Annotated in this window: 107 protein-coding genes, 2 tRNA genes and 4 pseudogenes (2 of these 113 running past the window's edge); 69 read left to right on the top strand and 44 right to left on the bottom strand. The window is 67.6% G+C overall.

The annotated features are described in order from the left end of the window. Both ASG60_RS20880 and ASG60_RS23665 read left to right on the top strand, forming a co-directional pair. On the top strand, positions 1-110 hold the 3' end of the coding sequence (locus ASG60_RS20880; protein ID WP_056174960.1) for a DUF2155 domain-containing protein. 511 nt of this gene lie to the left of the window's left edge; only the last 110 of its 621 coding nucleotides appear in the window; its start codon lies off the left edge, out of view; the stop codon is at positions 108-110. A 155-nt stretch (positions 111-265) separates the two neighbouring features. Next, a pseudogene (locus ASG60_RS23665) lies at positions 266-394 on the top strand (IS481 family transposase); the annotation flags it as partial. A 103-nt stretch (positions 395-497) separates the two neighbouring features. On the opposite strand, the pseudogene ASG60_RS22300 reads toward ASG60_RS23665, so the two are convergent. From ASG60_RS22300 to ASG60_RS20875, 5 genes and pseudogenes are all read right to left on the bottom strand, one after another. Then, positions 498-775, bottom strand: a pseudogene (locus ASG60_RS22300) (IS3 family transposase); the annotation flags it as partial. A gap of 1 nt (position 776) precedes the next feature. Further along, positions 777-1,012 (bottom strand): IS3 family transposase (locus ASG60_RS23235; RefSeq protein ID WP_244476735.1); only part of this gene is annotated, 236 nt, incomplete at its 3' end. Next, positions 928-1,101: pseudogene (locus ASG60_RS23660) on the bottom strand (IS3 family transposase); the annotation flags it as partial. The pseudogene ASG60_RS23660 and the gene ASG60_RS23235, both read right to left, overlap by 85 nt. Before the next feature lie 82 nt (positions 1,102-1,183). Further along, positions 1,184-1,495 (bottom strand): transposase (locus tag ASG60_RS23655; RefSeq protein ID WP_244476734.1); only part of this gene is annotated, 312 nt, incomplete at its 3' end. Positions 1,496-1,562: 67 nt separating this feature from the next. Then, positions 1,563-2,185, bottom strand: a pseudogene (locus ASG60_RS20875) (aldehyde dehydrogenase family protein); the annotation flags it as partial. 354 nt (positions 2,186-2,539) lie between these two features. Between ASG60_RS20875 and ASG60_RS22285 the strand changes: the two are divergent. Further along, on the top strand, positions 2,540-5,296 hold the full coding sequence (locus ASG60_RS22285; protein ID WP_082479397.1) for a PAS domain-containing protein: 2,757 nt from the start codon (positions 2,540-2,542) through the stop codon (positions 5,294-5,296). An 85-nt stretch (positions 5,297-5,381) separates the two neighbouring features. On the opposite strand, the gene ASG60_RS20865 is transcribed toward ASG60_RS22285, so the two are convergent. Genes ASG60_RS20865 through ASG60_RS20855 form a run of 3 tightly spaced genes read right to left on the bottom strand, consistent with a single transcriptional unit; the run spans position 5,382 to position 9,828 of the window. Beyond that, positions 5,382-7,517: a peptidase domain-containing ABC transporter gene (locus tag ASG60_RS20865; protein WP_056265644.1), complete on the bottom strand. Its 2,136-nt coding sequence runs from the start codon at positions 7,515-7,517 to the stop codon at positions 5,382-5,384. After that, on the bottom strand, positions 7,517-8,944 hold the full coding sequence (locus ASG60_RS20860) for an HlyD family efflux transporter periplasmic adaptor subunit (RefSeq protein ID WP_056265649.1): 1,428 nt from the start codon (positions 8,942-8,944) through the stop codon (positions 7,517-7,519). The genes ASG60_RS20865 and ASG60_RS20860 overlap by 1 nt, the downstream gene beginning before the upstream one ends. Next, on the bottom strand, positions 8,941-9,828 hold the full coding sequence (locus tag ASG60_RS20855) for a hypothetical protein (RefSeq protein WP_056174342.1): 888 nt from the start codon (positions 9,826-9,828) through the stop codon (positions 8,941-8,943). The genes ASG60_RS20860 and ASG60_RS20855 overlap by 4 nt, the downstream gene beginning before the upstream one ends. A 717-nt stretch (positions 9,829-10,545) precedes the next feature. Here ASG60_RS20855 and ASG60_RS20845 point away from each other — a divergent pair. The 7 genes from ASG60_RS20845 to ASG60_RS20815 all read left to right on the top strand — a co-directional run bounded on the left by ASG60_RS20845 (position 10,546) and on the right by ASG60_RS20815 (position 18,770). After that, a complete protein-coding gene (locus tag ASG60_RS20845) occupies positions 10,546-10,893 on the top strand; it encodes an acyl carrier protein (protein ID WP_082479396.1) in 348 nt (115 codons plus the stop codon). Further along, positions 10,890-12,083, top strand: a complete 1,194-nt coding sequence (locus ASG60_RS20840) for a beta-ketoacyl-[acyl-carrier-protein] synthase family protein (protein ID WP_056265654.1) — start codon at positions 10,890-10,892, stop codon at positions 12,081-12,083. Before ASG60_RS20845 ends, ASG60_RS20840 begins: the two co-directional genes overlap by 4 nt. Before the next feature lie 30 nt (positions 12,084-12,113). After that, complete coding sequence (locus ASG60_RS20835; RefSeq protein ID WP_056265657.1) at positions 12,114-12,638, top strand: MaoC family dehydratase; 525 nt, start codon at positions 12,114-12,116, stop codon at positions 12,636-12,638. 347 nt (positions 12,639-12,985) lie between these two features. Continuing rightward, positions 12,986-14,254: a TolC family protein gene (locus ASG60_RS20830; RefSeq protein ID WP_162244813.1), complete on the top strand. Its 1,269-nt coding sequence runs from the start codon at positions 12,986-12,988 to the stop codon at positions 14,252-14,254. Between the two features lie 215 nt (positions 14,255-14,469). Next, entirely contained in the window at positions 14,470-14,853 is a 384-nt protein-coding gene (locus ASG60_RS20825) for a hypothetical protein (protein ID WP_244476733.1), read from the top strand. A 144-nt stretch (positions 14,854-14,997) separates the two neighbouring features. Then, positions 14,998-16,530: a DUF2252 domain-containing protein gene (locus ASG60_RS20820; RefSeq protein ID WP_082515356.1), complete on the top strand. Its 1,533-nt coding sequence runs from the start codon at positions 14,998-15,000 to the stop codon at positions 16,528-16,530. A gap of 77 nt (positions 16,531-16,607) precedes the next feature. Then, complete coding sequence (locus tag ASG60_RS20815) at positions 16,608-18,770, top strand: helicase-related protein (protein WP_056387616.1); 2,163 nt, start codon at positions 16,608-16,610, stop codon at positions 18,768-18,770. Here ASG60_RS20815 and ASG60_RS20810 read toward each other — a convergent pair. The 4 genes from ASG60_RS20810 to hemB form a co-directional block, all read right to left on the bottom strand. Then, positions 18,739-19,485 carry an arginyltransferase gene (locus ASG60_RS20810; RefSeq protein WP_056174352.1) on the bottom strand — a complete coding sequence of 249 codons (747 nt, stop codon included), beginning with the start codon at positions 19,483-19,485 and terminating at the stop codon, positions 18,739-18,741. The genes ASG60_RS20815 and ASG60_RS20810 overlap by 32 nt on opposite strands. 107 nt (positions 19,486-19,592) lie before the next feature. Beyond that, complete coding sequence (locus ASG60_RS20805) at positions 19,593-20,075, bottom strand: RDD family protein (RefSeq protein ID WP_056387613.1); 483 nt, start codon at positions 20,073-20,075, stop codon at positions 19,593-19,595. An 89-nt stretch (positions 20,076-20,164) separates the two neighbouring features. Continuing rightward, positions 20,165-20,539 (bottom strand): hypothetical protein, encoded by a 375-nt coding sequence (locus ASG60_RS20800; RefSeq protein WP_056174356.1) that lies wholly within the window; start codon positions 20,537-20,539, stop codon positions 20,165-20,167. Further along, the gene (hemB, locus tag ASG60_RS20795; RefSeq protein WP_056174358.1) at positions 20,536-21,594 is read right to left on the bottom strand and encodes a porphobilinogen synthase; all 1,059 of its coding nucleotides are present in this window, start codon (positions 21,592-21,594) and stop codon (positions 20,536-20,538) included. Before hemB ends, ASG60_RS20800 begins: the two co-directional genes overlap by 4 nt. 194 nt (positions 21,595-21,788) lie before the next feature. Between hemB and ASG60_RS20790 the strand changes: the two genes are divergently transcribed. The 3 genes from ASG60_RS20790 to ASG60_RS20780 all read left to right on the top strand — a co-directional run bounded on the left by ASG60_RS20790 (position 21,789) and on the right by ASG60_RS20780 (position 24,011). Beyond that, entirely contained in the window at positions 21,789-22,853 is a 1,065-nt protein-coding gene (locus tag ASG60_RS20790; protein WP_056306656.1) for an enoyl-CoA hydratase/isomerase family protein, read from the top strand. Positions 22,854-22,866: 13 nt separating this feature from the next. After that, positions 22,867-23,334 (top strand): DUF6163 family protein, encoded by a 468-nt coding sequence (locus ASG60_RS20785; RefSeq protein ID WP_056174363.1) that lies wholly within the window; start codon positions 22,867-22,869, stop codon positions 23,332-23,334. A gap of 164 nt (positions 23,335-23,498) precedes the next feature. Further along, positions 23,499-24,011 carry a winged helix DNA-binding protein gene (locus ASG60_RS20780; protein ID WP_056174365.1) on the top strand — a complete coding sequence of 171 codons (513 nt, stop codon included), beginning with the start codon at positions 23,499-23,501 and terminating at the stop codon, positions 24,009-24,011. Between the two features lie 162 nt (positions 24,012-24,173). On the opposite strand, the gene pqqA (ASG60_RS20775) is transcribed toward ASG60_RS20780, so the two are convergent. Both pqqA (ASG60_RS20775) and pqqA (ASG60_RS20770) read right to left on the bottom strand, forming a co-directional pair. Next, positions 24,174-24,263 (bottom strand): pyrroloquinoline quinone precursor peptide PqqA, encoded by a 90-nt coding sequence (pqqA, locus tag ASG60_RS20775; protein WP_056092902.1) that lies wholly within the window; start codon positions 24,261-24,263, stop codon positions 24,174-24,176. Positions 24,264-24,323: 60 nt separating this feature from the next. Beyond that, positions 24,324-24,413, bottom strand: a complete 90-nt coding sequence (gene pqqA, locus ASG60_RS20770; protein ID WP_055952695.1) for a pyrroloquinoline quinone precursor peptide PqqA — start codon at positions 24,411-24,413, stop codon at positions 24,324-24,326. Between the two features lie 523 nt (positions 24,414-24,936). Between pqqA (ASG60_RS20770) and mgtE the strand changes: the two genes are divergently transcribed. The 13 genes from mgtE to ASG60_RS20705 all read left to right on the top strand — a co-directional run bounded on the left by mgtE (position 24,937) and on the right by ASG60_RS20705 (position 36,697). Beyond that, positions 24,937-26,307, top strand: coding sequence for a magnesium transporter (gene mgtE / locus ASG60_RS20765; RefSeq protein WP_056306658.1), 1,371 nt, complete (start codon positions 24,937-24,939; stop codon positions 26,305-26,307). A gap of 241 nt (positions 26,308-26,548) precedes the next feature. After that, the gene (petA, locus tag ASG60_RS20760) at positions 26,549-27,091 is read left to right on the top strand and encodes a ubiquinol-cytochrome c reductase iron-sulfur subunit (RefSeq protein WP_056174967.1); all 543 of its coding nucleotides are present in this window, start codon (positions 26,549-26,551) and stop codon (positions 27,089-27,091) included. A 48-nt stretch (positions 27,092-27,139) separates the two neighbouring features. After that, positions 27,140-28,426 carry a cytochrome b N-terminal domain-containing protein gene (locus ASG60_RS20755; protein ID WP_056174369.1) on the top strand — a complete coding sequence of 429 codons (1,287 nt, stop codon included), beginning with the start codon at positions 27,140-27,142 and terminating at the stop codon, positions 28,424-28,426. Between the two features lie 22 nt (positions 28,427-28,448). Next, complete coding sequence (locus ASG60_RS20750) at positions 28,449-29,345, top strand: cytochrome c1 (protein ID WP_056268566.1); 897 nt, start codon at positions 28,449-28,451, stop codon at positions 29,343-29,345. 107 nt (positions 29,346-29,452) lie between these two features. After that, complete coding sequence (locus ASG60_RS20745; protein WP_056174373.1) at positions 29,453-30,328, top strand: S-methyl-5'-thioadenosine phosphorylase; 876 nt, start codon at positions 29,453-29,455, stop codon at positions 30,326-30,328. A gap of 137 nt (positions 30,329-30,465) precedes the next feature. Continuing rightward, the gene (gene hisB, locus ASG60_RS20740) at positions 30,466-31,053 is read left to right on the top strand and encodes an imidazoleglycerol-phosphate dehydratase HisB (protein WP_056174374.1); all 588 of its coding nucleotides are present in this window, start codon (positions 30,466-30,468) and stop codon (positions 31,051-31,053) included. A 28-nt stretch (positions 31,054-31,081) separates the two neighbouring features. Then, a complete protein-coding gene (locus tag ASG60_RS20735) occupies positions 31,082-31,567 on the top strand; it encodes a DUF2628 domain-containing protein (protein WP_056387610.1) in 486 nt (161 codons plus the stop codon). Then, positions 31,564-32,226 (top strand): imidazole glycerol phosphate synthase subunit HisH, encoded by a 663-nt coding sequence (gene hisH, locus ASG60_RS20730; RefSeq protein WP_056387606.1) that lies wholly within the window; start codon positions 31,564-31,566, stop codon positions 32,224-32,226. The genes ASG60_RS20735 and hisH overlap by 4 nt, the downstream gene beginning before the upstream one ends. A gap of 47 nt (positions 32,227-32,273) precedes the next feature. After that, positions 32,274-33,020, top strand: a complete 747-nt coding sequence (gene hisA / locus ASG60_RS20725) for a 1-(5-phosphoribosyl)-5-[(5-phosphoribosylamino)methylideneamino]imidazole-4-carboxamide isomerase (protein ID WP_056174970.1) — start codon at positions 32,274-32,276, stop codon at positions 33,018-33,020. A gap of 29 nt (positions 33,021-33,049) precedes the next feature. Continuing rightward, a complete protein-coding gene (hisF, locus tag ASG60_RS20720) occupies positions 33,050-33,826 on the top strand; it encodes an imidazole glycerol phosphate synthase subunit HisF (protein ID WP_056387603.1) in 777 nt (258 codons plus the stop codon). A 97-nt stretch (positions 33,827-33,923) separates the two neighbouring features. Then, positions 33,924-34,247: a phosphoribosyl-ATP diphosphatase gene (locus ASG60_RS20715; RefSeq protein ID WP_056174383.1), complete on the top strand. Its 324-nt coding sequence runs from the start codon at positions 33,924-33,926 to the stop codon at positions 34,245-34,247. Beyond that, positions 34,244-35,263 (top strand): type I pantothenate kinase, encoded by a 1,020-nt coding sequence (gene coaA, locus ASG60_RS20710; RefSeq protein WP_056174385.1) that lies wholly within the window; start codon positions 34,244-34,246, stop codon positions 35,261-35,263. Before ASG60_RS20715 ends, coaA begins: the two co-directional genes overlap by 4 nt. A 174-nt stretch (positions 35,264-35,437) precedes the next feature. After that, the gene (locus ASG60_RS20705) at positions 35,438-36,697 is read left to right on the top strand and encodes a hemolysin family protein (RefSeq protein WP_056174972.1); all 1,260 of its coding nucleotides are present in this window, start codon (positions 35,438-35,440) and stop codon (positions 36,695-36,697) included. 12 nt (positions 36,698-36,709) lie between these two features. On the opposite strand, the gene thpR is transcribed toward ASG60_RS20705, so the two are convergent. Next, positions 36,710-37,252 carry an RNA 2',3'-cyclic phosphodiesterase gene (thpR, locus tag ASG60_RS20700; RefSeq protein ID WP_056174387.1) on the bottom strand — a complete coding sequence of 181 codons (543 nt, stop codon included), beginning with the start codon at positions 37,250-37,252 and terminating at the stop codon, positions 36,710-36,712. Next, positions 37,252-37,881 (bottom strand): arylesterase, encoded by a 630-nt coding sequence (locus ASG60_RS20695; RefSeq protein WP_056174975.1) that lies wholly within the window; start codon positions 37,879-37,881, stop codon positions 37,252-37,254. The genes thpR and ASG60_RS20695 overlap by 1 nt, the downstream gene beginning before the upstream one ends. Before the next feature lie 182 nt (positions 37,882-38,063). Here ASG60_RS20695 and ASG60_RS20690 point away from each other — a divergent pair, with 182 nt between their 5' ends. From ASG60_RS20690 to ASG60_RS20680, 3 genes are all read left to right on the top strand, one after another. Next, the gene (locus ASG60_RS20690; RefSeq protein ID WP_056174979.1) at positions 38,064-38,783 is read left to right on the top strand and encodes an ABC transporter ATP-binding protein; all 720 of its coding nucleotides are present in this window, start codon (positions 38,064-38,066) and stop codon (positions 38,781-38,783) included. Positions 38,784-38,785: 2 nt separating this feature from the next. Continuing rightward, complete coding sequence (locus tag ASG60_RS20685; protein ID WP_056387595.1) at positions 38,786-41,368, top strand: FtsX-like permease family protein; 2,583 nt, start codon at positions 38,786-38,788, stop codon at positions 41,366-41,368. Between the two features lie 205 nt (positions 41,369-41,573). Further along, positions 41,574-42,341, top strand: a complete 768-nt coding sequence (locus ASG60_RS20680) for a Bax inhibitor-1/YccA family protein (RefSeq protein ID WP_056268553.1) — start codon at positions 41,574-41,576, stop codon at positions 42,339-42,341. 73 nt (positions 42,342-42,414) lie between these two features. On the opposite strand, the gene ASG60_RS20675 is transcribed toward ASG60_RS20680, so the two are convergent. Beyond that, positions 42,415-42,789 carry a DUF2794 domain-containing protein gene (locus ASG60_RS20675; RefSeq protein ID WP_056387592.1) on the bottom strand — a complete coding sequence of 125 codons (375 nt, stop codon included), beginning with the start codon at positions 42,787-42,789 and terminating at the stop codon, positions 42,415-42,417. 443 nt (positions 42,790-43,232) lie between these two features. On the opposite strand from ASG60_RS20675, the gene bluB reads away from it, so the two are divergent. Together bluB and ASG60_RS20665 are read left to right on the top strand one after the other, a co-directional pair. Beyond that, on the top strand, positions 43,233-43,865 hold the full coding sequence (gene bluB / locus ASG60_RS20670; protein WP_244473125.1) for a 5,6-dimethylbenzimidazole synthase: 633 nt from the start codon (positions 43,233-43,235) through the stop codon (positions 43,863-43,865). A gap of 186 nt (positions 43,866-44,051) precedes the next feature. Then, positions 44,052-44,561, top strand: a complete 510-nt coding sequence (locus ASG60_RS20665; RefSeq protein ID WP_056174396.1) for a L,D-transpeptidase — start codon at positions 44,052-44,054, stop codon at positions 44,559-44,561. Positions 44,562-44,579: 18 nt separating this feature from the next. On the opposite strand, the gene ASG60_RS20660 is transcribed toward ASG60_RS20665, so the two are convergent. Further along, positions 44,580-44,792, bottom strand: coding sequence for a DUF1674 domain-containing protein (locus ASG60_RS20660; protein ID WP_056174397.1), 213 nt, complete (start codon positions 44,790-44,792; stop codon positions 44,580-44,582). A gap of 103 nt (positions 44,793-44,895) precedes the next feature. Here ASG60_RS20660 and ASG60_RS20655 point away from each other — a divergent pair, with 103 nt between their 5' ends. The 4 genes from ASG60_RS20655 to ASG60_RS20640 all read left to right on the top strand — a co-directional run bounded on the left by ASG60_RS20655 (position 44,896) and on the right by ASG60_RS20640 (position 50,406). Continuing rightward, complete coding sequence (locus ASG60_RS20655; protein WP_056387590.1) at positions 44,896-46,266, top strand: RsmB/NOP family class I SAM-dependent RNA methyltransferase; 1,371 nt, start codon at positions 44,896-44,898, stop codon at positions 46,264-46,266. 254 nt (positions 46,267-46,520) lie between these two features. Continuing rightward, positions 46,521-48,059: a DUF4173 domain-containing protein gene (locus ASG60_RS20650; RefSeq protein ID WP_056306669.1), complete on the top strand. Its 1,539-nt coding sequence runs from the start codon at positions 46,521-46,523 to the stop codon at positions 48,057-48,059. Positions 48,060-48,097: 38 nt separating this feature from the next. Next, positions 48,098-48,799 carry a response regulator transcription factor gene (locus ASG60_RS20645; protein WP_056306753.1) on the top strand — a complete coding sequence of 234 codons (702 nt, stop codon included), beginning with the start codon at positions 48,098-48,100 and terminating at the stop codon, positions 48,797-48,799. Then, entirely contained in the window at positions 48,796-50,406 is a 1,611-nt protein-coding gene (locus ASG60_RS20640) for a HAMP domain-containing sensor histidine kinase (protein WP_244476732.1), read from the top strand. The genes ASG60_RS20645 and ASG60_RS20640 overlap by 4 nt, the downstream gene beginning before the upstream one ends. Positions 50,407-50,531: 125 nt before the next feature. Here ASG60_RS20640 and ASG60_RS20635 read toward each other — a convergent pair. Next, positions 50,532-50,607: transfer RNA gene (locus tag ASG60_RS20635), tRNA-Ala, on the bottom strand. Positions 50,608-50,729: 122 nt separating this feature from the next. Here ASG60_RS20635 and ASG60_RS20630 point away from each other — a divergent pair. Together ASG60_RS20630 and ASG60_RS20625 are read left to right on the top strand one after the other, a co-directional pair. Next, the gene (locus tag ASG60_RS20630) at positions 50,730-51,032 is read left to right on the top strand and encodes a YggT family protein (protein ID WP_056174402.1); all 303 of its coding nucleotides are present in this window, start codon (positions 50,730-50,732) and stop codon (positions 51,030-51,032) included. Between the two features lie 133 nt (positions 51,033-51,165). Then, a complete protein-coding gene (locus ASG60_RS20625) occupies positions 51,166-52,212 on the top strand; it encodes a MaoC family dehydratase (protein WP_056387583.1) in 1,047 nt (348 codons plus the stop codon). 15 nt (positions 52,213-52,227) lie between these two features. Here ASG60_RS20625 and ASG60_RS20620 read toward each other — a convergent pair whose 3' ends face one another. Together ASG60_RS20620 and ASG60_RS20615 are read right to left on the bottom strand one after the other, a co-directional pair. Beyond that, positions 52,228-53,031, bottom strand: a complete 804-nt coding sequence (locus ASG60_RS20620) for a TSUP family transporter (RefSeq protein WP_056387582.1) — start codon at positions 53,029-53,031, stop codon at positions 52,228-52,230. A 99-nt stretch (positions 53,032-53,130) separates the two neighbouring features. Then, the gene (locus ASG60_RS20615) at positions 53,131-53,700 is read right to left on the bottom strand and encodes a L,D-transpeptidase (protein WP_056174407.1); all 570 of its coding nucleotides are present in this window, start codon (positions 53,698-53,700) and stop codon (positions 53,131-53,133) included. 326 nt (positions 53,701-54,026) lie between these two features. Here ASG60_RS20615 and ASG60_RS20610 point away from each other — a divergent pair, with 326 nt between their 5' ends. From ASG60_RS20610 to ASG60_RS20600, 3 genes are all read left to right on the top strand, one after another. Continuing rightward, positions 54,027-54,416 carry a hypothetical protein gene (locus ASG60_RS20610; protein WP_156398971.1) on the top strand — a complete coding sequence of 130 codons (390 nt, stop codon included), beginning with the start codon at positions 54,027-54,029 and terminating at the stop codon, positions 54,414-54,416. Positions 54,417-54,821: 405 nt separating this feature from the next. Beyond that, entirely contained in the window at positions 54,822-56,108 is a 1,287-nt protein-coding gene (locus ASG60_RS20605) for an efflux RND transporter periplasmic adaptor subunit (protein ID WP_244476731.1), read from the top strand. Between the two features lie 3 nt (positions 56,109-56,111). Further along, a complete protein-coding gene (locus ASG60_RS20600; RefSeq protein ID WP_056362996.1) occupies positions 56,112-59,276 on the top strand; it encodes a multidrug efflux RND transporter permease subunit in 3,165 nt (1,054 codons plus the stop codon). Positions 59,277-59,351: 75 nt separating this feature from the next. Here the strand turns inward: ASG60_RS20600 and ASG60_RS20595 are convergent, their stop codons facing one another. The 7 genes from ASG60_RS20595 to ASG60_RS20565 form a co-directional block, all read right to left on the bottom strand. Next, entirely contained in the window at positions 59,352-60,155 is an 804-nt protein-coding gene (locus ASG60_RS20595) for a succinate dehydrogenase iron-sulfur subunit (protein ID WP_056094958.1), read from the bottom strand. Between the two features lie 64 nt (positions 60,156-60,219). Then, positions 60,220-62,034 carry a succinate dehydrogenase flavoprotein subunit gene (gene sdhA / locus ASG60_RS20590; protein ID WP_056387576.1) on the bottom strand — a complete coding sequence of 605 codons (1,815 nt, stop codon included), beginning with the start codon at positions 62,032-62,034 and terminating at the stop codon, positions 60,220-60,222. 31 nt (positions 62,035-62,065) lie between these two features. Then, the gene (gene sdhD / locus ASG60_RS20585) at positions 62,066-62,470 is read right to left on the bottom strand and encodes a succinate dehydrogenase, hydrophobic membrane anchor protein (RefSeq protein ID WP_056387573.1); all 405 of its coding nucleotides are present in this window, start codon (positions 62,468-62,470) and stop codon (positions 62,066-62,068) included. An 11-nt stretch (positions 62,471-62,481) separates the two neighbouring features. After that, positions 62,482-62,883 carry a succinate dehydrogenase, cytochrome b556 subunit gene (gene sdhC, locus ASG60_RS20580; RefSeq protein WP_056268517.1) on the bottom strand — a complete coding sequence of 134 codons (402 nt, stop codon included), beginning with the start codon at positions 62,881-62,883 and terminating at the stop codon, positions 62,482-62,484. Between the two features lie 169 nt (positions 62,884-63,052). Beyond that, positions 63,053-64,372: an SLC13 family permease gene (locus ASG60_RS20575; RefSeq protein WP_056387570.1), complete on the bottom strand. Its 1,320-nt coding sequence runs from the start codon at positions 64,370-64,372 to the stop codon at positions 63,053-63,055. Positions 64,373-64,498: 126 nt separating this feature from the next. Beyond that, on the bottom strand, positions 64,499-66,721 hold the full coding sequence (locus tag ASG60_RS20570) for a glycosyltransferase family 2 protein (protein ID WP_244476730.1): 2,223 nt from the start codon (positions 66,719-66,721) through the stop codon (positions 64,499-64,501). A gap of 71 nt (positions 66,722-66,792) precedes the next feature. Beyond that, positions 66,793-67,293 carry a hypothetical protein gene (locus ASG60_RS20565; RefSeq protein WP_056268512.1) on the bottom strand — a complete coding sequence of 167 codons (501 nt, stop codon included), beginning with the start codon at positions 67,291-67,293 and terminating at the stop codon, positions 66,793-66,795. A 195-nt stretch (positions 67,294-67,488) separates the two neighbouring features. Between ASG60_RS20565 and argC the strand changes: the two genes are divergently transcribed. Further along, positions 67,489-68,427, top strand: a complete 939-nt coding sequence (gene argC, locus ASG60_RS20560; protein ID WP_056387567.1) for an N-acetyl-gamma-glutamyl-phosphate reductase — start codon at positions 67,489-67,491, stop codon at positions 68,425-68,427. An 89-nt stretch (positions 68,428-68,516) separates the two neighbouring features. Beyond that, entirely contained in the window at positions 68,517-69,560 is a 1,044-nt protein-coding gene (locus ASG60_RS20555; protein ID WP_056387564.1) for a cytochrome c peroxidase, read from the top strand. Between the two features lie 102 nt (positions 69,561-69,662). Here ASG60_RS20555 and ASG60_RS23085 read toward each other — a convergent pair whose 3' ends face one another. Next, on the bottom strand, positions 69,663-69,848 hold the full coding sequence (locus tag ASG60_RS23085; protein WP_162244811.1) for a hypothetical protein: 186 nt from the start codon (positions 69,846-69,848) through the stop codon (positions 69,663-69,665). 267 nt (positions 69,849-70,115) lie between these two features. Here ASG60_RS23085 and ASG60_RS20550 point away from each other — a divergent pair, with 267 nt between their 5' ends. Then, positions 70,116-71,153 carry a hypothetical protein gene (locus tag ASG60_RS20550; RefSeq protein ID WP_056387562.1) on the top strand — a complete coding sequence of 346 codons (1,038 nt, stop codon included), beginning with the start codon at positions 70,116-70,118 and terminating at the stop codon, positions 71,151-71,153. A 61-nt stretch (positions 71,154-71,214) separates the two neighbouring features. On the opposite strand, the gene ASG60_RS20545 is transcribed toward ASG60_RS20550, so the two are convergent. Next, positions 71,215-71,520 carry a hypothetical protein gene (locus ASG60_RS20545; RefSeq protein WP_244473864.1) on the bottom strand — a complete coding sequence of 102 codons (306 nt, stop codon included), beginning with the start codon at positions 71,518-71,520 and terminating at the stop codon, positions 71,215-71,217. A gap of 318 nt (positions 71,521-71,838) precedes the next feature. Here ASG60_RS20545 and ASG60_RS20540 point away from each other — a divergent pair, with 318 nt between their 5' ends. Together ASG60_RS20540 and ASG60_RS20535 are read left to right on the top strand one after the other, a co-directional pair. Continuing rightward, the gene (locus ASG60_RS20540) at positions 71,839-74,631 is read left to right on the top strand and encodes an EAL domain-containing protein (protein WP_056387558.1); all 2,793 of its coding nucleotides are present in this window, start codon (positions 71,839-71,841) and stop codon (positions 74,629-74,631) included. Positions 74,632-74,647: 16 nt separating this feature from the next. Further along, positions 74,648-76,654: a matrixin family metalloprotease gene (locus ASG60_RS20535; RefSeq protein ID WP_056387556.1), complete on the top strand. Its 2,007-nt coding sequence runs from the start codon at positions 74,648-74,650 to the stop codon at positions 76,652-76,654. A gap of 59 nt (positions 76,655-76,713) precedes the next feature. On the opposite strand, the gene ASG60_RS20530 is transcribed toward ASG60_RS20535, so the two are convergent. After that, positions 76,714-77,553: a glycosyltransferase family 2 protein gene (locus ASG60_RS20530; RefSeq protein WP_056387552.1), complete on the bottom strand. Its 840-nt coding sequence runs from the start codon at positions 77,551-77,553 to the stop codon at positions 76,714-76,716. A 326-nt stretch (positions 77,554-77,879) separates the two neighbouring features. Here ASG60_RS20530 and ASG60_RS22280 point away from each other — a divergent pair, with 326 nt between their 5' ends. The 3 genes from ASG60_RS22280 (at position 77,880) to ASG60_RS22275 (ending at position 80,995) form a co-directional block, all read left to right on the top strand. After that, positions 77,880-79,010, top strand: coding sequence for a glycosyltransferase family 61 protein (locus ASG60_RS22280; protein WP_082515380.1), 1,131 nt, complete (start codon positions 77,880-77,882; stop codon positions 79,008-79,010). A gap of 111 nt (positions 79,011-79,121) precedes the next feature. Continuing rightward, positions 79,122-80,006 carry an acyltransferase gene (locus ASG60_RS22970; protein ID WP_156398970.1) on the top strand — a complete coding sequence of 295 codons (885 nt, stop codon included), beginning with the start codon at positions 79,122-79,124 and terminating at the stop codon, positions 80,004-80,006. A 299-nt stretch (positions 80,007-80,305) separates the two neighbouring features. Then, a complete protein-coding gene (locus ASG60_RS22275) occupies positions 80,306-80,995 on the top strand; it encodes a class I SAM-dependent methyltransferase (RefSeq protein ID WP_244473843.1) in 690 nt (229 codons plus the stop codon). Positions 80,996-81,009: 14 nt separating this feature from the next. Here the strand turns inward: ASG60_RS22275 and ASG60_RS20525 are convergent. Then, positions 81,010-81,085 (bottom strand) — tRNA-Thr (locus ASG60_RS20525). 221 nt (positions 81,086-81,306) lie between these two features. On the opposite strand from ASG60_RS20525, the gene ASG60_RS20520 reads away from it, so the two are divergent. The 3 genes from ASG60_RS20520 to ASG60_RS20510 are packed head-to-tail and all read left to right on the top strand — an operon-like array spanning position 81,307 to position 82,897. After that, complete coding sequence (locus ASG60_RS20520) at positions 81,307-81,774, top strand: TerB family tellurite resistance protein (protein WP_056174436.1); 468 nt, start codon at positions 81,307-81,309, stop codon at positions 81,772-81,774. A gap of 14 nt (positions 81,775-81,788) precedes the next feature. Next, complete coding sequence (locus tag ASG60_RS20515; RefSeq protein WP_056387547.1) at positions 81,789-82,184, top strand: CidA/LrgA family protein; 396 nt, start codon at positions 81,789-81,791, stop codon at positions 82,182-82,184. Next, entirely contained in the window at positions 82,181-82,897 is a 717-nt protein-coding gene (locus ASG60_RS20510) for an LrgB family protein (RefSeq protein ID WP_056174440.1), read from the top strand. The genes ASG60_RS20515 and ASG60_RS20510 overlap by 4 nt, the downstream gene beginning before the upstream one ends. 7 nt (positions 82,898-82,904) lie before the next feature. Here ASG60_RS20510 and ASG60_RS20505 read toward each other — a convergent pair whose 3' ends face one another. Together ASG60_RS20505 and ASG60_RS20500 are read right to left on the bottom strand one after the other, a co-directional pair. After that, positions 82,905-85,007 carry an ABC transporter ATP-binding protein/permease gene (locus tag ASG60_RS20505; RefSeq protein ID WP_056387697.1) on the bottom strand — a complete coding sequence of 701 codons (2,103 nt, stop codon included), beginning with the start codon at positions 85,005-85,007 and terminating at the stop codon, positions 82,905-82,907. A gap of 133 nt (positions 85,008-85,140) precedes the next feature. Then, positions 85,141-85,479, bottom strand: a complete 339-nt coding sequence (locus ASG60_RS20500; RefSeq protein ID WP_056174442.1) for a hypothetical protein — start codon at positions 85,477-85,479, stop codon at positions 85,141-85,143. 132 nt (positions 85,480-85,611) lie between these two features. Here ASG60_RS20500 and ASG60_RS20495 point away from each other — a divergent pair, with 132 nt between their 5' ends. Beyond that, positions 85,612-86,244, top strand: coding sequence for a 2OG-Fe(II) oxygenase (locus tag ASG60_RS20495; protein WP_056174444.1), 633 nt, complete (start codon positions 85,612-85,614; stop codon positions 86,242-86,244). Between the two features lie 261 nt (positions 86,245-86,505). On the opposite strand, the gene groL is transcribed toward ASG60_RS20495, so the two are convergent. Beyond that, positions 86,506-88,161 carry a chaperonin GroEL gene (gene groL / locus ASG60_RS20490; protein WP_056174446.1) on the bottom strand — a complete coding sequence of 552 codons (1,656 nt, stop codon included), beginning with the start codon at positions 88,159-88,161 and terminating at the stop codon, positions 86,506-86,508. Between the two features lie 99 nt (positions 88,162-88,260). Beyond that, positions 88,261-88,548, bottom strand: a complete 288-nt coding sequence (gene groES, locus ASG60_RS20485) for a co-chaperone GroES (protein WP_056094907.1) — start codon at positions 88,546-88,548, stop codon at positions 88,261-88,263. Between the two features lie 213 nt (positions 88,549-88,761). Here groES and ASG60_RS20480 point away from each other — a divergent pair, with 213 nt between their 5' ends. The 4 genes from ASG60_RS20480 (at position 88,762) to ASG60_RS20465 (ending at position 94,207) form a co-directional block, all read left to right on the top strand. Further along, entirely contained in the window at positions 88,762-89,772 is a 1,011-nt protein-coding gene (locus ASG60_RS20480) for a magnesium transporter CorA family protein (RefSeq protein WP_056174448.1), read from the top strand. Positions 89,773-89,875: 103 nt separating this feature from the next. Then, entirely contained in the window at positions 89,876-91,366 is a 1,491-nt protein-coding gene (locus ASG60_RS20475; protein ID WP_056387544.1) for a polysaccharide biosynthesis C-terminal domain-containing protein, read from the top strand. 59 nt (positions 91,367-91,425) lie between these two features. Then, positions 91,426-92,628: an FAD-binding protein gene (locus ASG60_RS20470; RefSeq protein WP_056387541.1), complete on the top strand. Its 1,203-nt coding sequence runs from the start codon at positions 91,426-91,428 to the stop codon at positions 92,626-92,628. 193 nt (positions 92,629-92,821) lie between these two features. Further along, a complete protein-coding gene (locus tag ASG60_RS20465) occupies positions 92,822-94,207 on the top strand; it encodes a heterodisulfide reductase-related iron-sulfur binding cluster (protein WP_056387539.1) in 1,386 nt (461 codons plus the stop codon). A 2-nt stretch (positions 94,208-94,209) separates the two neighbouring features. Here ASG60_RS20465 and ASG60_RS20460 read toward each other — a convergent pair whose 3' ends face one another. From ASG60_RS20460 to fumC, 4 genes are read right to left on the bottom strand one after another with little or no spacing between them, the layout of a single operon-like run. Continuing rightward, positions 94,210-94,410, bottom strand: coding sequence for a DUF2283 domain-containing protein (locus ASG60_RS20460; RefSeq protein ID WP_056387694.1), 201 nt, complete (start codon positions 94,408-94,410; stop codon positions 94,210-94,212). Continuing rightward, a complete protein-coding gene (locus tag ASG60_RS20455; protein ID WP_056387536.1) occupies positions 94,407-94,628 on the bottom strand; it encodes a ribbon-helix-helix domain-containing protein in 222 nt (73 codons plus the stop codon). The genes ASG60_RS20460 and ASG60_RS20455 overlap by 4 nt, the downstream gene beginning before the upstream one ends. A 13-nt stretch (positions 94,629-94,641) precedes the next feature. After that, positions 94,642-94,830 (bottom strand): DUF4169 family protein, encoded by a 189-nt coding sequence (locus ASG60_RS20450; protein ID WP_056174459.1) that lies wholly within the window; start codon positions 94,828-94,830, stop codon positions 94,642-94,644. Positions 94,831-94,841: 11 nt separating this feature from the next. Then, positions 94,842-96,269, bottom strand: coding sequence for a class II fumarate hydratase (gene fumC, locus ASG60_RS20445; RefSeq protein WP_056387534.1), 1,428 nt, complete (start codon positions 96,267-96,269; stop codon positions 94,842-94,844). Between the two features lie 139 nt (positions 96,270-96,408). Between fumC and ASG60_RS20440 the strand changes: the two genes are divergently transcribed. Then, positions 96,409-97,806: a cytochrome P450 gene (locus tag ASG60_RS20440; protein WP_056387531.1), complete on the top strand. Its 1,398-nt coding sequence runs from the start codon at positions 96,409-96,411 to the stop codon at positions 97,804-97,806. A 52-nt stretch (positions 97,807-97,858) separates the two neighbouring features. On the opposite strand, the gene ASG60_RS20435 is transcribed toward ASG60_RS20440, so the two are convergent. After that, the gene (locus tag ASG60_RS20435) at positions 97,859-98,533 is read right to left on the bottom strand and encodes a ClpXP protease specificity-enhancing factor SspB (RefSeq protein WP_056387528.1); all 675 of its coding nucleotides are present in this window, start codon (positions 98,531-98,533) and stop codon (positions 97,859-97,861) included. Positions 98,534-98,833: 300 nt separating this feature from the next. Here ASG60_RS20435 and ASG60_RS20430 point away from each other — a divergent pair, with 300 nt between their 5' ends. The 6 genes from ASG60_RS20430 (at position 98,834) to ASG60_RS20405 (ending at position 105,162) form a co-directional block, all read left to right on the top strand. Then, positions 98,834-99,643: a CPBP family intramembrane glutamic endopeptidase gene (locus ASG60_RS20430; protein ID WP_244476729.1), complete on the top strand. Its 810-nt coding sequence runs from the start codon at positions 98,834-98,836 to the stop codon at positions 99,641-99,643. A 90-nt stretch (positions 99,644-99,733) separates the two neighbouring features. Further along, a complete protein-coding gene (locus ASG60_RS20425; protein WP_056174467.1) occupies positions 99,734-100,528 on the top strand; it encodes a thymidylate synthase in 795 nt (264 codons plus the stop codon). Then, a complete protein-coding gene (locus ASG60_RS20420; protein ID WP_056387526.1) occupies positions 100,528-101,025 on the top strand; it encodes a dihydrofolate reductase in 498 nt (165 codons plus the stop codon). Before ASG60_RS20425 ends, ASG60_RS20420 begins: the two co-directional genes overlap by 1 nt. Positions 101,026-101,385: 360 nt before the next feature. Continuing rightward, positions 101,386-102,546 carry an FtsH protease activity modulator HflK gene (gene hflK, locus ASG60_RS20415; protein WP_056387688.1) on the top strand — a complete coding sequence of 387 codons (1,161 nt, stop codon included), beginning with the start codon at positions 101,386-101,388 and terminating at the stop codon, positions 102,544-102,546. Beyond that, positions 102,543-103,490 (top strand): protease modulator HflC, encoded by a 948-nt coding sequence (locus ASG60_RS20410; protein ID WP_056387524.1) that lies wholly within the window; start codon positions 102,543-102,545, stop codon positions 103,488-103,490. Before hflK ends, ASG60_RS20410 begins: the two co-directional genes overlap by 4 nt. 136 nt (positions 103,491-103,626) lie before the next feature. Continuing rightward, positions 103,627-105,162, top strand: a complete 1,536-nt coding sequence (locus ASG60_RS20405) for a DegQ family serine endoprotease (protein ID WP_082483951.1) — start codon at positions 103,627-103,629, stop codon at positions 105,160-105,162. Between the two features lie 58 nt (positions 105,163-105,220). Here ASG60_RS20405 and serB read toward each other — a convergent pair whose 3' ends face one another. Next, positions 105,221-106,117, bottom strand: coding sequence for a phosphoserine phosphatase SerB (gene serB, locus ASG60_RS20400; RefSeq protein ID WP_056362923.1), 897 nt, complete (start codon positions 106,115-106,117; stop codon positions 105,221-105,223). 17 nt (positions 106,118-106,134) lie between these two features. On the opposite strand from serB, the gene miaA reads away from it, so the two are divergent. Further along, on the top strand, positions 106,135-107,097 hold the full coding sequence (miaA, locus tag ASG60_RS20395; protein ID WP_056387521.1) for a tRNA (adenosine(37)-N6)-dimethylallyltransferase MiaA: 963 nt from the start codon (positions 106,135-106,137) through the stop codon (positions 107,095-107,097). On the opposite strand, the gene ASG60_RS20390 is transcribed toward miaA, so the two are convergent. After that, positions 107,075-107,941 (bottom strand): NAD(P)-dependent oxidoreductase, encoded by an 867-nt coding sequence (locus ASG60_RS20390; RefSeq protein ID WP_056387517.1) that lies wholly within the window; start codon positions 107,939-107,941, stop codon positions 107,075-107,077. The two genes, miaA and ASG60_RS20390, sit on opposite strands and share 23 nt — an antisense overlap. A 77-nt stretch (positions 107,942-108,018) precedes the next feature. Next, positions 108,019-109,161 carry a GTP 3',8-cyclase MoaA gene (gene moaA / locus ASG60_RS20385; protein ID WP_244474396.1) on the bottom strand — a complete coding sequence of 381 codons (1,143 nt, stop codon included), beginning with the start codon at positions 109,159-109,161 and terminating at the stop codon, positions 108,019-108,021. A gap of 96 nt (positions 109,162-109,257) precedes the next feature. On the opposite strand from moaA, the gene ASG60_RS20380 reads away from it, so the two are divergent. From ASG60_RS20380 to ASG60_RS20360, 5 genes are all read left to right on the top strand, one after another. After that, positions 109,258-109,749, top strand: a complete 492-nt coding sequence (locus ASG60_RS20380) for a DUF971 domain-containing protein (RefSeq protein ID WP_056268470.1) — start codon at positions 109,258-109,260, stop codon at positions 109,747-109,749. Between the two features lie 24 nt (positions 109,750-109,773). Further along, on the top strand, positions 109,774-111,150 hold the full coding sequence (locus tag ASG60_RS20375) for an MATE family efflux transporter (RefSeq protein ID WP_056387686.1): 1,377 nt from the start codon (positions 109,774-109,776) through the stop codon (positions 111,148-111,150). Positions 111,151-111,348: 198 nt separating this feature from the next. Continuing rightward, positions 111,349-111,921, top strand: a complete 573-nt coding sequence (locus ASG60_RS20370; protein WP_056175007.1) for an iron transporter — start codon at positions 111,349-111,351, stop codon at positions 111,919-111,921. Between the two features lie 11 nt (positions 111,922-111,932). Further along, complete coding sequence (locus tag ASG60_RS20365) at positions 111,933-112,265, top strand: cupredoxin domain-containing protein (RefSeq protein ID WP_056175011.1); 333 nt, start codon at positions 111,933-111,935, stop codon at positions 112,263-112,265. 29 nt (positions 112,266-112,294) lie between these two features. Then, a protein-coding gene (locus ASG60_RS20360; protein WP_056387682.1) for a 4Fe-4S binding protein crosses the window boundary here: on the top strand, positions 112,295-113,052 show its 5' portion. Its footprint extends 643 nt past the window's final position; 758 of the gene's 1,401 nt are visible here — the first part of the coding sequence; its start codon is at positions 112,295-112,297; the stop codon falls past the right edge of the window.

Below are 113,052 nucleotides of genomic sequence, written 5' to 3'. Positions count from 1 at the left end.
AGCCGAAGCAGAAGCCCTCGCGAAAGTTCTTCCCATCGAACGAAGGCCCGGCACCGGCCCCCCCGTCGCCGCCACCGCCACAGAACCTGTTCGACGCACTGTTCCGGTAGGGTGAGACGGAATGGCGTGAGGGGCCACCCCCTCCCACCGGAGCGCTAACGCTGCATCCTATTCGAACGGGCGGACAGCTCACTGCGTGCAGTTCGGAAGGTCTTTGATCCCGCGATTTGGCGATACGGTCGAGCACCCTATCGCGAGGGATAGGCTGTGGGGGCGGGTTTTCCATGGAAGCGCCACCGCCACGGCGGCAGTCCGCTGCGCGATTCAGACACGTGCAGAGAGCGTAAGGGCGCTGGCGCGGCGCAAAGACGTCTGCCCGATGACGGTGCTGCGCGGCGCAAACGGACGAGCACAGCCCTCGCGGCGCCAGTGATCCTCCCCCGTTTCGACGGACGTGGGTTTATCTCGCGTTCCGCTCGGCCTGCTCGGGTGTGGTCGGTGATGTCCGCCAGCCAAACCGTGTTGGGCAGGGCAGCCGATAAGAGCTGCTTCAGGAGGTCGGGTGCGACCGGCAGATCGTGACGGCTGTCGGTCGTGCAGGGCCGGAACCGACGCCCAGCCAAGGCCCGGATGCCTTGGCGGCGCATGAGGCGCTCCACGCGTCCGCGACTGGCTGTTCGGCCCTCCGCGCGCAAGGCCGCGTGCACCCGAGGTGAGCCGTAGCGCCTATGATGCTCGGCCCAGACAAGAACAGGCTCCGGCACGAGATTAATCTNATGCCTTGGCGGCGCATGAGGCGCTCCACGCGTCCGCGACTGGCTGTTCGGCCCTCCGCGCGCAAGGCCGCGTGCACCCGAGGTGAGCCGTAGCGCCTATGATGCTCGGCATGGATCCGCCGGACGTCGTCGAGGAGTTGACGGTTCGACGTTGACGGTTCGACACCGACCGGGCATTCTCGGGGCGTGACCGCCAGCCGTAGTCGCCGCTGGGGGGGACTTCGAGCACGCGGCACATGAGTCGCACCGGCCAGGTGCTCGCATGCTGCTCGATGAGGGCAAACGTCACTTGGGCATCTGCGCGAAGATGCCGATCGCTTTTTTTAGGACGTCGCGCTCCATGCGCGTCCGGTCGAGTTCACGCCGCAGACGGGCGATCTCAGCGGCTTGGTCGGAGGGGGACGCCNGAAGATGCCGATCGCTTTTTTTAGGACGTCGCGCTCCATGCGCGTCCGGTCGAGTTCACGCCGCAGACGGGCGATCTCAGCGGCTTGGTCGGAGGGGGACGCCACCGGGCTCGCAGGCGCGGCTCCCGGTGACCCTGCTATCCGCGGTGGTGGGGAGCCACCCATCAGCGCCGAGCGCCACGGCCTCAGCATCGAGGGTTGGGTCCCGAACTCGGCTGCGATCTGCATCTGCGGCCGGCCGCTGCTGTCCAGCAGGGCCACCGCCGCGCGTTTGAAGTCGGGGGTGAACTCGCGTCTCGTCTTGGCCCTCAAACACCTTCCCGGCCCGCAAGGAGCGTATCAAAGGTGTCCGTGAACGCGGGGGAGGATCAAACTCGGTCTCCTTGTCGCCGTGGACGACGGAGAACACACCGTCCGGCAAGCCCGCCTCCTTGAGCCAGGCGGCGACCAGGAGTGCCGGTGAGGGATCGCGCTCGGAGGGCTTCAGCACGAAGCAATTGCCGCAGGCGAGCGCGCCGGGAACATCCACATCGGTACCATGACGGGGAAGTTGAACGGGGTGATGCCGGCGACCACGCCGAGGGGCTGGCGCAGGGAATGACTGTCGACGCGGGTGCCGACATTCTCCGTCACTTCGCCCTAGAGGAGCTGTGGCGCTGCGGTGGCGAACTCGACCACTTCGAGCCCGCGCTGGATCTCGCCCTTGGCGTCGGACAACACCTTGCCGTGCTCTGCGGTGATGAGGGCCGCGAGCTCGTCGATGCGCTCCTCGGCGATGCGCAGGAATGCGTTGAGGATGCGCGCCCGGCGAAGCGGCGTGGTATGGGCCCAGTCGCGGGCGACCGCCTTCGCGGCCGCCACCGCATCGTTCACATCCGCCGCGTCGGCCAGCGCGACCCGGCCGGTCTCCTCGCCGGTGGCGGGATTGTAGACGGGGGCGGTTCGCGTACCGGTGCCGGGAACGGTCCGGCCGCCGACGAAGCGGTGGATTGCGGTGGGCATGGCTGTCTGGTGTCCTGTTTCTGGGAGATACGCGAACCGGCGGATCGAGAGCAAAGGGAATGCCTTCGACGGAACGTCGCGACACCCGCGTCAGGAAATGTTCATGTCCCTGCGCGGCCGCGGGGCAGGCGGCGTGCCGAAGACGGTTGCCACGGACCGAAACGGGTGGCGGTGGTTTCCGCTCGTGGGCGTGCCGAGCTTTCCCGCCCCCGATGGCTAACGCCGCGAGGCGGCGGAGTTCACCCCGGGCGATTCCAAGCAGCGGCGTCTCCAGAATGTCATGGCTCGCATCATCGCCGGTAATCGTGCCGGACGCCCTCGCCCATAACACAATCACCGGCTAACCCGGTCCGCATGCAGGCCCTATCCCTTCCGGACCCCGAAACCTTGTCCCGCGGGCAGCTCGAAGCCGAAGTGCGCCTGCTGCGTGCCCAGTCGGGCTCGCTCGCACAGATGTTCGAGCAGGCCCCGAGCTTCATCGCCCTGCTCAGTGGCCCGGAGCACCGCTTCACCCTCACCAACGCCGCCTATCAGCGGGCCATCGACCACCGCGACGTGGTCGGTCGCACGGTGGCCGAGGCCTTGCCGGACGCGGCGGCGCAGGGCTACGTCGATCTCCTCGACGACGTGTTCCGCACCGGCCGGATACACAAGGCGACGGGCGCGCGGTTCGATGTCCAGGCCACGGCCGACGGTCCGGTCAACGAACGCTACCTCGACTTCGTCTACCAGCCGATCACCGACGCGCAGGGCACCGTCGTCGGCATCTTCGTCGAGGGGCACGACGTCACCGAGCGCACCTTGGCGGAGACCGCCTTGCGGGCGAGCGAGGCGCGCTACCGGACCCTGTTCGAGAGCATCGAGGTCGGCTTCTGCATCGTCGCGATGAAGTTCGCGGGCACCCACGCCGTCGATTACCGAATCGTCGAAGCCAATCCCGCCTTCGTTCGGCAGACGGGGGCCGATGTCGCCGGCCGGTGGGTGAGCGAGTTCGCCCCCGACCTGGAACGCCACTGGTTCGACACCTACGGCCGCGTCGCCCTCACGGGTGAACCAGCGCATTTCGAGCATTACGCGGACGTGTTCGGGCGCTGGTTCGACGTGCGCGCCCTGCGGACCGGCGATCCGGCCGCACACCACGTCGCCATCTTCTTCTCCGACATCACGGAGCGCCGGAACGTCGAGACCCGCGCGGAAGCCGGTGAACGCGAATTGCGTCTCATCACCGACGCGCTGCCGGTCCTGATCTCCTTCATCGGCGCGGACCACGTCTATCGCTTCGCCAACCGGGCATACGAAGACTGGTTCTCGATGCCGGCGGGGGACGTGGTCGGACGGGACGTGAGGGACCTCCTCGGACCGGACGCCTATGCCACCCGCAAGCCCTACATGGACCGGGCGCTGGGCGGCGAATCGGTGACCTTCGAACTCGACTGGCCGCAACGCGACGGGCGGCATCGCGTCGCCGAGATCCGCTACCTGCCGCGGTGGGACCCGGCCGGCACCGTCGACGGTTTCCACGTGTTCGTGCACGACGTGACCGCACGCAAGCAGACGGAATCCGAACTCGCGCGCCAGGTCGCGCTGCGGACCGCGGAGCGCGATCAGGTCTGGCAGGCCTCCTCGGACCTGCTCTGCGTCGCCACCCTCGACGGGTACTTCGTCAGCCTCAACCCGGCTTGGCCACGGACGCTGGGATGGAGCGAGGCCGAGATGAAGGCGCGCCCGTTCCTCGACTTCGTGCATCCGGACGACGTGGCATCCACCCTCGCGGCGGCAGCCGGCTTGGCGCGCGGCGAGCCGCAACTCACCTTCGAGAATCGCTACCGCCACCGGGACGGCACGGACGTGTGGCTGTCCTGGAACGCGGTGCCGCGCGACGGCCTGATCTACGCCTCCGTGCGCGACGTGTCCGAGGCCAAACGTCAGGCCGAGATCCTGGAACGAACCGAGGAGGCTCTCCGGCAATCGCAGAAGATGGAGGCGGTCGGCCAACTCACCGGCGGCTTGGCACACGACTTCAACAACCTGCTCGCAGGTATCTCCGGCTCCCTGGAGCTGATGCAGACCCGGATGGCGCAGGGGCGGCTCACCGAGGTCGATCGGTACATGACGGTGGCGCAGGGAGCCGCCAAGCGCGCCGCCGCGCTCACCCACCGGCTCCTCGCCTTCTCCCGGCGCCAGACCCTCGACCCGAAGCCGACGAGCGTGAACCGTCTCGTCAACGACATGGAGGAACTCGTCCGGCGCACGGTCGGCCCCGCGATCCAACTCGAGGTCGTGGGTCTCGCGGGCCTATGGCCGGCGCTGATCGACCCGGGCCAGTTGGAGAATGCGTTGCTCAACCTGTGCATCAACGCCCGGGACGCGATGCCGGACGGCGGCCGCATCACCATCGAGACCGCCAACAAATGGATGGACGAGGCCGGGGCCCGCCAGCACGACATGCCGCCGGGTCAGTATCTCAGCGTCTGCGTGACGGACACCGGAAGCGGCATGTCCGCCGACCTCATGGCCAAGGTGTTCGAACCCTTCTTCACCACCAAGCCCATGGGGGAGGGCACCGGGCTCGGCCTGTCGATGGTGTACGGCTTCGCCCGCCAGTCCGGCGGACAGGTCCGGCTCTATTCGGAGGTCGGACAGGGCACGACGGTCTGCCTCTACCTGCCGCGCCACTACGGTGAGGCCGACGAGGCCGACGTCACGCGACGCCCCCCCGAAGTCGAGCGTGCGGGCCAGGGCGAGACCGTGCTGATCGTCGACGACGAGCCGTCGGTGCGCATGCTGGTCACGGAGGTGCTGGAAGATCTCGGCTACACCGCCATCGAGGCCGGCGACAGCATCGCCGGTCTGAAGATCCTGCAGTCGGATGTCCGGATCGACCTGCTGGTGACGGATGTCGGGCTACCGGGTGGCATGAACGGGCGCCAGATGGCGGACGCGGCACGTGATCGGCGGCCCGACCTGAAGGTGCTGTTCATCACCGGCTACGCCGAGAACGCGGTCCTGGGAAACGGATACCTTCGCCCGGGAATGCAGGTTTTGACAAAGCCGTTCGTACTGGAGACGCTTGCATCCCGCATCAGGGATCTCATCGCCAGGACCGTCTGACCCCGGGCATTTCACGATGCCATGCGCAGCACCCGCCGGAGATTCCATTGGGTCCCGGGGGGGCAAGCCGTGCGGGCGTTCGGCGTCACGCCGCCCGCTTCAACCCATCGATCTGCTGCAGCCGCCCGTCCTTCACCTGCAGGATGCGGTCGGCGAACGGCAGCAGGTGAGCGCTGTGGGTCACGAAGACCTTCGACACCGGGATCGCCATCAGGGCGCGGATCAGGGCCTCTTCCGACACGGGATCGAGGTTGGCCGTGACCTCGTCGAGGAGGAGCAGCCGGGGCTGGCGGCACAAGGCGCGGGCGAGGATGAGCCGTCGGCGCTGGCCGGTGGAGAGCAGGGGGCTCTCGTCGGAGAGGAGCGTGGCGAAGCCCTGGGGGAGGGACTGGATCTCCTCCAGCAGCCCCACCACCGACAGCGCGGCCTTCATCTGCTTGTGGGTGACGTCGGGCGAGAACAGGGACAGGTTCTCGATCACGGTGCCGGCAAGCACGCGGTCGTCGGCGAAGACGCAGCCGATATTGGCGCGATACTCGTGGATGCCGAACTCCTCCAGGGGGCTGCCATCCACCATCATCCGGCCGGTCGCACGGACGTTGAGGCTGGACAGGACCTTGAGCAGGGACGACTTCCCGCAGCCCGACGGCCCCACGATGGCGATGGTCTCGGGCTTGTCGATGCGGATGGTCAGATCGAACGGTTCGATGAGCGGCCGGCCGCGGCGGCCGAACTGGATCGACACCTCCTCGAGGCTGACGCTGCGCCGGATCAGACGGTCGATGCGCAGGCCGGCGCTCGCCGGCTCCGGGCTCTCGTTCAGCACGTCGTCCAGACGGGCGAAGTGGACCCGCATCACCGAAATCTGCAGCAGGCTCATGATCAGAGTGTTCATGGCGGTGAAGAACGACGCCCGCAGGGCGAAGAACGCGTACAGCACACCCACCGACAGGGTACTCTTCATCACCTCGGTCACGCCCATGAACAGGGTCGCGACGGTGCCGAGCATGAAGATCAGGTGAAGGAACAGATCCGCGTCGATGGAGAGCTTTTTCGCGCGGTAGCCGTAATTGGCGAACCGCGTGAAGTTCTCCAGCCATTTCAAGCCGAAGAAGTTCGTGGTGTTGCCGACCTTGAGGGCGCGGATCTGGGCGAGGCCGTCGAGCAGGCGGGCCTGCTCCTCGGAGCGAGATTCGAGGGTGAGCGCCGTGCTGCGGGCGATACCCGGATAGGTGGCGAAGCGCACGAGGATGGCGGCCGCCAGGGTCACCACGGAAGCGAACGCCATACTGGGCGAGTAGTAGTACATCATCCCGACGAGCAGGATCGACATCGTCCCGTCGGCGATGGACGAGACGAAACCGCCGACGAGGAAAGTCTTGATCTGGTCCACCGACGAGACGCGGGTGACGAAGTCTCCGGGATGCCGGGCCTCGAAGAACGTCATCGGCAGGCGAAAGGCGTGGGAGACGATGTTGCGGGTGAAGTGAATCTCGAACAGCGTCGCCGAGCGCAGGGCCACGAGGTCGCGAAGCCAGCGCGACAGGGCGTCGAGGGCGCTGAAGAGGATGAGGCCGATGACCACGACGGTGAGGAGGTCGAGGTCGTATTGCGGGATCACGCTGTCGACGGCGGTCTGCAGGAAGATCGGCGTCGCCAGGGCGAACAGGGTCGCGGAGAACGACAGCACCGTGATGAGGGCCAGGGTGTGCTCGATGCCCCGACACGAGCGCAGGACCGCCCAGAACAGGGACTTTCGCGACGTCTTCACCGCCTCGAAATCGACCCGCCGCTCGAACTCGAGGGCGATGCCGCCGAAATGGTGCTCCATGTCCTCGCGGGCGTAGAGCCGCTCGCCGAAGGCCGGATCGTGAACGTGGAACGTGCCGCGCACCACCTTCTCGAGCACCACGAAGTGGTTGCCGTTCCAGTGCAGGATCGCCGGGCAGGCGAGCTTCGACAACTCGCCGGTGTTGGAAATGGCCAAGCCCTGCGCGTCGAGCCCGATCTGGCCGGCGACTTCGACGATCTCCGCGAACGTCATGCCCTCCTGCGACGGCGGGAACAGCGCACGCAGGTAGGGCAGGTCGATGTCGTGGCGGTGCGCGTTGGCGACCATCGCCAGGCAGGCGAGCCCGCATTCCATGGTTTCGTTCTGCAGAACGGTCCGGACGGCGCGTTTGCGCTCGCCGAACCCGCCGAACACCGATTGGCCGAACATCAGCGTCCCCTCAAGGCTCGGATCGGATCGAGGACCCAATCGAGCAGGCGGCGGCGCTCCACCACGATATCGGCCGAAAGAGTCGAGCCGATCTTCACGGGAATGCGCTCGCCATAGGCGTCCACGTCGGGCCGGTCGGGCCGGATCTCGATGCGGTAGGCGGATTGGCGCTCCACCGGGCGCGGATCCAGGCCGATATCGGGCTTGTCCTCGCCCGCGAGGCCGCGCACGGCGGCGGTGGAGATGTAGGTGATGGTCCCGTGCTGGATGCCGAAGGTCTTGAACGGGAAGGCATCGTACTTGATGATCACCCGCTGACCGACCTTGGCGAGGCCGACGGCGCGGGCCGGGGCCTCGACGACGACGAGGGGGGCGGCGTTCGGCTCGCCGGTGGCGGCCACGAACTGGCCGGGCTTGACCGAATCCCCGACTTTGGCGGCGAGCGCCAGCACGGCGCCCGCGCTCTGGGCCTGAACCTCGACGGCGGTCTCCGTGCGCAGCATCGCGAGCCGGCTGTCGGTGGATTCGATCTGGTTCTGGGCGCTCGCCTTCTGCGACACCTTGGTGGCGACGAGGAGGTCGAACTCGCGGCGCCGCTCCGAATCCTGGCGCTGCACTTCGAGGCGCTTCAGGCGCAGGTCGGAGAGCTGGCGCTCCAGGTCGAAGGTGCCGCGCTCGTGCGATTCGAGCATGTCGCGGGTGGCGTAGCCGTCGCGCATGTAGGCGGCGATCCGGCGCACCACGGCGCGGCTCTTCTCCGTCGCGGCGGCATGGCGCTGCGCCTGCTCGGCGAGGCCGGCATAGAACACCTCCTGGTCGGCCGCGATCTGCGCCTGCTGCTTCGTCGCGCGGGCAATGAACGCGTCGGCCCGCTCCACCTCGTCCTGCAGGCCCTTGCGGGAGAGTTGGAGGTTGCGCATCTCGGCCTCCACGGCCGATTCCCCACCGGAACTCGCAGAGCCGATGCGCAGGGCGTAGACTGCTTGGCCCGCTTTCACGGGATCGCCCTGGTTGAGGAAGATCCTGGTGATCACGCCGGCCCGGGGCGCATCGAGGCGGGCGAAACCGCCCGTGGCCGCGACCGTGCCCCGCACGGTTTCGGTCTGGGCGAAGTGACCGAACCACAGGCCGCCGATCACCGTGCACACCGTCAGCGCCACGAGCCCCGTCGCCAGAGTCGCGGTTCGGTTCTGACGCAGATCGATGGTCTGGACGATGCGGGGATTCTGGACGATGCCGGGCATCGGCCCGTCATCGGGATTCCCGGAGGTCTCCTCCGGCTGTGCCTCCGGCGGATCATCGTCGACGGGACGCGCATCGGACTCGGCCCGGACCATATGGCGGGCGGCAGCGGCCTCGACGCTCCGAGCCGGGGATTGCGTCGTGTCGTCCTCGGGTGGGCCGGCCCGGGTCACGTCGAAGGTCATGCCTGTCCGCCCTCGTGGAGAAACTCGTGCAGGCGCGGCCACATGAACCATTGGGCGGGGGCCGTCAGCACCGAGGTCTCGATGTGGCGGCGAACCAGACTCGTCACCCGTGCCTTGGTCTCCGGACCGCTATCGGCGACCTCGAAGGGCTGACCGCAACGAACCGTGTCGCCGGCGCAATCCGACGTGATGGAGAGCGGCAGGACCGCCGCCTCCGTCAGGCGGGCGAGGCTGTCGATGCCCATGGCGAGGCGGATCGGTCGGCCGAACAGGGTGGTCTCGACGGGTCCACCGTAGCTCGCCGGCAGGTCGACGAACGATACGATGACGGACCCGGTGCGGGCGAACCGGATCGCATCGATGTAATCCTGCTTGTCGCGGACGTTCAGGAACCGCATCTCCATGCCCATCTCGGAGATGCGCTGCATGACGCGGGTCTCGACGGCGCGGTCCTCGCGCGCCCGCAGGATCAGCATCCGCCGATCGCGAAAGAAGTCGTGGATCAGGCGAGCGAAGGGCAGGGCGAAGCAGCCCATGTGGAGCGGCGCCAGGATCACCGGCTTCCCGCTCGACGCCACCCGGCGGATGAGCTCCGGATCGGCGAACCGCACCGATTGCCAGTCGGCGACGATGTCGGCGTGCGAGCGGGTCACCAGGGACAGCCACTCGAGGCCGTAGAGGTCGTCCGAAAACGCGGTTTCGGCATCGAGGCGACTGGCTTCGGCCCGGGGCAGGCGCAAGGTCTGGCGTAGGATCGGCGCGACGCCGCGTGCGGGCAGCCGGCGCGTCACCCGCTGGGCGAGCCACAGGGTCCGAAGGGCGCGGCGGCGCAGCCTCAGCGGCAGGGCGGCGACCCGCAACTGTAGAGGGGTGACGTCGTTCATCGCCGGGTCCAGTCCATCCACGGGCAATAGACTGATTTGCGTTGACAGTTCTTTAAGTGCGAACGCCGCCCGGGCATCCCGGGCGGCGTTCCATCAATATTCGTGATCGAGGCTTCGGCGGCGAGGCCCGATTTGATCCCGATCGAGACCGGTCCGAGCCGCCCTTACGAGCAGTCTGCGCCCTTGGACGGGGGGCAGTTCGGGGCCGGAGCCGGCTTGCAGTCGACGGGCTTGGTACCGCCGGAGACCTTCTTGAGATCAGTGAGAGCGAGCTTCTTCATGGGATGCATGTCCTGAATGAGAGGGTAGCGAAGTCAGTCGACCGGGCGGGCCGGCGAGTCGGCTTAGGAGCAGTCGGCGCCCTTGGACGGCGGGCAGTTCGGGGCCGGGGCCGGCTTGCAGTCGACGGGCTTGGTACCGCCGGAGACCTTCTTGAGATCGGCGAGATTGAGCTTCTTCATGGGGCTACTCCAGATCGAACCCGGCCTGACCTTGAGGCTGCCGGCTGGCTGCTGTTCAGCCATGGACAAACCGTACCCAGCACCCGGGGCCGCATCAATGCAGTCAAACTACGGTGCCGGGCCAATGGTTACCACCCGAGACTATTTCCGGAATTTACCATCAAGAGGGATAGATTTTGTAGAATACGAACCGCGACTTGCGGATTGAATGACCGGATTGATATTTGAGCCTCCTTCAGAGTTGCGAGGCCCACCAATGGTAACGCAGTCATCCACCCCCGCCGCTGCCCAAGACGAGATCGAGACCACCCTGCTCGAAATCTTCCGCACCCATTTGAAGACCGAAGGAACAGGTTGGGACGCCAACACCACCATGGCGGAAGCTCAGGTCGACTCCTTCGATCTGGTCGAATTGGTCTTCGAGATCGAGGACCGGTTCGGAATCGAAGTCAGCTTCAACGCCAATTCGGGCGAGACCGGTACGCTCACCGTCGGACACGTCGCCGAGATGATCCGGGCCGGACTGGCGGCGAAGAAATCCCAGGCCGCCAAATCCACCACCGCCGCCGACATCGCTCCGATGTCCAAGGTCCAGCTGGCGTGACCGCCGTCGTGGTCTCGGGCCTCGGGGTCGCGGCCCCCGGCGGCCTCGATACGGAAACGTTCTGGACGAGCCTCGTCTCGGGACAGAACGTGTTCTCGGCGAGCCGCGCCCTGCCGGATTCGGGGATCGTGGTCGCGCAGATCGACGAGACCGCGGATTTCTCCCGCCTGCCGCTCGCCTCGCAGGCGGCCTGCGACCGCAGCGCGATCCTCGCCGTCGCCGCCGCACAGGCCGCGATGGCGGACGCGAAGCTGAGCCTCGACGCGGTGGCGCCGGAACGCGTCGCCGTCATCCTCGGCAATGGCGGCGGCGGCCTGACCAGCCTCGACGCGCAATACTCGCGCCTGTTCAAGGACGGCAAGCGCCCGCACCCGTTTTCCGTGGTGCGGGCGATGACGAGTTCTTCGGCGAGTTGGGTCTCCCTCGCCTTCGGCGCCAAGGGACCGTGCTTCGTCATCGCCAGTGCCTGCGCGTCGGCAACCCACGCCATTGGGCTCGCGGCGCAGATGATCCGCGCCGGCATCGTCGACATCGCCATCACGGGCGGGACAGAGGCGCCGCTGTCGCACGGCACCCTGATGGCCTGGGATGCCATGAAGATCATGAGCCGGACCCGGTGCCGCCCGTTCTCGCGTGACCGCGACGGCCTCGTCGTCGGGGAGGGAGCGGGGATCCTCGTTCTGGAGCGCGCCGACCACGCCCGTGCGCGGGGGATCACCCGATCGGTCGCGCTCGCGGGTTTCGCCTCCAACGCCGATGCGGGCGACATCGTCGCGCCGACCGTCGATGGAATGGCCCGAGCCATGCGCTCCGCCCTCGCGGATGCCGGCCTCGCGCCAGACGACGTCGCCTACATCAACGCCCACGGAACGGGCACGCGCGCCAACGATCTCACCGAAGGCAACGCCATGGCGGACGTGTTCGGGCCGGGGCGCATCCCGCCGGTCTCGTCGACCAAAGGCGCCACAGGACACGCCCTCGGTGCGGCCGGGGCCCTGGAGGCCGTCGCCACGATCCTGGCCATGGAACGCGGGATCGCGCCGCCGACGGCGAACCTCGTCGAACTCGACCCGGCGCTGGATTTCGACGCCATCCCATGTGTGGCCCGGCCGATGCCCATCCCCGTCGCCATGTCGAATTCCTTCGCCTTCGGAGGTCTCAACGCCAGCCTGATCTTCCGGACGGCCTGAGCCTTTCGCCCGCCATCGGACCAGACAGCCATGAACGCGCACGTGACTCCGCCGGAAACGCTTTCACCCGACCCTGCGGCATACCTCGACGCCCTGAGGGCGCGGGTCAAAACAACCATCGGCACCTCCGACTGGGTGGTGATCGACCAGACGCGGATCGACCGGTTCGCCGAGGCGACGGGGGATTTCCAGTTCGTCCATGTCGATCCCGTCCGGGCCGCCGCAGAGACGCCGTTCGGCGGCACCATTGCGCATGGCTACCTGACCCTCGCCATGGTGGGGACGTTCGCGGCGGCGGCACTTCCACCCCATCCGGCGGTGCGCCTCATGGTCAACCTCGGTGCCGACAAGGTTCGCCTGCTGGCCCCCGTCCGGGTCGACCACGCGATTCGCGGCGTGTTCACCCTCGCGGGTGTCAGCGTCCTACCGGAGGGGAGGGCCGCCCTGCGGATCACGGTCGCCATCGAGTGCCGGCCGCCGGGTCCCTCTGCGGCCGATCCGGTATTCGCACTGACCGCCGACCTGTCCATCATGCTGATACTCAACGAGGCGTGATGAACAGTCGAAAAATCATCTTGTCCACTTGTCGACCGGACGAGACTTCAGCCCGACCACCGGTAGAAAACCGCTTCTGCGCGGGGACAATTTCTAGAACGAAATTACTTTTTATCTTTCGCAGTATGATTTTCATGAAAAGACTTAGTTGATTATCTTGACTGGATTACGCGCCTGTGAACGGTATGAGTTTCATCGCCGGTTAACCTTGACGGTCTATTCACGACCGACACGCAGCGCATGTCGGGCGACTGGATTTCCACATGGATCGGACGGAGCGGGCAGGGGCGAACGGCGGCCCGTGCAGCACCCTTGGTGGCGGGGTCCGCCGCTCAGTGCGGTACGCCGTGCTCGGCGCTCTGCTCCTCGCCGGTCCGGCGCCCGCGGAAACCCTCGACACATCGATGCACTGGGCCCTGCGCGACAGCTACGACCGCAAGGCCGACGATGCGCGTCAGGCAGCGGCGGAGGCCCGGGTTCTCGGCGGCTACGAAGCCTTCCTGCCGACGGCAGCCTACGTCGTCACCCACCGCCTCGACAGCAACATCCGGTACTCGCCGGACTTCACCAGCACGCCAGAAGCGCCCATCGGGATCGACACGGTGCCGCGGCGCCAGCCCGAGGTCGAGGCGTTCCAGCTTTCCCTGCCCCTGTTCGACGGCCTGCGACGCTACCACGATCTGGAATCCGCACGAAGCGCTGCCGCCGCCGGCCGGGAGCTCCAGAACGACAAGACCCAGCAGATCCTGTACGACACGGCGAGCGCGTATCTCGCCGTCCTGCGTGACCGCACCATCCTGCGTCTGCGCCGAGTCGCCATCGCGGACGTGGCAAAGGTCGCCAAGAGCGTCGCCGTGAAGCTCGAGGTCCACGACGCCACCCTGGCGGACTCGGCCCTGGCCGAATCGCGGGTCACCGCCGCCATCGCTGCGCACGAACAGGCGAAAGCCAACCTCCTCGCCTCGGAACTCGCCCTGGCGCGCCTCGCCGGTCCGACGGCGAACCCGTCGGGCCTGCCTCGCATCCCGAGCGCGTTGCTGCCCCGGTCCCTCGATGAGTTGCGCGACACCCTGCTGCAGACGAATCCGCGGCTGCTCGCTGCCCGTCTCAACGCGGATTCGGCTGCCTCCAGCGCCAAGGTCGCCTATGCGCGCTTCTCGCCGCAACTGAACTTCGTCTTCGCGCATACGCGCCAGGGCGCCGTCTCGAACTATCCCTACAAGGTCCGTGATACGTCGGCGATGCTGCAGGCGCGCATCCCGATCTACGACCCCGGTGAGTTCGCCGACGTCGCGCGCGGCCACGCCCTCGCCGATCAGAGGTCCTTCGAAGCCCTCGATCTCGAGCGGACCGTCCTGACCCAGGCCTCCACCGCCTTCGTCCAGCGCACCTCGTTGATCGTCCAGACGAAGCTTGCGGCCAAACGCGTGCGCAGAATCGAGGACGCCGTGCTCGGCCGGAAGATGGAGCTCCGCCTCGGCTCCATGACCATCGTCGATCTGTTGAACACCCTGGCGGAATTGACCGAAGCCAATGTCGCCAAGATCAACATCGAATTCGAGCGCGACAGGATCACGTATTCCCTCGCCTCCGCCATGAACCGGCTTCGGGTTTAGCGACTGCGGGAGCGCGACGCGCGGGCGCAGGATTCGCGCCGCAGAACCTGGGCCGCACGGCCCCGGCGGGAAGGCGTCGCCAGAGAGGGCCGGACTCTTCCGGCGCGTGGACCTCGGTGTATCCTCGCTCGGCGGACGAAGCGGAGCCGGGAGATCGAATGCGGGGGCGCGAGCAGGTCGGGACGGGTCGTTCGGTCCGACGCGTGACACGGGAGTTGCGCCGCCTAGAGGCGCTGGCGGCCCGCCGGCGCCTGCGGGTCCGACTCCTGCGCGGCCTGCGCGGCGCCCTCGGGACGGGAGCGACCCTCGTGGCCCTGTTCAAGTTCAAGCTCGCGGCCTCCCTTGGTCTCAAGGTCGCGCTTGCCGTCCTCGTGGGAATCGGCCTCGCCTGGCCCGTCCTCGTCTTGGCGGTCCTGACCCTCATCGGCCTGGTTCTGGCCCTTGTCAGCGTCTTCGAGGGTGGTCATGCCGGGTCCCTCGATTGCCCCGATGGCTCGGGCTGCGAACGCCGGGAGAAGCGTGCCGAACGGCTCAAGCATCTCATCGCGACGCGAAGGGAATGGCTCGACGCTCAGGCCGTGCCGCCGACACCACCCTGATCTGTGCCGTCGAAGCGATACCCCTACGGATGCGACATCGCGGACGGCCACCCATACGGATTGCGGCCGCGCTTTAATCCCCCTGGGGGCAACGATGTGCCGAGGCTCCGGTTGTCCTCGGCACAGCGAGTACGGGTTGCGAACATGGAACGGTCGAACGACTTCATCGAGCGGCATCACCCGCAGGCCGAAGCCTTCGCAGGGCCCGAAGTCCGGGCGGCGGAAGAGCGCGTGCCCGACGCGGAAGCGGCCGAGGATGTCGTCCTCGAACCCCTGGCCGACTACCCCCGGATCGATCTGCGCGGTGCCGGCGAGCCCTGGGAGAAGCGTCGTGCCGCCGGCAAGGTCCTGCGGGATAACGTGCCGCACGAGAGCCATGCACCGCTCTTCCTCCCGGAGAATCGGCCCGATCCCGTGGCCCTCATCGAGGCCGCGCACGAAGGGCGCCAGCCCCATCTCGTCCCCTTGCGCGTGGCGCGCATGGCGAGCTCGCCGTTCGCCTTCCTGCGCGGGGCCGCGCACGTGATGGCCTGGGATCTCGCCCAGTCGCCTCGCAGCGGCATCATGGTGGCGATGAACGGCGACGCCCACATCTCGAATTTCGGTCTGTTCGGCACGCCCCAGCGCGACGTGGTGCTCGACCTCAACGATTTCGACGAAGTCACCATCGGCCCGTGGGAATGGGACCTGAAGCGCCTCGTCGCCAGCATCGAGGTGGCGGCCCGCGGCGATCACGTGGCCCCGGCCGAGCGCCGCGCCGCGGTCGTGGCGGCGGTGGGCGGGTACCAGCACACCATGACGGAATTGGCGCCCCAGGGCCCCCTCGACGTCTGGCAGCACGCCGCACGCGCCGACAACCTCGATTTCTCGGGCATCCGCATCGACGGCGAATCGCAGGGTGTCGTGCGCAAGGCCGTGGAGAAAGCCCGCAAGCGCACCAACCAGACCCTGCTCGCACGAGTCGGCGAGCGCCGCGTCGATGGCGGCTGGCGGTTCCGCGAGGACCCGCCGATCCTCACCCGCGTCGACGACGAGACCCGCGAGGCGATCATCAGCGGGCTCGAGCACTACGCCGACACCCTACCGCGCGAGCGCCGGTTCATGCTGAGCCGCTACCACGTGGTCGACGTCGCCCACCGGGTGGTGGGCGTCGGCAGCGTCGGCACCCGCGCCTACGTGGCCCTGCTGTGCGGCAACTCGGACCAGGACGTGCTCTTTCTGCAGGTGAAGGAGGCCGTGCGCCCGGCGCATGCCCCCTACTTGCCCGGCATGCCCGAGCCCTATGCCAGCCACGAGGGCGAGCGCGTGATCTACGGCCAGCGCCTGCTCCAGGCGGTGGGCGACCCATTGCTCGGCTGGACCAGTATCGCCGACCGGCCGTTCTACGTGCGGCAGATGAAGAACATGAAGGGCGAGATTCCGGTGTCGTGCATGACCGGTCAGCCGCTCCTGTACTTCTCCTGGGCCTACGGCGCGCTCCTCGCCCGCGCCCATGCCCGGACTGGGGATGCCGCCGCCATCGCGGGTTATTGCGGCAAGGACCGCCACGCCGACCTGCGCGAGGCCTTGGCCGACTGGGCCAGCGCCTACGGCGAGCGCAACCAGGCCGACTACGAGACTTTTCTCGCGGCCATCGCGGACGGCCGCCTCGAGGCGGCACCCGATCCGCATCTGTGACGATCCGTCGGGCTTTAGCGGTGGGCGGGGCGGCACGGAGCGCTTGATTCTCGGGCGCCCCGCCGGAAGGGTGGAGCATGGCGCGCCGCATTCACCGGACCACTGACTTTCTCGCCGACGCCCTGCACCGGCTCGGCATCGCGGCGGGCGCCGTGGACCGGGAGGCCCTGCGCGAGCACCTCGGCCTGCCCGAACGCGGCGGCGTCTGCGAAGACGCGGCCGTCGCCCATGCCCTCCAGGCGTCCGATGCGCGCCGGACCTTCGCCCGCGAAGGCGTGCCGCGCCTGACTCAGGCGATCCCGGCCCTGCGCGCGGAGGCTGATCCGGACGGAGCCCTGCGCTGGCAGATACGGGTGTTGTGCCCGCTCCTCGACGACAACCGCCTGGATCTGCGAATCGACACGGCGCCGGATGCCGCGGCCGCCGAGATCCTCGACGAGATGGCCCTCGGGAACGATCCGGATTGGGCGCTCGACACCCTGCGCGCACGGGTGACCCAGGTCGCCGGCCGTACCCGTGGGGCACTGAACCGGACCATCCTGCGCCTGCGCGACCAGATCCGCGCCGACATGACGGAGACCGGGGCCGACGCCATCACCTACATCGCCCATGTCGACCGGTCCCTGCGCTCGCGGGTCTTCGCCGATGGGCCGGATGTGGCGTCCCACATCCTCGAAACCCTGAAGGTCGTGCGGGCCCGCGGGCGGGTGGTGGCGCAGGAAGCCTCCGGGACCCGGCGCCTGCGCGACCGGGCGGGCTTCGGCTCCTACATCGACAAGTTCGCCGCCGCCCGGCGTCTCAGCCGCCGCATCGTCTTCCACATGGGGCCAACGAATTCCGGCAAGACCTACGCGGCCCTGGAGGCTCTCGCGAAAGCCGCCACCGGTACCTACCTCGCACCCCTCCGGCTCCTGGCCCTGGAGAACTACGAGGCCCTCGCGGCGCGCGGCCTGCGCGCAGGCATGGTGACGGGCGAAGAGATCCTGGGTGAATCCGACCCGACCCACACGGCACGCACCATCGAGACCGCGGATCTCCGCCGGCCCATCGAAGTGGCGGTGATCGATGAGATCCAGATGCTGTCCGACCCCGACCGTGGCTGGGCCTGGACGAACGCCCTGTTCGGCATCCCCGCCCGCCTCGTCATCGTCTGCGGCGCCGAGGACGCCCTCTCGGCCGTGCGCCGAGCGGCGGAGGCGGCCGGCGAATCCCTCGACGTCGTCACCTTCACGCGCAAGACGCCGCTGGTCGCCCTCGACGCGCCCGTTCCCCTGGAAGCCGTCGAACCGGGTGACGCCGTCGTGGCGTTCTCGCGCCGGGCCGTGCACGAGAACCGGGAGATCCTGGTGGCCGCCGGGCGGTCCGTCGCGACCATCTACGGCGCCCTGTCGCCGGAGGTGCGCCGCGCCGAGGCCGGGCGCTTTCGCGATGGCGAGGCCGAGGTGCTGGTCACCACGGACGCCATCGGGATGGGCCTCAACCTCGGCCCCCTGAAGCGCGTGATCTTCGCGTCCGTTCGCAAGTGGGACGGCACCGAGGAGCGTGCTCTGACCAACGCCGAGATCCGCCAGATCGCCGGCCGCGCCGGCCGCTTCGGCCATCAGGAGGCGGGCTACGTCGCCGCCACCGACGAGGACGGCCTCGGACCGATCCGCGATGCCCTGTCGGGAGCGCCGACGGCCCCGGCCGCCGACACCCGCTTCTTCGTGCGGCCGGATCTCGCCGCCATCGAAGCCGCGGCCAGCGAACTCGGCACCGATTCCCTGAGCGCCGTGATGGCGCATTTCTCCCGCGCGACGTTCTACGACGGTTCGCCGTTCCAGCCCTCGGCGTTCGAAGAGTTCCTGGGCGCGGCCGAGGCGGTGGATCGCAACGCACTCCCGATCCGCGAGAAGTTTGCCTTCGCGGTGACGCCCATCGACCGGCGCGACCCAATCGCCGTGGGGGTCGTCGAGCGCTGGGTTCAGGCCCGAACCTTGAACGCCACGGTGCCGGCCCTGCGTGCCGACCCGCACGGGGACCTCGCCTATCAGGAACGCACCGTGCGGCTCGCCAGCGCCTACCTGTGGCTCGCCCGGCGCTTTCCCGAGACCTTCGACGATGGTGCCGCCATGCGCGGCGTGCGCGAGCGTGCGAATGCGTCCATCGAGCGGACATTGCGGGAGACGGCGACCTTGAAGGTTACGCAGCGCGCGCAGAACAAGGCGCTCAGTCCACCCGCTGCCAGCCAGGGCCGGTGAGGCGTTCCTGGGGCAGGAACTTCGCCTTGTAGTCCATCTTGCGCGAGCCCTCGACCCAGTAGCCGAGGTAGAGGTAGGGCAGGCCGAGGTCCCGGGCGCGGCGGATGTGGTCGAGGATCATGAAGGTGCCCAGCGACCGCGGCGCCTCCTGCGGATCGTAGAACGAGTAGACCATCGACAGACCGTCGGAGAGCACGTCCGTGAGACAGAGGGCGACGGTGGGGCCGATGCCGCGCCCGTTGATCGCCGTGTCGGGCCCGCGTCGGCGATAGGCAACCAGGTGGGTGTCGACGTGGCTGTCCTCGATCATCATGGCGTAGTCGAGGACGGTCATGTCCACCATGCCTCCATCGCCGTGACGGGCATCGAGGTAGCGCCGAAACAAGGCGTATTGCTCGGACGCCGGGCGATTCGGCTCCGGGGTCCCGACGAGGTCGGCGTTGCGCTGGAGAATGCGGCGCTGGCTCGCCGAGGGGGTGAAATCGTCCACCACCACCCGGACCGAGATACAGGCGCGGCAGGTCTCGCAGGCCGGGCGATAGGCGATGGTCTGCGAGCGACGGAAGCCGCCCTGGGTCAGGATTTCATTGAGATCGCGGGCGCGGCGCCCGACGAGGTGCGTGAACACCTTCCGTTCCTCCTGCCCCGGCAGGTAGGGGCAGGCGGAGGGCGCCGTCAGGTAGAATTGCGGTGTGTCGCGGGAATGACTCGTCACGCTGTGGGTCGCTCGCGGCCTCGCGGCGCGTCATGCGCCCCGAACGTCGAGTGTATCGACAACATCGGCCGGCTCAACACCCGGAAACGCTCCCGCGCGGAATTTCCTCAGGCCGGACGCACCACGGCGAGGCCGAGGAGGATGTCATGGCCGAGCCGGCGGTCGGGACGCACCAGACCGATGACGATGTCGAGGGCCCAGAGCAGAAAGGTCGAGATCGCCACGTAGAACAGCAGGGCATGGATCGCCGCCGTGATCATATCCACCCGCGTGCCCGTCTGGTTGACCACGCGCAGGCCCATCATCCGCATGCCCCAGGTGCCCTGGCCGGCGCCGCCGACCGTCACGGCGCTGTAGAGGATGCCGCTCGCCGGCAGCACCGCGAACAAGGTCCAGCCGAGGCCGAACGTGAGGGCGCCCACGACGGTGATCAGGAGGGTCAGGAGGGCCGTGAACCCGAAGATGAACAGGATGTCGAGCAGGTAGGCGACCGCGCGCGCGCCGAGGCTCGCCCGCACCACGGGCAGAGCGAGGGGGGCGCCGTAAGCGGTCCGGGTGGGGTCGACGGTACCAGTGGGGTATTCGAGCATGGGGCGCTCCTCGGGCGGGGCGACGTTCGGTGGTTTCCAAGTGGGCGCGGGACCACCGAATCTCAAGATCAACCGGTCCGAGAGACGCGTCAGGGAGCCGACGCCCCTGGATCGGCGGCGGCGGCCTCCGGCGTGTTCAAGTAATACTGCTTCAGCAGGTAGAGCGCCGCGCCGTTCAGGGGTCCATGCTCGGTGATGACGGTCAGGAGTTCGGCCCCCTGTCCGAAGCCGCAGACGATCCAGCGCTGACGCGCGGCCTGGGTGGCCTGCCCGGTGACGGCGTAATCGACCCGGAGATCGGCGGGCGTCGGCCCGCTGCCGACCCGCAGGATCTTCGGAACGGTGCCCTGTGGCGCCAGGGCCGGGACCGCCCGGCGGCAGAGGGTGGCCCGCTGCCGGTCGACGGAACTCTCGCAGGCCGCGAGAAGAGCGAGAGCGGCGAGTCCGAAGCCGACCCGTCTCACGCCCCGGCGCGCAGCCGCTCGGCCACGCGGGGCGCGTAATACGTCAGCACACCATCGGCACCCGCGCGCTTGAACGCCAGCAGGCTCTCGACCATGGCGCGCTCGCCGTCGAGCCACCCGTTTCGGGCCGCAGCCTCGATCATCGCGTACTCGCCCGACACCTGATAGGCGAAGGTGGGCACCCCAAATTCGTCCTTCACCCGCCGGATGATGTCGAGGTAGGGCAGACCGGGCTTCACCATCACCGAATCGGCCCCCTCCGCGAGATCGAGGGCGACCTCGCGTAGCGCCTCGGACGAGTTGCCCGGATCCATCTGGTAGGTACGCTTGTCGCCGATCAGGGCCGCCTGGGTGCCGATGGCATCGCGGAAGGGGCCGTAGAAGGCGGAGGCGTATTTCGCCGCGTAGGCCATGATCTGAACATCGCGGAATCCCGCCCGGTCGAGACCGGCCCGGATGGCGCCGACGCGCCCGTCCATCATGTCGGACGGTGCGATGATGTCCGCCCCCGCCTCCGCTTGGATCAGGCTTTGCTCGACGAGCAGCGCCACGGTCTCGTCGTTGAGGATGGCGCCGTCCTGCAGCAGGCCGTCGTGACCGTGGCTTGTGTAGGGATCGAGGGCGACATCGGTCATCAGGCCGAGCTCGGGCACCGCCTTCTTGACCGCCCGCACGGCCCGGCACACGAGGTTGTCCCGGTTGAGGGATTCGGACCCCGTGGGGTCGCGTAGGCTCGGCTCGGTGTAGGGGAAGAACGAGATCGCCGGGATGCCGAGCCGCGCGGCCCCCTCGGCCGCGCGCACGATCTCGTCGACGCTGAGCCGCTCGACGCCCGGCATCGACGCGATGGGCTCCCGCCGGCCGGAGCCCTCGATGACGAAGAGCGGCCAGATCAGGTCGTCCACCGTGAGGGTATGCTCGCGCACGAGGCGGCGCGACCACGCGGCCTTGCGGTTGCGGCGCGGGCGCTGGGTGATGCCGAGGCCCGTGGGGCGGGCGCTCTCCGCCGCGGCTTCGACGGCGAGGGGACGCGGGGTCGGCAATTCGTCGGGCATGGGCTTTGGAACTCGGGCTTTGCAACTCGCGGCGTCGCCGGAACGCGGGGTCAGCCGGACTACCACATCCGCAAAAGCCTCCGAAACCCGGCCCATTGCCACAAGCGCGATCGGCACGCGGTTTCACCCGGCGATTGACGCACAGGGCCGAAACTCCGTTAAAGCGACCCGACCGGAAACAGAGAAGGCGGACGATGGCGGGCGAAGGCGAGGCGGACATTCTGTTCGAGCGGCACGGGGCGGTAGGCCTCGTGACCCTGAATCGACCGCGCGCCCTCAATGCCCTGACGCTCGACATGATCCGGGCGATGCATGCGCAGTTGAGCGTCTGGGAGACCGACGACGCCGTCACCAGGATCGTCCTGCGCGGCGCCGGCAAACGCGCTTTCTGTGCCGGCGGCGACGTCCGCGCCGTCTACACCTCCGCCAAAGCCGGGGGACACACGGAGGTCGATGCCTTCTGGCACGGCGAGTACGGCCTCGACGGCTTCATCCAATCCTACCCGAAGCCCATCGTCTCCCTCATCGGGGGACTCGTCATGGGCGGCGGCAACGGGCTTTCCGTCCATGGCAGCCACCGGGTCGCTTCGGACGGGTACGGCTTCGCCATGCCGGAAGTCGGCATCGGCTTCTTCCCCGATGTCGGCATGACCTACGTTCTGCCGCGCCTGCCCGGCCGGACCGGAACCTACCTCGCGCTCACCGGAGCGACCATCGGGGCTGGCGACGCCCTCGCCCTCGGCCTCGCCACCCACCATGTCCGCGCGGACGGGTTCGATGCCATCGTGTCAGCGCTCGGCGAGGGAGACAGTATCGATGCGGTCCTCGGGGCGCACGCGGATGCGCCGCCTCCCACGGGACCGATGGTCGCCGAGCGCGCCCTCATCGACGCCTGCTTTGGCGAACCGAGCGTGGCCGATATCCTCGCCCGTCTCGACGGTGCGGCGGCACAGGGCTCGACCTTCGCGGCGGACACTGCCGCTCTGCTGCGGAGCCGTTCCCCCACCAGCCTGTGCATCGCCCATGCGCAGATGCGGCGCGGCGCGACCCTGAGCTTTGCCGAGTGCATCGCCGCGGAGACCCGGCTCGCCGCGTTCCTGATGCACGGACACGACTTCTTCGAAGGCGTACGCGCCGCTCTCATCGACAAGGACGGCGCGCCGGCCTGGCAGCCCGCCAGCCTCGACGCCGTCGATCACGCGGCCATCGCGCGCGCGTTCGACCCTACCGGCGGCCCTGCGCCGCGAACCGAACCATAGGGACAGACCGGCCGTGCGGAGCTTGACGAAGGTAGGCGCGACGCGGGATGGCCGTGGGCGCGCGAGCGAGGTCGGCGGCGACCGGATCGAGCGTTCGCCACGCCCGCACCAGACCGGATGGGATGTGGTGCTGGTGTGGTTCATGCGCTTGACCGCCCTGGTCTGGCTCGCAAAGGCGGTGGCGACCTGGGCGTCGATCCTCGACGTGCTGCCGGGCGCGCGGCCCTTCGAGGCCGAGCCGGTGACCCGCCAGACGGTGATCGTCTACTTCGCCGTCATCGACGCCATGGCGGCGGTGGGCCTGTGGCTGACGAGCGCGTGGGGCGGTGTGGTGTGGCTGCTCGCGGCCAGCAGTGCCCTGACGCTCGCAATCCTCACACCGCATCTACTGCCGATGTCGGTGCCTTATCTTGGACTTCAGGCAAGCATCGTGGTGATCTACTTCATCTTGTCCTGGCTGGCCGCGCGGGAAATCCGGTAAACGAGACCTTACGACAATCACTTCATCTTGCATTTACCGACAGAGGTAAATCGCAAATTCATCCTATCGCTTAAACCGTCTTTCATCCGTGGCGCCTAGGTTGGGTTCATGAGCAGTGGCAACGAACACCGGCCCTGCAACCCGAACATCTGACGAGGCCCGCGATGAAGTCCCAGGCAGCCAAGGTTATCGACACCAATACTGCTTCCGAAGCCGGCTCCGTCCACGGCTCGTACCTCGAAGCCCTCCACCTCGTCGAGCGCCTGCACCGCCGCCTCCTCGACGTGATCAAGGACGAGTTCGAGCGCCGCGATCGTGAGGACGTCAACAGCGTCCAGGCCCTGTTGCTCTACAACATCGGCGACAAGGAACTCACCGCGAGCGAACTGCGCACCAAGGGCTACTACCTCGGCTCCAACGTCTCCTACAACGTCAAGAAGCTCGTCGAAGCCGGCTACCTCCACCATGCCCGCTCGACCACGGACCGCCGCTCCGTCCGCATCAGCCTGACCGACAAGGGCCGGCAGATCCACGACATCATCCAGAGCCTCTACGACAAGCACGCCCGCACCATTCAGCCCATCGGCGGCATCTCGGACGACGATTTCGGCCGGATGAACGTGGCGCTGAGCCGCCTGGAGCGCTTCTGGACCGACCAGATCCGCTACCGCCTCTAGAGCTGCGCTCCGCAGACGTCCCGCACGAGGCCGAAAGGCCCGGACCGCATACGGTCCGGGCCTTTTCGTCTTCGGTCATGCACAACGAAAAAGGGGGTGCCGCCCTTTCGAGCGACACCCCCTTCCAGGCGACTACCGTCCTAGGTGCAGGTGACGACCACCTTAGTTGAAGGTGTCGATCTCGGCGGACTCGTAGCTGGTGACTTCCATGCCGACGCAGATTTCCTGGACGATGGGGGCAGACCACTTCATGGTGTTTCTCCTAATTGAGGTTGGGCGGGTTTAGCTGACACCCCGAGGGGCGCCGATCCCTCAGTTGAAGGGATCGATTTCTGCCGACTCGTAGCTGGTGACTTCCATGCCGACGCAGATCTCTTGAACGACGGGGGCGGACCACTTCATGGCTGAACTCCTTCGTGTTCGACGCCCTTGATATGCCGTTACATTGGGCGCAATACAAGTGGGCGCTACACTTATATTTCTCATAGATCGAGACCGGGAGCCCTGGGATCGCCCAGCCCGCCGGCGAAGCGGCAGCCCCGGCGATATGGTGCCACAATGATGCGCGTCCCTGTCCGCGATCCGCGGCCAAATCGCATCGCAACCGGTTCCGGTGAGATTGTATCTCGGTCGAAAGTGTTGGAGCGCTTGGCATCTTCGGCTTGACGGCTGGGGCTCGCGGGCGCACTCACGCGCCGCCCACCGGTCGTGCCGGGACGCGCGACTCATCGCATCCCGGCCGAGCCGATCGGGCACCCCTTCAAGCCAGCCAATGCCCAGCGACACTCCACGACGATCTTCCGCGCCCTGCGCGGCCGCGAGCGGGGTCTCCCCAGAATCCTGAACGGGATCCGGGGCGGCTCACCGACCCCGGTCGTCCAGGGCTGTGTGCCCTTGGCCGTGCGCCCCCGCGCGAGGTGAGCCCATGAACGCGATCCTTTTCGCTCCACCCAACGTCGACCCCTCGGTGCTCGCCGCCCGCCTGTCCGACGAGCGCGCGCCCGACATCGTCGAGGCCCTGAACGAAGAGGCGCCCGAAGTCGCCGCCGCGATTCTGTTGGGGCTGCCGCACGACCGCGCCGTCGAGGTTCTCGATCAACCCGAACTCGACTGCGCCGCCGACATCGTCGAGATGCTGCCGCGCGACCGCGTCGCCTCCTACCTCTCGGGCATGTCGGCCGACCGCATCACCGACATCTTCCGCGAGATCGAGGAGCCCGGACGCTCGGACCTGCGCGCGCGTCTCGACGCAGAGACGCGCGGCGCCGTCGACCGCCTCAGTGCCTACGGCGAGGAGAGCGTCGGCTCGCTGATGACCACCGAATTCGTCACCGTGCCGGGCGACTGGACGATCGGGCAGACCCTCGACCACGTCCGCCACGTCGAGAAGACCCGCGAGACCATCTACGCGATCTTCGTCCTCGATCCGCGCACCCGCGCCCTGACCAAAGCGGTGCCCCTGCGCCGTCTCATCTCGGGCGATCCGCAGGACAATGTGCTGTCCGTCGCTCCTGATCGGCGCCCACTCGCGGTCTCACCAACGGCAAGCCGCGAAGAGGCGGCCCGCCTGATCTCCAAATACGATCTGCTCGCGCTACCCGTCATCGACGCGGTGGGCCACCTTATCGGCATCGTCACCGTGGACGACATGATCGACGCCATGGTCGAGAAGCAGACACAGGACGTGCAGCGCTTCGGCGGCATGGAAGCCCTGCCCGAGCCCTACATGGATATCGGCTTCTTCACGATGATCCGGAAACGGGCCGGCTGGCTCTGTGCCCTGTTCCTCGGCGAGATGATGACCGCCACCGCCATGCAGGGCTTCGAGGGCGAACTCGAGAAGGCCATCGTCCTGACCCTGTTCATCCCCCTCATCATGAGTTCGGGCGGCAATTCGGGCAGTCAGGCGACCTCGCTCCTCATCCGCGCGCTGGCTCTCCGTGAGATCCGCCTGCGCGACTGGTGGCGGGTGGCGGCCCGCGAGTTGCCGACGGGCCTCGTCCTCGGGGCGATCCTCGGCCTCATCGGTATCGTCCGAATCGTCGTGTGGCAGAAGACCGGCCTTTACGATTACGGCGTGCATTGGCCCCTCGTGGCCGCCACCGTCGGCGCGGCGCTGGTCGGCATCGTCACTTTCGGATCGCTGACGGGCTCGATGCTGCCGTTCCTGCTCCAGCGCCTCGGCTTCGACCCGGCGACGGCCTCCGCCCCCTTCGTCGCCACCCTCGTGGATGTGACCGGACTGGTCATCTACTTCTCGATGGCGATGCTGATCCTCAAGGGCACGCTTCTGTGACAAATCCCGTCCGGTGAACTTCCGGTGACGCGGGGTCGCATTGCAAAAAATTGCCGGAGGGTGCTTGCCTCCGGCGGGCTGACTTTCCTTCGAAAGCCTCTAATGTCCCGGCCGGCCAGGGTCCGCTCAACGGGCGGTGGCCGCACCCGTATCCTTGCTCGGAGTCCGACACTTGGCGAACCACTCGGCGACCCCCTTGGCGAACCCCTCGGCGAACCCGGTCGTCAATGCCGACGGGACCGTGCCGGGGACGGACGGCACGCGGCGCGACTTCATGTTCCTCGCCACCGGCGCGGCCCTTGCCGTCGGCGCCGGCGCCCTGGCCTGGCCCTTCGTCGCCTCCATGGCGCCCGATGCCGAGACCATTGCGGCCGGCGCCCCCCTCGAAGTCGACCTGTCGCCGATCCAGGAGGGCCAGATCGTCAACGTATTCTGGCGCGGCAAGCTCATCTTCGTGCGTCACCGGACGGAGAAGGAGATCAAGGAGGCCGCCGCCGTGCCGATGGCCGATCTCATCGATCCGCAGGCCGACGCCGCCCGGGTCAAGGAGGGTCACGCCAAGTGGCTCGTGGTCTACGGCAACTGCACTCATCTGGGTTGCGTGCCGATCGGCCATCAGGGCCAGTACGAGGGCTGGTCGTGCCCCTGCCACGGGTCACTCTACGACACCTCCGGCCGCGTTCGCCGCGGTCCCGCTCCGACGAACCTGCCGGTCCCGCCCTACGCCTTCGAGACGGACGCGAAGATCCGGATCGGCGAAGAGGGTGGCAAGGCTGCGGCCTGAGGAAGGGCGACGGAATTTCATGCAACAGTTTTCGAAGCGGGTAGCCCCATGAGCGCACACGCCAACACCTACGTTCCGAAGAGCCGCGTGGCGAAGTGGTTCGAATCGCGGCTCCCCCTGGTCGGGCTGGTGCATTCGTCGTTCGTCGCCTTCCCGGTGCCACGCAACCTCAACTATTTCTGGACCTTCGGCGCGATCCTCATCGCCATGCTGATGTCGCAGATCGTCACCGGCATCTGGCTGGCGATGCACTACGATCCGTCGGCCGCCAACGCCTTCAATTCCGTCGAGCACATCATGCGTGACGTGAATTACGGCTGGCTCCTGCGCTACATGCACGCCAACGGCGCGTCGATGTTCTTCGTCGCGGTCTACATCCACATGTTCCGCGCGCTGTACTACGGCTCGTACAAGGCCCCGCGCGAGATCCTCTACATCCTCGGCGTGATCATCTATCTGCTGATGATGGCCACCGCCTTCCTCGGCTACACCCTGCCGTGGGGCCAGATGAGCTTCTGGGGCGCCACCGTCATCACCAGCATCCTCGGCGCGATTCCGATCGTCGGCGAGACGGTGCAGAGCCTGCTCTGGGGCGGCTACTCGGTCGGTAGCCCGACCCTCAACCGCTTCTTCTCACTGCACTACCTGCTGCCGTTCATGATCCTCGGCGTCGTCGTGCTCCACGTCTGGGCGCTGCACGTCACCGGACAGAACAATCCCGCCGGCATCCCGATCAAGTCGAGCAAGGATGCGGTCCCGTTCACGCCCTACGCCACCGTGAAGGATGTGTTCGCCACCGTGGTGTTCGGCATCTTCTTCGCCTACTGGATCTTCTACCAGCCGAACTACCTCGGCCACGCCGACAACTACGTCCCGGCCAACGCCGCCGTGACCCCGGCCCACATCGTGCCGGAATGGTACTTCCTGCCGTTCTACGCGATCCTGCGCGCGGTGCCGGACAAGCTCGGCGGCGTGATCCTGATGTTCAGCGCGGTGATCATCCTGGCCTTCGCGCCGTGGCTCGACACCTCGCGGGTGCGCTCGGCCAATTACCGTCCGATCTACCGTCAGTTCTTCTGGCTGTTCGTGGTGGTCACGATCCTGCTCGGCTGGCTCGGCGCCAAGCCGCCGGAGGGTGGCTACGTCATCGCCGCACGCCTGTGTACGGCCTACTACTTCCTCCACTTCCTCGTCGTGATGCCCCTCGTCGGCCTCTTCGAGACACCCGACCGACTGCCGGACTCGATCCTCGAGAGCGTCACCGGTCCGGGCAAGCAGGTCTCCGGGTCCGGCATGCCGGCCGGGGCCACGGCCGCACCGTCGTCCAAGGGTTGAGGGCAGGGGACTTTTGAGAACCATGAAAACGACCCGCCTCCTCGCCGCGACCCTCGTCGCGGCCACCCTCGGCATCACCATGGCTTCGGCGGAAGAGGAGCATGGCGCTCCGCAGCCGCCGCGTCAGACGTGGAGCTTCGCCGGCATGTTCGGCCGGTTCGATCAGGCGCAGTTGCAGCGCGGCTTCCAGGTCTACCGTGAAGTCTGTTCGAGCTGCCACGGCATGAGCCTCGTACGGTTCCGCAACCTCGCGGAGCCGGGCGGACCGGGCTTCAGCGCCAGCCAGGTCAAGGCGCTGGCGGCTGAGTACAAGGTCAAGGAACAGAACGATTCCGGTGAGGATGCCGAGCGCCCCGCCCGGGCCGCCGATGCCTTCCCGTCGCCGTTCCCCAACGAGAAGGCGGCCGCGGCCGCCAATGGCGGCAAGGCGCCGCCGGATTTCTCGGTGCTCGCCAAGGCCCGCACCTTCGAGCGCGGCTTCCCGAAGTTCCTCACCGATGCTCTGCCCGTCGTCGGCTACACCGAACACGGCGTCGACTACATCCATGCCGTGCTCGACGGCTACGAGGACCCGCCGGCCGGCAAGGAAGTTCCGGCGGGCACGTACTACAACAAGTACTATCCTGGACATCTCATCGCGATGCCGAAGCCGTTAAGCGACGGGCAGGTCACCTACGCGAAGACCGACAAGGGCGAGCCGGTGGTACCCGAGACGGTCAGCCAGTACGCCACGGACGTCGCCGCGTTCATGGCCTGGACCGCCGAGCCGCACATGATGGCGCGCAAGGCACTGGGCCTGCGGGTGATCCTGTTCCTTATCGTGCTTTCCGGCCTGCTCTACTACGTCAAAAAGAAGATCTGGGCGAAGGTCGGCGGCGAGGTTCACGGCCTCCAGCCGGAACTGCACAAGACCTACTAGCCACGCGCGCCGACCGGGGCTCGACACGAGCCTCGTTCCCACCGAAACACCACAGCGCCGGCGTCCCCCTGGGGGGCGACCGGCGCTCGCTGTATGGAGCCATGAGAATGTCGCAAGCGGTACTCGGCGTGATGGGCGGGTCCGGGGTCTATGATCTGCCGGGTCTGGAAGACGTGCGCGAAGAGGCGGTGCAATCCCCCTGGGGCGAGCCCTCTGATGCGCTCCGCATCGGCCGGATCGGCGAGACCCAGGTGGTGTTCCTCGCCCGCCACGGACGCGGCCACCGCCTGTCGCCCTCCGGCATCAACTACCGCGCCAACATCGACGCCATGAAGCGCGCCGGCGTCACCGACCTCGTGTCGCTCTCGGCCTGCGGCTCGTTCCGCAGCGAACTCCACCCGGGGTTGTTCGTCCTGGTCGACCAGTTCGTCGACCGTACCCATGGCCGCGCGTCCTCGTTCTTCGGTAACGGCTGCGTCGCCCACGTGTCCCTGGCCCACCCCGTCGGCCCGGCCTTGCAGAACCGCATCGCGGAGGCGGCGCAGGCGGAAGAGATCGCGGTCCATCGCGGCGGTACCTACGTCTGCATGGAAGGCCCGCAATTCTCGTCCTACGCCGAATCCACCACCTACAAGGCGCAGGGCTACGACGTGATCGGCATGACCAACATGCCGGAAGCCAAGCTCGCTCGTGAGGCGGAGATCACCTATGCGACCATCGCCATGGTGACGGATTTCGACTGCTGGCATCCGAGCCACGATGCCGTGGACGTCGCTGCCGTGGTCGCCGTCGCGCGTGCCAACGCGGACAAGGCCGCCCGCCTCGTCGCGCGGCTCGCCCGCGACTTTCCACAGGAGCGCGAGGCCTGCCCCATGGGCTCCGACCATGCCCTCGACGGCGCCATCATGACCGCACCGGCCCAGCGCGATCCGGCCCTGCTCGCCAAACTCGACGCCGTCGCGGGCCGGGTATTGAACGGCTGATCCGCCCTCGGGTCCGGGGCGCATTCGATCGAATCGCCCGATGAATCGCGAGCCCGCTCCCTTCACAGGCGGGCCTCGTTGGCTCTAGAAGGCGGGTTCGTTCCCAAGATCCGACGTCACAAGAGCAAATTTCAGGCATGCGCGCCGCCAGCATCGACCGCCGCACGGCGGAGACCGACGTCCACGTCGCGGTCAATCTCGACGGGACCGGCCGCGCCACCATCGCGACGGGCGTCGGCTTTCTCGATCACATGCTCGAATTGCTGGCGCGCCACGCCCTGTTCGACATCGAGGTCCGTGTGACGGGCGACCTCCATGTCGACCAGCACCACACCACCGAGGATGCCGGCATCGCCCTCGGACAGGCCTTCGCCCAGGCGCTCGCCGACAAGCGCGGCATCGCGCGCTACGCAGACATCCACCTGCCCATGGACGAGGCGCTGACACGGGTCGCCGTGGACATCTCCGGGCGGCCGTTCCTCGTCTTCCGCACCGCCTTCCGGGTCGAGAAGATCGGCCAGTTCGACACCGAACTCGTGCGTGAGTGGTTCCAGGCCTTCGCCATGAATGCCGGCATCACCCTCCACATCGAAACGCTGTACGGCGACAACGCCCATCACATCGCCGAAAGCTGCTTCAAGGGTCTGGCCCGCGCCTTGCGGCAGGCCGTCTCCATCGATCCGCGCGAGGGCGGCCGCGTCCCCTCGACCAAGGGCTCGCTCTGACCGGTCAGGTCGCAGGAGAGGACACGCCATGCGCACCTACACGCTGCACCTCGACCGGGACGCCCAGACGGGTGACGCCCATGGTCTCGAGCGCGCGCATCTCGTGCCCGATGGCTTCTCGTGGACGGCCTTCGCCTTCGGACCACTGTGGTTCCTGTTTCATCGGCTGTGGCTCGCGGCGCTCGGGGTCTTGGCCCTCCTCGTCGCCACGGCCTATCTCGGCCGCATGGCCGCCCTGAACCCATTCGCCGGCCTAGTGGTCACCCTGCTGGTGCTGCTTCTGATCGGGCTGGAAGCCTCGTCCCTCCGTCGCTGGACCTACGCCCGCCGGGGCCGACCCGTACGTGACGCCGTCCTGGCCGCAAGCCTGGAAGAGGCCGAGATGAAGGCCGCGAACCGTTGGTTCGACGGTGTCGTCCCGCCGCGTCCGGCGCCGGTCTCCTACGCGAACGCCACCTCCCGCCCGAGCGAGGTCGCCATCGGGATGTTCCCCACGAGTGAGGGCCGGCGGTGAGCGGACAAACCGTCGCGATCATCGATTACGGCTCGGGCAACCTGCATTCGGCGGCGAAGGCCTTCGAACGCGCCGCCCGAGAAGCTGGCCTCGACGACACCCACATCGTGTTGACCTCGCAAGCCGAGATCGTCGCGGGCGCCGACCGCGTCGTGCTGCCGGGCGTGGGCGCCTATGCCGATTGCCGCGCCGGCCTCGACGCCGTGCCGGGCATGGTCGATGCCATGACACATGCGGCCAAGGTCCGCGCCCGACCGTTCCTCGGTATATGCGTCGGCATGCAGCTCTTGGCGACACGGGGGCTCGAATACGCCACCACGCCCGGGCTCGATTGGATCTCCGGCGATGTCGGCCCGATCCGCCCGTCCGATCCGGCGCTGAAGGTGCCGCACATGGGTTGGAACACCTTGGCGCCCGACCGCGACCACCCCCTGCTGTCCGGCATTCCCCTCGGCGAGAACGGCCTGCACGCCTATTTTGTCCACAGCTTCGCATTGCATCCGGCGCAGGCGTCCGACACCGTCGCCCACAGTGATTACGGCGGCCCGGTGACCGCCATGGTGGCACGGGACAACATCGCCGGCACCCAGTTCCATCCCGAGAAGAGCCAGCACCTCGGCCTTGCCCTGCTGGCGAACTTTCTGGCGTGGCGTCCCTGATCGGGGACCGCCCTCATCCACCGAACGATTCGAAAGCGAACCGACGCGTGATCCTGTTTCCGGCCATCGATCTCAAGGAAGGGCGCTGCGTTCGCCTCGTACAGGGCGACATGGCCCAGGCCATCGTGTTCAGCGACGATCCGGCCGCCCAGGCGGCCGTCTTCGAGGAGCAGGGTTTCCCATGGCTGCACGTGGTCGACCTCGACGGGGCGTTCGCCGGCGCGCCGATGAACGCCGACGCCGTGGATGCGATCCTCGCCCGGACCAAGCTGCCTGTGCAGCTCGGCGGCGGCATCCGCGAAATGAAGACCCTGGAGGCCTGGCTCGCCAAGGGCGTCAGCCGGGTCATCATCGGAACGGCGGCCGTGCGCGATCCCGCTTTCGTCCATGAGGCGGCCCGGCTCTATCCGGGCAGGATCGCCGTCGGCATCGACGCCAAGGACGGCCGCGTCGCCGTCGAGGGGTGGGCCACCACCTCCAGCATGACCGCGGAGGAACTCGGGCGCCGGTTCGAGGATGCCGGCGTCGCGGCGCTCATCTACACGGACATCGCCCGCGACGGCATCCTCAAGGGCCTCAACATCGAGATGACCCTCGGGCTTGCCCGCGCCGTGACGATTCCGGTGATCGCCTCCGGAGGCCTCGCCTCCATCGACGATGTCCACCGCATCCTCGAGCCGGATTGCGCCCTGCTCGCGGGGGCCATCACCGGCCGTGCGCTCTACGATGGCCGGATCGACCCACGCGAGGCCCTGGCCGCCATCGCGAAGGCCAAGGGCAGATCGGCGGCCTGACCGCGCCGTCGCCGTGAGGAGGGACGCCCATGCTCAAGACCCGCATCATCCCCTGCCTCGACGTCAAGGACGGCCGGGTGGTGAAGGGCGTCCAGTTCCTCGAACTGCGCGACGCCGGCGATCCCGTCGAAGCGGCGAAGGCCTATGATGCGGCCGGAGCCGACGAGCTCTGCTTCCTCGACATCACCGCGAGCCACGAGGATCGGGGCACGCTCCTCGACGTCGTCAGCCGCACGGCCGAAGCCTGCTTCATGCCCCTCACCGTCGGCGGCGGCATCCGCACGGTGACCGACATCCGCACCCTGCTGCTGGCCGGGGCCGACAAAGTCTCCATCAACACGGCCGCCGTCAACGACCCCGATTTCGTCGCACGCGGGGCGGAAAAGTTCGGCAGCCAGTGCATCGTCGTCGCCATCGACGCCAAGCGTATGTCGGCTCCAGGCGAACCCGACGCCTGGCAGATCTTCACCCATGGCGGCCGCAAGCCCACGGGGCTCGACGCCATCGCGTTCGCCCGCACGGTGACGGCCCTCGGGGCCGGCGAACTCCTGGTCACCTCCATGGACCGCGATGGGATGCGCTCGGGCTACGATCTCGCCCTGACCCGTGCCATCGCGGATGCCGTGAGCGTGCCGGTGATCGCGTCCGGCGGCGTCGGCAGCCTCGACGACCTCGTGGCCGGAGTGCGCGACGGCCATGCCAGCGCGGTCCTGGCCGCTTCGATCTTCCATTTCGGGCAGCACAGCGTCGGTGAGGCCAAGGCCCATATGGCGGCGGCAGGTCTTTCCATGCGCCGCGACGCTTGACGCGAGGCCTGGAAGCGGCTCTTGCCGCATGATCAGGAATGCAACCGCCCGCCGTCGGGTGGAACGATAAGTCCGGCCCGCCGGAATCCAGGACCGTATGACCCAGTTCACCCTCGCCGATCTGGACGCCCTCGTCGCGGCCCGCGCCGCGGCCCCGGCCGACCAATCCTACACCGCCAAGCTCCTCGCTGGCGGGCCGGCCAAGCCCGCCAAGAAACTCGGTGAGGAAGCCGTCGAGGCGGCCATCGCTGCGGTGCAGGGCGACCACGCCGGTCTCGTGAGCGAGGCGGCGGACGTGCTCTATCACCTCGTCGTGCTGCTGCGGGCCGGTGGCGTCGCCCTCGACGAAGTCATGGCTGAGCTGGAACGGCGCACCGCACAGAGCGGGATTGCCGAGAAGGCGGCCCGGAGGCACACGTGAGCGAGAATGCTGCCGTGGGGCCCTCGCCGGAGCGTGATCCGGCCGTTGGGCAGGACCCCGTCACCGGCTTCGGTCCCGAGCGGCTCTCGCCCTACCGCCTCTTCACCCGCGAGGAATGGGCGCAGCTGCGAGCGGACACGCCCCTCACACTCACCGCCGAGGACGTGACGCGCCTGCAATCCCTCAACGATCCGATCTCGGTGGAGGAGGTCGAGGCGATCTACCTGCCGCTGTCGCGCCTGCTCTCCCTCTACGTCGCGGCGACGCAAGGCCTGTTCAAGGCGACCCAGCGCTTCCTCATGGCCGAGCGCGAGGCGAAGGTCCCGTACATCATCGGGGTCGCCGGCTCGGTCGCGGTCGGCAAGTCCACCACCGCCCGGGTGCTGAAAGCCTTGCTGGCACGCTGGCCCAATACGCCGAAGGTCGACCTCATCACCACCGACGGCTTCCTGCTGCCCAACGCCGAGCTGAAGGCCATGGGCGCCATGGAGCGCAAGGGCTTCCCGGAGAGCTACGACACCGCAGCACTCCTGCGCTTCCTCACGGACATCAAGGCGGGCAAGAAACGTGTCGCCGCCCCGCTCTACTCGCACCTCGTCTATGACGTCGTACCGGGCGAGGAACGGGTTGTGGAATCCCCCGACATCCTCATCGTCGAGGGCCTCAACGTCCTCCAACCGGCGCGCCTGCCCCGCGACGGCACCGCGATTCCGTTCGTCTCCGACTTCTTCGACTTCTCGATCTACCTCGACGGCCACGAGGACGACCTCCACCGCTGGTACGTCAACCGCTTCCTGCGCCTACGCCAGACCGCGTTCCGCGATCCACTGTCCTACTTCCGGCGCTACGCCGAGGTTACGGAGGCCGAAGCCCTGGAGATCGCCGACAATCTCTGGACAACCATCAATTTGCCGAATCTCCGCGACAATATCCTTCCGACCCGCCAGCGTGCGAGCCTGATCCTCGCCAAGGGCGCCAGCCACCGCATCGAGACCGTGGCACTGCGCCGCCTGTAGGGTCGGTACCCGGGGGAGCTACCGTGCCTCATATTGCTGCGGGTGGACTGTCCGGGGCGATTGGCCCCGTGCGGCACAACTGTTAGATCTCCCGCCACGACCCGAGCGGTGGAGACGACGATTTCCGATCAAGTGTGGGCAACCGGCCTCGGCCTTGTTGCCGTCCTCGTCCTCGTGCTGGCCAACGGGTTCTTCGTGGCCGCCGAGTTCGCCCTCGTTTCCGTCCGCAGGAGCAGGGTGACTGAACTGGTCACCGAGCGCCGGACCAACGCCACCGCCCTGCAGCGCGCCACCGATCAGCTCGATGCGCATCTGGCCGCGACGCAGCTCGGCATCACCATCTCGTCCCTGGCGCTCGGCTGGGTCGGCGAGCCGGCGTTGGCCCACCTCATCGAACCCGCTCTGTTCTGGCTGCCGGACTCCGTAAGCGCGGTGGCCGCCCACACCATCGCGGTCGCGATCTCGTTCGTCATCATCACCGCGCTGCACATCGTTCTCGGCGAACTCGCTCCGAAGAGCCTCGCCCTTCAGCGCAGCGAGCGCACGGCGCTGGCCGTGGTGCGGCCCCTCAGCCTGTTCCTGTTCATCTTCCGTCCGGCGATCCTGTTCCTCAACGGGCTCGGCAACGGCGTCGTGCGCCTGTGCGGCCTCAAGGCCGGGCATGGCGAGGGGTCGCTGCATTCGACGGCGGAACTGAACCTCCTGATCCAGGCGAGCCAGGAGGCGGGCCTCATCCGCGAGGCGCAGCAGGAGGCGGTGGAGCGTATCTTCTCCATCGGCGAGCGCAAGGTGCGGGACATCATCACCCCCCGTCACGAGGTCGAATGGGTCGATGCCGACGACGACCGCGAGGCGATCCTGAAGGCCGTGCGCGAGTGCGATCATGCCCAGATCGTGGTCAGCCGAACGCAGGTCGACGAGATCGTCGGTGTGGTGCGCAAGCAGGACCTCCTCAATCAGGTTCTCGATGGGAACGCCATCGACGTTCTGGCCGCGACCCAGCCGCCCATCGTGGTGCACGAGAGCCTGTCGATCCTGGCGGTCCTGGAGATCTTCCAGGCCCAGCCCGTCCGCATGGCCATCGTGGTGGACGAGTACGGCAGCCTGGAGGGCATCGTCACGCAGACCGACCTCCTAGAGGCCATCGCGGGCGACATCCCGGAGATCGGCGACGAGCCGGCGGTGGTCGAGCGCGAGGACGGCTCGCTCCTCATCGACGGGATGATGCCGGCAGGGCAGGCTTTCGAGCGGCTTGCCTTCGCCGAACACCCGGACACAGAGGATTTCGCCACCCTGGCGGGCTTCGTGATCTTCCAGCTCGGGCGCATTCCGTCGGCCGGCGATCATTTCGAAGCCCATGGCTGGCGATTCGAAGTGGTCGACATGGATGGCCGACGCATCGATAAGGTGCTGGCGACACCCCGCCCGGCCTGACCGGCCGGACGATCATCCGTCGAGGGGGTAGGCCGCCTCAACGAGGTAGGGTCCGCCGCCCTTGGAGGCGCGGGCCGAGAACAGAGCCACCCGCTTCACGGTGAAGCGAAGGGGCGGGAAACCGCCCGTTTCCGTCAGATACTGCGCCACCGCGAACGCATCCGCCTGCCGGTTGAGGCGAGCCAATGTCACGTGTGGCGTAAACCGCCGGGTGTCGGGCGCTGCATCCGCATCCCGGGCGATTCGTTCATGCTCGGCCTGAAGTTCAGCAAGGTCCGGATTCGCTGCGACATTCGCCAGGATCGAACGGGGTTTCGCGCCCCCGAACACCCCGAGCCCATCGAGGACGAGATCGAGGGGCGGGCGCGCCCGGGCTTCGACGAGGCCATCGTGGAAGGCTTCCGCCACGGTCTCGTCCACGTCGCCAAGGAACCGAAGGGTGATGTGATAGTCGCCCGGCTCGATCCAGCGTGAGCCCGGCAGGGCGGCGCGCCGCAGGGCCAGCGTTTCGGCGATGTCGGCCGGGATTTCCAGACCGGTGAACAGCCGCGGCATCAGCGGCCCGCGGCCTGTACCCGGTCGAGAAAGGTCTCGACGCTCGGCAGGATGCCGGTGACGATGGTCTCGACACCCTTCGCGTTGGGGTGGAGCTTGTCCTCAAGGTTGTAGGCCTTGTCGCCGGCGATGCCGGCAAGGAAGAACGGGTAAAGGACGAGACCGTGATCCCGGGCGAGGTCCGGATAGATCGCGTCGAAGCGCGCGACGTAGTCCGGCCCGAGATTCGGCGAGGCCCGCATGCCCGCGAGCATCACCGGAATGTTGCGCGCCCTCAGCCGCGTGATGATGGTCTCCAGGGCCTTGCGGGTCACGGCCGGGTCGGTGCCGCGCAGCATGTCGTTGGCGCCGAGCTCCAGGATCACCCCATCAGTTCCGTCGGGCACGGACCAGTCGAGGCGATCGAGACCGCCTGTGGTGGTGTCGCCGGAGACCCCTGCATTGGCGACGGTGACGGCGCGGCCCTTGGCCTGCAACGCCCGCTCCAGCACGGCGGGAAACGCGGCCGAGCCGGGCAGCCGGTAGCCTGCCGTGAGACTGTCGCCGAACGCCACGAGAGTGACGGGCCGCTCGGCCGGGGCGGTCCGTGCCGGGGCTCCAGCCAGTCCGAGTGCGGCAAAGAGTGTCATCAGGACGACCTGCAGAGGGCGGATGTGGCGCCGCGCGACCCAACGGACCATATCGGCGAAACGTGACCGCTCGGCTCCGGGAGCCATTTCGGTGGTACGTGACAATGAGCACCGACGCATTCCGGATGAACCTCGACCCTGACGCTTTCGACCCCAACTCCCTACAGATCGGTTTCCCATCGATGTCCGGCAAGGCCGACCCCGTCCGCGACCCGCACGCCATCGCCCATGCCATTTCACTGGCTGACCTCGATCTCAGCCTCGGACGCGGCGCGGCGCGCGTCCATGTCCTGCGCGGCATCTCCCTCGATGTCGCAAAGGGCGAGGCGGTGGGCCTCGTCGGTCCCTCGGGTTCCGGCAAGTCGACCCTTCTCATGGTGATGGCGGGCCTCGAACGGCCGGATTCCGGCTCCATCGTGGTGGAGGGCACCGATCTCGGACGGCTCGACGAGGACGCCCTGGCGCGGTTTCGCGGCCGGCGCATCGGCATCGTGTTCCAGGCCTTCCACCTCGTTCCCACCATGACGGCCCTGGAGAACGTGGCCCTGCCCCTCGAACTGGCCGACAAGCCGGACGCCCATGCACGCGCCAAGGCCGAACTCGAGGCGGTCGGCCTTGGCCACCGGCTTCACCATTACCCGGCGCAGCTCTCGGGCGGCGAGCAGCAGCGCGTCGCCATTGCCCGCGCCATCGCGCCGGACCCCGCGATCCTCGTCGCCGACGAACCCACGGGCAACCTCGACGAGGCGACCGGCCGCCAGATCGTCGACCTGCTGTTCGCCCTGAAGCGCGACCGGGGCGCCACCCTGGTCCTCGTCACCCACGATCCGGGCCTGGCCCGACTGTGCGACCGGACCGTGAGCCTGCGCTCTGGCCGGGTCGAAGCGGCCCTGGCGGCCTGACCATGCACGGAACCCTCGTCCCCGCGCAGCCCGCGAAGCGCAATTCCGGCTTGGCCTTTCCTCTGACCCTGCGGCTCGCACTGCGCGAATTGCGTGGCGGTCTCGCGGGCTTTGCCGTGTTCCTCGCCTGTATCGCGCTCGGTGTCGCCGCCATCGCGGGCGTCGCCTCCATCGCCCGGTCTCTCACGGACGGGCTCGGGCGCGAGGGCGCGCGGATCCTCGGCGGGGATCTGACCTACAGCTTGATCAACCGCGAGGCGACGCCGGCCGAGCGCGACGCGTTGACAGCACAGGGCCGCGTCAGCGTGGTGACGACGCTGCGGGCCATGGCGCTCGCCGGCGACAAGGGCGCGGCGTTGGTCGAACTCAAGGCCGTCGACGACGACTACCCGGCCACCGGGGAACTCGTCACAGATCCAGTCGCTCCCCTGGCCAGCCTGGTGGCCCAGGGGGAGGGGGCCTACGGCGCCGTGGTCGATCCGGTGCTGCTCACCCGCCTCGACCTCAAGATCGGCGACCGTATCACCGTGGCGGGAACGCCCATCGTGCTCCGTGCGACCCTGATTTCGGAGCCGGACCGCATCGCGAACGGTATCGGCTTCGGCCCCCGGATGCTGGTCTCCCGCGCGGCGCTCGATGCCACGGGCCTGATCCAGCCAGGCAGCCTCAACCGGTGGAGCTACCGCCTTCAGTTGCCGGACGCGAGCGATGCCGACATCGAGCGCCGGGCCGCCGCCATCGCGGCCGCCGCGCCCGAGGCCGGCTGGGAGATGCGGGCGCGGTCCAACGCCGATCCGCGTTTCGCCAAGAGCATCGAGCGCTTCACCCAGTTCCTCACCCTGGTGGGCCTCACCGCCCTCATCGTCGGCGGTGTCGGTGTCGCCAACGCGGTGGCGGCCTTCGTCGAGCGCAAGCGCGGTTCCATCGCCACCCTGAAGAGCGTCGGTGCGCCGGGCGGGCAGGTGGTCGCCCTGTACCTGACCCAGGTGATGCTCATCGCCGGCCTCGGCACAGCCATCGGCCTCGGCCTCGGCGCGGGTCTTCCCTTCGTCATCGATGCCCTGTTCCACACGTCCTTGCCACTGCCCCTCAACCCCACTCTGGCGCCGGGCGAACTCGTGCTCGCGGCCGCCTATGGTCTGCTGACCGCACTCGCCTTCGCGATCCTGCCCCTGGGTCGCGCCCACGATATCCCGGTCTCCGGGCTGTTCCGCGACGTGGTCGATCCCGGCTCGGTGAAGACACGCCGGCGTTACAAGCTGATCCTCGCTGCGGCCCTCGCGGGACTCGTCGGGCTGGCACTCGCCACGGCCTTCGACCGGCGCCTCGCCCTCATCTTCATCGCCGCGGCCGCCATCGCCTTCGGCCTCCTTCGCATCGTCGCCTTCGGGCTGATGGCGCTGGCCCGCCGCCTGCCGCGCCCGCGCTCGGCCGCGCCCCGGATGGCGCTCGCCAACCTGCACCGGCCCGGCGCGCTCACGCCCGCCATCGTCCTGTCCCTCGGACTCGGGGTGACGCTGCTCGTCACCCTGAGCCTCATCGACGCCAACGTCCGCAACACCCTCAGCAACTCTTTGCCGGCGCGGGCCCCGAACCTGTTCTTCCTCGACATTCCAGCGGCCGATTCGCAGGGTTTCCACGCCTTCCTCGGAACCCAGGCACCGGGGGCCAAGATCGAGCGCGTGCCGATGATGCGCGGGCGCATCACCGCCATCGACGGCGTCCCCGCCGCATCGATCAAGCCGCCGGAGGACGCCGCCTGGGTTCTCGACGGCGACCGGGGCATCACCTACGCGGAGGATATCCCGGAAGGCTCCCGCCTCGTCGCCGGAACCTGGTGGAATGCCGAGGACGCCCGCACGCCGCTGGTCTCTTTCGACGCCGAACTCGCCCGCAGCCTCAACCTCGCCGTCGGCGGCACCGTCACGGTCAACGTGTTGGGCCGGACCCTGACGGCCAAGGTCGCGAACCTGCGCAAGGTCGAGTGGCGGTCCCTCGGCATCAACTTCGTCATGGTGTTCTCGCCCGGCACCTTCCGGGGCGCGCCGCATTCGGACCTCGCCACCCTGACCCTGGCGACCGGACCGGACATGAAGACCGAGGCAATCATCCTGCGCGATGTCGCGCGCGCCTACCCGTCGGTGACCAGCATCCGGGTCAAGGAGGCCCTGGAGGCGGTCAACGATGTCGTGGGCAAGCTCGTGCTCGCCATTCGCGGCGCCAGCGGCATCGCCGTGGTGGCGAGCCTGTTCGTCCTCGCCGGCGCCCTCGCGGCCGGCCACCGCGCCCGGCTCTACGACGCCGTCGTCCTGAAGACCCTCGGTGCCACCCGCGGGCGCCTGCTCGCCGCCTACACTCTGGAATACGGAGCGCTCGGTTTCGCCACGGCGGTGTTCGGGCTGCTGGCCGGTACGCTCGCCGGTTGGGTCATCGTCACCCGGGTGATGAAGCTCGAATTCACCCTCGACCTTACGGGCGCACTCGTCGCGGCCGCACTCGCCGTGGTGTTCGCCGTCGTGCTCGGGCTTGCCGGCACCTGGCGCATCCTCGGGCAGAAGCCGGCGCCCTACCTACGACAGTTCTGACGAGCTTGGTTTTAATCCCGAAAAACGCAAATAAAATCAGCCCCCCCTGGGGTCGAGATTCCCACGGGTGAAGCTCAACCGGCCTCTTGTGCGAAGCGGGAGGACGGAACATATTTGTGTTCGAGGCACTCATGGTGCCAGAGGTCCCGTGCGTGAGCCTCCTTCCTGAAATCACACGCTGAGAGAGCTTCCAAAGGAAACTCCCATGGCATTCGACAACAGCCCCTTTCGGGTCGGCGCCCAGCCGACAGGGTATGCCGGCACCCAGGTCGATATCGACCAGGGCCTGCGTACCTTCATGCTCGGCGTCTACAACAACATGGTCATCGGACTCGGGATCTCCGGTCTCGTGGCGCTCGGCCTCAACATGGCCGCCGTCGCGCAGACGGCGACGGGCCGCGTAGCCCTGACCCCGTTCGGTCAGCTTCTCTACACGAGCCCGCTCAAGTGGGTGATCATGCTGGCGCCCCTCGCCTTCATCTTCATCTTCTCCATGCGTATGGACCGCATGTCGGCGGCCTCCGCCCGCATGACCTTCTTCGCCTTCGCGGCGGTGATGGGGGCATCCATGTCCTCGCTGCTTCTCGTCTTCACGGGCGCCAGCGTGGTGCGGGTTTTCTTCATCACGGCGGCCACCTTCGGCGGACTCAGCCTCTACGGCTACACGACGAAGCGTAGCCTGTCGGGCATGGGCTCGTTCCTGATCATGGGCCTCATCGGCCTGATCATCGCGTCGGTGGTCAACATCTTCATGGCTTCGTCGGCCCTGCAGTTCGCGATCTCGGTGCTCGGCGTGCTGATCTTCGCAGGCCTCACCGCCTACGACACGCAGAAGCTCAAGGAGATGTTCCTTTACAGCGGCCTCGACGCCGAGGGTGCGGCCAAGATGTCCGTCAACGGCGCCCTGACCCTGTACCTGGACTTCATCAACATGTTCCAGATGCTGCTCTCGCTGCTCGGCGACCGCCGCTAAGTCGAATGGACCAAGCATAAGAAAGGCCCCGGCGGGTAACCGCCGGGGCCTTTTTGTTGCAGGCCTCCAGCCCCTATACGGCGCGCAGGGGCGGTTCCAGCACGGCGAGCACGCGGGCGAGGTCCTGGCCGCGCTTCAACACCAGCCCGGACGCCGACAACACCGCGTAGGCACCCTGGCGCCGGGCGAGCTTGGGGTCCTTCTCGACCCGATAGAGGGGCATCTCGGAGCTGCGCCGGTAGATCGAGAACACCGCCTTGTCGCGCCGGAAGTCGAGGGCGTAGTCGCGCCACTCGCCCGCCGACACCATGCGGCCGTAGAGATTGAACAGCACGCGCAACTCCGCCCGGTCGAACGCAATCTGAGGAGGGACGGGCGCCAAGGGAAAAGGGATGACCCGGGCCGCAGGCTCGGACGATCTGGGTTCGGCGCTTGTCCGCTCGCTCATCGTCGCTCCTGTTTCCGGCTGGCCCAAACCCCGATGATGGTCCTGCGTCGGTGCTCCCGCAAGAGTCGCGGCGCCATCATCGGAGTGCGGGTAAACCGGCAGAGCGGACGGGACGCGACGTCACGCCCGATGCCATGCCGAACTTGCCGCAGTACGGTGCGCCGGCGCACCACCACCATTCCGCCGTGAAGATGCCCTGCCCATGCCGCGTTGGAAGGGCAGACCTGTTGCTGAACCTCGTCGCATCCGCCGGTCGACGCGGTACCCGAAACTTACGCTCCCCAGCGCTCGGGTACCGCCCGACCTCCGCGAATCGACACTCCAGAGGTTTCGAGACCCAAGGACTTCAGGCCGCCTCTCCGGAGCGCGGCCTTTTTTTTCGCCCGTCCCCCCGTTGCCCGGTCTATGACAGACCCACGCACTCTGCCGTGGGACGATCGGTCGTGGTCCAGTTCGATGCCGATTTCCGTCAGACCCTCGCGGACCTGTTCGCGTGGCGCCGCGACGTGCGCCGCTTCCGAACCGATCCGGTGGACGACGCCGTCCTGCGCCGCTGCCTCGATCTCGCGGCCCTGAGCCCGTCGGTTGGCAACAGTCAGCCCTGGCGGTTCGTCCGGGTGGCGGACCCGGCCCGGCGCGGAGCCGTTACGGCGAGCTTCGAGCGCTGCAACGCGGCGGCGGCGACGGACTACGCCGCCGAGCGGCGCGACGCCTATATCCGCCTCAAACTCGCCGGGCTCACCGAAGCGCCGGTGCACCTCGCGGTATTCTGCGACGAGGGAACCGAGACAGGCCACGGCCTCGGCCGGGCCACCATGCCCGAGATGCTGCGCTACTCGGTGGTGAGCGCCGTGCAGACGTTCTGGCTCGCCGCTCGCGCCCACGGCCTCGGGGTGGGATGGGTGTCGATCCTGGAACCCGAAACCGTGTGTACGGTCCTCGACGTGCCCTGCGCCTGGCACCTCGTCGCCTACTTGTGCGTCGGGTTCCCCGTCGAAGAGCATGCCGATCCTGAACTCGTCCGCCACGGCTGGCAGGATCGGATCGCGACGGCGGCGGATCTTATCGAGCGCTGAATTCGTCAAGGTTGATCGAACCTTGCGAGAGCCCGTTGCTTCGCGTCGAAACGGCAGGAACGATCCTTTACCGTGACGGCAAGTCCTTCGCAGTTATCCCCCGGCGCTGGCAGGCGTTAAGCGGAACGGCAACCTTGGCCGTCGATTGTCGTCGTCAGCAAAGTCAAGCTGACGGGGACGAGATTCATGATCGGATTCGAAAAGGTTGTATTCGGGGTGCTGGCCGTGGCCGGTGCGCTCGCGGCGATGCCGGCCGCGGCACGGGAAGTCGTGGCGTTCGACGAAGGCATGAGTCCCGGCACCGTCGTGGTCCGCACGGCCGAGCGCCGGCTCTACCTCGTCAACGGCGACGGGACGGCGATCCGCTACCCCGTGGCCGTGGGCAAGCCGGGCAAGCAATGGACCGGCGCGCGCCAAATCGACGGCAAGTACGTGGAGCCGGCCTGGTCGCCGCCCCGCGAGGTCAAGCGCGACAACCCGCGCCTGCCCGACGTCATCGCCGGCGGCTCGCCCCACAACCCCATGGGTTCGGCGGCCCTGACCCTCTCGGGCGGGGAGTACGCCATCCACGGCACCAACCGGCCGAACTCCATCGGCTCCTACGCCTCGTATGGCTGCATCCGCATGTACAATCAGGACGTGGTCGATCTCTACAGCCGCGTTTCCGTCGGGACGCCGGTCTACGTGGTTCGCTGATCCGGCCTTCCGGATCGCTTAGAAGTCGACCGCGATGCCCTTGATCTCCCAATCGTCGTAGCGAACCGGCTCCAGACCGCCGCGGCCCTGGCGCTCGCGCGCGACGGCGATCTCGGCGGCTCGCGCGTCGATGTCCTTCCGACGCGCTTCGGCCTCGGCCAGGGCCCGGCGAGCGGCGGGGGAGAGGGGCGGGCGCGGCGCCGGATTCGGGGTTTCCGGCTCTCCCTGCATCGGCAAAACTGGCATCACGACTTGCATCTCGGCGGTGAGGGGTGAAAGGGCTGTCTCGAAGATACCCGGCCGGGCCGGGCACCGTGTTGGGAAAGTGGGACTCATGGCGATACGCCGCAATGCGGAGGGGCCGACGACGGCCATCGATCGCACCGTCGCGGGCCTCGCCGCCCGGCAAGTCGCCCACGGCGCCGTGGCCGATCTCCTGGCGAACACCCACGCCTTCGCCCTCGAGGACGCCCTGGCACAGGCCGGGCGCCACGCCGAACTCGACGCCGCCGACACGGCCCTGGCCCGGGCCATCGCCACCGCCACCTTCCGGCGCCTCGGCTTCCTGCGGGCGATCCTCGCCGCGCGTCTGTCGCAGGGCCTGCCGGAGGACCAGCCGCGCCTCGTTGCCCTGCTGGCGACGGGGGCGGCCCAGATCCTCGACCTCAACGTACCGGACCACGCCGCCGTCGATCTCGGCGTCCGCATCGCCAAGGGCGACCCGCAACTCCTGCACCTGTCCGGCCTCGTGAACGCGGTCCTGCGGCGGATCGTGCGCGAGCGGGCCGAGATCCAGGCCGAGATGAGCGATCCCCTGGCGCAGAACACGCCGGCCTGGCTCGCCGGCCGTTGGCGGGACGCCTACGGCGAGGACACGGCGCGGGCCATCGCCGCCGCCCATCTGGCGGGCGCGTCCCTCGACATCACCGTGAAAGGCGCGGCGGCCGAATGGGCGGACCGCCTCGGCGGCGTCGTGCTGCCGACGGGCAGCGTGCGCCTGCACGATATCCGCTCCCCCGTCGCCGACCTGCCCGGCTACGCCGAGGGCGCGTGGTGGGTGCAGGATGCCGCGGCGGCGATTCCCGCTCGGCTCCTCGCCGTGAAATCCGGCGAGCGGGTGGCGGATCTCTGCGCCGCGCCGGGGGGCAAGACCGCGCAGCTCGCCGCAGCCGGTGCGGACGTGGTCGCCGTCGACCGGTCCGTCCCCCGCCTGGAACGCCTGCGCGAAAACCTCAGGCGCCTTGGCTTGGAGGCGGAGATTCGCGTCGGCAACGCCCTCGAAGTAGACGAGCCGGGTGGGTTCGACGCCGTGCTGCTCGACGCGCCGTGTTCGGCGACCGGCACCCTGCGCCGGCACCCGGACGTGGCTTGGACCAAGGCCGGCAACGACATCCTGCGCCTTGCCGCCCTGCAGCGCCGCCTGTTCGACCGGGCCGCGATGTTGGTGAAGCCCGGCGGCCGGATCGTCTACTGCACCTGCTCCCTGGAGCCGGAGGAGGGTGAGCGCCAGGTACGGGATTTCCTCAAGCGCACCGACGAGTTCGAGCGCGTGCCTGTCACCCCTGAAGAACTCGGCGGCTTGTACGAGCCCATCGACGCCCAGGGCGACCTGCGCACGCTGCCCTCGCACCTCGATGGCACCACCCCCGAGCAGCGGGGGGGCCTCGACGGCTTTTTCGCGACACGTCTGCGCCGGAAGATCTGACGGAGGCCTACGGCGCTTGCGAGAGTGTGTCGTCGCGCCAGCAGGCCGGGCACGATCTGCAGAGATTCTGCACGCGATTCCTGATCGGCTGCACAGGCTGCCCCTCGGGGCTGCACCGTACCGGTTCAGCTTGCGCAGATGAGCACGAACGGGTCCGATCCCGGCGGCCCGGTCTTCCGGATCGCCGGGGCTGGCGCGGCGGCTCTGTCGTGGGTGCGCCAGCCCCGCGGCGGCTCCCACCGGGAATCCTGCCCATGGCTGAGATACGCTCGCCCACCTCGTCCGTCCCCGACATCCTCTGGGCCGATGCCCCCCCCGCCGTGGCGCATCCGGCCCCGAAGCTCCTCCTCGCCGCCCTCGTCGCAATCGTCGGCGACCAGCTGCTCTATGAGCGCAACCTCGGCATCTCCGTCGCGCTCTTTCTCGGACTGCTCGGCCTCGCCGTGGCGGTTGCCAATCCTTTGCGCGCCCCGCTGCGCGACCGGTGCGGCGCCATCCTGATCCTGCTTGCCGGGTTGCTGCCTCTCGTCGAGGGTGTCGGGCTCCTGTCGGTCACGTCCGGCATCTTCGGAACGGCGCTGTTCGCTGCGGGGATACGAGGCGCATTCAGCCAGGGCGTCCGATCCACAGGGCTGACGGTCGGGAATCTCCTCGTGGTCGGGCCGTTCCGCCTCATTCCGGATCTCGCCACGATTTCGCAGCGGATCCCGCTGCGGCGCCTGACGGAGCGCCTCCAGGCCTCGCTGTTGGGCTGGCTCGTGCCGCTGCTGCTCTGCTGCCTCTTCGCGAGCCTGTTCGCCTCGGCCAACCCGATCATCGACGCGTGGCTGGCGGACCTGGAATGGTCGATCCCCGCCGCCGACCTCGATACGCTGCGCCTGCTTGCCTGGGGTATCCTGCTCTCGGTGGCGTGGGCCTTCGTCACCGCCCGCCGCGTCATGGCTCGTGGACAGGGGCCTGGAAATTTCGTCCCGGCTTTGCCCCCGACGGTTGCGACGGGTCTGAACCGGTGGATCGACGCGTCCCTCGTCCTGCGCAGCCTGATCCTGTTCAACCTGCTGTTCGCCCTCCAGAGCGGCCTCGACCTCGCCTACCTCTGGGGCGGCGTCGCCCTACCGTCCGGCATCACCTACGCGTCCTATGCCCATCGCGGGGCCTACCCGCTGATTCTCACGGCGCTGCTCGCCGCCGGCTTCGTCCTCGTGGCCCTCCGTCCGGGCGGTCCCGGCGAGGGGTCCCGCACGATCCGCGGCCTGGTCTATCTCTGGATCGGACAGAACGTGCTGCTCGTGGTCTCGGCGCTCCTGCGCCTCGACCTCTACGTCGCAACCTACTCGCTCACCCTGCCGCGCGCCGCCGCCTTCGTGTGGATGGGGCTGGTCGGGGCCGGGCTGATCCTCATCCTCGCCCGCATCGCCCTGCGTCGCACGAACACCTGGCTGATCGCCGCCAATGGCCTGATCCTGGCCGCGACCCTCTACGCCTGCGCCTTCGTCAACGTCGCCGGGTTCGTCGCCGACTACAACCTCGCTCACAGCCGACGGGCGGGAACGCTGTTCGACGCGTACTACGCCTTGAGCCTCGGTCCCCAGGCGATCCCGGCCGTCGACCGCTGGCTCGTGGATGAGACAACGCGGCAGAACGGTGTGGTCGCCTGGCGCAACGAACTCGCAGCGGCACAGATCGGCCGGATGGCGGATTGGCGCGCCTGGACGTTCCGCGACGGACGCCTCCTGGGCTATCTGCAGGGGCACCGGTACGCCCCCACCCCCGGGGGCGCCGGCACGCCGTGATACGCGACCGAAGCGACCCGGCTGAAATGAGCGAGGCGATGGCCCCCAGTATTCTCGTCGTCGACGACGACCCCCACATCCGCGAGGTGATCTGCTTCGCCCTCGGCAAGGCGGGGCACGTGACGCGGGTCGCGGGCGACGGGGAGGAGGCCCTCGCCCGGATCGCCGAGGACGCGCCCCGCCTCGTCGTCCTCGATGTCGGGCTGCCTGGGATCGACGGCCTCGAAGTGTGCCGGCGCGTCCGCCGGACCTCGGAGGTCCCGATCCTGTTCCTGTCATCCCGGGACGAAGAGATCGACCGGGTGCTCGGCCTCGAGATCGGGGGCGACGATTACGTCACCAAGCCCTTCAGCCCGCGCGAACTCGTGGCCCGGGTCGGGATCATCCTGCGCCGGATGGAGCAGCGCCCGATCGCGGCAACGGAGCCGGACGTCCTACGGCAGGGCGGCCTCGTGCTGGACCCGCCGCGCCGCGCCGCCGCTTTCGCCGGAGCGGCTGTGCAACTGACGGCGGTGGAATTCGCGATCCTGCGGGGTCTCGCGGTCCGGCCCGGCATCGTCCTCACCCGTGATCAGCTCATGGACGCGGCCCATGGCGGACGCGTCCACGTCTCGGACCGGACCATCGACAGCCACGTCCGCAACATCCGGGCGAAGCTCGCCGTCGCCGGATGCTCCGACGCCGTCGAGACCGTACACGGCGTCGGTTTCCGGCTCGGCCCGTGCAGGCCCCCGTCGTGAGCGCACGCCGTGGCTCCCGGAAATGGCGGCCGACCCTCGGCCTCGTCGTCCTGACGATGCTGGCGACCGTCGCGGCGCTGCCGCTCCTCGGCCTATCTTTCGTGCGCCTCTACGAGAACCAACTGGTACGCCAGACCGAGGGCGAATTGATCGCCCAGAGCGCCGTGGTGGCCGCCCTCGTCGCCCGTGACCTCGAAACCGATCCGGCCCGGGCCGATCTGCTCGGCGCCGCGGCACCGGACGCATCGCTCCCGATCATCGAGCCGGCCCTCGACCTCACCGTCGACCACAGCCTCGACAGGCGGCCCGACGCCCAGGAGGCCGCGAAGGCCGCGAGTCCCGCCGCCCTGGCCCTCGGCGAGCGGCTCGCCCCCGTGCTGGCGCGGGTGCAGGCGACAACCCTCGCGGGCTTCCGGATCGTCGACCGGGACGGGACGATCATCGCGGGCGGCGATGAAGTCGGCCGCTCCCTCGCCGGGGTCGAGGAAGTCGCCGATGCCCTGCGGGGCCGCTTCCGAGCCGTGTTGCGCGCCCGCGTCTCGAAGCACGCCGTGCCGCCGCTCTACTCCCTCAGCCGCGGCACCAGCGTGCGGGTGTTCACTGCGCTGCCGATCCTCGTGGATGGCCGCGTCGCCGGAGCCGTCTACGCCTCGCGGACGCCGAACAACGTCATGCGCCAGCTCTACGGAGAGGGGGGCAAGGTCGCGACGGCCGTGCTCGTGGTGCTGGTGGCCACCCTCGGCATCGCTCTCGTCTTCACCCGCGCCATCGCCCGGCCGATCCACGCGCTGGTGGCCCGCGCCGTCGCGCTCGGTCAGGGAGCGCCCGTCGACCCGGAGCCCGATGCGCGGTTCGGGACGCGGGAGATCGCGCTCCTCGGACTCAGTCTCGACGCCATGGCCTTGCAGTTGCGGGAGCGATCGGACTACGTCGCGACCTTCGCGAGCCACGTCTCCCACGAATTGAAGACGCCGCTGACGGCGATCCGGGGAGCGGCCGAACTCCTGCGGGACGATGGCCTCGAGCCCGGCGCAGCCATGAGCGCGGCGGAGCGGAGGCGCTTCCTCGACAACATCGTCGCCGACACGGCGCGGCTATCCGCCCTGCTGGGGCGGCTGCGCGAACTCGCCCGCGCGGAGCGTCCGGGGGCCGTCGGCATCGCGTCGCTCGCCGCAATCGTGTCGGACCTTCGCCGCAGGTTTCCCGATCTCGATGTTCGAACCGAGAATGCCGACGCGTGGACTCTGGGCCTGTCCGACGAGAAGGCCGGCATCGTGTTCGGGCATCTGGCCGACAACGCCACTCGTCACGGTGCGGCTGTGCTGCAGATCACCGCCAGGGCCACGGCCGGGCATCTGCACGTCCATGTCGTCGACGACGGCACGGGCATCGCCGAGCGGGATCGGGCGCGGGTGCTCGAGCCGTTCTTCACCACCCGCCGCGTGGAGGGCGGCACCGGCATGGGCCTGGGTATCGTCCAGGCGGTCCTGCGCGCCCAGGGCGGCACCCTCGAACTCGCGGCGGCCGGTGGCGTGTCGAGCCTCGGCGGCGCCCGGTTCGAGATCACCCTGCCCCTGGCGAGGGAGGGTGAAACGGAGCACGCGTGAGCGGCGACCATCACAGGATTGTTGGGGATCTGGTCCGGATACCACCCGGGTCCCGTCGGGACCCACTCAGGGCGATGGACCTGATAAACTCTTGACCTCACACACCAATTCCAAGCGGGAAGTGGTGGTGGAGCTGAGCGGGATCGAACCGCTGACCTCCGCAGTGCGATTGCGGCGCTCTCCCATCTGAGCTACAGCCCCGTTCCGGGGTGCGGGCCTTTTAGGCGTGCGCACGCCGGCCTGTCAATTCCGGAAATCCTGCTGCTTTGCGTGCGCGTGACCCGTGCCCGGGGCGCTGGACCACGAGGACATCGATCCCGCGCATGAATGCCTTCATCTGGCTCTTCGACACCGTCGTCCAGCTCTACATCTACGTGCTCATCGCCAGCGCCGTCCTGAGCTGGCTGGTGGCGTTCAACGTCGTGAACGTCCGCAATCCCATCGTCTCCCAGATCGGCGAAGTGCTCTACCGGCTCACCGAGCCGGTGCTGCGGCCGATCCGCAACATCCTGCCGAACCTCGGCGGCGTCGACCTGTCGCCCATCGTGCTGGTGCTGCTGCTTCTGTTCGCGAGCCGCCTGCTCCACGAATTCGTGCCGGTGCAGCCCACGGTCTACGTGCGCTGAGCGCTCCATCTACCGGGCCGTCTCGTGTCGGTGAGCCGCCGTAGGACAGCCCGGATCTCCGATGCCTCGCGGAGGCGCGCCCGCCAACCTGCGCGCCCTCCCGCGAACCCCGATCCGAGGACGATTCGCGCCCATGAAGACCAATCCCGGCCGCTTCTTCGAGGATTATCGCCTCGGCGAGACCATCCGCCATGCCACCCCCCGCACGGTCACCACCGGCGACGTGGCCCTGTACACGGCGCTCTACGGACCGCGTTTCGCCGTGCAGGCGTCCGACGCCTTTGCCAAAGCGCTGGGCTATCCCCAGAGCCCGCTGGACGACCTGCTCACCTTCCACGTGGTGTTCGGCAAGACCGTCCCGGACATCTCGCTCAACGCGCTGGCGAACCTCGGCTACGCCGAGGGTGGCTTCCGCCGGCCGGTCTATCCGGGCGAGACCCTCTCGACGGTCTCGGAGGTGATCGGTCTCAAGGAGAGCTCCAACCGCCAGACGGGAGTCGTCTACGTCCGCTCCACTGGATCGGACGCCAACGGCGAGACCGTGCTGAGCTATTGCCGCTGGGTGCTCGTGAAGAAGCGCGACCCCGAGGCGAAGATCGAGCAGGAGCACGTGCCGACCTTCGCCAAGGTGGTGAACCCGGCCGACCTCGCCAGCGCCCTGCCGCTCCTCGATGTCGGCGCCTACGATCTCGAACTCGCCGGCTCGCCGCACCGCTTCGGCGACTACGTGGCGGGTGAGAAGATCGACCACGTCGACGGCATGACCGTGGAGGAGGCCGAGCACCAGATCGCCACGCGCCTCTACCAGAACACCGCCAAGGTGCATTTCGACGGGTACGCGGCGAAGGACACCCGCTTCGGCCGCCGGCTCATCTATGGCGGGGTGGTCATCTCGCTGGCCCGTGCGCTCAGCTTCAACGGCCTGGGCAACGCCTTCGCGCTCGCTGGCATCAATGCCGGACGCCACGTCGCTCCGCTGTTCGCCGGAGACACGGTCTACGCCTGGAGCGAGGTGCTGGAGACGGCCGAACTGCCGGGCCGGTCCGATGTCGGCCTCCTGCGCCTGCGCACGGTGGCGACGAAGAACCAGCCATGCGGCGCACACCCGGACAAGACCGGCGAAGGCTACGATCCGTCGGTGATCCTCGACCTCGACTACTGGGCGTTCATGCCCCGCTGACTTTTGCCCCGGTGATCAGGGGCCGACGAAGAGACCGACCACGGCGTGCCGAAGCGGGTTCGCCGGGTCGGAGAGCAGGCGGATCGCCATCGCACACGCGATGGTGACGAGGAGCGGGCGGATCAGACGCGCCCCGAGGCGGATGGCGAGGCGAGCGCCGATCTGCGCCCCCAGGATCGCGCCCACGGCCATGACGAGGCCGATCGCCCAGACAACGTGCCCCCCGAGCGTGAACAGGGCGAGGCTGCCGAGGTTGCTCGCCGCGTTGGCGAGCTTGGTGTGGGCTGTCGCCCGCACCACGCCGAGCCCCAGCAGGGTCACGAACCCGATCATGTAGAACGCGCCCGCACCGGGCCCGAACACCCCGTCGTAGAAGCCCACCGCCGGCGCCCAGGTCAGGGCGAACAGTGCCGGCGTCATCCGTGCCGTGGCGTCCTCGGCACTCATGCGCCGGGCCGTGGCGAAGTACACGGCGATGCCGATGAGCAGGATCGGCACGCCGGCATCGAGGACGGGGCGCGGCAGCAGGCTGACGCACAGGGCACCGGCAATGGACGCGATCCCGGCCGAGACGGCGATCTTCCAGGCTGCCGGCCAATGGATCAGGCCGCGCCGCGCGAAGGCCACGGTGGACGAAACCGCACCGGCCGAGCCCTGGAGCTTGTTCGTCGCGATGGCGCTCACCGGATCGAGGCCGGCCAGCAGAAGCGTCGGGAGGGTGAGAAGCCCGCCACCGCCCGCGATGGCGTCGACGCAGCCCGCCGCGACCGCCACGGCGAACAGGCCCGCAAGCAGGCCGGGATCGACACCGAAGATCATGGGCCCTCTGGCGGTTGGTTCAGATCAAGCCGACCAGAGGCGGGCAGGGGAAGTCGGGCGGTGCGCGCGAGCTCGCGGCGCGCAACGGCCCGGAGGTAGTCAGTTGCGGACGACGACCTTGGTGCCGACCTTCACCCGGTCGTAGAGGTCGACGACGTCCTTGTTGGTCATGCGGATGCAGCCCGACGAGACCGCGGCGCCCATGGTCTCGGGTTCGTTCGATCCGTGGATGCGGTAGAGCGTGGAACCGAGATACATGGCGCGAGCCCCGAGCGGGTTGTCCTGGCCGCCGGCCATGAAGCGTGGCAGGTCCGGCCGGCGCGCCAGCATCTGGGCCGGGGGGCGCCAATCCGGCCATTCCTTCTTCGCGGTGACGGCCTTCTGGCCGGACCAGGAGAAGCCCTGGCGCCCGACGCCGACGCCGTAGCGCACGGCCTGCCCGCCGGGGAGCACGTAGAACAGGCGCCGCTGGCTCGTCGAGACCACGACGGTGCCGGGCTTCTCCGCGCCCTTCCACGCCACCGTCTCGCGCGGGATCGCCTGCTCGCGGAAGATGTTCATGAAATCGGCGATGGGGCCGCTGTCGAACGGGTTGCCGGCCTGGGCACCGGGCGCCGTCGCGAGGGTGAGGGCGATCGCGAAAGCGGATGCGGCGAAGCGCGTCTGCATGATGTGGTCCTCCAGCCGAGGCGAGCCCCGTGCCTGCGCGGCGCCGGGTCCGATGGGCAGTTGGTCGAACGGGGGCCGTGAATCCTTGGATTCGCGATCCGCGAAATCGAGGGGCCGAGCCTTGGCGGCCCGGGATGGACCGGTCAACGGGTGCGAGACCGATGGGGATACCCCTGTGTGATCCCGGCAACGTCCGAGGGACTGCCTCCACCGGGATGGGAGCGAAAGCGCGAAGGACGGCAGAATGCCGCAGGAACTTGTCACGCGCTCGCTGAAACACCAGTCTTGGTGGTGTGAGAGGTCCCGCACAGCACCCGAAGTCGCCCGTGGGCGCAGACGAGACGCACTCCCGCGGGCGCGCCCTTGGGTCGCTGCCCGGTCGGAATTGGCTCTATGCCCTGCCGTGCCTTCTCCATGTCATGGTGATGCTCCTGATCTCCTGGCCGTCCGTGACGGGCCCGGGACCGAAGATGCCGGCGGGGTCCTTCGCAGAGCACTCCGCGTACGATTCCGGCGACAGCGCGGCCTCCTCCGACGTTCCGAAGATGGTACGGGTCGGCAATGACGCCGACGACCTGCGCGAGGACCTTGTAGTGGCCGGCCCCCGGCTGCTGCCGATTTCGCACGCCTCGGCGGCGGTTGCTCTCACGGGCGCCGGCAAGCCGGATACCCGCGACGATCATCCACCGGACCGGCCTCCAAGGCTTGGCGCCTGAGACTATCGCACGAAGCGATCGCCGCATCGGGGGCCGATCGAAAGAGCCGGCGTCGATCGTGAGCTTCGTCGGGCGCGTCGAGATGGTCACGCCTTCACGGTTTCTTGTGTCGTGTGCTCCAGGCTAGCGGCCGAGGCGAGGTCCGTCCCGATTGTTGGGTTGTCGTCGGATCGCCAAGATCGTCCGTCAGACAGCCCTGATGACAGCCAAGCCGTCCGGCCATCCGCCGCTGTTCCCATCGATGCCCTGCGCATCTCTCCGTCCGGGCGTGCTCTCCGTGGCCCGGCGCTTGCCGCGCGATCCCTCCGTTCCACGGGGCGGGCCGGCGTGGTCCTTTGAACACAGCGAGAGCGGTCCGCCCCTGGCGGCCGCCCATCGACCGAATTCCGCAGGAGCGAAGTGATCGTGACGTCCCCCTCCCTACGCGTGTTCTGGGCTCGGCCGGCTTCCGTTGCCGTCGGCATCGTCCTCGTCACCCTGTCGGCTTGCAATCAGAAGCAGCAGGCGGCAGCGCCGGTGCCCGTCCCGCCGCCGGAGGTGAGCATCGTCACCGTGCGCGAGCAACCGATTCCCTACGTGCGGGATCTTCCCGGTCGCGTCGCGCCCATGCGGATCGCCGAGGTGCGCTCGCGGGTCTCGGGCCTCGTCATCAAGCGGACCTTCGAGCAGGGCAGCTTGGTCAAGGAAGGCGACATTCTCTACAAGATCGACCCGGCGCCGTTCGAGGTGGAATTGCAGAGTGCCGAGGCGGTGCTCGCGCGTACGGAGGCCGCTCAGGTCCTGGCCGGCCAGCAGGCCGACCGCCTGGAGCAGCTCCTGACACGCCAGACCGCGAGCCAGGCCCAGTACGACAGCGCCTACGCGGCCCTGAAGCAGGCCGAGGCCGAAGTCGCAGGCGCCAAGGCCGCTCGCAACCGGGCACGGCTGAACCTCGGCTACACCGATGTCCGCGCTCCGATCTCGGGCCGCATCGGCCGGGCCCTCCTCACGGAGGGAACCCTGGTGGAGCAGGGCGCCACCTCGAACCTCGCGACCATCCAGCAGCTCGATCCGATCTACGTCGACATCACCCAGTCGGTGGGCGAACTGAACAAGCTGCGCCGGGATCTCGCCAGCGGCGAGCTTTCGCGCCTGTCCGGCGATACCGCCAACGTGCACCTCATCATGGACGACGGGTCGCTCTACGGTTCGGCGGGCCGGCTCCTGTTCTCGGACGTCACCGCCGATCCGAGCACCGGGCAGGTGACCCTGCGCGTTCAGTTCCCGAACCCGCACGACGAGTTGTTCCCCGGCATGTACGTGCGCGCCCGCATCAAGCAGGGCATCGATTCCGACGCCCTGGCCGTTCCGCAGCAGGCGATCCAGCGCACCAGCGACGGCAAGCCCGAGGTCTGGGTGGTGCGCGAGGACGACAAGGTCATGCTGCAGCCCATCGAGGTCGGTCCCGTGGTCGACAGCCAGTGGATCGTCCGCGAGGGTCTGAAGGTCGGTGACCGCGTGGTCGTCGAGGGCGTGCAGAAGATCTCTGCCGGCCAGCAAGTGAAGACCGTCGAACTCCATCCGGTCTTGGCGGACGCGACGCCGAAGCCCCGCGACACCGATGTGGTCGAGCCGGCTCCGAAGGCGGACACGAGAGCGGAGACGAAGCCGGAGGCCAAGCCTACGCCCCGCTCCGCCGCGCAGGTGCGCTGACCCATGGCGCGTTTCTTCATCGACCGGCCGGTCTTCGCCTGGGTCGTCGCCCTGTTCATCATCCTGGGCGGCGTGCTCTCGATCCCGATGCTGCCGGTGGCGCAGTACCCGGTGATCGCGCCCCCCTCCATCGCCCTGTCGACGGCTTTCCCGGGCGCGTCGGTGGAGAGTCTCTACACCGGCACGACGCGGCTCATCGAGGATGAGCTCAACGGTGCCGCCAACATCATGAGTTTCGAATCAACCACGGATTCGTTCGGCTCCATCAACATCACGGCGACCTTCCAGCCGGGCACGGACCCGGCGCTCGCCTCCGTCGAGGTGCAGAACCGCCTCAAGCGCGTGGAGGCGCGCCTCCCGGCGGAGGTGCGCCAGCAGGGCATCCTCGTCGAGGAAGCCTCGGCCGCGACCCTGAACATCATCACCCTCATCTCCACCGACGGGAAGATGGACGAGATCGGGCTCGGCGACTTCCTGATCCGCAACGTCATCAACGAGATCCGGCGCGTGCCGGGGGTCGGACGCGCGACGCTCTACTCGACGGAGCGGTCGCTTCGCGTCTGGGTCGACCCCGACAAGCTGCGCGGCCTGTCGCTCAGCCCCGACGACGTGGCCGACGCCATCCGCGCCCAGAACGTCCAGATCGCCTCGGGCGCCGTCGGCGCCCAGCCGAGCCCGGTGAAGAACGCCGTGTTCGCCCCGATCATCGTCAAGGGCCAGCTCAACACCGTCGAGGATTTCGGCGCCATCGTCCTGCGGGCGAATTCCGACGGCTCGAACGTGCGCCTGCGCGACGTCTCGCGGATCGAACTCGGCGGCGACGCCTACCAGTTCTCCACGCGCCTCAACGGCGGCGAGGCGGCCGGCATCTCGGTGACCCTGGCCCCCGACGGCAACGCACTCGAGACCGCCCAGGCGATCCGCGCCAAGATGGAGGAGCTGTCGCAGTTCTTCCCGCCCGGCCTGAAGTGGGACATTCCCTACGACATCACCCCGGCGGTGCAGGCCTCGATCAAGAAGGTCCTGATGACCCTCGTGGAGGCGGTGATCCTCGTCTTCGTGGTGATGTTCCTGTTCCTGCAGAACATCCGCTACACCCTGATCCCCACCATCGTCGTGCCCATCGCCCTCCTGGGAACGGTGACGGTGATGCTGCTCGCGGGCTTCTCCATCAACGTGCTGACCATGTTCGGCATGGTGCTGGCCATCGGCATCCTCGTCGACGACGCCATCGTGGTGGTGGAGAACGTCGAGCGCATCATGAACGAGGAGGGGCTGCCGCCGAAGGAAGCCACCGCCAAGGCCATGGAGCAGATCACCGGCGCCATCATCGGCATCACCCTGGTGCTGGTGGCCGTGTTCATCCCGATGGCGTTCTTCCCCGGTTCGGTCGGCATCATCTACCGGCAGTTCTCCATCGCCATGGTGACCTCCATCGGCTTTTCGGCGCTGCTCGCCCTATCCCTGACCCCGGCCCTGTGCGCGACCCTGCTGAAGCCCGTCGAGAAGGGCCATGCCCACGCCAAGGGTGGGTTCTTCGGCTGGTTCAATCGCATCGTCGACCGGGAGACCGCCCGCTACGGACGCGGCGTCGCCTGGTTCATCAAGGCGTCCGGCCGGATCATGGTTGTCTACCTCGCCCTGCTGGCGGGCGTGGCCTTCGCCTTCATGCGCCTGCCCGAAGGCTTCCTGCCCATCGAGGATCAGGGCTTCTTCACCGTCGACATCCAGACGCCCCCGGGCGCTTCGTTCAACCGCACGCAGACCGCGGTCCGCAAGGTCGAGGAACATCTGCTGGCCCAGCCGGGCGTCGCCACGGTGACGATGCTCAACGGCTTTTCGTTCTCGGGCCAGGGTGCGAACCTGAGTCAGGCCTTCGTCACGCTGAAGCCGTGGAGCGAGCGCGACGCGTCGAGTTCCGCCGCCGCCCTCGTGGCGGGCACGAACACGGCGCTCGCCGGCTACCGCGACGCCATCGTCGACGCCCAGGAGCCGCCCCCGGTGGACAACCTCGGCAACGCGGCGGGCTTCTCGTTCCGCCTGCAGGACCGGGCGCAGCGGGGCTACTCCGCCCTCACGGCGGCGGAAGCCCAGCTCCTGTCGCTCGCCAGGAAGAGCCCGATCCTCCAGAAGATGAAGATCGAGGGTCTGCCGCCGGCGCCCCAGGCGGAACTGATCATCGACCGGGAGAAGGCCGCCGCCCTCGGAGTGAAGTTCGAGGACATCAATACGACGATCCAGGTCAACCTCGGTTCGGTCTACACCAACGACTTCCCGAACCAGGGCAAGATGCAGCGCGTCTACGTCCAGGCGGAGCAGCTCCAGCGCATGCAGGCCACCGACCTCCTGAGCTATGCCGTGAAGAACGCGCAGGGGGCGATGGTGCCGATGTCCTCCTTCGCCGATCTGAAGTGGGGCATGGGACCGAGCCAGATCGTCGGCTTCAACGGCTACCAGTCCGTGCGCATCACCGGCGAGCCGAACCCGGGCTACACCTCGGGCGATGCCATCGCCGAGATGGAACGCCTGATGCAGCAGCTGCCCAAGGGCTTCGGCTACACCTGGACCGGGCAATCGCTCCAGGAGAAGCTCGCCGGCAGCCAGGCGAGCCTGCTCCTCGCCCTGTCGGTGATCATCGTGTTCCTGTGCCTCGCCGCCCTGTACGAGAGCTGGACGATCCCGCTCTCCGTCCTCCTCGTAATCCCGCTCGGCGTGATCGGGTCCGTGGCGGCGGTGTATCTCCGGGGTCTCCCCAACGACGTCTACTTCAAGATCGGCCTCATCACGATCATCGGACTGTCCGCGAAGAACGCGATCCTCATCGTGGAATTCGCCAAAGACCTGTGGAAGCCTGGCAAGAGCCTCGTCGATGCCACCATCGAGGCTTCGACCCTGCGGTTCCGCCCCATCGTGATGACGTCGCTCGCGTTCATCCTCGGCGTGGTGCCGCTCGCCATCGCCACCGGTGCCGCCTCGAAGAGCCAGCAGGCCATCGGCACGGGCGTGCTGGGCGGCATGATCTCGGCGACCATCCTGGCGGTGCTGTTCGTGCCGGTGTTCTTCGTCGTCGTGATGCGCCTGTTCCGGCGCAAGGACGCGACGGAGGGCATCCAGCCCGAAACCAAGGTCGCCGCCCCCGTGGCGCACCATCCAGCGCCGGCCGAATAGGCCGGCCGGCCCACGAAAAAGGGGCGCGCGGTTCACACCGCGCGCCCCTTTTTCGTTTGGTTCGGTCGGAAGTCCTCAGACTTCGCGGGCGACCATCATCTTCTTGATCTCGGCGATCGCCTTGGCCGGGTTCAGGCTTTTCGGGCAGGCGTTGGCGCAGTTCATGATCGTGTGGCAGCGGTACAGGCGGAACGGGTCGTGCAGAGCGTCGAGGCGCTCGCCAGTGTTCTCGTCACGGCTGTCGATCAGCCAGCGGTAGGCCTGGAGCAGGGCGGCCGGGCCGAGGAAGCGGTCGCCGTTCCACCAATAGCTCGGGCACGAGGTGGTGCAGCAGGCGCATAGGATGCACTCGTAGAGGCCATCGAGCTGGGCCCGGTCCTCCGGGGTCTGCTTCCACTCGCCTTCCGGCGCCGGGGTCTCGGTCTGGAGCCAGGGTTCGATGGAGGCGTGCTGGGCGAAGAAATTCGTCAGGTCGGGGACGAGGTCCTTCAGCACCGGCATGTGCGGCAGCGGGTAGATCCGCACCGCGCCGGTCTTCTTGCCCTTTGCGTGCTCCTGGCACTCGTCGATGCCCATGGTGCAGGCGAGCGCGTTCTGGCCCTCGATGTTCATGGCGCAGGAGCCGCAGATGCCCTCGCGGCAGGAGCGGCGGAACACCAGGGTCGAGTCGACCTTGCTCTTGATCCACAGCAGGGCGTCGAGGACCATGGGCCCGCAATCGTCGCGATCGACCTGATAGACGTCGACGCGCGGGTTCTTCCCGTCATCCGGGTTCCAGCGATAGATCCGGAATTCCTGCAGGTTGTTGGCGCCGACCGGACGGGGCCAAGTCTTGCCCTCGGTCATCTGAGAGTTCTTGGGAAGATTGAACTGAGCCATGATTTGGCGTGCCTAATTCCGTCTCAAGAGAATCATCATCGAAAGCAAGTCTGCGACTGCCTCCTCAATACACGCGCGCCTTCGGCTCGATGTACTGGATCTCGTTCGACATGGTGTAGGTGTGGACCGGACGATAATCGATGCTGACCTGCTTGGACGTGTCGTCCATCCAGGCGAGTGTGTGCTTCATCCACTCCTTGTCGTCGCGATCGGGGAAGTCCTCGCGGGCGTGGGCGCCGCGGCTCTCCTTGCGGTTGGCCGCTGATTCCATGGTGACGACGGCCTGGCCAATGAGGTTGTCGAATTCCAGGGTCTCGAGCAGATCGGTATTCCAGATCAGCGAGCGATCGTTGACGTGAATGTCGGCGAGGCCGGAGGCGACCTTGTGGATAAGGGCCTTGCCCTCTTCCAGAACTTCGCCCGTGCGGAACACCGCGCAGTTGTTCTGCATGGTCTTCTGCATCTCGGCGCGCAGCTCCGAGGTCGGGGTTCCGCCATCGGCATAACGGAACCGGTCGAGGCGGCTCAGGGCCTTGTCGGCGGAGTCCTTCGGCAGATCCATCTGGCGGCGGCCCGGCTCGACGATCTCGGCACAACGGAGACCGGCGGCCCGGCCGAACACCACGAGGTCGATGAGTGAGTTGGAGCCGAGTCGGTTGGCGCCGTGCACCGAGACGCAGGCGGCCTCGCCGAGCGCCATCAAACCCGGTACCACCGTGTCGGGGTTGCCGTTCTTCAGGGTCAGCACCTCGCCATGATAGTTCGTCGGTATGCCGCCCATGTTGTAGTGCACTGTCGGCAGGACCGGGATCGGCTCCTTGGTGACGTCGACGCCCGCGAAGATCTTGGCGGATTCCGAGATGCCCGGAAGGCGCTGGTGAAGGATCGTCGGGTCGAGGTGGTCGAGGTGCAGGTAGATGTGATCGTTGCCCTTGCCGACGCCGCGACCGGCCCGGATCTCCATGGTCATGGAGCGCGAGACCACGTCGCGGGAGGCCAGGTCCTTCGCCGAGGGGGCGTAGCGCTCCATGAAGCGCTCACCCTCGGAATTCGTCAGGTAGCCGCCCTCGCCGCGGGCCCCCTCGGTGATGAGGCAGCCGGCGCCGTAGATACCCGTGGGGTGGAACTGCACGAACTCCATGTCCTGCAGGGGCAGGCCGGCGCGCAGCACCATGGCGTTGCCATCGCCCGTGCAGGTGTGGGCGGAGGTGGCCGAGAAGTAGGAGCGGCCGTAGCCGCCCGTGGCCAGGATCGTCTGCTGGGCACGGAAGCGGTGGATCTCGCCGGTGGCCTGGTCGATGGCGATGACGCCGAGGCAGCGACCGTCCTCATCCATGATGAGATCGAGGGCGAAGTACTCGATGAAGAAGTTGGTGTTGTTCTTCACCGCCTGCCCGTAGAGCGTATGCAGCATGGCGTGGCCGGTGCGGTCGGCGGCGGCGCAGGTGCGCTGGGCGGTGCCCTTGCCGTAATCGGTGGTCATGCCGCCGAAGGGTCGCTGATAGATTTTTCCTTCTTCAGTTCTGGAGAAAGGCACGCCCCAATGCTCGAGTTCGTAGACCGCCGCGGGGGCGTTGCGCACGAGGTACTCGATGGCGTCTTGGTCGCCGAGCCAGTCCGACCCTTTCACGGTGTCGTACATGTGCCAGCGCCAATCGTCGGGTCCCATGTTGCCCAGCGAGGCCGAGATACCGCCCTGCGCCGCCACGGTGTGCGAGCGGGTCGGGAACACCTTCGAGATACAAGCCGTACGCAGGCCGGCCTGGCTGCAGCCGACCGTGGCGCGCAGGCCCGCGCCGCCGGCTCCGACGATGACCACGTCGAAGGTGTGGTCGTTTATGGTGTAGGCGGGCGCGCCGTTCGATCCGTTGCTGGCCATGGACGATGTCCTTATCGGTTTGCGGATGCGGTCAGACGAGGCGGGCGAGGCTCACGCGCAGGATCGCGTAGAGACACGCCACCGCGACGGCGACGGCGTAGGTCGTGTTGGCGAACAGGGCCGCGAACTTCAGGCCCTTGTCGTGGACGTAATCCTCGATGACGACCTGCATGCCGATGCGCATGTGCAGCGTCACCGAGATCACGCCGCCGATGAGGATGAGGGCCGCGGCCGGATGCGACACCAGGGCGATGGCCTCGGGGTAGGGCCGCCCGGCCATCAGGGCGATGATGACGATGAAGCCGATCATCAGCGGCACGTTGGCGGCGGCGGTGACGCGTTGCTGCCACCAGTGTCCGGCCCCGTGCCCGGAGGCGCCGAGCCCCTTCACGCGGGAGCGGGCGGTGCGGAGCGAGGTCTTTGCGGTCTCGGCCATGGGTTCGGTCCTCAGCGCACGAGAAGGGCGACGGCCCAGATCGCCACGGTGGCGATCACGGAAGCGATGAGGGTTCCGCGCGCCAGCCACATCCGCCGCTCGCGGTCGAACCCGTGGCCGACATCCCACACGAAGTGGCGCAGGCCCCCGAGCATGTGGTGCATCAGGATCCAGGTGTAGACGAACAGGACGAGCTTCCCGATGAGGGAGCCGAAGAACCACGCCACCCAGCCGTAGGCCGCCGGGCCGGACGCCAGGGCTACGAGCCAGATCGCCACGAGGGCGGTGCCGCCGTACAGCGCCGTGCCGGTGATGCGGTGGAACACCGACATCGCCATGGTCCAGGTCCAGCGGTAGATCTGGAGATGGGGCGAGAGGGGCGCTGTGACCGTGGGTCGGACGGTGGGAGCCATCGTGTTCCGAATTCCTCGATGGTGGGTTGAGGCGCCGCCTTGGCGCTGCAGTGCAAAAAGATTTTGGATCGTCTCTAATCTGCCCGCGGCCCGACGCCAATCCGCAACCCGCGACGGCGGAACGGGAGTGGCGACATTGTCCTCGGATCGTAAGTCGGGCGCGAAGCCGTCACGGCAACCTCCCGAGGACCCGCCACCAGAGGTAATCCAGCGGTGCGACGATGAGCAGCGATACAACCCCGAGCGTAAGGGTCAGCTTCGTCGCGGCGCGCAGGGGCACCCGGCCGAGATCCATCGCCACCACGATGGGCGGTGCCTGGTACGGCAGGAACAGGGTCGCGTAGCCGATCACCTGGATCATCACCACGCTGTAGAGATCGAGGCCGCTGACGCGCGACATCTCGCCGGCCAGAGCGGTGTAGAGGGCCGGTGCGCCGTTGGCCGTGACCACCAGGGCCAGAGCCGCGCTGATGCCGGTCAGGATGCCGAAATTGTAAGCGGGCGCGTCGGGCGCCAGGGGCGCCACGGCCAGGAGCGCGTGGCCGAGGCTGTCTCCGAGGCCGGTGGCATTCGCCGTGGCGACGAGACCGAGCAGCGCCGCGACGTAGAAGCAGGTGCGCAGGTTCACGGAAGCGAAGGCTTCGGCCGGCATCACGCCGATCCGCGGCATCAGGCAGATCACCGCCGCCGTGAGGCCGATCCAGGCCGGCGCGATGTGGTGCAGGCTGTCCGTGACCCAGAAGCCGAGGGTGGCGAGGAGAATGACGGCGAGGCGTCGCGCCTCATGCGTCATCGGTGCGACGGCGAGGGCACCGGCATCCACGGCCGTGAGCCGATCCGGAAACAGCCGAACGATGCAGGCGACCAAGATCGCGCCCTTTACCAGAGCCAGCACCGGGGCGTGCAGGAGGAGGTAGGGCAGGTAGGCGAGGTGCAGGCCGTATTGGGCCTCGGCCGTCCCGGCCATGACGAGGTTCGGCACGTTGGCCGGCAGGATCGAGGCGGACAGGATCGGCGTCGCGACGCCGACGGCCAGAACCGCGCCGTGGCGTCCGGGCCGCCCGGGACCGAGGCCGTAGGCATCGCACAGCGCGAGCACCACCGGGACCAGCAGGGCGACGCGTCCGAGATTGGACGGCATGACGAACGCGATCCCGAAGGCGAGCGCCACGAGGCCTGCGATGAAGCCGGTGTAGGATCCCGACAGATGTCCCGAGAGGCTTCGCGCCAGACGATCCCCGAGGCCGGTACGGGTCATGGCGAGGCCCACCACCATGCCGCCAAGCACGAGCCAGAACGCGGAGGAGGCGAAGCCCGAGAACACCACGTTCGGGGGCGCCAGGCGGAACAGCATCGCCATGGCGAAGAACAGCAGGGCGGTGACGATCTCGGCCACGCGACCGGTGGCCCATAGGCCCATGCAGATCACGAGCAGGGCGCCGGTTAGCCAGACCGTCGCATCGCCCCCCAGGGTGTGAAGTATCTGCATGCCGAACTTCCGGTGGCGGGACGCACGCCACGCGTCGCCAGCCGGCGAACAGAACCGCGAATTAGACTGGTTCGCAATTCGGGAGTCCGGGACCGAGCCTTCGCGCCAGCCGAAGGCCAAACGCAGTCAGAACCGTGCTGGGTCCAGCTCGAAGGTCGGCGGCAGCGCCTCGAACCACGGGCTGTAGAACGGATCCTGCGGGATCTTTCTCGCCCAGCGGGTGCGAAACCGTTCGTGCTCGGCCGGATCGACGGTGCGGGCGCGATTGCGGCTCTCGTAATGGTAGAGTTCGGCCTGAGCGCAGTACACGATCCGCCGGCCCTGCTCCCACAGGCGAAGGCACAGATCGATGTCGTTGTAATTGACGGCGTAGGCCTCATCGAAGCCGCCGAGCCCCGCGAACGCATCCTGCCGCACCATCAGGCACGCGCCCGTCACCGCGAGGTAGTTGCGGTTGCCCACCGTCGAGAAGAAGTGCCCGGGATCGTCGCCGGGGTAACCGCGACGGACATGGTCGGGCGTGGCGTCGACGATGGAAACGCCGGCGTGCTGGATCTCGCCGGTCTCGAACAGCAGCTTCGGTCCCACCGCGCCGACGCCGTCGATCTGGAGCAGCGCCAGCATCGCTTCGATCCAGTCGGGGGTGATCACCGCGACGTCGTCGTTGAGAAACACGAGGATTTCCCCCGTGGCGACGCTGGCCCCGAGGTTCATCTTCGCCGCGACGTTGAAGCCGGACTCCGCGTAGGTGATCCGCCGCGCGTCGTACCGCTGCAGGGCCGCCAGGGTCGCGAGGCGAAGGTCGCCGTTGTCCACGACCACGATTTCGATGTCGCCGTAGGTGCTCGTTCGGCGGATGCTGGCGAGACATTCGGCCAGGAGATCGACGCTGCGGCCGCCGACGGTACTGTCGCGCCCGGCGCTCGGGATCACGAGGGAGACGCGCGGCGCGCCGACGATCTTGCGGCGCAGGAAGAAGCAGCCGGCATAGGGGGAGGGGCGGACGTAATCGAGGGTGCCGGTGCGGCGCGCCCGGTCTTCGAGACCGCGCACGGCCGCCGCGATGACGTAGTCCTTGTTGTCCATGGTCTGGGCGGTGGAGCCCGGAATGGCGCGCCAATGGTAGAGCACCTTCGGCACATGACGGACGTTTCGGACGTGTTCGGTGTAGCGCAGTGCGAAGTCGTAATCCTGGGCGCCGTTGCACTCGTCGCGGAACCCGCCGATGCGCCCGACGATGTCCATGCGGTAGAGGGCGAGGTGTGCCGTGTACATGCACGCCTCCAGGGCCTCGGGCGACCAGTCGGGCTTGAAGAAGGGATCGTAGCGGACGCCCTCGACCGAGATCTTGTCCTCGTCGGAGTAGAGGAAGTCCACGCTCGGGTCCTCGTTGAGGACGCAGACGAACTCGTAGAGCGCGTTGTCGGGGATCGCGTCGTCGTGGTCCATGAGCGTCATGTACGCGCCCGTCGCCAGGGCCATGGCGTCGTTGGAGGCCGCCGCGATGCGCCCGTTGTACCGGCGCCGGTGGAGCTTGATCCTGGGATCGGCGTCGGCGAAGGCCTGCAGCATCGGCCAGATGTGCGCGCTCGGCGAATTGTCGTCGCAGAGGCAGAGTTCCCAGTTCTCGTAGGCCTGCGCCCGCACGGAGGCGATGGCGGCCTCGAGCCAGACCTTCGGTGTGTCGTAGACCGGCATGACGATGGAGATGCGTGGTGCGAACCCGAACCTGGTGACGGCCGCCCGCATGGCGGGCACGGACAGGCGACTCGGCGTCTCGACCGCCTCGATCCAGGCGGCGTAGGAGGCCGGCACCGGGCGCGGCTTCGCGCTGTCGAGGAAATCGCGCCACAGGGCACGGGCCGGGCGGCGCCGGATCAGTTCCACGACGCGGGCGACGAGGCGGGGGAGGGGACGCTCGGCGGCCGGCAGACGGGCCACGAGACGCCGGATGATCTCCGCGTAGGCGGCCGGCACGCCGAGGTGGTCGAAGGTCACATGGCCGAGGGTGAATCCGCCGGCCCCGCTCAGGGGGTCGAGACGCAGGCCGCGCACTCGGCGCGGCAGCCGCACGAGGTTGTCGATCCCGGCCTCGCCCCGCTCGAGGGGAATGGTCAGGCTTTCCCGAAATCCCTTGCCGTCGTCGACATAGAGGAGCGGCACGAGCTTGGTACGGCCCAGCGGAGCGAGGTCGGCCCGGATGCGGACCCAACCGCCGCGATGGCGACGCCGGCCGGCGGGGGGCAGGATGCGAAAGTAAGGGTCCGAGCCGACAGCACGCCACGCCCCGGCCGCGTCGGACACGATCTGATGGACGGGGTCGAGGCGGCAGCGCACCGGTCGCGACACGTGAGGAGCCTTTCCGCGGGCGATGAAATCGCCCGTGGTCTAGGCGCCGCATCCCGGTACGGCAATCGGGCTCAGGCGTGGAGCGCCCGCGCGAGTTCGTCCTTCGACATCTTGGAGCGACCGGGGATGTTCTTCTCCCGAGCCTTCGCGAGGAGATCGGCCTTGGTGTGCCCGCCCGCGTCACGCGCCGTCGCGGCCTTCTTCGCCACGTCGGCCGGCTGCTTCGAGTGCTGCCGGCCTTTGGCCGAGTCCGCGCGCTTCTTCTCCGTCGACCGGGCGTACTCGCCGTCCGACAGCTTTTCCCGGGCCGCCTTCGGCAAGTAGCGCTCGCCGGTCTCGCCGCTCTTCCTGCCGGATTTCGTGTCCCACTCCTCCTCGGTCCACTCCTTGAGGTGGTTGTCCGACGATTTCTTGCCGGCATAGCCGCCGCCGGCGTCCTTGTAGGCTTTCGTTGCGGCCTGAGCCTTGCGGGCCGACCATTGGCCCGGCTTGCCGCCCTTGTCGGATTCGGTGACCTCTTTCTTCACCTTCTCCCACAGGGCGGGATCGGTCTTCTTGGCGGTGGCGGACATGGTCGCATTCCGAATGACTGGATTCCGAAAACCAACCGGATGGGCAGCCTTGCGTTCCGTGCAGGGCAGCGCATCCACACCTGTCATGAAACCGTCCTTTGGCCCGGCGATAGCATCGCCTCGACAAGGCGGCCGCCAAGTCGCATCACGCGTGGCGACGGACCGGACGGACCGACGGTGAGGAACGAGACGGCAATGAGCGAGCGCGGCGCGGAGCACAAACCCACGGTCTTCATCGACGGCGAGGCTGGCACCACCGGTCTCGGCATCCGCGAACGCCTGGAGCGCGAGGGCCGCGTCGCCCTGAAGAGCATTCCGCACGAGAGCCGGAAGGACATCGCCGTCAAGCGCGCGCTGATGGAAGCCGTCGACCTCGTCGTGCTGTGCCTGCCCGACGACGCGGCGCGCCAGACCGTGGCGCTGGCCGATGCCATGCCGAGCGGCGGACCGCGCATCCTCGATGCCAGCACCGCCCACCGGGTCGATCCGGCCTGGGCCTACGGGTTTGCCGAACTCACCCCCGACCAGCCTGCGCTGATCCGGCGATCCCGCCGGGTGGCGAATCCCGGCTGTTATCCCACGGGCGCCATCGCGCTGATCCGGCCCCTGGTGGAGGCCGGACTGATTCCCTCCGACACGCCCCTGAGCATCAACGCGGTCAGCGGCTACAGCGGCGGCGGCAAGGGCATGATCGAGACCTACGAGGCGGGGGAGGGCGCGCCGTTCCAGCTCTACGGACTCGGCTTCGCGCACAAGCACCTGCCGGAGACGCAACGCTACGGTGGACTGACCCGGCGGCCGATCTTCATTCCGTCCGTCGGCAATTTCCGCCAGGGCATGCTGGTGAGCATCCCGCTCCACCTCGACACGATCCCCGGCAAGCCGCGGGCGGCTGCCCTCGAGGCGGCGCTTCAAACCTACTACGCCGGATCCGACTTGGTCACGGTGATCCCGGGGCCTCATGACGAACGCCTGGAGCCGGAAGACCTCAACGACACCGATCGTCTCGAATTGCGAGTGTTCGGCGCCGAAGCCCATGGACACGCGGTCCTCGTCGCGCGCCTCGACAATCTCGGCAAGGGTGCGTCCGGTGCCGCGGTCCAGAACATCGGGCTGATGCTGGGGCTCGACTGAGATCGGCCCCCGAGACAACGGCTGGCGGCCAACCGGAGACATTTTGTTTACTTCCGCGCGGTAGCCTGTCGCGGGCTCAGGAGATTCCAATGCGTTGGAAGGTCGGCGGTGCCTGCGCGGTCGCGGCGCTGGCCGCCTATATGGTGAATCAGGCGACGGGCACAATTCCCGTGCCGGCCCAGGCCGTTGCGGCCCCGGCGGATGCGCGCGCTGCGTTCCAGACCCGGGAGGCAGTGGTTTTCCCCGCCTCCAATCCGTACAGTGCGGACAAGGCTGCCCTCGGCCAGCGCCTGTTCTTCGATCCGATGCTGTCCGGCGCCGGATCGATGTCCTGCGCCTCGTGTCACGATCCGCAGAAGGCGTGGGGCGAGAACCGTCCGCGCGGGATCGGCGAGGTCGGCATGCCGATGAAGCTGCGGACGCCAACCCTGCTGCACGTGGCAACGGCGCCAATTCTCGGTTGGGACGGAAAATTCCGCTCCCTGGAGAACGTCACGTTCACGCCGATCAGTTCGCCCGTGGTGATGAATTTGCCTGAAAGCGTCCTGATCCAGCGCCTGCGCGGCGACGCCGGTTACGTACAGGACTTCGCAGCGGCCTTCCCCAATGGGGCGATCACCCGCGCCACCATCGAGCAGGCCCTGGCCACCTACCAGCGCACGATCCAGCCCGGCCTCTCGGCCTTCGATCGCTGGATCGCCGGGGATGCGCGCGCGATCTCGCTCCGGGCCCAGGACGGGTTCCGGCTCTTCACCGGCAAGGCGCGCTGCGCCGAGTGCCATAGCGGGCCGGCTTTCACCGATGCATCGTTCCACGATATCGGCGTCGGTCAGGGTGAGGATATCGGACGCGGCGCCTTCTTTCCGTCGTCGCGCATGCTGCGCTATGCCTTCAAGACGCCGACCCTCCGGGATGTCGCCATCCGCGCGCCCTATATGCACGATGGCTCGGTGGCGACCCTCGAAGCTGTGATCGACCTCTACGACCGCGGCGGCATCGATCGGCCGAGCCGGGCGGCCGATGTTCGGCCCCTCAACCTGACGGCGTCCGAAAAGGCCGATCTGCTCGCCTTCCTCAAGACGCTGACGAGCACCGACCCGGCCCCGAAGTTCGAGCCTTCCCCCCGCAACTGATCCGCCCGCCGTGGATCGATCCCACGAGCCTCGCGTCGGCCCATCGGGTACGACCATGCCTGTGTGATCGCGCGCCGGCAGGAGAGCATGAGTGAGCGTGCGTCAGCGCGCGAGCGGCAGACCCGATCCGATCAGAACGAGGCCCGCGAGCAACAAGCGACCGCCCCACAGTTCGTAATGGTCCGTCCGGTCGGGCGTCCGGGTGGACGCGTAGGACAGGGCTCCCCCGGCGAACAGGCTCGCGGCACTCAGGATGGCGATCATCGGCAGGGGGTCTCCGGCGGTCACGACCCCGACACGCTGAACCAGGGCCGGTTACCGAACCTTAACGGCCAAGCTCCGTTCCCAAAAGCATCGTCACGAATGGTTTCCGAGTCACCCCGGAACGTTTGCCGATTTTCCATCGAATACCGGCGGCGGCGTTAACCAATGGGTCATGTTTGTTAACAAAATCCTTCCACCCTCCATCGAAACTACGTAAGTTCGCTCCTGCCGGGGCCGACCTCCCCCGTGCCCTTCCTTAACTTCCCATATTGTTCGCAAGGGTGTTTCTCCATGCGTATTGCGAGTGCACGGTTGCCGCGCCCGGCAGCCTGGACGGCTGCATTTTGTTTGAGTCTGACGGGCGTCGGCGCGGCCGAGGCGCACGTGAAGTGGTTCTGTGCCTACGACGTCGTCGGAGCACCGCGCGGCCTCGAGACGGTTCTGTGCGAGAATTTCGAGAAGCTCGCGGCTCTCTCCATCCTCGCCCTCGTGGTGGGGGGCCTTTTCGAGGGCACCGTTCTCGGCGCGGCCCTGACCCGTTCCCTCGACCGGGTCACGGCCTGGGCGCGAGCGAACACCGAATTGATATTCCGGGCGGTGGGCGGTGGGTTCTTCGTCGCCCTCTGGGCCCTGGGCGGCATCATTCTGACGCCTGAACTCACGACCACGAATCCGATGCTGTCGTGGCTGCAACTAGCCATCGCGGTGGGTTTCCTGTGGCGCGCCACCCTGCCGTTCTCGGCCGCCGGCATCGTCGTCCTGTTCGTCATCGCGGCGAGCCAGTACGGCGCGTTCCACCTCGCCGATTATCCAGTCTTCCTCGGGTTCGCGGCCTATCTCGCCCTCACGGCCTTCCAGCGCGATCTGTTCGGCCTGCGCCCCCTCGACGTCCTGCGCTACGCCGCCGCCATCACCCTGATGTGGGCGTCCGTCGAGAAGTGGGCCTATCCCCACTGGACCTTCCCGCTCTTCATCGAGCACCCGGCCATGACCATGGGTTTCGACGGCGAGTTCTTCATGAAGGCCGCCGGCGCGGTGGAATTCGTCCTCGCCTTCGCGCTGATCTGCACACCCCTCGTGCGCCGGATTTCCGCGATCCTGCTGGCCGCAGCCTTCGTCTCGGCAATCTTCGAGTTCGGCAAGATCGACGCCATCGGGCACGCCCCGATCATCGTCGCCATGGTCGCCATTGCCGCCGACAACGTGACCGCCCCCCAACGCCTGCGCAACCTGGTGATCATGCCGGTGGGCTACGCCGCTGCCCTCGCGGGTTTCATCGGACTCTATTACGGCGCCCACGCCGTCCTCTACGGATCGACCATCCTCTGAAGCACTGGCTCTGCCCGAACGACATCGTGCCGGCGCCTTTCCTCAGGCGTCGGCCTCGGCGTCAATCGACCTGCACCGTGAGTTTCATCTTCGGATGGATGCCGCATAGAACCGCAAAGGTTCCGGCGACGGGAAACACGATCCTGGCCTTCTCGCCGGGCTCCTGGTCGCCGGAGTCGAAGGTGAACTCGGGCGAATCGACATAAGCGTGATGGAGTAGGTCGGCGTCGTCGTTGAGGACTTGTACGGTCTCGCCGCGCTTGATCACGAGGGCGGCCGGCTGGAAGGCGCGCCCCTTCTGCGACACCTCGTGGACGCGCGCACCGATAGCCGTGACCGCGATCGCAGTCGTCCCCACGCCGACCATGGCCGTTATTGCAGCCAAGCGAAGCAGTGCGTGCATAAGGTCTCCGATCAAGCAGGCGGCAAACCGCTAGAAAAAACGGGCATTGGGAAGTGGAAAGTGAAGCAGCACACTCCCACGGGGGCGGTAAAAACGCGGTTAAGAATTTAAGCGAAACGGATCTTCGCAAGGTGACCTTAACCTGTGGCTGCCAGAGCTTCAGTCTCCATGCCGAGACTCGTAACTTCGGCGACCGGAAACCTGTCGATGAGTCCCCCTCCGAACGCTTCTGCTCACCGGCGCGTCCGGTCGCCCCGGGCCGCATTCGAACGCGTCGGGCAGATGCTCGGGACCATCCGTGGCCGCATCACCGTCGCGTTCATCATCACCAGTACGATCACGGCGGTCCTCGGCCTGTCCGCCGCGTCCAGTATCCGGCGCGCGGACGAACTGGTCACCCGGACCTTCGACAACTCGCTCATGTCGATCAACTATGCACGCGCCGCCGCCGCGGACTTCGCCGGGATGCGTGCTGCGGATGCGCGCCGCTGGACGACAACCGATGTCGCCATGCGCAACGCCCTTAATCAGCGCGTCGCCGCCCTTCGACAATCCTACACGGAAAGCCTCGAGATCGCCGTGGACCGGGCCCAGTCGGTCCGCGCGAGCCGGGCCGCCGTCGCGGTGGCGGGCGCCGTCGAGGAATGGCTCGACGCGCGCCTGAAACTCTCGGACGGTCCGGGACAGACGATGGCTTGGGCGACCCTCGATCGGCACGCCGTGGCGGCGGAAGAGAACTTCGATCTCCTCATCAACTACACCGCCGGCGATGGCTTCACCTATCGGCAGGAGGCCCGGGCCGTCGTCGCGCGCGAGACGATGCTCAACCTCATCGGGACCTTCATCGCCATCCTGTTGTCCGGGACGGTCTCCTATGCCTTGGGCCGTCGCATCATCCGTCCCCTCGCCGACGCATCCCAGGTCGCATCCCGCATCGCGGCGGGCGATCTCAGCGGTGCCATTCCCGCCGGCAGCGCCGACGAGGTCGGTCGTCTCCTCGCCTCCATGGGCGTGATGCGCGACAACATCCGAAGCGCCATGGAGCAGGAGGTCGCCCAGCGCCTGACCGCCGAAGCCCATCTCGCCGATGCGCTCGAAACCTCGAAGGAGGGGATCGTGGTGGTCGATGCGGACGGGCGCGTCACCCTCACCAACGGTCAAGCGGAATCGTATCTCGGCGTCGCGCCCGGTTCGCTCCCGCCCGGCACAACCGTAGCGCAGCTCGCCGCGGCATCCCCGGACCCGGCCAACCTCGCCCGCGCCTTGCTGCATCCCTCAGACGAGCACGGCGAGCACCGCCTCGGCGACGGCCGCTGGCTGCGGATCGGCCGAAGCCGGACCCTGGACGGCGGATTCATGGCCGTACTCAGCGACATCACCCTGCTCAAGGATCAAGAATCCCGCCTCGTCTCGACGAACCTACGCCTGGATACGGCTCTCGACAACATGTCGCATGGCCTGTGCATGTTCGACGCCGACGGGCGGCTGACGGTGGTCAACCGCCGCTATTGCGAGATCTTCGATCTGCCTCAGGATGCCGCGATCCTCGGCCTCCGGCACGAGGCCCTCGTCGCCCTGGGCGGCGTCGCCGCCCTCGGTCAGGAAAGCGCACTGAGCAGCGAGGTCGGGACGATCCGGGGGAGGGATCTGAAGCATCTCAAGAACGGCCGGATCATCGCGATCTCGCACAAGGCCGTCGCCGGCGGCGGGATCGTTGCGACCTACGAGGATGTGACCGAGCGTCGTCAGGCGGAAGCGCGCATCGCCTTCATGGCCCGTCACGATGTGCTAACAGGCCTGCCGAACCGTTCGGTCTTCGTCGAACGCATCGACGAAGCCCTGGCCCATCTCGGACGCGGCAGCCGATTCTCCGTGCTCTGCCTCGACCTCGACCGGTTCAAGGAGGTCAACGATACTCTCGGGCATCCGGTGGGCGACGCGCTTCTGCGTGCCGTCGCCGAGCGCTTGAGCGCCTGCGTGCGCGAGGTCGACACGGTGGCGCGCCTCGGCGGCGACGAGTTCGCCATCATCCTCTGCGACATCCGTCGCCCGGACGATGCAACGATCCTTGCCCGCCGCATCGTCGAGGTGCTCAGCGCACCCTACACCCTCGACGGGCATCAGGTCAGCGTCGGCGTCAGCATCGGCATCTGCTTCGCACCGGGCGACGGCACCACCTGCGACAAGCTTCTGAAGAACGCCGATGTCGCCCTGTACCGCGCCAAGGCCGATGGCCGGGGGACGTGGCGGTTCTTCGAGATCGACATGGACATCCGCCTCCAGGCGCGGCGGGCCCTCGAACTCGACTTGCGCGAAGCCCTGGCCAACGGCGAGTTCCAACTGCACTACCAGCCGATCTACGATTTCCGGGCCGGGCGCATCGGCGGGTTCGAGGCCCTGGTGCGCTGGATCCATCCGACGCGCGGCCTCGTCTCGCCGGGCGAATTCATCACGATCGCCGAGGAGATCGGGCTCATCGTGCCGCTCGGCGCCTGGTGCCTGAAGACCGCCTGCGAGGAGGCCATGCGCTGGCCCGACGGCATCAAGGTCGCGGTCAACGTCTCGGCGGTGCAGTTCCGCGACGAGATCGTCGTCGCCTCCGTGCGCGAGGCTCTGATCGCGAGCCGGCTTCCCCCGGCGCGCCTCGAACTCGAGATCACCGAATCGGTTCTGCTCAAGGACAACGTCGCGACGCTGGCGACCCTGCACGCCCTGCGCCGCCTCGGCGTGCGCATCGCCATGGACGATTTCGGGACCGGCTACTCGTCCCTGAGCTACCTGCGCAGTTTCCCCTTCGACAAGATCAAGATCGACCAGTCCTTCGTGCGCGACATCACGCCCGATTCCGATTCCGGCCTTATTGTGCGGGCAGTGATCGGGCTCGGCGCGAGTCTCGGCATGCGCACGACCGGCGAAGGCATCGAAACGCAGACGCAGTTCGATCGCCTCAAGGCTGAAGGGTGCGACGAGGGACAGGGTTACCTCATCGCCAAGCCCGGCCCGGCCGCCACCGTGCCCGAGGTGATTGCGCGATGGTCGGATACACGCTCGCGCTCCGCTCGGGCCGTGGCCTGAGGCGAGACGGGACGAGATGGCGAACTATGTGCTCGAAGGGCCGAAATTCGGCTCGCCCACCCTCGGGACGACGGGCGGGACGGTGACCTGGGCGGTGGATGCCACCGTGCCCGCCGCCTTCGTCGAGACGCTGACCCGGGCCTTCGCGGACTGGTCGGCCTACGCCAACATCCGGTTCACCCAAGTCGCCTCCGTGGCGAGCGCCACCATCGACGTCGGCTTTGCCGCCATCGACGGTCTGTCCAACGTTCTCGGCGACGCGAACTACAGCTTTCGCGGGCCCCAGATGCTCTCGGCCGCGATCCGCTTCGACAGCGGCGAGGGGTGGCACGCCAGCGGAAGCGGCGTCGTCAGTCAGAGCAACGTGAGCTTCTTCGTCGTCGCGGTCCACGAGATCGGCCACGCCATTGGGCTCGGCCACTCCGACGCGACGCCGTCGATCATGAACACCTACGTGAACCGCACGGTCGCCGACCTGCAGGCCTCCGACATCGAAGGCATTCGGGCACTCTACGGCCCGGCGGGCCGGGTCTTCGACGGGACCGCCTCCATGACGGTTGCCCGCGACGAGCCCGTCACCCTGGCGGTGAGCCCCGGAACCTTCGTCGCCGCCACGGAGGCGGGCGGCGCCGTGACCCTGACCTTCGCGGAGGGCCGAACCCTCACGGTGGGCGGCACGAGCCTCGTCCCGGCGGGCCTGGCCGGCCTCGCCTTCGCCGACGGCGACGTGCGCGTCGGCGGCGATGGGGTCGCGGTGAGCAGCGGCAAGGCGAATGCCCTGATCCTCGGTGGCGCCGGCGGCGGATCGATCAGCAACGTCGTCGATCCGGCCCTGGCGCCCGGCACGCACATCCTCTTCGGCGGCTTCGGCTATGCCGACCCGAACGACGGGGCCGACACCATCACGTTCGGCGGCAAGGGCTCCTGGGGGGTCTTCGGCAATGCCGGGGCCGACAGCCTGCAGCAGGGCTCGGCCGCCTTCGATGCGCAGAGCTACGTCTCGGTCTTCGGCGGGCGCGACGCCGACACCCTCCGCGTCGCCGACACCCGCAACCTCGACGCCAAGATGGCGATCTACGGCGGGGAGGGCACCGACACGATCCGGGTCTTCAACACCGGGGCCGACGCCGCCACCGCCATCTTCGGCGGGCAGGGCGCGGCCGACCCCACGGACGCGGCCGACACCATCGCGTTCGCGGGCGGCGGCCGCGTCACGATCTTCGGCAATGGCGGCGACGATTCCATCACCGTCGGGACGGGCGCCGACCTCGACACCACCACCGTGGCGGCGGTCTACGGCGGCGCCGGAACCGACACCCTCGTGTACGATGCCGGCCAGACCCGCACCGTGGCCTCCCTGTTCGGCGGTGAGGGCGGCGACGGGATCCGGGTTCACAACACCGGCACCGCGGTGATCTACGGCGACACCGCCGCCGCCGACCCGGCCGGCGGCAACGACACCATCGCGTTCACGGGTTCGGGCGCCGTGACGGTCTACGCCACGGGGGGCGACGACACCGTGGCGGTTTCGGTGGAGCGCGCCGACGCGGCGAACGCCTTCACCATCCACGGCGGCGCCGGCAACGACAGCCTCAGCCTCGCGGCCGCCGCGCCCGGCAGCCTCGCGCAGGGGAGCTTCACCCTCGCGACGGGCGCCGGCGCCGATACCGTCACGCTGCGCACGGACGTGACCGCCGGCGCGAGCGCCACCGTGACGATCACCGACTTCACCCTCGGCGAAGACCGCCTCGCCCTCATCGGTGCCGGCGCGGCTGGCCCCCTGCACGTATCCCTGGCGCTGCCGGACTCCCTCCAGCACGCCCTCGACCGCGCCGCCGCAGCGGCGTCGGCCAACGGCGCGAGCGCCAACGGTTTTGGGGTGGTCGTCTATGCCGGCGACGCGTATCTCGTGTACAACGTTGCCGCCGACACGCGCTTCACCGTATCGGTCGATCAGGTGATCCGCCTGATCGGGGTGACGGACCTGCCGGGGCTGGCGGGTGCGACGAGTATCGCGGCGTGATCTGATCTGCCTGCCTTAGCCGACTGAGGTTGGCGGGGCCGGATCACCGGCTCCGGCTTTCAGGCAGGCAGATGGGCCTGAACAGTCCTGGCGCGCGCCATGATCTCGCGAACAGCGGGCGCGAAACGTAGCGCGCTGTCATCGAAGACTTCATTACGATCGTGCGCCGCGAACATGCTCTGAAAGCGTTGCTCGGAGGCCAACTTCTCATCGTCGACTCCAAAGTAACCCCGTCCCGCTTTCACCCGATACTCCGCTGCCGAGCGTGTATGGTAATGGTTGATCCGCAGGCGGGTGTGACTCGCCGTCTTGTGCTCGAAAAAGCCGTAGGGCGGATCGAGATGGAGAGGACACTTCGCGTCGTCGACCATTCCGGCAGCCGGCGCCACGAGATGGGAGGAGTAGACCTTGACGATCTTCGCCGCGCGGACGACGCTCTTGATATGCCGGTTGAATGTAAAGTTGTCTTCCGCCCGGCGCTGATAGGCCTCGATTACGAGCCCCGGTTGGCCCTCGAGATGCCCTGACGAGCCGTAGATGTGCCAATGCACGCCGATCCCATCGACATCCGGCATCGCCGCCAGCGTCTCGCGCAAGTCCATTCCGTCAGTGGGGTACAGGAACTCATCGGCATCGATGAAAGCCAGCCACTCGGTGCGGTCGCGGTATCGGGTGGCCACATGCTCGTACATCGCCACCTGCGTGCCGGGGCCGGGCCAATCGATCAGATCGACCTTGTCGGCCGCCCCAAACCCCCGGATTATGTCCGCGGTCCCATCCGTGCTGCCGTTGTCGATGATCACCAACCGATCGAAGCCCGCCGCAATGTGGAAGGCCATCCACTCATGGATGATGGGCGCCTCATCCTTTACGGTGCAGCAGGCGGTGAGGTAATCCATCGAGCAGGCTCCGAAGGCGCCCTTATGGCGCTCAATCCAGTACGCCGACCATAGCCCGCACTTGGCCGATTGTCAGGCCTTGAAAGACGCTTCGCTTAGATAAAGCTGGGTCGCAAAGAGCTGATAAATGTGATCCCGCATGGGATCGAAAGCTTAAAGGAGATATTTTGTTATTTTCGAAGTTGATACGCTCCTGGCAGAAAAAACTCGTCGATGACCACAGAAAGCATGTTTGGGTCCGCTATGTAACTTCCTCCTTACCCGCCAATCAATTATCATAGGCAATCAGCGACGCCTTTCTACGTAGTTTGAAAGTTTTCCATACGATGTCTGCCTTAAGTAAATGCAGCGCCATTCACGGCAATATTTTCTACTCTGCAATAAATCCTCTTGCGGTTGCCTTCGAAAACGCGCTCGTTTCTCCAAGAAACCCGTTAATTTCATTTGACGACGACCATAAATGGGGCGTCTATACGAGTAGTGGCGCCAATATATCATTAGCAGCTTACCGTCGAGGCCCCCATCAAGATAGAGTTGGACAATCACAGACGATCAATTTGGCCGCCGAATCAACTGTCAATACCGGTGAATGTATGCATATCTACATCGGTCCACAAATATTTCACCATGGGCATTTTTTATTAACAAGTCTATCTAGACTTTGGCCTTTATTAAAAATTCCGCATAGAAATTTCAAGCTGATTTATCATGGTGATCATGACATAAAGACAATTTGCGATCACATACCAATTGCAAATGCAACCCTAAAAGCGTTTGGCCTAAGTCCAGAACATTTCATTCGACCTATAGCACCAACCGTCTTTGAGCAGCTATTCATTCCAGCGCCGAGCTTTGAAGAAACAAATAGTGCTCATCAAATTCATAGTGATGTGGGTACAAAAATTGGCAAATTTCTCAAATCTGGCCAGTCACTTCGAGCATTCATGCGTCCAGTCATGCTGTCAAAAACAAAATTAGCGTCTGGTGTTGGGAGATTTTCGAATGAAGATGAAATCACCAATGTTCTTTCGCGAAAAGGCGTAGAAATTATTTATCCAGAAACTCTTTCATTAGCCGAACAAATAAATGTTTTTGAAACGGCGCCTGCGGTAGTATCCTATGCAGGGTCAGCGTTACACACATCCTTATTAACTGAAAAATCCGCAACAATTATTGGTTTGAATTTAGGTGAAGTTATGGGATCGAGCCAAATTCTAGTCGATGCTCTTAAAGGAAACAATGCCGAATATTTTTATCCAACTCATACGAGGAAATCTTTCTCCGGGACGACCTTCGCCGCAACGCTACGGGTGGATGATCCGATCGGTGTCGCAGACGCAATTTTGCGCGAAATTGATCTGAAAACTAATTGGCGAGCGCGTTTGAAAAATTTCAATCGTAAACTCGATCCATTAAAAAGCCTGGCTTACCCAGGCGTTCAATCTTTATGGCCATGAATTTGTCTTCGAGTTAGAACATGAGAAGCAGGATCGCAAACCAGAAACACTGCTAAGCGACCAAATAGCAGTCGCAAGCTCGTTGAACAAAGAGGATGTGAGGTTGTTAAAGTGAAAGTCGAAGACGTTATCAAACGACATACAAAAGTAAAAATGATTGGATCTCCGGGATTTCCCCTCCCATTGGGAGAGTACGTTGAGTACTCATCAGAAAAAACCGAAGATCTTGAAGCGTTGAGATCCCTCGGGATCAATGTTTCTGGATCTGGCGGTCACAACACCGTATGGGTAGAGAGCGGCTTTCGAACAAGTTCGTTTGAAATAGGGTTTCACAGTAATTCTGAAAATTACATCGTCATTGGGTCAGGATTCACCCTTGGCGGCAGGATAGATTTTCTGTGCAATCGGAGCACTGCCTTTATTGGAGGCGGAAATGTGCAGCGTATCACTATACTATGCGATGGAAGCGATTCTGTATTCTACTGTGGACCAAACTCGTATATTGGCGACATGACGTGTTGGATTCAGGGACAGTACCGAACTTTGTCGATTGGAGAAGATTGTATGTTTGGATGGAAGATAGCCATCCGAACTGGTGACTTTCACGGAATGTATGATTTAGAAACAAAAAAAATACTAAACCCCCCCGATGATACAACTATAGGGCCACATGTATGGCTTACAAACAGTATTCAAATCATGAAGGGAATCACCATTGGTTCTGGCGCCGTAATAGGTGCGGGTTCGATTGTAACAAAAAACATTGCGGGATCATGCCTCGCTGCCGGATCTCCGGTGAAAATACTACGCCGGAACATTGGCTGGTCGCGTGATGCAAACCCGTCGCTTGATTATATGGCCGAGCTTGGATCCCGCCTATACATGGTTACTGCAAAACAGAGTGAAACGACTAAGTTAGCTCGTCCGCTTGGCGTAACAAAGATTATTGCTGCTTTGAAGAAACTTGCTTTTTTTAGAAAAACAGACGTGGCCTAAAATCACTTATTGCTATATCAGACCTATCAAACTAAATAAATTTTACTAAGAACAAGAATGATATAAAATACCACGCAAAAGTAAGCTGTCCAATATTCTCAGACAGAAATTTCATATGAAATAAGTCAACACACATTTTCTTCATAAGCACGCGCTTGAACGCGCTCATGCAGCAACCGTTAAACGGTAAATTTTCGAAGGCAAGCGAGGTTGCCTTATCATTCAAAATCGACTGAGATGTCGGACAGTCGCAACGATATGCGGCAGGTTCTGTGAATTGTCTATTTCAAGGAAACTTCATGTCCGAAAAGCCGGCAAATATGCGTCAGCATTTAATCGATACTCTTTGGCGTGGCCAGGATCCATTCGCTGGTTTTCCTCGGCGTCTGTATGCAGATACACCTAACGAGTTGGCTCATGGTCCGCATCCCTATCTCTTGGAAGCTATCGACAACGCCAAGCCAACGGTTGCAGTTGAAATCGGCGTCTGGAAGGGCGCTTCCTCAATCGCAATGGCAAAACGTATGAAGGAGATTGGACTAGTTGGCGGAGTAATGCTGTCTATTGATACTTGGCTCGGTGCCTGGGATCACTGGTTCAACGACGATTGGTATCCTGGACTTGCTTTTGAGCATGGGCAGCCCATGCTTATGCGAACTTTTATGGCAAACGTTCTAGCAACAAATACCGAGGACGTGATTCTTCCGATTCCACTCGATAGCGTCAATGCAAATGAAGTTTTTCGGCGCTCAAATCTTCAGGTAGATGTCATCCATATTGATGGCGGCCATGATTATCGAGCTGTGATGTCCGATCTGGAGGCTTGGTGGCCATTAGTACGCCCCGGCGGTTGGGTAGTCGGAGACGACTACGTTCACGACGGAAACTGGCCCGGGGTACGGCAAGCCTTCGATGAATTCTACGAAAAGAGGGGGTTGTTTCCATTTGAGCACGGCGGCGCCAAATGTCGAATACAAAAGCCAGTTTGAAAAAGAGAAATTAGTGGTGCCGCAAGAGGGATTCGAACCCCCGACCCCCTCATTACGAATGAGGTGCTCTACCAGCTGAGCTATTGCGGCACGAGGCGGTGCGGACCTGAGGGCCGGCGCGGCGTCGTTGAGAGGGGTCATATCCGGCCGGTCCCGGATTGGCAAGACGCTCCGTCCCGCATGGCGCATTGCGCCGCGACGCGATGCAGGGGGGCCACGGTGGGGCGGCATCGTCGTCCGGGGGGAGCGGCGTTGCTTGACGGGGGCGGAGGCGACCTCGAAGGGTGGCGCATCGTGTCCGAAGGATCGTCATGTCGCTCATCGCCCGCCTGCGTGCCTATGCCGCCGACGCCTTCGGGCTCGGGCAGCCCGCCGATGCCGCGGAAGGGGCCGACGAGCGCCTCGCGGCCATCGCCCTCCTCGTCCATGTCGCGCGCGCCGACGGCATCCTGGCCCCGGAGGAAACCGAGCGCCTCGCGCATCTCGTCGAAGGGCGCTTCGCGCAGACGCGGGCCGAGGCACAAGCCCTGATCGCGCGGGCGGCCGCCTTCGACGCCCAGACCCGGGACATGGCGGCCCTGGTGGAGATGATCGGCCACGAGGCCGGTCGGGAACAGAAGGCGCGCCTCCTCGCCATGGCGTGGTCGGTGGCCGGGGCGGATGGCGACGTCCACGAGTTCGAGGAGGCCCTGGTCTGGCGTCTCGGCGGGCTCCTCGGGATCGACGAGGCCGGCATCGTGCTCGCCCGCGCCGGCGATCCCCTGGCGACCGTTCCGTAGCACCGGGTCCGCCCATGATCATCGGTCTGACGCTGATCCTCGCGGCGCAGCTTCTCGGCGAGGCCCTGGCCCGCGCCTCCGGAATCCCGGTGCCGGGGCCGGTGATCGGGATGGCGCTGCTCCTGGTGTTCCTCGTGGTGCGCGACCGCCACGCCCGTGCCGCCGCCCGTATCCTGCCGCCGCCCCTCGTGAACGGGCAACTCGAGGGGGCCGGGCGCGGCCTTCTCGCCAACCTTTCCCTCATGTTCGTGCCGGCGGGCGCCGGCATCGTCGGGCGGCTCGACGTGCTCGCGGCGCACGGGGCGGCTCTGGCCGTCATCGTGGTGGTCTCGACCGTGACGACGCTCGCGGCGACGGCCCTCACCTTCGTCGCCGTGTCGCGCTGGCTGCGCGCGGGCGAGGGGGCATGACCGGCGATTTCGCCGTCTGGGTCTACCTGTCGCGCACCCCGCTCCTGTGGCTCACCGTGACCCTGGTCGCCTACGCGGTCGCCGACCGGATCGCCACGGCGACGAACCGCCACCCGCTGGCGAACCCGGTGCTCGTCGCTATCACGATCACGGCCGCGGTGCTGGAGGTGACGCGCACGCCTTACGCGACGTACTTCGAGGGCGCGCAATTCGTGCATTTCCTCCTCGGGCCGGCCACCGTCGCCCTGGCGTTCCCGCTCTACGAGTACCGCGCCACGGTCCTGCGCGCGCTCGCGCCGATGCTGGCCGCCCTCGTCGTCGGCTCCGTGGTCGCCCTGTCGTCGGCCCTCACCCTCGGGCATCTGCTCGGGGTGCCGCGCGACGTCATCGTGTCCCTGGCGCCGAAATCCGTGACCACCGGCGTCGCCATGGGTATCGCCCAGACCCTCGGCGGCGATCCGACGCTCGCCGCCGTCATCGTCATGCTCACCGGCATGACGGGGGGCATCCTGGTCACGCCCCTCATGAACATCCTGCGCATCCGCGACATGCGGGCGCGGGGCTTCGCCGCCGGCCTCGCCGCCCACGGCGTCGGCACGGCCCGCGCCTTCCAGGTCGATGTGGTTGCGGGCGCCTTCGCGGGCATCGCGCTCGGGCTCAACGCCTTCCTCACGGCGATGCTCGCGCCCATCGCCGTGAGTTTCCTGCGGTAGGTTCGACTTACCCGGCCTCCACGGGCGTCGGTACGAAGCGGCCGTCGGGGCCGGGCTTCATGTCGATGCGCCGGTCGTGCAGGGCGTGCAGGGTCGAGCGGTGGCCAATCGAGACGATGGTGGTTTCCGGCAGGCGCTCGCGCAGCATGCGGTACAGGGCGGCCTCGCTCGGCTCGTCGAGGGCGGCGGTGGACTCGTCGAGGAACAGCCACTGGGGTTTCGCAAGCACCGCGCGGGCGATGGCCAGGCGCTGCTGCTCGCCGCCCGAAAGGCGCTGGTCCCAGGCATCGACCTCGTCGAGGCGGTCGGCCAGCTGCGGCAGCTGCGCCGCCACCAGGGCCTCGCGGATCGCCTCGTCCGAGAACTGGTCGGTGGTGGCCGGATAGACCACTGCGCCCCGCAGGGTACCGAGCGGAATGTAGGGCCGCTGCGGCAGCACCAGGGCCGACTGACCCGGCGGCACCGCGATGCGCCCCTTGCCGAACGGCCAGATGCCGGCGATGGCCCGGAACAGGGTGGACTTGCCGGAGCCCGACGGGCCGGTGACCAGAGTGGCGCCGCCGCGCGTGAGGGTGAACCGGTCGGCACTGACGATCTCGCGGCCGTCCGGCAGGGCGAGGGTGATGTTCTCGGCGGTGACGTCGCGGCCCGGCGCATCGGACTGGGCGAGGCCGTAGCCGGCGCCCGCCATGGCCTCGGCCTTGGTCATCGCCCGCTTGAACGACGACAGGCGGTTGGTGTTGGCCTTGTAGGCCGCGATGGTGGTGTAGGCGCTGATGAAGAACGACAGCGACGACTGCACGTTGCTGAAGGCGTTCACGGTCTGCTGCAGGGCGCCGAAGCTGAGCTTCTTCGCGAAGTACGAGGGTGCGGCGATGACGAGCGGCACCATGGTGCTCGCCTGGGAATAGCCGAACGAGAAGGCGATGAGCTTGATGCGCCGGAAGATGATCTGCACATAGTTCGCGATGATCTCGTCGAACAGCGACCGGAGGCGCACGGTCTCGGCACGCTCGCCGCGCAGGAGCGCGATCTGCTCGCCGTAGATGCGGCTGCGGGCGAGCGAGAACCGGAAATCCGCCTCCACCCGCTCCTGGCGGAAATCGAGGCCGATGAGCGGGCGGCCGATGAGGTGGGCGAGCCAGGTGCCGACGACCGCGTAGGTTATCACGGCCCAGACGAGGAAGCCCGGCACCACCGTGTCGGTGAACGGCAGCACGAAATCCCGCGACAGGGTCCACAGGATGACCATGAACGAGACGAGCTGGGCCGCCTGCGACAGCAGCCGGATCGACAGGCTCGCCGTTTGCGAGATGAAGGCGTTGACGTCGGCCTGGATGCGCTGATCCGGGTTGTCGGCGTGCTCGTCCGTGAAGGGAATGCGGTAATGCGTGCCGTCCCCGAGCCAGCGCTGGTAGAAGCTCCGGGTCAGCCACGTGCGCCAGCGGATGTGCAGGGACTGGTCGACGAACAGGTCGAACATGCCGATGCAGACGTTGAGGATCGCGAGGGGCACGAAGACCCAAAGGATCTGGTACCAGAATACATCGAGATTGTATTCCTGGATCGCGTTGTAGAGATCGCGGTACCAGAAGTTGAACCGTAAGGTCAGGGCGACATCGGCGAAGCTGACGAAGATCGACAGCGCGACGAGGCGCTGACCGATCTTGCCCTCCGTCCGGCCGAACCAGCGGAACAGGCCGATCTCGCGGGTCGGCTCGTCACGGTTCGCGAAGTAGGGATCGGCGATGAGGGTGATCGCCCGAATCGGCTTCAGGTGCGAGATGCCGAGCACGATGGCGGCGAACACCACGGCACCCGTGGCGGCGAAGGCCGGCGGCAGCAGGGCGGCGAGCGTCGGGGGCAGCGCGCCCGAGGCCGCCAGCAGCTTGGCCCCGGAGAACAGGAGATAGCCGACGCCGTAGACCGAGATGAAGATCTTCAGGTAGGCCGAGATCTTGCCGGAGGCGAGCAGGATGCCCGCCATGGCGAGCCCGCTCAGGGACACGTAGAGGGGCGGTGCGGCGTCGCCGGGAAATGCCAGCAGGACGAGGGCGAACAGCGCCGTCACGGCGGCTTGCAGGCCGAGGCCCGTCCTCAATACGGCCACGTGCGTCTTCTCCCCGTGCTGATCGTCGAGGCACCGCTTCCGCGGCATGCCGGTGCCCGGGAGTGACGGCGGGTCGTGGCGAGATCGTGGCCGGACGGGTGCCTGAGCGGACGAAAATCCTGGCCCGCGTGTTCTATTGCCAATCCCAGTCACCGTAGCCCGGCTCGCGGCAGCGATAGCCGATGGGGCATTCCGGGTTGTCGCGGGTCGGCACGAAGCGCAGGTCGGCGATCTCCGAGAGCTCGCAGAAGCTGCGGTCGCGCACGAAGCGCTGGAAGGTCTGGTTGCCGGTGTCGAGGAGGATCGCCCCCTGGCGCTTCACCAGCGCCATGGCGTCGGCGCAGGCCATGCGGGCGGTCGTCCCGGTGGTCTGGGCGCTCGCCGGCGTCGCCAGGACGACGCAGAGGGCGAGGGCGAAACATCTCGTCACGATGGCGGGGCGCCGTTCCGGTGATTTGCTGAGCCCAAGCATGGCAGTTTCCGCCGGGCGCGAAAAGGGCCGTGCCCCGTCTTGCCGTCCGGTTGCCGCAATCGGGCGCTCTATCCACCGCTGTTGCGCCGGAGCGTGCGCCGATCATCGGACGGAACGGGTACAGAGGCAGCCATGTCGGGACTTTCGATCCTCAACCTCGAAGCCGTGCGCGCCGCGCCCGTGTCGCGCGAGCCCTACACGTTTTTCCTCGGCAACGACGTCCTCGACCGCGCGGCCATCGACGAAATCCGGCAGGACTTCCCGGCGATTGCCAAGCCGGGTTACCTCACCGTGGACGAGGTGGCGCTCAAGGGCCGGTTCAAGGCGCTCATCGACGAATTGGAGAGCGACGAGTTCTCCCGCATCATGGGCGAGAAGTTCGGCATCGATCTCGTCTCGTGCCCGCGCCTCACCACCATCATGAAGAAGAGCCAGCCGAAATACGGATCGATTCACACCGACGGGCCGTCGAAGGTGATGACGATGCTGATCTACATGAACGATGCCTGGGACGCGCCCGCCGCCGGGCGCCTGCGGGTGCTCTACGACGGCCGGAACTACGAACCCTTCGCCGTCGAGGTGCCGCCCACCATGGGCACGATGTTCGCCTTCCTGCGGTCCGACAATTCCTGGCACGGCCACGAGCCGTTCGAAGGCGAACGCCGGGTGGTACAGGTCGCCTGGGTCAAGGACGCGGCCGAACTCGAGCGCAAGAAGAAGCGCAACCGGACGGCGCAGTTCCTGAAGGGCATCTTCGGGCGCTGAAACCCGGGCGGCCGGACACCGGTCGCATCGGACATCGTCTTCCTGGCTCGGACCGCTTCAGGGCGATCCGGGCCATTTTCTTGGGTAGGGGGATCGGCGATACGACAGCCGACGTCGCCCCGCGATCACCATGCTCCCGGCGTGGACGCGGAGTGGCGACGCCCGAGACTGCCAAGGGCGTGTCCCACGCTCTCGGCCACGAAGAAGGGGCCGCCTCTCGGCGACCCCCTCTATCAAGTTCGGCTCAAGACGCTCGGACTTTTAGAAGTCCATGCCGCCCATGCCGCCGCCCATGCCGCCGCCGCCCGGCATACCGCCGCCGGCGCTGTCCTTCTTCGGAGCATCGGCGATCATGGCTTCCGTGGTCACCAGCAGGCCGGCGATGGAGGAGGCATCCTGCAGGGCGGTCCGCACGACCTTGGCCGGGTCGACGATGCCGGCCTGGATCATGTCGACGTACTCTTCGGTCTGGGCGTTGAAGCCGTAGGTGATCGAAGAGGTGTTGTCGGTGATCTTGCCGACGACGATGGAGCCTTCGACGCCGGAGTTGGCGGCGATCTGACGGATCGGCGCCTCGAGGGCCTTCAGCACGATCTTGATGCCGGCCTGGACGTCCGGGTTGTCGCTCTTGAGGGCGCGGACGGCCTCGCGGGCGCGGAGGAGGGCGGTGCCGCCGCCGGGGACGATGCCCTCTTCCACCGCAGCGCGGGTGGCGTTGAGCGCGTCGTCGACGCGGTCCTTCTTCTCCTTGACCTCGACCTCGGTCGCGCCGCCGACGCGGATGACCGCGACGCCGCCGGCGAGCTTGGCCAGACGCTCCTGGAGCTTCTCACGGTCGTAGTCCGAGGTGGTCTCCTCGATCTGCGCCTTGATCTGGGCGACGCGGGCCTCGATGTCCGACTTCTCGCCGAGACCGTCGATGATCGTGGTGGTCTCCTTCTCGATGCGGATGCGCTTGGCGCGGCCGAGCATCGGCAGGGTGACGTTCTCGAGCTTGATGCCGAGGTCCTCGGCGATCATCTGACCCTGGGTCAGGATCGCGATGTCCTCGAGCATGGCCTTGCGGCGATCGCCGAAGCCCGGAGCCTTGACGGCCGCGACCTTGAGGCCGCCGCGCAGCTTGTTCACCACGAGGGTGGCGAGCGCCTCGCCCTCGATGTCCTCGGCGATGATGACGAGGGGCTTGCCCGTCTGCACCACGGCCTCGAGCACCGGCAGCATCGCCTGGAGCGACGAGAGCTTCTTCTCGTGGATGAGGATGTAGGGGTCCTCGAGCTCGGCGACCATCTTCTCCGCGTTGGTGATGAAGTACGGGGAGAGGTAGCCGCGGTCGAACTGCATGCCCTCGACGACGTCGAGCTCGGTCTCGGCGGTCTTGGCCTCCTCGACGGTGATGACACCCTCGTTGCCGACCTTCTGCATGGCATGGGCGATCATCTCGCCGATTTCCTTGTCGCCGTTGGCCGAGATGGTGCCGACCTGGGCGACTTCCTCGGACGAGGCGACCTTCTTGGCGCGGCTCGTGATGTCCTCGACGGCGGCCTTCGTCGCGAGGTCGATGCCGCGCTTGAGGTCCATCGGGTTCATGCCGGCGGCGACGTACTTGGCGCCTTCCCGGACGATGGCCTGGGCCAGGACGGTGGCGGTGGTGGTGCCGTCGCCCGCGATGTCGTTGGTCTTCGAGGCCACTTCGCGCACCATCTGGGCGCCCATGTTCTCGAACTTGTCGGAAAGCTCGATCTCCTTGGCGACGGTGACGCCGTCCTTGGTGATGCGCGGCGCACCGAAGCTCTTCTCGATGACGACGTTACGACCCTTGGGGCCGAGGGTCACCTTCACTGCGTCGGCCAGGATATCGACGCCGCGCAGCATCTTCTCGCGGGCGTCGGAGCCGAAACGGACTTCTTTCGCTGCCATGTTCAAATCCTCATGCGGTGGGAAGCCCCGAGGCGCTCAGAGTAAAAGCGCGCTCAAAGGGCTCGGGTAGGGGGACGAAGGAAGAGGGCAGATCGCCGTTCAGGCGACGACGCCCATGATGTCGGATTCCTTCATGATCAGGAGATCCTGACCGTCGATCTTGACCTCGGTGCCGGACCACTTGCCGAACAGCACGCGATCGCCGGCCTTGACGTCGAGGGGGTTGATGCGGCCGGCCTCGTCGCGGGCGCCGGGGCCGACGGCGACGATCTCGCCCTCTTGCGGCTTCTCCTTGGCGGTGTCGGGGATGATGATGCCCCCCTTCGTCTTCTCCTCGCCTTCGATGCGGCGGACGACGACACGGTCGTGCAGCGGACGGAACTTCATGAGCTGCCCTCTTGCTCTAAATTCGTGGATGGCGTTGATGCGGCGCGGCAGCGCGCTCAACCCAGGCCGTTAGCACTCTCGATCGGTGAGTGCCAACGATGCCGCGGAGGTAGGCGCATGCCTTGCGTGAGTCAAGACTGTCGCAGGTCGGCGCGACGGTTGCGCGACGGCAATTCTCTCTCGATCCGCTCCGCCACGGACCAATCATCCCCGATGATCAGCCTTCATGGACCACAGGGTGCGGTCGGGTCCCCCGCCACCGACGGCGCCGGACCGATGCCTGCCGCCACAGTGTGGATCGACCTCGACGACCCGAGTGCCGAGGAGGCGCAGCGCATCGAGGACGCGACGGGCATCCGCGTCCCATCGCGAAAAGCCCTCAGCGAGGTGGAGAATTCGAGCCGGCTGCGGCGTCTCAAGAACGGCTTCTCGCTGTCGACGCCGATGATCACCTTCGACAAGGTCGATTCGTTGTTGAAGCCCCTGGGGTTCGTCCTGACCAAGGACCACCTCGTCACCGTGCGGTTCCACGATCTGCGCGCGTTCGCGGAGGTGAAGAAGCGCATCGCCGAGGGCGACGGCCCGTCCACCACGAGCACGGAGATCTTCCTCCTGCTCATGGAGGAGTTGGTCGACAGCCTCGCCGATTCCCTGGAGGACATGGGCGCCGATCTCGATGCCCTCTCGACCCGGATCTTCGACTTCGACGTGCGGGGCGGCGCGCCCGCCAGCGACGACAAGCTCAAGACCCAGACGCCGCGACGGCGCGATCTGGCGCTCCGCCGGATCCTGCGCGGCATCGGCCGGCGCGGCAAGGCGCTGGGCAAGATCCGGTCCAGCCTGCTGGGTCTCGAACGCATCGTCCCCTTCGTCGCCAACGAGTGCGAGCACCTGCTCGGCGCCGAGCAGGTGCCGCGCTTCGAGGCCGTGCGACGGGACATCGCCTCCCTCGACGAGTTCGAGATCCGTCAATCCGAGAACGTCCAGTTCCTCCTCGACGCCACCCTCGGCCTCATCAACATGGAGCAGAACAACACCTTCCGGGTGCTGACCGTGGTCTCGGTCGTGGGCATTCCGCCGACCCTCGTGACCTCACTCTACGGCATGAATTTCAAGCACATGCCCGAACTCGATTGGGCCTACGGCTATCCCTACGGCCTCGCCCTCGTGGTTCTCAGCGCCCTCGTGCCGATCGTGTTCTTCCGCATGCGGGGGTGGTTCTGAGGATCGTCACGCCGGGCGGTTGACGGATTCTTTGCGCACCTCCGCTTAGGGTCCCGTCAAAGGCGCGAGCGCCCCGCTCGGCGCAAGGCTGCCCGTTCCCGCCATGGCCGTGATCTGCGCCTTCGTCCTCAACGCCGGGCTGAACTTCGTGCTCGGCCTGCTCATCGCGAAGCTGCTGGGCCCGGCGGATTTCGGTCTGTTCGCGCTGGCCACCGCCGGCGCCATCGTGGCCAACACGGTGCTGTTCGAGTGGCTGCGCCTGTCGGCGACGCGGTTCTACTCGGCCCGCGTCCGCGATCAGGAGCCGTGGATCCGCCAGGGTCTCGACCGGGCCTACGCCGTACTCGGCGCCGGGCTCCTCGCCGCCGCCCTGGTCTGCGCCGGACTCGGCGTGGAGGCGGGGCCCGAGAGCCGCGCGGCCATCACGGCGGGCGCGGGCGTGGCCGCCCTCGGGATCGGAGTGTTCGACTACCACGCGGCGCTCGCCCGCGCCCGCTTCGACGGTGGCCTCTATTTCCGGCTGGTGGCGATCAAAAACGCCTTGGCCTTCGTGCTCATGGCCGGCACGGCGTGGCTCCTGCCCCAGCCGGCCTGGGTGCTCGCCGCGGCGGGCCTGAGCCAGTTCCTCGCCGCCGCGATCCTATGGCGGCCCATGCGCGATCCCGTGAGCCCGCGCCTGCGCGTGCGCCTCGCCGAGACCTGGCGGCTGTTCCTCGCCTACGGCCTGCCCTTGATCGCCGCCAACGCCATCTATCAGCTGCTGCCGTTCCTCAATCGCGGCACCATCGCGGCCCAGGCCGGGCTGGCCGAGGCCGGCTACTTCGCCCTCGCGGCCGACGTCACCACGCGCAGCATCGGCACGCTGGGCACCGCCCTCGACCTCCTGCTGTTCCAGCTCGCCGTGCGCGTCGAGGAGGAGGAGGGCCGCGCGGCCGCCGAGGCCCAGGTCGGGCGCAATGTCGGCGTGGTGGTCGCCCTGCTGCTGCCCTGCGCCGTCGGGTTCTGGGCGATCCTTCCCGCCCTCCAGGCCCTGGTGGTGCCGGAGGCCTATCGCGGCCCATTCGCGAGCTATGCCGGGCTGATGATCCCGGGCTTCTTCTGCCTCGCCATGATGAACTTCGCCCTCAATCCGATCTTCCAGATCCGCCGCAGGACCCTGCCGGTGATCGCCGCCGCCGTGGTGGGCCTCGCCGTCGACGCCCTCGGCCTGTGGCTGCTGCCGCCGCTCATGGGACCGGAAGGCATCGCGGCGGCGCAGACGGCGGGTCTCGCCGCCGCCACCGGGTTCCTGGCGCTCCGGGCGCTCACGGGGCCGCAGCGCCTGCGCCTGCCGTGGCGCGATCTCCTGATGGCCGGTATCGCCTGTGCGGCCATGGCCCTGTGCCTCGTACCCCTGCGCCATCTCGAGCCCGTGCGGGCCCTCGCGGTCAGCCTGCCCCTCGGCTTCCTAGTCGTCGGAGGGTTCACCTGGGTCCTGGACATCGCCGGCCTGCGCACCCTCATCGCAGCCCGCCTGGCGGCGCGGCGCGCAGGACCGTCGAAGGCGGGAACCGGACGCACCGGACCGGATGCAATCGCGAACGATTCTCATTAGGATCGGACCACAAAACACGAAGACGGACCGGGCACGCCGCCCGGCCAGGGCGGGAAACGATGCGGTCATACGAGCCTCACGACGCGGATGCGGCGGCGGACATCGTCCGCGCGGCCGCCGACCGGGCGGAGCGCCTGCGCCTCGTCGGCGGCGGCACCAAGGCGGGGATCGGCCGCCCGGCCGGGAATCCCGCATCCGAGGACGAGGCGACGCTGTCCACCGCCGGATTGTCGGGCATCACCCTCTACGAACCGGCCGAGATGGTGGTCTCGGCGCTCGCCGGCACACCGCTCGCCGAGGTGCAGGCCCTGCTCGCCGGGCGCGGCCAGATGCTGCCCTTCGAGCCCATGGACCATCGCGGCCTGATGGGGACGCACGGCACGCCGACCTTCGGCGCGGTGGCATCCACGAACAATTCCGGCCCCCGCCGCATCAATGCCGGGGCGGCCCGCGACAGCCTCATCGGCGTGCGCTTCGTCAACGGACGCGGCGAGATCATCAAGTCCGGCGGTCGGGTGATGAAGAACGTCACCGGCCTCGATCTCGTGAAGCTCATGGCCGGCGCCTGGGGCACCCTCGGGCTGCTCACGGAGGTCACCTTCAAGGTGCTGCCGGTGCAGGAGCGGGTGTCGACCCTGGTGTTCTCCGGCCTCGACGATGCCCGGGCCGTCGCCGCCCTCTCGGCCGCCCTCGGCTCGCCGTTCGAGCTCACCGGCGCAGCCCACCTGCCGGCCGGGATCGGCGGCCCCAAGGCCCGCACCGCCATGCGGGTCGAGGGGTTTTCGGACTCGGTCGCCTATCGGCTCGGCGAACTGACGAAGCTGCTCAAGCGCTTCGGTGCGCCCGAGATCGTCGAGGGCGACACCGGCACCGCCCTGTGGACAGGCATCCGCGACGCCGCCCCCCTGGCCGAGCCGGCGGATGCCGCCATCTGGCGTCTCTCCACCGCCCCGACCCACGGCCCCGCCCTGGCAGCCGCCATCGCGGCGGAGCGCGACGCGCGGTGGTTCTACGATTGGGGCGGCGGCCTGATCTGGCTGGCGACCGCGGCCGAAGGTGATGCCGGGGCCGCGACCGTGCGGGCGGCGGTGAAGGCGCAGGGCGGCCACGCCACCCTGGTGCGCGCGCCCGACGCCGTGCGCGCCGCCGTGCCGGTGTTCGAGCCCTTGTCCGAGCCGCTGATGCGGATCACGGCGGGTCTCAAGGCGGCGCACGACCCAATGGGCGTGTTCAATCCGGGCCGGATGTATGCGGAGATCTGACGTCGCCGCGACATTCTTACCCGCAGGCATCGGCCTCGGGTTCCGACTATCAAGAACCCGCCGGCCAGTATTTGGAGCAGTTCCAAAGGCTCGGCAGACCGCCCGTTCCGCTCTAAGGTCCGGGCGAAGACGACGGGGCCGCCATGCCGATGGTGTAAAGCGGCACCGCGATGGGTGGATTCAGGAACACGCCGTGCAGACCAGTTTCAGCCTGACGCAGCTCGCCGATCCCGCCATGGCGGCCTCGGAAAAGATTTTGCGGACCTGCGTCCATTGCGGTTTCTGCACCGCCACCTGCCCGACCTACCTGCTGCTGGGCGACGAACTCGACAGCCCGCGTGGCCGCATCTACCTCATCAAGGACATGCTGGAGGGCAACAAGCCCGCCGTGCCGGAGGTGGTCAAGCACATCGACCGCTGCCTGTCGTGCCTGTCCTGCATGACGACCTGCCCCTCGGGTGTGCACTACATGCACCTCGTCGATCACGCCCGCGCGCATATCGAGGAAACCTACACCCGTCCCTTCGGGGACCGGGCGCTCCGGGCGGTGCTGGCCTTCGTACTGCCCTATCCGAACCGTTTCCGACTGGCTTTGCTCGGCGCCAAGCTCGGGAGCCCGTTCCGCCCCCTGGTGGCGCGGGTGCCCGGCCTCGGCAACCGGCTCGCCGCCATGCTGGATCTCGCCCCGGCCGAATTGCCGAACCGCAACCGCACCGACCGGCCCGGCACCTTTCCGGCCGAGACCCGTGCGCTGGAGGCCAGCGCCGCCCTTCAGGGCACCACGGCCCCGGCCCGCACGGGCCGCGTCGCGCTGCTGCGCGGCTGCGCCCAGAGCGTCCTGCGGCCTGACTTCAACGAGGCGGCGATCCGGCTGCTGACCCGCCACGGCGTCGAGGTGGTGCAGGCCAGGGGGGAGGGCTGCTGCGGCGCGCTCACCCACCATATGGGCAAAGCCGAATCCTCCCATGCCCAGGCCAAGCGCACCATCGACGCCTGGATCGCCGAAATGGACGGCGAAGGCCTCGACGCCATCGTGGTCACGGCGTCGGGCTGCGGCACCACCATCAAGGATTACGGCTTCATGTTCCGCGACGACCCGGCCTATGCCGAGAAGGCCGCGCGGGTTTCGGGGATCGCCAAGGACGTCACCGAGTACATGGCCGGTCTCGGCCTGATGCCGACGCTCATCGAGAGCGACCTCGTGGTCGCCTACCACTCCGCCTGCTCGATGCAGCACGGCCAGGGCATCCGCACGGAGCCGAAGAACCTCCTGAAGCGTGCGGGCTTCGCCGTGAAGGACGTACCCGAGGGGCATATCTGCTGCGGCTCGGCCGGCACCTACAACATCCTCCAGCCCGAGATCGCCGGCCGCCTCCGGGACCGCAAGGTCGCCAACATCGAACGGATGCGCCCCGACGTCATCGCCACGGGCAACATCGGCTGCGCGACGCAGATCGGAAAGGGCACCGCGATTCCCATCGTGCACACGGTGGAATTGCTCGACTGGGCGACGGGCGGCCCGAAGCCGGCGGTGCTCGAAGGGCTTGCGTCCGGGCCCACACTTGCGGCGGCAGAGTAGCTTCAAGCTGTGGTAGCGAGACTCTTCAGGTCCGTCCCAGGTGACATGTGTCGAGCGCCATCGAGGATATCGATGCCGATCACCCGGCGCTCGCCGTCGAGAGCGAAGATGATGCCCGGGCGCACCTCTTCGCTCTCGACGAGCGGATCGTCCGAGAAGCCGAGGTAAGGGGCATCCGCGTTCGAATCGTAGCGCGTCTTCATCGGATACATGCCTGCACCGCCACCAGCACGAACACCCGGATCGCGGACGACAGGTTCTGCCCGTCCCGGCCCGCATCGATGTCACCGATCAGCGCCTGCACCGACTTGCCACGCGCTTCTGCGATCTCCCGCAGGGCGTCCCAGAACGGGTCCTCGAGGGACACGCTGGTGCGGTGCCCGGCGATCATCACCGAGCGCTTGGTGATGCCGCCGGTCACGGGGTGCGCCCCTTCACTCCGAGTCCGGCCCCATGAGCTTGTGGCCCTCGTGGCGCGAGACTTCGATGGCCTTCTTGGCGTCCGCCAGGGTCCTGGCCTTCTTCGGGCGGCCGAAGGCGATGCGGTTGTCCGCCGCCTTCGCCTCCTTCTCGGACCGCGCCTTCGCCTTGCGGGCGTCGCGCAGGTTGATGATCTCCGCCATGCGCGTCCCCGTCAGTCGGCGCTGGGTGCCAGCATGGTCTCCGGGCGCACCACGCGCTCGAACTCCTCTTCCGTGACGTAGCCGAGCCGCAGGGCCTCCTCCTTCAGGGTGGTGCCGTTCTTGTGCGCGGTCTTCGCGATCTCGGCGGCCTTGTCGTAGCCGATGGAGGGGGCGAGCGCCGTCACCAGCATGAGCGACCGGCTCATGAGGTCGGCGATGCGGTCCTCGTTGGCCTTGATGCCCACCACGCAATTGTCGGCAAACGAGATCGCCGCGTCGGCGAGGAGCCGGACCGATTGCAGCACCGCGTTGGCGATGACGGGCTTGAACACGTTCAACTCGAAGTGGCCCTGGCTGCCGGCGAAGCTCACGGTGGTGCCGTTGCCGATCACCTGGGCGCAGACCATGGTCAGCGCCTCGCACTGGGTCGGATTGACCTTGCCGGGCATGATCGAGGAGCCGGGCTCGTTCTCGGGCAGCGACAGCTCACCGAGGCCGGAGCGCGGTCCGGACGCCAGCAGGCGGATGTCCTGCGCGATCTTGAACAGGCCGGCGGCGAGCGCCGACAGCGCCCCCTGGGTGAACACCAGGGCGTCGTGGGTGGCCAACGCCTCGAACTTGTTCTCGGCCGAGGTGAACGGCAGGCCCGTCAACTCGGCGACCTTGGCGGCGAACTTCTCCGCGAAATCCGGGTGCGCGTTGAGGCCGGTGCCGACCGCGGTGCCGCCCTGGGCCAGGGCCAGCACGCCCGGTACGGTCGCCTGGACGCGGGCGCTGCCCAAAGCCACCTGCGCGACGTACCCCGAAAATTCCTGACCGAGGGACACCGGCGTCGCGTCCTGCAGGTGGGTGCGGCCGATCTTGACGATGTCGGCGAAGGCCGTCGCCTTGGCGTCGAGGGCGTCGTGCAGGTGCTTCAGGGCCGGCATCAGCCGGTCGTTGATCTCGCGCGACACCGCGATGTGCATGGCGGTGGGGAACACGTCGTTGGACGACTGGCCCCGGTTGCAATGGTCGTTGGGATGCACCGGTGACTTGCCGCCGCGTTTAGCCCCCAGCAACTCGTTGGCGAGGCTCGCGATCACCTCGTTGGCATTCATGTTGGACTGGGTGCCGGACCCCGTCTGCCACACCACCAGGGGGAATTCCTGGTCGTGCTCGCCCGCGACGACCTCGGCGGCCGACGCCGCGATGGCCTGGGCGACCTTCGGGTCGAGGCCGCCGAGATCCTGGTTCACCAGGGCGGCGGCCTGCTTGACGAGGCCGAGCGCGTGGACGAGGGGCGCCGGCATCCGCTCGGTGCCGATCTTGAAGTTCTGGATCGAGCGCTGGGTCTGAGCCCCCCAGTAGCGATGCGCCGGAACCTCGATGGGGCCGAACGTGTCGGATTCCGTGCGGGTGGCGGGGGTCTCTTCGCTGTGCGTCTCGGTCGGCGACATCGTGGCCTCTTCGTGTGGCTGCGGCGAACCCTACTTAGACCGGGCGGGTCGAAACCGCGATGGTGCCGCGTGACGGTGCCGTGGATGTCTCAACGCTTTTCGAGCGACCGGCCCCGGACCGAGGATCGATGACACGCCGATGATGGATGCCGCCGCCCCGTGCCCGCCCGACGCCCCCGCGCGCTTCCGCCCGGCCGTGCCGCGCCCCCTGCGCCGGCCCATGGGCCTCCTCGCCTTCCTGAAGGCGGCGCGGGCCAACCCGATCACCACCTGGCTCGACGACCATTTCGAGAAGCCCGTGATGGCCGGCGAGGGCGCCATGGGCCGCGTCACCGTGGTGAGCGACCCCGCGTTGATCCGCTATCTCTACGTCGAGAACGCCGCGAACTACCGCAAGGACGACCTGCAGCGCCGGGTGCTGGCGCCGGGCCTCGGCAACGGCCTGCTGACGGCGGAGGACGAGGAGTGGAAGCTTCAGCGCCGCACCCTGGCGCCGATCTTCTCCGCCCGCCACGTGCTCGGCTTCGCCGAACCCATGAATGCGGCCGGCGCTCGCATCGCCCGGCGGCTCGCGCGCCGGGACGGGACCACCATCGACGCCGCCCTGGAGATGACCCGCGTCACCCTCGACGTGCTGGAGCGGACGATCTTCACCCAAGGCCTCGCGAGCGACCCGGATGCGTTGGGCCGGGCGATCACGCGGTTTCTCGAAGCCGTCGGGCCCATCGATCCCCTCGACGTGTTCGGGATCCCGAGCTTCGTGCCGCGCATCGGGCGCCTGCGGGCACGGCCCGCCGTGCGGTTCTTCGCCGAGGTGGTGGACGCGCTCATCGACAAGCGCCGCGCCCTCATCGCGGCCGATCGTGCGCCGGCGGACCTCCTGACCCTGCTGCTGAAGGCGCAGGACCCGGAGACCGGTAAGGGCCTGACGGACCTCGAAGTGAAGGCTAACATCGTCACGTTCATTGCGGCCGGCCACGAAACCACCGCCAATGCCCTGACCTGGGCGCTCTACTGCCTGTCACAGGACGACGGTGCGCGGGCGCGAATCGAGGCCGAGGTCGATGCCGTGCCGGCGGGCGAAGGATTCGATGCCGAGGCGCTACCCTTCACCAAGGCGGTCATGGAGGAGACCATGCGGCTGTTCCCGCCGGTGCCGTTCCTCAGCCGCCAGGCCATCGCGGAGGATCGTATCGGCCGGGTGAAGATTCCCCGGGGCTCCCTCGTGATGGTGGCACCCTACGTGCTTCACCGTCACCGCACCTTGTGGGACGATCCCGCCGCGTTCGTGCCGGATCGGTTCCTCGGCGAGGCCCGCAAGGACATCCCGCGCTTCGCCTACCTGCCGTTCGGGGCCGGGCCGCGCGTGTGCATCGGCCAGAGCTTCTCCGTGCAGGAAGCGGTGATCGTCCTCGCTCACATCATCCGGGCCGTGCGCCTGCGGATGGCGGCGGATCACCCGCCGGTCACGCCCCTGCATCGGGTCACCCTGCGGCCGGAGCATGGCCTTCGCATGGGCGTGGAACGGCGAGCCTGAATGCAGCACCGACGGAAAACACCGGCCTCCGAAAGGCCGGCATTCCGGTGGTTCAGCTCTTCTTGCGGAACGCGTCGAGGCTGACGACCTCGGCGCCGGCCTCGGTGCCCTCACCCTCGGCCTTCTTCGAAGCGGACGCCTTGCCGACGGACAGCTTGGCGGCGGGCTTGTCGGCTTCGTCCGCGTCCTTGTCGCTCTGCGCCGGCGCGGTGGCGGGACCGATCTTCGGCACGCTGGAGCCGATGGCCGCCAGACCCGTGCCCTTGGGCTTCAGCTCGCTCGGCTCGGAAGCGGCGCCGCGCGGAGCGGTCTTGCCGGTGGCGAGCGGTGTGACGTCGTCGTCGACGGCCTCGACGGCCTCCTCCATGCCCTCGGTCAGGTCGAACTTCAGGCCGAACTGGACGGAGGGGTCGAAGAAGCCCGAGAGCGCGTCGAACGGCACCAGTAGACGCTCGGGCACGCCCGAGAACGACAGCCCGACCTCGAAGGTGTGCTCGTTGACGCCCAGATCCCAGAACTGGTGCTGGAGCACGATGGTCATGTCCTGCGGGTACTTCTCGCGCAGGCGCTGCGACATCCGCACGCCGGGCGCTTCCGTCCGGAAGGACACGTAGAAATGATGCTCGCCCGCGAGCCCGTCCCGGGCCGCGTCGGTGAGCACCTTGCGCACGACGCCGCGCAGGGCGTCCTGCACCAGAAGATCGTAACGGATCAGATCGTCTGCCATCTGCGGTCGCTTATACCCGGTGCCTGGCCGCCGTCGCGCGCCCAAAAGCGCACCGGGGTCGGATGAAAATCGAGCGGAGCGCCGTTGCCGGGTCACTCCGATAATGCCTGTACGGCCTCGACCTTCCGCTGGAACCCGGAGCCTGTCCAGACCGCATGCGATGCGTCCAAAGGCCCATGGTTCTGATGGAAGGTGGCGGGTACCGTCGCGCGGTCGGAACGCCCCTCCGACACGGGGACCACGGCGCGCCATCGCTGACGCGTCGTCTGTCCCCTGAACATAGAGAGAGTCAGGCCGCTTTTGAAGCCCGATCCGCGCGTCCTCGCCGAACCCGACGACCCGGCCGCCATCGGGCGGTGGCTGGCGATCGGGCGGGCCGGGCTCGCGATCGCCGCCATGGTGCTGTGGGTCGCCTTCCTCCTCAGCGCCGCGAGCGTGATCGCCCTGGTGATCGTCCGGGTCGGCGCCGATTGGATCGACGGGCTCGATCCGTTCTCGGCCGCCGGACGCAGTCCCCTGCGCCCGCGCCAGTTCGCCGTCCGGGCCCTCGCCCTCGATGCGGTCCGCCAGGGCATCCTCGCCCTCCTCGTCCTCGCCGCCGCCCGCTGGGCAGCCGGCCCCGACTGGCGCCGGATCCTGGCCCTGTCGGCCCCGCGCGATGCGCGCCTGCCGCGGCGGACCTTCGGGTGGCTCCTCGTCGCCTGGCCCATCGTCCATATCACCTGGGTCACGGGCACCGGGGCGCTGTTCGGCGCGCCGGTGGCCCGCCACGCCACCCTGTCGCCGTCCCTGCTCGCCGTGGGCATCGTCCTGTGGCTCGCCACCGTGGTGGTGGTGGCGCCCGTGGCGGAGGAACTGCTGATGCGGGGCTTCGTCTTCGCCCGCGGTCTGACCCGCGCCGGTCCGGTCCTCACCATCCTCACAACCGCCGGGCTGTTCGCGGGTGCGCACATCAACGGTTTCGGCCTCGCCCGGCCGATCTCGCTCCTGCCGCTGGCGCTGATACTGGGCTGGCTGCGCTGGCGTGGCGGCCGGCTGTGGCCGTGCATCCTCCTCCACGCCTGGAGCAACCTCGCCATGATCGCCTGGGTGCTCTGGCCCGAGGGATGAGGATCGTTAGGGACAATCCGCGCGGACGGCGCGGATGATCTCGCCTCGACGACCGGGACCCGTTATTTGAGAACCACAGTCGGAGCCGCGATGCACGCCTATCACCAGCTTCTCCAGCGCATCCTCGACGAGGGCGTCCGCAAGGACGACCGCACGGGCACCGGAACCCTTTCGGTGTTCGGCCATCAGATGCGGTTCGCTCTCGCGGACGGCTTCCCCCTGGTGACGACGAAGCAGCTGCACCTGCGCTCCATCATCCACGAATTGCTGTGGTTCCTCACGGGCGACACCAACGTGCGGGCGCTTCAGGCCAATGGCGTCACCATCTGGGACGAGTGGGCCGATGCGCAGGGCGACCTCGGTCCAGTCTACGGCCGGCAATGGCGGTCCTGGGCCAAACCCGACGGGGGCAGCGTCGACCAGATCGCCTGGGTGCTCGACGAAATCCGCCGCAACCCGGATTCGCGCCGCCTCGTCGTCTCGGCCTGGAACCCGGCGGACCTCGACCGGATGGCGCTGGCGCCCTGCCACTGCCTGTTCCAGTTCTACGTCGCGGAGGGGCGGCTCTCGTGCCAGCTCTATCAGCGCTCGGCCGACGTGTTCCTCGGTGTCCCGTTCAACATCGCCAGCTACGCCCTGCTGACCGCGATGATCGCCCGGGTCACGGGACTGGAGCCCGGCGACTTCATCCATACGCTGGGCGACGCCCACCTCTACGTGAACCACCTTGATCAGGCCCGCCTGCAGCTCACCCGCGAGGAACGCCCCCTGCCACGCCTCGTGCTGAACCCGGAGGTGACCAGCCTGTTCGATTTCCGCTTCGACGACATCGCCATCGAAGGCTATGCGCCGCACCCCGCCATTCGTGCGCCGGTGGCGGTCTAATGGCGCGGCCCCGCATCACCCTCCTGGCCGCGGTCGCGGAAAACGGTGTCATCGGCCGCGACAACGCCTTGATCTGGCGCCTGCGCAGCGACCTTCAGCGGTTCAAGGCGCTCACCCTCGGCAAGCCCGTGGTGATGGGCCGCAAGACCTACGAGTCCATCGGCCGCCCCCTGCCGGGCCGGCGCATCCTGGTGCTCACCCGCGATCCGGGCTTCACCGCACCCGGCATCGAAACCGTGGGGAGCTGGGAGGAGGCCGTGGACGCCGCCGTCCCGGCCGGGGAACTGATGGTGGCCGGGGGCGGCGAGATCTACCGGCTCGCCCTGCCGCAGGCCGACCGCATCCACCTGACGGAAGTCGCCCTGGCGCCGGAGGGCGACACGGTGTTTCCGCCCTTCGACCGCGCCGCCTTTCGCGAGACCCTGCGCGAGGCGCATCCGACGGGAACGCACGACAACTGCGCCTTCAGCTTCGTCGATCTGGAACGGATCGCGTGAGTCCGGCGGGCCGGATCTCGCCCCGCAAAGGCCCGCGATCCCAGACCCCGCGACCCCGAGCCTCGCGACCCGCGACCCAATGCGCAAAGGTTCCCCCGGCGGTTGTCTTTCGGATCGGCGATGCCCAAGTGCCGTAGAGGTCCGTACCGGCATCGTTCGGCCGCCTTCGGTCCAACCTTGACAGGACGGCGGGCGGGCTCGCAGGTGGTGCGGGTCGATCGGGGCCGTCCGACACTCCTGTCCACGCGATGGAGTAGAGTTCGCGCTGGGTGACAGTGCGAACGAACGGCGCGAGTGGGCTTCGTGCCCGGTGAGCTTTGTGCGGCGAACACGCTGCTGGAACGGGAGATATCGGCGAGCATGCCTTGGAGCAATCAGAGCGGCGGCGGTAGCGGCAACGGGGGAGGGCCCTGGGGCCGGGGCAGCGGCGGCAATGGCGGCGGGGGTGGCCCGTGGGGAAGCGGCGGCGGGGGCGGCGGCGGCAAGACGCCCCAGGACCTCGAGGAGTTGCTCCGGCGCGGCCAGGATCGCCTGCGCGGCGTGTTGCCGGGTGGTTCGATGGGTGGCGGACGCGGCATTCTCATCGCGGCCGGACTCGTTGCAGCGGCATGGCTCGTCACGGGCTTTTACACGGTGGCCCCACAGCAGGTCGGCATCGAAACCATGTTCGGGCGCTATACCGGCACCACCGGTCAGGGCCTGAACTACGTATTTCCCTATCCCATCGGGGCCGTGACCAAGCCGAATGTCGGACAGGTCAACAGCATTCAGATCGGTTACCGGGCCGGCCCGCAGGGTCGCAGCACCGATAAGGCCGACGAGAGCCTGATGCTCACCGGCGACGAGAACATCGTCGACCTCGACTTCGAGGTGCAGTGGCGGATCAATCCGCTGAAAGCGTCGGACTTCGTGTTCAATCTCGAAAACCCCGAAGGCACCATCAAGGCCATCGCGGAAAGCGCCATGCGCGAAGTCATCGGCCGCCGCAACATCCAGGCGATCCTGACGAACGAGCAGTCGAGCGTCGCCCAGGAGGTCAAGGAGCTGACCCAGAAGGCGCTGGACGAGTACGGCGCCGGCGTCCGCATCGAAGTGGTCCAGCTCGTCGCCGTGAACCCACCGCCGGAAGTGCGTCCCGCCTTCATCGACGTCAACGCCGCCCAGCAGGACGCCGAGCGCGCCCAGAACGAGGCCCGCACCTACGCGAGCCGCGAGTTGCCGCAGGCCAAGGGTAAGGCCGCGCAGATCGTACAGGCCGCCGAGGCCTACAAGACCCAGGCCACCGCCGAGGCGACCGGTCAGGCCGCCCGCTTCCAGCAGGTCTACGATTCCTACAAGGTCGCCCCGGTTATCAGCCGCGAGCGCATCTTCCTCGAAACGATGGAGCGGGTCCTGGGCTCGGTGAACAAGGTGATCATCGATCAGAACGGCACCGGCGTGAACAATGCCGGCGCCGGCGTCGTCCCCGTCCTGCCGCTCAACGAGTTCGGCGCCCGCAGCACCGGTGGAGCCGCACGATGAACAACCCCGCAATCCGCACCGGCCTCATGATCGCGGCGGCGGCCGTCTTCGTTCTGCTCTACGCCTCGGTCTTCACCGTGGGCCAGATGCAGCAGGCTCTCGTGCTTCAGTTCGGCCGCGTGCGCGCCGTCCTGAACCAGACCGGCACCGACAAGCCGGGCCTGTATTTCAAGGTGCCGTTCTTCGACAACGTCGTCCTGTTCGACAAGCGGGTCCTCGACCTCGACCTGCCCGTGCAGACCCTCCTGACGGCCGATCGCCAGAACCTCGAAGTGGACGCCTTCGCCCGCTACCGGATCATCGATCCGCTGAAGTTCTACCAGTCCGCCAACAACGTCCTGCGCGCCAACACCCTGCTCGCCAGCTTCACCAACTCGGCCCTGCGCAACGTGCTCGCCCGCTCGACCCGGGACGCCATCGTGCGGACCCAGCGTTCGGACCTGATGAACCAGATCCAGGGGGACGTGAACCGGCAGGCCAAGGAGCTGGGCGTCGAGATCGTGGATCTGCGCATGACCCGCGTCGATCTGCCGGCGCAGAACAGCACGGCCGTCTATCGGCGCATGACGACGGAGCGCAACCGCGAGGCCGCCGACATCCGCGCCAACGGCGACCAGATCGCCGCGACCATCAAGGCCAAGGCCGACCGCGACGTGACCGTGCTGATCTCTGAAGCCAACCAGACTTCCGAGACCCTGCGCGGCCAAGGCGACGCCGACAAGAACCGCATCCTCGCCGCAGCCTACGGCAAGGACGCCGACTTCTTCAGCTTCTACCGGTCAATGCAGGCCTACGAGACCGGGCTGAAGGGCTCCGACACCCGCCTCGTGATCTCGCCGTCCTCGGACTTCTTCCGCTACTTCAGCGATCCGCAGGGGCGCTCCCCGGCCACCGCCGCGCGTGGTGCGACCGATGCGGGCGCGACGGGTTCGGTCGGGCGCTGAGCCTGCCGATCTCTCGTCAAAGAACGATCAAGCGGCCGGCACCTCAGTGCCGGCCGTTTTCGCAAGGGCACAAGCCCCCTTGATCGTCGGGTCCGGGGGACGATCTAAGAGCAACGTTTCAGCCAAGAGGTCGATCATGGATTCCGTCGCGCGCGCTGCTCCCGCGCCCCGCCTGCGAGCGCTGCGCCGCTCCCTGTGCTCGGTCCTCGTCGCCGTCAGCCTGGCGACCCCGCTCGGCGTCACCGGCCTGTCCCAACCCGCCTATGCCAAGGGCCCCGAATCCCTGGCCGACCTCGCCGACCAGGTGACGGACGCCGTGGTGAACATTTCGGCCTCCACCACCGTCGAGGCCCGGCCCAACACCCGCAGTGGCCCGCAACTCCCGCCCGGAACCCCGTTCGAGGATCTGTTCGAGGAGTTCTTCAGCAAGCGCGGCGGTCGCGGTGGCGGCGGTGGTGACGGAGAGGCGCCGCGCCAGCAATCGCGCAAGTCGAACTCGCTCGGCTCCGGCTTCATCATCGACGCGTCCGGCATCGTGGTGACGAACAACCACGTCATCGGCGACGCCAACGACATCCAGGTGATCCTGCACAACGGCACCAAGTTGAAGGCCGAGATCATCGGCAAGGACCCGAAGATCGATCTCGCGGTACTCCGGGTGAAGCCCGATGCCGACAAGCCCCTGAAGGCCGTGCCTTTCGGTGATTCCGAGAAGATGCGGCCGGGCGACTGGGTCATCGCCATCGGCAACCCGTTCGGCCTCGGCGGCTCGGTCTCGGCCGGCATCGTCTCGGCGCGCGGACGCAACATCGAGTCCGGTCCGTACGACAATTACATCCAGACCGACGCCGCCATCAACAAGGGCAATTCCGGCGGACCGCTGTTCAACATGAACGGCGAGGTCATCGGCATCAACACGGCGATCCTGTCGCCCACGGGCGGCTCCGTCGGCATCGGCTTCGCCGTGCCCTCGGCCACGGCGTCCCAGGTCATCGATCAGCTGCGGGAGTTCGGCGAGGTCCGGCGCGGCTGGCTCGGGGTGCGCATCCAGAACGTGGACGACGCCACCGCGGAGGCCCTCGGCCTCAAGGGCGGCGCCCGCGGCGCCCTCATCGCCGGCGTCGACGAGAAGGGACCGGCGAAGGTCTCGGGCCTCGAAGTCGGCGACGTGATCACCAAGTTCAACGGCACGGCGGTGAAGTCGTCGAGCGATCTGCCGCGCATCGTCGCCGCGACCCCCGTCGGCAAGATCGTCGAGGTGATCGTGGTGCGCAAGGGCGCCGAGACGACGAAGTCCGTCACCCTCGGCCGCCTGGAGGACAACGAGAAGCCGCAGCTCGCCAATGCCCGCCAGCCCGAGGCCGAGAGCGCCGTGCGTCAGGCGCTCGGACTGAACCTCTCGAACCTCACCGACGATCTGCGCCGCCGCTACGGCATCAAGGACAGCCTCAAGGGCGTCGTCGTGATGCGGGTCGATCCGAATTCGACCGCCGCCGACAAGCAGATCAAGCCCGGCGAACTCATCGTCGAGGTCGGTCAGGAGCCGGTGAACAGTCCGGCCGAGGTGACGAAGCGCGTCGAGCAGCTGCGCAAGGAGAACCGCAAGTCGGTCCTCCTCATGGTGGCGAGCGCGTCCGGCGACGTTCGCTTCGTGGCCCTCGGCCTCGAATAACCCTCGACGCGGCAAGCCCTCCGAGAGAGGCCGTCGTCCCCCCGGACGGCGGCCTTTTTCAGTTCACGAACTCGCTCGCACCATACCCTTGCAGGTACAGGAGGGCGGTGAGATCGCCGTGGTCGATGCGGACATGAGCCGCGGCCGCGACGGCGGGCTTCGCCCGGAACGCGACCCCGAGCCCCGCCTCGCCAAGCATGTCGAGGTCGTTTGCGCCGTCCCCCACGGCCAGGGTTTCGGCCGGGTCGAGGCCGAAGCGGCTGCGCAAGTTGATGAGGGTGGCCCGCTTCGTCGCCTTGTCGACGATGGGCTCTTGGACGGAACCCGTGAGCCGGCCGTCCGCGACACCGAGCGTCGTCGCATGGGCCTCGTCGAACCCGATTTTTTCCGAGATCGGCCCGGTGAACAGGGTGAAGCCGCCGGAGACGAGGCAGGTGTGGGTGCCGTGCGCCTTGCACGTCTGCACCAGGGTCCGGGCGCCGGGCATGAGGGTGATGCGTTCGGCGATCAGGCTGTCGATGACACCGACCGGCAGATCCCGCAGGAGCGCGACCCGCTCGCGCAGGGCCGGAGCGAAGTCGATCTCCCCCCGCATGGCCCGTTCGGTGATGGCCGACACCTGATCCCGCAGGCCCACGGTGTCGGCGAGTTCGTCGATGCATTCCTGCTGGATCATGGTGGAATCCATGTCCGCGAGGAACAGGCGCTTGCGCCGGTGCGGGCCGGCGGGCAGGACCGCGACGTCGAAGGGCTCGGACGCGAAGGCCGCACGCAGGCGCCGGGCGAGGGCGGGCGCATCGGCGGCGGCACCCGGCACCAGCACCTCGGCGGCGACCTCACCGTGGAGGATGCGCGGCTGATGTTCCGTGCGCAGCACCCGGCGGGTCTCGGCCAGGACCGCATCGGTGATGGCGGGACGCGCCGCGTTTGCTATCAGGATCGCGACGAGGGACATCCGGGAGCTTCCACGCCTTGCCGCCGGTCACGGACACAGCACACGCGCACGGCCGGCCGGCGGCCATCCTCATCGCAGGGCCGACCGCCTCCGGCAAGTCGGGCCTCGCCACCGCCCTGGCGCGCCGGTTCCGGGGCGTGGTGATCAACACCGATTCCATGCAGGTCTATGGCGATCTCAGGCGCCTCTCGGCCCGGCCGAGCGAGGCGGAGGCGGCCCTGGCGCCCCACCGCCTCTACGGCCATGTCGATGGCGCGACCAACTATTCGGCCGGACATTTCGCCAGGGAGGCAGCCGCGCTTTTCCGTGCGGTGCGGGCGGAGGGCCGCCTGCCGATCTTCGTCGGCGGCACCGGACTGTACTTCCGCGCCCTGGAAGAGGGGCTGTCGGAGTTGCCGGCCGTGCCCGACGCCGTGCGGACCGCGATCCGGGCCGAAGCCGAGGGCCGGGCGACCGAGGCCCTGCACGCGGATCTCGCCCTCCGCGATCCCGCTGGCGCCGAAGCCCTGCGGCCGAGCGACCGGGCCCGGATCATGCGGGCCCTCGAGATCCTCGCCGCCACGGGAAAACCCATTGCCAGCTTCCAGGGCAGCCGAACGCCCGGTCCCCTCGCGGGGCTGCCGCTCCTGAAGCTGTTCCTCGCCCCCGAGCGCGCGGCGCTCCGCGCGGCCATCGACGCCCGGTTCGCCGCGATGCTCGCGGACGGCGCCCTCGACGAGGTCGCGGCGTTGCGAGAACGCCGCCTCGACCCGCTCCTGCCGATCATGCGTGCTCACGGCGTACCGGGCCTGATCGCCCACCTCGACGGGGTCATCGACCGGGCCGAGGCGATCCGGCGCGGACAAGCCGACACGAGGCGCTACGCCAAGCGTCAGTTCACTTGGTTCCGCCACCAGATGGGACCGGACTGGGACTGGACCGCCCCGGAGGCGGCCCTGACCCACGCCGAGGCACGGCTTACTTTTCCAGACGGGCGATGAGGCTCGACGTGTCCCAGCGGTTGCCGCCCATGCCCTGGACGTCGGCGTAGAACTGGTCCACCAGGGCCGTCACCGGCAGCTTCGCGCCGTTGCGGCGCGCCTCGGCCAGCAGGATGCCGAGATCCTTGCGCATCCAGTCCACGGCGAAGCCGAAATCGAATTTCTCCGCGTTCATGGTCCGGCCGCGATTCTCCATCTGCCAAGAGCCGGCGGCGCCCTTGGAGATCACGTCGAGGACGGCGTCGACGTCGAGTTCGGCGCGCTTGGCGAAGTGGATCGCCTCCGACAGCCCCTGCACCACGCCCGCGATGGCGATCTGATTGACCATCTTGGTGAGTTGGCCCGAGCCCGACGGGCCCATGAGGCGGCTCGCCTTGGCAAAGCACAGGATCGCGGCCTCGACGCTGGCGTAGGTCGCGGCGTCGCCGCCGCACATCACCGTGAGGGCCGCGTTCTCGGCTCCCGCCTGACCGCCGGACACGGGAGCGTCGATGAAATGAAGGCTGGCGGCGCTGGCGATCTCGGCGAGTTCACGGGCGACTTCGGCGGAGGCCGTGGTGTGGTCGACGAAGACCGCGCCCTTCGTCATGCCGGCGAACGCGCCGTCGTTCCCGAGGGTCACGCCGCGCAGGTCGTCGTCGTTGCCGACGCAGGCGAAGACCACCTCCTGGCCCTCGGCAGCCTGACGCGGGGTCGGCGCCGCCGCGCCGCCATGGGCCTTCACCCAGGCTTCCGCCTTCGATGCCGTCCGGTTGTAGACGGTTACGTGATGGCCGTGCCGGGCGAGGTGCCCCGCCATCGGGCCACCCATCACACCGAGGCCCAGGAACGCGACCTTCGCCATCAACCGTCTCCACCGTTCGAACGCACGCTGGACGGGGGTCTAAGTGGGCGGGGGCGAGGGGTCAAACCCCTCTGTCTTCAGCCGCCGGTGACGCTCATGTGGCGCGGCACCGCCGCCGGGCGGGCCCGCTCGATGACGAAGTCATGGCCCTTCGGCTTGCGTGCGATAGCATCCACCACAGCCTGCGTGACGAGGGCATCGTCCGGAGAGGCGCGGAGCGCCGCGCGGAGATCCGCCGCGTCCTCCTGGCCGAGACACATATAGAGCTGACCGGTGCAGGTCAGGCGTACGCGGTTGCAGCTCTCGCAGAAATTATGGGTGAGGGGCGTGATGAAGCCGAGGCGCCCACCGGTCTCCTCCACGCGCACGTAGCGCGCCGGACCACCGGTGCGGTCCGGCAGGGGGGTCAGGGTGTAGCGATTCTCGAGGCGCGCGCGGGCCACCGACAGGGGCAGGAACTGATCGGTGCGGTCGCCCTCGATCTCGCCCAGCGGCATGACCTCGATCAGGGTCATGTCCATGCCGTCGCCGTGCGCCCAGGCGATCATATCGGCGATCTCGTCCTCATTGACGCCCTTGAGCGCCACGGCGTTGATCTTGACCTTGATGCCGGCGCGCCGGGCCGTCGCGATGCCGTCGAGCACCACCTTGAGATCGCCGCGACGGGTCACGGCCTTGAACTTGGCGGGATCGAGGGTGTCGAGGGAGACGTTGACGCGCTTGACCCCGAGGTCGGCGAGTTCGGGCGCGAAGCGGCCGAGCTGCGTTCCGTTCGTGGTCATGGTCAGCTCCTCCAGCGCGCCCGTGCCGAGATGGCGGGACAGGCGGCGGAACAGATGCATGATGTCACGCCGCACCAGGGGCTCGCCCCCGGTGATGCGCAGCTTCCTCACCCCGCGCCCGATGAACACCGCGCACAGGCGATCTAGTTCCTCGAGGCTGAGAAGGTCGCGTTTCGGCAGGAAGCTCATGTCGTCGGACATGCAGTAGACGCAGCGCAGGTCGCAGCGATCCGTCACCGAAATGCGCAGGTAGGTGATCGCCCGCTGGAACGGGTCGATCAAGGGCGCGGGCGCGGACAAGGGCGCAGACGCAGGCTTGGACAAGGGCGCGGGGACAGGCGTCACGGGCGCGTCGTCGGTGCGTGGACCCCACATGCGAAACTCTGAACCCTGGTCTGGGGAAGGCACTGGCGTTTGGTCGCGTGACGAACCTAGCATGAAGAAGCATATGAGGTCTTGCACCCGCGCGGGCAAGCGCGCACCGGGGCGACGTGTCCGCACGTGGAACCACCCCTTCCACAAGGAGACTGCCACATGGACCAGCAGACCCCCGCTCAACGAACCACCGCACCCGCTCCGGTCGCATCGGAGCGCTGGCCGACGGAGATCCGGCTGTCGGGCGACAAGCGCAGCCTCATCGTCGCCTTCGAGGATGGCGGGCGCTTCACCCTGCCGGCGGAATACCTGCGGGTGTCGAGCCCGTCGGCCGAGGTCCAGGGCCACTCCCCGGCGGAGCGCAAGGTGATCGGCGGCAAGCGCGAGGTCGCGATCCTCAAGGTCGAGCCCATCGGCAACTACGCCGTGAAGCTCACTTTCGACGACATGCACGACACCGGCCTGTTCGGCTGGGGCTACCTCTACGACCTCGGCCGTGAATACCGGAACCGCTGGGCCACCTACCTATCGGAGCTGGACGAGCGAGGCCTGACGCGCGATCCCGCCATGCGGCCGGCGAAGAAGCCGGCCGGGACTCCGACGGAGAGTTCGGGTGGCGGCAGTTGCGGCACCGGGTGCGGCTGTCATTGAGGGCATATCGATGAGGGCATGCCGATGAGCGTCCGCGGAGCCCATCCCGCACCCGCGACGAACCGGCGCGTCCTGTCCCTCGCCCTGCCGATGACGGTCGCCAACGTCACGACGCCGCTCCTCGGCTTCGTCGGTGCGGCGGTGATCGGGCGGCTCGGCGATGCGGCCCTGCTCGGCGCCATGGCGCTCGGCGCCGTGATCTTCGACGCGATCTTCTGGTCGTTCGGCTCCCTGCGCATGGCGACCGCCGGCCTGACGGCGCAGGCGGTGGGCGCCCGCGACGGCGCGGAGGTCGACCGCACCCTGGCGCGGGCGCTCGCCGCAGGTCTCCTCGTCGGCCTCGTCATCGTGATCCTGCAGGGGCCCATCGGGCAGGGCGCCTTCGCCATCAGCGGCGCGAGCCCGGCGGTGATCGCCGGCCTGTCGGACTATTTCCATATCCGCATCTTCGCGGCGCCCTTCACGCTGGCGAACTACGCCATCCTGGGGTCCGTGCTCGGCCGCGGCCGTACGGATCTCGGGCTCGTGCTCCAGATGGCCATCAACCTCGTCAACATCGCCCTGACCCTCGCCCTCGTGCTCGGCGCGGGCATGAGCGTCGCGGGCGCGGGCCTCGCCACCCTGGTGGCCGAGGCGGTTGGAACCGGGCTGGGGCTCCTCGTCCTCGCCCGACTCGGCTCCTATCCGTTCGGCGTGCCATGGCGGATCGTCGCCGATCCCCTGGCGCTCGCCCGGATGCTCAGCGTCAACGCCGACGTCATGATCCGCACCCTTCTGCTCGTCGCCTGCATTGCGGCGTTCTCGGCCCTCGGCGCACGCTCCGGCGACGTGGTGCTCGCCGCCAACGCCGTCCTGTGGAATCTCTTCATGATCGGCGGCTTCTTCCTCGACGGCTTCGCCACCGCCGCCGAGACCCTGTGCGGACAGGCCGTGGGCGCCCGTGACCAGGCGGGCTTCCGCCGCGCCGCGCGCCTGAGCCTCGCCTGGTGCCTCGCCTTCGGGGCCGCCATCGCGGGCCTGTTCCTCGTGACGGGTGGGGCCTTCATCGACGCGGTGACGACGAACCCCGAGGTCCGCGAGACGGCGCGGGCCTACCTCGTCCCGGCGGCCCTGGCGCCCCTCGTCGCCGCGCTCCCCTTCGCCTTCGACGGCATCTACATCGGCGCCACCTGGACCCGGGCCATGCGCAACCTGATGATCGGGGCCAGCGTCACCTATGGCCTCGCCCTGCTGGCGTTCCACGCGCTGGATCTCGGCAATGCCGGCCTGTGGTCCGCTTTCCTGCTGCTGCTGGGCGGCCGTGGCGTCGGTCAGGCCCTGGCCTATTCGGGCCTGACGGCGCGAACGTTTTCCCCAGCGGTCGAGCCGGGACTGCCCGCGCCGGTACGGCAGGTTGCGTGACCGTAATCGCCCCTCGGGCTGAAAGACCAGGAACCAATAGATCGGACGCGAGCACCCGCTTTGTTTCGAAAAGGTCCAACCACCATCGAATTAGAATGATTCCGATGTGACAATGTGACGAAGAAGCCTCTTTGCTTGCTTGTGTGGCTGGTCTACGCGCTCGATACCCTGCGCGAAGCTCCGATGTGCGAGAGATCCATGACCGCCCGCTCCATCACCGCCCGATGCTTGCCGTCCCTCCTCGTCGCCGGCTTCCTCGCCGCCGGTGCGGTCCTTCCCGCTCACGCGAAGGAGACGCCCATCGGTCCGCACGTGATCCAGAACGGGCTCGAAGTCGCCGCCGTATACCTCCAGCCCATCGAGATGGACCCGCCGGACATGATGCGCGCCGCCGCACAATCCGACCTGCATCTCGAAGCCGACATCCGCGCCGCCAAGGACAACCGCAACGGCTTCGCGGAGGGGGACTGGGTGCCTTCGCTCGCCGTCTCGTTCGAACTGACGAAGCTCGACGGCGAGGCCGCCACGGGGCCGAAGGTGTCCGGCACCCTCATGCCCATGGTGGCCAACGACGGCCCGCATTACGGCGACAACGTCAAGCTGTCCGGGCCCGGCCGCTACCGCCTCAAGCTCACGGTGGCGCCCCCCGGGGCCGGTCAGCATTTCGGCCGCCACGTCGACAAGGAGACCGGGGTCGCCGAATGGTTCAAGCCGTTCGACCTGATCCAGGACTTCACCTTCGCGGGCATCGGCAAGAAGGGCGCGTACTGACCGTGGCCCGGCTGCCGAACCTCCTCGCCGCCGCAGCAACGGCCACCACCCTCGCGCTCGGGCATCCGGCCCGCGCCGAGGACCTGCCGGTCATCAAGGTCGAGATGCGCGACGGGGCGATCATCCCCGAAATCATCGAGGTGCCGGCCAACACCCGGTTCAAGCTTGAGATCACCAACACGGGCAAGAGCCCCGTCGAGTTCGAGAGCACCGAACTGAAGCGCGAGAAGGCGCTGGCCGCCGGCGCCACCTCGTCCATCGTGTTCCGCACCATCGATCCCGGTCGCTACGACGTGTTCGACGACTTCCACCCGGATTCCAAAGCCACCCTCGTGGCGAAGTAGGCAGCGAAACGGACCGAATGGCGAACCCCATGGCGGCATCGGCCTCCATTTCACCGGGCGAGGCCTGGGTCGATGCCAAGCTGGCCGGCCTCGGCCAGTGGCTCCAGCGCAACGGCGGCATCATCCGCACGATCCAATGGGTCGTCGTGGCGATCTACCTCGTCCTCGTCGCGGTCCCGGCCTTCCTGCCGCTCCCTGGACGCACGGCGCACCTGTGGAACGACCTCACGGTGTTCGCCCAGTTCGCGTTCTGGGGCATCTGGTGGCCGTTCGTGCTGGTCAGCATGGTGGTGGTCGGGCGCGCGTGGTGCGGCATCCTCTGCCCCGAAGGCGCCCTCACGGAATTCGCCAGCCGGTGGAGCCTCGGCCGCGCCGTGCCGCGCTGGCTCACCTGGGGCGGCTGGCCGTTCGTGGCGTTCGCCGGCACCACGGTCTACGGCCAGATGGTCAGCGTCTACGGCTACCCGAAACCGGTATTGGCCGTGCTCGGCGGTTCCACGGTGGCGGCCATCGCCGTCGGCCTGCTCTACGGGCGCAACAAGCGGGTGTGGTGCCGCTACCTCTGCCCCGTCAACGGCGTCTTCGCGGTCCTGGCCAAGCTCGCGCCGGTGAGCTTCCAGGTCGATCACGCGGCGTGGAGCGCATCGCCGAAGCCGAAGGGCGAGAGCTTCAACTGCGCGCCCCTGGTCCCGGTCAAGACCATGAACGGCGCCGGCGCCTGCCACATGTGCGGACGCTGCAGCGGCTATCGCGGGGCCGTGCGCCTCGCCCGGCGGTCGCCCACCCA

Source organism: Methylobacterium sp. Leaf469 (genome assembly GCF_001424745.1).
Classification (GTDB): domain Bacteria; phylum Pseudomonadota; class Alphaproteobacteria; order Rhizobiales; family Beijerinckiaceae; genus Methylobacterium.
This window is presented reverse-complemented; position numbering and strand designations above follow the sequence as displayed.

What these genes read in the sequence shown, in the direction of transcription:
- pqqA (WP_056092902.1), bottom strand. Translation starts at nt 24,263, where the DNA reads ATGAAGTGGTCTGCCCCCATCGTCCAGGAAATCTGCGTCGGCATGGAA.
- ASG60_RS20500 (WP_056174442.1), bottom strand. Translation starts at nt 85,479, where the DNA reads ATGCTTGGGCTCAGCAAATCACCGGAACGGCGCCCCGCCATCGTGACG.
- hisF (WP_056387603.1), top strand. Translation starts at nt 33,050, where the DNA reads ATGCTCAAGACCCGCATCATCCCCTGCCTCGACGTCAAGGACGGCCGG.
- fumC (WP_056387534.1), bottom strand. Translation starts at nt 96,269, where the DNA reads ATGTCGCCGACCGAGACGCACAGCGAAGAGACCCCCGCCACCCGCACG.
- ASG60_RS20660 (WP_056174397.1), bottom strand. Translation starts at nt 44,792, where the DNA reads ATGCAGGGAGAGCCGGAAACCCCGAATCCGGCGCCGCGCCCGCCCCTC.
- argC (WP_056387567.1), top strand. Translation starts at nt 67,489, where the DNA reads ATGAGCGAGCGCGGCGCGGAGCACAAACCCACGGTCTTCATCGACGGC.
- groL (WP_056174446.1), bottom strand. Translation starts at nt 88,161, where the DNA reads ATGGCAGCGAAAGAAGTCCGTTTCGGCTCCGACGCCCGCGAGAAGATG.
- ASG60_RS20860 (WP_056265649.1), bottom strand. Translation starts at nt 8,944, where the DNA reads ATGACCTTCGACGTGACCCGGGCCGGCCCACCCGAGGACGACACGACG.
- ASG60_RS20595 (WP_056094958.1), bottom strand. Translation starts at nt 60,155, where the DNA reads ATGGCTCAGTTCAATCTTCCCAAGAACTCTCAGATGACCGAGGGCAAG.
- ASG60_RS20540 (WP_056387558.1), top strand. Translation starts at nt 71,839, where the DNA reads ATGCTCGGGACCATCCGTGGCCGCATCACCGTCGCGTTCATCATCACC.
- ASG60_RS20575 (WP_056387570.1), bottom strand. Translation starts at nt 64,372, where the DNA reads ATGCAGATACTTCACACCCTGGGGGGCGATGCGACGGTCTGGCTAACC.
- thpR (WP_056174387.1), bottom strand. Translation starts at nt 37,252, where the DNA reads ATGCCGCGGCTGTTCACCGGTCTGGAAATCCCGGCCGACATCGCCGAA.
- ASG60_RS20845 (WP_082479396.1), top strand. Translation starts at nt 10,546, where the DNA reads ATGGTAACGCAGTCATCCACCCCCGCCGCTGCCCAAGACGAGATCGAG.
- ASG60_RS20715 (WP_056174383.1), top strand. Translation starts at nt 33,924, where the DNA reads ATGACCCAGTTCACCCTCGCCGATCTGGACGCCCTCGTCGCGGCCCGC.
- ASG60_RS22275 (WP_244473843.1), top strand. Translation starts at nt 80,306, where the DNA reads ATGTCCGAAAAGCCGGCAAATATGCGTCAGCATTTAATCGATACTCTT.
- ASG60_RS20790 (WP_056306656.1), top strand. Translation starts at nt 21,789, where the DNA reads ATGGCGGGCGAAGGCGAGGCGGACATTCTGTTCGAGCGGCACGGGGCG.
- ASG60_RS20685 (WP_056387595.1), top strand. Translation starts at nt 38,786, where the DNA reads ATGCACGGAACCCTCGTCCCCGCGCAGCCCGCGAAGCGCAATTCCGGC.
- ASG60_RS20805 (WP_056387613.1), bottom strand. Translation starts at nt 20,075, where the DNA reads ATGCTCGAATACCCCACTGGTACCGTCGACCCCACCCGGACCGCTTAC.
- ASG60_RS20650 (WP_056306669.1), top strand. Translation starts at nt 46,521, where the DNA reads ATGGCTGAGATACGCTCGCCCACCTCGTCCGTCCCCGACATCCTCTGG.
- ASG60_RS20440 (WP_056387531.1), top strand. Translation starts at nt 96,409, where the DNA reads ATGATGGATGCCGCCGCCCCGTGCCCGCCCGACGCCCCCGCGCGCTTC.
- ASG60_RS20480 (WP_056174448.1), top strand. Translation starts at nt 88,762, where the DNA reads ATGATCAGCCTTCATGGACCACAGGGTGCGGTCGGGTCCCCCGCCACC.
- ASG60_RS20565 (WP_056268512.1), bottom strand. Translation starts at nt 67,293, where the DNA reads ATGTCCGCCACCGCCAAGAAGACCGATCCCGCCCTGTGGGAGAAGGTG.
- ASG60_RS20855 (WP_056174342.1), bottom strand. Translation starts at nt 9,828, where the DNA reads ATGAACGACGTCACCCCTCTACAGTTGCGGGTCGCCGCCCTGCCGCTG.
- ASG60_RS20515 (WP_056387547.1), top strand. Translation starts at nt 81,789, where the DNA reads ATGATCATCGGTCTGACGCTGATCCTCGCGGCGCAGCTTCTCGGCGAG.
- ASG60_RS20410 (WP_056387524.1), top strand. Translation starts at nt 102,543, where the DNA reads ATGAACAACCCCGCAATCCGCACCGGCCTCATGATCGCGGCGGCGGCC.
- sdhD (WP_056387573.1), bottom strand. Translation starts at nt 62,470, where the DNA reads ATGGCCGAGACCGCAAAGACCTCGCTCCGCACCGCCCGCTCCCGCGTG.
- sdhC (WP_056268517.1), bottom strand. Translation starts at nt 62,883, where the DNA reads ATGGCTCCCACCGTCCGACCCACGGTCACAGCGCCCCTCTCGCCCCAT.
- ASG60_RS20425 (WP_056174467.1), top strand. Translation starts at nt 99,734, where the DNA reads ATGCACGCCTATCACCAGCTTCTCCAGCGCATCCTCGACGAGGGCGTC.
- moaA (WP_244474396.1), bottom strand. Translation starts at nt 109,161, where the DNA reads ATGCTAGGTTCGTCACGCGACCAAACGCCAGTGCCTTCCCCAGACCAG.
- ASG60_RS20620 (WP_056387582.1), bottom strand. Translation starts at nt 53,031, where the DNA reads ATGATCTTCGGTGTCGATCCCGGCCTGCTTGCGGGCCTGTTCGCCGTG.
- ASG60_RS20780 (WP_056174365.1), top strand. Translation starts at nt 23,499, where the DNA reads ATGAAGTCCCAGGCAGCCAAGGTTATCGACACCAATACTGCTTCCGAA.
- ASG60_RS20520 (WP_056174436.1), top strand. Translation starts at nt 81,307, where the DNA reads ATGTCGCTCATCGCCCGCCTGCGTGCCTATGCCGCCGACGCCTTCGGG.
- serB (WP_056362923.1), bottom strand. Translation starts at nt 106,117, where the DNA reads ATGTCCCTCGTCGCGATCCTGATAGCAAACGCGGCGCGTCCCGCCATC.
- ASG60_RS20460 (WP_056387694.1), bottom strand. Translation starts at nt 94,410, where the DNA reads ATGAAGACGCGCTACGATTCGAACGCGGATGCCCCTTACCTCGGCTTC.
- ASG60_RS20530 (WP_056387552.1), bottom strand. Translation starts at nt 77,553, where the DNA reads ATGGATTACCTCACCGCCTGCTGCACCGTAAAGGATGAGGCGCCCATC.
- ASG60_RS20600 (WP_056362996.1), top strand. Translation starts at nt 56,112, where the DNA reads ATGGCGCGTTTCTTCATCGACCGGCCGGTCTTCGCCTGGGTCGTCGCC.
- mgtE (WP_056306658.1), top strand. Translation starts at nt 24,937, where the DNA reads ATGAACGCGATCCTTTTCGCTCCACCCAACGTCGACCCCTCGGTGCTC.
- pqqA (WP_055952695.1), bottom strand. Translation starts at nt 24,413, where the DNA reads ATGAAGTGGTCCGCCCCCGTCGTTCAAGAGATCTGCGTCGGCATGGAA.
- ASG60_RS20665 (WP_056174396.1), top strand. Translation starts at nt 44,052, where the DNA reads ATGATCGGATTCGAAAAGGTTGTATTCGGGGTGCTGGCCGTGGCCGGT.
- ASG60_RS20370 (WP_056175007.1), top strand. Translation starts at nt 111,349, where the DNA reads ATGACCGCCCGCTCCATCACCGCCCGATGCTTGCCGTCCCTCCTCGTC.
- ASG60_RS20835 (WP_056265657.1), top strand. Translation starts at nt 12,114, where the DNA reads ATGAACGCGCACGTGACTCCGCCGGAAACGCTTTCACCCGACCCTGCG.
- ASG60_RS20475 (WP_056387544.1), top strand. Translation starts at nt 89,876, where the DNA reads ATGGCCGTGATCTGCGCCTTCGTCCTCAACGCCGGGCTGAACTTCGTG.
- ASG60_RS20655 (WP_056387590.1), top strand. Translation starts at nt 44,896, where the DNA reads ATGGCGATACGCCGCAATGCGGAGGGGCCGACGACGGCCATCGATCGC.
- ASG60_RS20615 (WP_056174407.1), bottom strand. Translation starts at nt 53,700, where the DNA reads ATGCAGACGCGCTTCGCCGCATCCGCTTTCGCGATCGCCCTCACCCTC.
- hflK (WP_056387688.1), top strand. Translation starts at nt 101,386, where the DNA reads ATGCCTTGGAGCAATCAGAGCGGCGGCGGTAGCGGCAACGGGGGAGGG.
- ASG60_RS20735 (WP_056387610.1), top strand. Translation starts at nt 31,082, where the DNA reads ATGCGCACCTACACGCTGCACCTCGACCGGGACGCCCAGACGGGTGAC.
- ASG60_RS20630 (WP_056174402.1), top strand. Translation starts at nt 50,730, where the DNA reads ATGAATGCCTTCATCTGGCTCTTCGACACCGTCGTCCAGCTCTACATC.
- ASG60_RS20690 (WP_056174979.1), top strand. Translation starts at nt 38,064, where the DNA reads ATGTCCGGCAAGGCCGACCCCGTCCGCGACCCGCACGCCATCGCCCAT.
- ASG60_RS20550 (WP_056387562.1), top strand. Translation starts at nt 70,116, where the DNA reads ATGCGTATTGCGAGTGCACGGTTGCCGCGCCCGGCAGCCTGGACGGCT.
- ASG60_RS20645 (WP_056306753.1), top strand. Translation starts at nt 48,098, where the DNA reads ATGGCCCCCAGTATTCTCGTCGTCGACGACGACCCCCACATCCGCGAG.
- ASG60_RS22285 (WP_082479397.1), top strand. Translation starts at nt 2,540, where the DNA reads ATGCAGGCCCTATCCCTTCCGGACCCCGAAACCTTGTCCCGCGGGCAG.
- ASG60_RS20820 (WP_082515356.1), top strand. Translation starts at nt 14,998, where the DNA reads ATGGAACGGTCGAACGACTTCATCGAGCGGCATCACCCGCAGGCCGAA.
- ASG60_RS20695 (WP_056174975.1), bottom strand. Translation starts at nt 37,881, where the DNA reads ATGACACTCTTTGCCGCACTCGGACTGGCTGGAGCCCCGGCACGGACC.
- ASG60_RS20555 (WP_056387564.1), top strand. Translation starts at nt 68,517, where the DNA reads ATGCGTTGGAAGGTCGGCGGTGCCTGCGCGGTCGCGGCGCTGGCCGCC.
- ASG60_RS20535 (WP_056387556.1), top strand. Translation starts at nt 74,648, where the DNA reads ATGGCGAACTATGTGCTCGAAGGGCCGAAATTCGGCTCGCCCACCCTC.
- hemB (WP_056174358.1), bottom strand. Translation starts at nt 21,594, where the DNA reads ATGCCCGACGAATTGCCGACCCCGCGTCCCCTCGCCGTCGAAGCCGCG.
- sdhA (WP_056387576.1), bottom strand. Translation starts at nt 62,034, where the DNA reads ATGGCCAGCAACGGATCGAACGGCGCGCCCGCCTACACCATAAACGAC.
- ASG60_RS20380 (WP_056268470.1), top strand. Translation starts at nt 109,258, where the DNA reads ATGGACCAGCAGACCCCCGCTCAACGAACCACCGCACCCGCTCCGGTC.
- ASG60_RS20865 (WP_056265644.1), bottom strand. Translation starts at nt 7,517, where the DNA reads ATGTTCGGCCAATCGGTGTTCGGCGGGTTCGGCGAGCGCAAACGCGCC.
- ASG60_RS20470 (WP_056387541.1), top strand. Translation starts at nt 91,426, where the DNA reads ATGCGGTCATACGAGCCTCACGACGCGGATGCGGCGGCGGACATCGTC.
- ASG60_RS22280 (WP_082515380.1), top strand. Translation starts at nt 77,880, where the DNA reads ATGTCTGCCTTAAGTAAATGCAGCGCCATTCACGGCAATATTTTCTAC.
- ASG60_RS20450 (WP_056174459.1), bottom strand. Translation starts at nt 94,830, where the DNA reads ATGGCGGAGATCATCAACCTGCGCGACGCCCGCAAGGCGAAGGCGCGG.
- ASG60_RS20680 (WP_056268553.1), top strand. Translation starts at nt 41,574, where the DNA reads ATGGCATTCGACAACAGCCCCTTTCGGGTCGGCGCCCAGCCGACAGGG.
- ASG60_RS20815 (WP_056387616.1), top strand. Translation starts at nt 16,608, where the DNA reads ATGGCGCGCCGCATTCACCGGACCACTGACTTTCTCGCCGACGCCCTG.
- ASG60_RS20390 (WP_056387517.1), bottom strand. Translation starts at nt 107,941, where the DNA reads ATGGCGAAGGTCGCGTTCCTGGGCCTCGGTGTGATGGGTGGCCCGATG.
- ASG60_RS20750 (WP_056268566.1), top strand. Translation starts at nt 28,449, where the DNA reads ATGAAAACGACCCGCCTCCTCGCCGCGACCCTCGTCGCGGCCACCCTC.
- ASG60_RS20405 (WP_082483951.1), top strand. Translation starts at nt 103,627, where the DNA reads ATGGATTCCGTCGCGCGCGCTGCTCCCGCGCCCCGCCTGCGAGCGCTG.
- ASG60_RS20745 (WP_056174373.1), top strand. Translation starts at nt 29,453, where the DNA reads ATGTCGCAAGCGGTACTCGGCGTGATGGGCGGGTCCGGGGTCTATGAT.
- hisB (WP_056174374.1), top strand. Translation starts at nt 30,466, where the DNA reads ATGCGCGCCGCCAGCATCGACCGCCGCACGGCGGAGACCGACGTCCAC.
- ASG60_RS20435 (WP_056387528.1), bottom strand. Translation starts at nt 98,533, where the DNA reads ATGGCAGACGATCTGATCCGTTACGATCTTCTGGTGCAGGACGCCCTG.
- ASG60_RS20625 (WP_056387583.1), top strand. Translation starts at nt 51,166, where the DNA reads ATGAAGACCAATCCCGGCCGCTTCTTCGAGGATTATCGCCTCGGCGAG.
- ASG60_RS20755 (WP_056174369.1), top strand. Translation starts at nt 27,140, where the DNA reads ATGAGCGCACACGCCAACACCTACGTTCCGAAGAGCCGCGTGGCGAAG.
- ASG60_RS20495 (WP_056174444.1), top strand. Translation starts at nt 85,612, where the DNA reads ATGTCGGGACTTTCGATCCTCAACCTCGAAGCCGTGCGCGCCGCGCCC.
- ASG60_RS20675 (WP_056387592.1), bottom strand. Translation starts at nt 42,789, where the DNA reads ATGAGCGAGCGGACAAGCGCCGAACCCAGATCGTCCGAGCCTGCGGCC.
- ASG60_RS20420 (WP_056387526.1), top strand. Translation starts at nt 100,528, where the DNA reads ATGGCGCGGCCCCGCATCACCCTCCTGGCCGCGGTCGCGGAAAACGGT.
- ASG60_RS20510 (WP_056174440.1), top strand. Translation starts at nt 82,181, where the DNA reads ATGACCGGCGATTTCGCCGTCTGGGTCTACCTGTCGCGCACCCCGCTC.
- groES (WP_056094907.1), bottom strand. Translation starts at nt 88,548, where the DNA reads ATGAAGTTCCGTCCGCTGCACGACCGTGTCGTCGTCCGCCGCATCGAA.
- ASG60_RS20375 (WP_056387686.1), top strand. Translation starts at nt 109,774, where the DNA reads ATGAGCGTCCGCGGAGCCCATCCCGCACCCGCGACGAACCGGCGCGTC.
- ASG60_RS20545 (WP_244473864.1), bottom strand. Translation starts at nt 71,520, where the DNA reads ATGGTCGGCGTGGGGACGACTGCGATCGCGGTCACGGCTATCGGTGCG.